100 protein-coding genes and 3 pseudogenes (2 of these 103 cut by a window edge) are annotated in these 114014 nt (G+C 61.7%); 57 read left to right on the forward strand and 46 right to left on the reverse strand.

Annotation, left to right across the window (positions count from 1 at the left end; all coding sequences use genetic code 11):
- Window positions 1-119, forward strand: the final stretch of a protein-coding gene (locus K3F44_RS01895) for a biotin-dependent carboxyltransferase family protein (protein ID WP_188035570.1). It extends 796 nt beyond the left edge of the window; the window shows 119 of its 915 coding nt (coding positions 797-915); its start codon lies beyond the left edge, outside the window; it ends in the stop codon at window positions 117-119.
- Window positions 120-134: 15 nt separating this feature from the next.
- Here K3F44_RS01895 and K3F44_RS01900 read toward each other — a convergent pair whose 3' ends face one another.
- The 3 genes from K3F44_RS01900 to K3F44_RS01910 all read right to left on the reverse strand — a co-directional run bounded on the left by K3F44_RS01900 (window position 135) and on the right by K3F44_RS01910 (window position 3379).
- Complete coding sequence (locus K3F44_RS01900; RefSeq protein ID WP_150571489.1) at window positions 135-1313, reverse strand: VWA domain-containing protein; 1179 nt, start codon at window positions 1311-1313, stop codon at window positions 135-137.
- A gap of 12 nt (window positions 1314-1325) precedes the next feature.
- Window positions 1326-2171 (reverse strand): MoxR family ATPase, encoded by an 846-nt coding sequence (locus K3F44_RS01905; RefSeq protein ID WP_101317515.1) that lies wholly within the window; start codon window positions 2169-2171, stop codon window positions 1326-1328.
- 134 nt (window positions 2172-2305) lie between these two features.
- Window positions 2306-3379 (reverse strand): DUF748 domain-containing protein, encoded by a 1074-nt coding sequence (locus K3F44_RS01910; protein ID WP_220633240.1) that lies wholly within the window; start codon window positions 3377-3379, stop codon window positions 2306-2308.
- A 125-nt stretch (window positions 3380-3504) separates the two neighbouring features.
- Between K3F44_RS01910 and cysK the strand changes: the two genes are divergently transcribed.
- Together cysK and K3F44_RS01920 are read left to right on the forward strand one after the other, a co-directional pair.
- Complete coding sequence (gene cysK, locus K3F44_RS01915; protein WP_103436487.1) at window positions 3505-4479, forward strand: cysteine synthase A; 975 nt, start codon at window positions 3505-3507, stop codon at window positions 4477-4479.
- A 229-nt stretch (window positions 4480-4708) separates the two neighbouring features.
- On the forward strand, window positions 4709-5644 hold the full coding sequence (locus K3F44_RS01920; RefSeq protein WP_101317521.1) for an aspartyl/asparaginyl beta-hydroxylase domain-containing protein: 936 nt from the start codon (window positions 4709-4711) through the stop codon (window positions 5642-5644).
- Between the two features lies 1 nt (window position 5645).
- Here K3F44_RS01920 and K3F44_RS01925 read toward each other — a convergent pair whose 3' ends face one another.
- Window positions 5646-6116, reverse strand: coding sequence for a DUF4265 domain-containing protein (locus tag K3F44_RS01925; protein WP_101317523.1), 471 nt, complete (start codon window positions 6114-6116; stop codon window positions 5646-5648).
- Window positions 6113-7009 carry a DMT family transporter gene (locus tag K3F44_RS01930; protein ID WP_101317525.1) on the reverse strand — a complete coding sequence of 299 codons (897 nt, stop codon included), beginning with the start codon at window positions 7007-7009 and terminating at the stop codon, window positions 6113-6115. Before K3F44_RS01930 ends, K3F44_RS01925 begins: the two co-directional genes overlap by 4 nt.
- Before the next feature lie 114 nt (window positions 7010-7123).
- Between K3F44_RS01930 and aceK the strand changes: the two genes are divergently transcribed.
- Window positions 7124-8842, forward strand: a complete 1719-nt coding sequence (gene aceK, locus K3F44_RS01935; RefSeq protein WP_220633241.1) for a bifunctional isocitrate dehydrogenase kinase/phosphatase — start codon at window positions 7124-7126, stop codon at window positions 8840-8842.
- 3 nt (window positions 8843-8845) lie between these two features.
- On the opposite strand, the gene K3F44_RS01940 is transcribed toward aceK, so the two are convergent.
- Window positions 8846-9715 (reverse strand): DUF6279 family lipoprotein, encoded by an 870-nt coding sequence (locus K3F44_RS01940; protein ID WP_220633242.1) that lies wholly within the window; start codon window positions 9713-9715, stop codon window positions 8846-8848.
- A 129-nt stretch (window positions 9716-9844) separates the two neighbouring features.
- Between K3F44_RS01940 and K3F44_RS01945 the strand changes: the two genes are divergently transcribed.
- Complete coding sequence (locus tag K3F44_RS01945) at window positions 9845-10681, forward strand: S1 RNA-binding domain-containing protein (protein WP_220633243.1); 837 nt, start codon at window positions 9845-9847, stop codon at window positions 10679-10681.
- Here the strand turns inward: K3F44_RS01945 and K3F44_RS01950 are convergent, their stop codons facing one another.
- A complete protein-coding gene (locus K3F44_RS01950) occupies window positions 10682-11062 on the reverse strand; it encodes a hypothetical protein (RefSeq protein ID WP_150571494.1) in 381 nt (126 codons plus the stop codon).
- Between the two features lie 255 nt (window positions 11063-11317).
- On the opposite strand from K3F44_RS01950, the gene K3F44_RS01955 reads away from it, so the two are divergent.
- The 3 genes from K3F44_RS01955 to def all read left to right on the forward strand — a co-directional run bounded on the left by K3F44_RS01955 (window position 11318) and on the right by def (window position 13302).
- The gene (locus K3F44_RS01955) at window positions 11318-11497 is read left to right on the forward strand and encodes a CsbD family protein (RefSeq protein WP_101317536.1); all 180 of its coding nucleotides are present in this window, start codon (window positions 11318-11320) and stop codon (window positions 11495-11497) included.
- Window positions 11498-11809: 312 nt separating this feature from the next.
- Window positions 11810-12766 (forward strand): YihY/virulence factor BrkB family protein, encoded by a 957-nt coding sequence (locus K3F44_RS01960; protein WP_101317538.1) that lies wholly within the window; start codon window positions 11810-11812, stop codon window positions 12764-12766.
- Complete coding sequence (gene def, locus K3F44_RS01965; RefSeq protein WP_220633244.1) at window positions 12766-13302, forward strand: peptide deformylase; 537 nt, start codon at window positions 12766-12768, stop codon at window positions 13300-13302. Before K3F44_RS01960 ends, def begins: the two co-directional genes overlap by 1 nt.
- On the opposite strand, the gene K3F44_RS01970 is transcribed toward def, so the two are convergent.
- A complete protein-coding gene (locus K3F44_RS01970) occupies window positions 13257-13625 on the reverse strand; it encodes a GNAT family N-acetyltransferase (RefSeq protein ID WP_220634128.1) in 369 nt (122 codons plus the stop codon). The two genes, def and K3F44_RS01970, sit on opposite strands and share 46 nt — an antisense overlap.
- 329 nt (window positions 13626-13954) lie before the next feature.
- On the opposite strand from K3F44_RS01970, the gene K3F44_RS01975 reads away from it, so the two are divergent.
- Window positions 13955-14212, forward strand: coding sequence for a DUF2790 domain-containing protein (locus K3F44_RS01975; protein WP_101317542.1), 258 nt, complete (start codon window positions 13955-13957; stop codon window positions 14210-14212).
- On the opposite strand, the gene K3F44_RS01980 is transcribed toward K3F44_RS01975, so the two are convergent.
- A complete protein-coding gene (locus K3F44_RS01980; protein ID WP_224786464.1) occupies window positions 14213-15574 on the reverse strand; it encodes a PLP-dependent aminotransferase family protein in 1362 nt (453 codons plus the stop codon).
- 74 nt (window positions 15575-15648) lie between these two features.
- Here K3F44_RS01980 and K3F44_RS01985 point away from each other — a divergent pair, with 74 nt between their 5' ends.
- Window positions 15649-16602 carry a threonine dehydratase gene (locus K3F44_RS01985; protein WP_220633245.1) on the forward strand — a complete coding sequence of 318 codons (954 nt, stop codon included), beginning with the start codon at window positions 15649-15651 and terminating at the stop codon, window positions 16600-16602.
- Between the two features lie 140 nt (window positions 16603-16742).
- Window positions 16743-17381 (forward strand): LysE family translocator, encoded by a 639-nt coding sequence (locus K3F44_RS01990; protein ID WP_181106031.1) that lies wholly within the window; start codon window positions 16743-16745, stop codon window positions 17379-17381.
- Here the strand turns inward: K3F44_RS01990 and K3F44_RS01995 are convergent.
- The gene (locus K3F44_RS01995) at window positions 17351-18142 is read right to left on the reverse strand and encodes an AraC family transcriptional regulator (protein WP_101322963.1); all 792 of its coding nucleotides are present in this window, start codon (window positions 18140-18142) and stop codon (window positions 17351-17353) included. The genes K3F44_RS01990 and K3F44_RS01995 overlap by 31 nt on opposite strands.
- A 160-nt stretch (window positions 18143-18302) precedes the next feature.
- Here K3F44_RS01995 and K3F44_RS02000 point away from each other — a divergent pair, with 160 nt between their 5' ends.
- The 4 genes from K3F44_RS02000 to K3F44_RS02015 are packed head-to-tail and all read left to right on the forward strand — an operon-like array spanning window position 18303 to window position 20878.
- On the forward strand, window positions 18303-18728 hold the full coding sequence (locus K3F44_RS02000; protein ID WP_220633246.1) for a nuclear transport factor 2 family protein: 426 nt from the start codon (window positions 18303-18305) through the stop codon (window positions 18726-18728).
- Between the two features lie 57 nt (window positions 18729-18785).
- Entirely contained in the window at window positions 18786-19130 is a 345-nt protein-coding gene (locus K3F44_RS02005) for a YciI family protein (RefSeq protein ID WP_220633247.1), read from the forward strand.
- Between the two features lie 18 nt (window positions 19131-19148).
- On the forward strand, window positions 19149-19640 hold the full coding sequence (locus tag K3F44_RS02010) for an SRPBCC family protein (RefSeq protein WP_150571501.1): 492 nt from the start codon (window positions 19149-19151) through the stop codon (window positions 19638-19640).
- Window positions 19640-20878, forward strand: a complete 1239-nt coding sequence (locus K3F44_RS02015) for an RNA polymerase sigma factor (RefSeq protein ID WP_220633248.1) — start codon at window positions 19640-19642, stop codon at window positions 20876-20878. The genes K3F44_RS02010 and K3F44_RS02015 overlap by 1 nt, the downstream gene beginning before the upstream one ends.
- Before the next feature lie 3 nt (window positions 20879-20881).
- On the opposite strand, the gene K3F44_RS02020 is transcribed toward K3F44_RS02015, so the two are convergent.
- Both K3F44_RS02020 and K3F44_RS02025 read right to left on the reverse strand, forming a co-directional pair.
- The gene (locus tag K3F44_RS02020; RefSeq protein WP_150571503.1) at window positions 20882-21367 is read right to left on the reverse strand and encodes a MaoC family dehydratase; all 486 of its coding nucleotides are present in this window, start codon (window positions 21365-21367) and stop codon (window positions 20882-20884) included.
- A gap of 34 nt (window positions 21368-21401) precedes the next feature.
- Window positions 21402-22346: an alpha/beta hydrolase gene (locus K3F44_RS02025; protein WP_220633249.1), complete on the reverse strand. Its 945-nt coding sequence runs from the start codon at window positions 22344-22346 to the stop codon at window positions 21402-21404.
- Between the two features lie 202 nt (window positions 22347-22548).
- Here K3F44_RS02025 and fadD2 point away from each other — a divergent pair, with 202 nt between their 5' ends.
- A complete protein-coding gene (gene fadD2 / locus K3F44_RS02030; RefSeq protein ID WP_220633250.1) occupies window positions 22549-24237 on the forward strand; it encodes a long-chain-fatty-acid--CoA ligase FadD2 in 1689 nt (562 codons plus the stop codon).
- A gap of 314 nt (window positions 24238-24551) precedes the next feature.
- Window positions 24552-26249, forward strand: coding sequence for a long-chain-fatty-acid--CoA ligase FadD1 (gene fadD1, locus K3F44_RS02035; protein WP_150571506.1), 1698 nt, complete (start codon window positions 24552-24554; stop codon window positions 26247-26249).
- Window positions 26250-26301: 52 nt separating this feature from the next.
- Here fadD1 and K3F44_RS02040 read toward each other — a convergent pair whose 3' ends face one another.
- Both K3F44_RS02040 and K3F44_RS02045 read right to left on the reverse strand, forming a co-directional pair.
- The gene (locus K3F44_RS02040) at window positions 26302-27609 is read right to left on the reverse strand and encodes an FAD-binding oxidoreductase (RefSeq protein WP_101317565.1); all 1308 of its coding nucleotides are present in this window, start codon (window positions 27607-27609) and stop codon (window positions 26302-26304) included.
- A 30-nt stretch (window positions 27610-27639) separates the two neighbouring features.
- Entirely contained in the window at window positions 27640-29004 is a 1365-nt protein-coding gene (locus tag K3F44_RS02045) for a glutamine synthetase family protein (protein WP_220633251.1), read from the reverse strand.
- A gap of 478 nt (window positions 29005-29482) precedes the next feature.
- On the opposite strand from K3F44_RS02045, the gene hrpA reads away from it, so the two are divergent.
- From hrpA to K3F44_RS24700, 3 genes and pseudogenes are all read left to right on the forward strand, one after another.
- Window positions 29483-33388, forward strand: coding sequence for an ATP-dependent RNA helicase HrpA (gene hrpA, locus K3F44_RS02050; RefSeq protein WP_220633252.1), 3906 nt, complete (start codon window positions 29483-29485; stop codon window positions 33386-33388).
- A gap of 228 nt (window positions 33389-33616) precedes the next feature.
- A complete protein-coding gene (locus tag K3F44_RS02055) occupies window positions 33617-34738 on the forward strand; it encodes a beta-ketoacyl-ACP synthase III (protein ID WP_101317571.1) in 1122 nt (373 codons plus the stop codon).
- Window positions 34739-34938: 200 nt separating this feature from the next.
- Window positions 34939-35291 (forward strand): annotated as a pseudogene (locus K3F44_RS24700) (transposase).
- 132 nt (window positions 35292-35423) lie between these two features.
- Here K3F44_RS24700 and K3F44_RS02060 read toward each other — a convergent pair.
- A complete protein-coding gene (locus K3F44_RS02060) occupies window positions 35424-36668 on the reverse strand; it encodes a putative porin (protein WP_150571510.1) in 1245 nt (414 codons plus the stop codon).
- A gap of 240 nt (window positions 36669-36908) precedes the next feature.
- On the opposite strand from K3F44_RS02060, the gene K3F44_RS02065 reads away from it, so the two are divergent.
- Entirely contained in the window at window positions 36909-38036 is a 1128-nt protein-coding gene (locus K3F44_RS02065; protein ID WP_150571511.1) for a GNAT family N-acetyltransferase, read from the forward strand.
- A gap of 51 nt (window positions 38037-38087) precedes the next feature.
- On the opposite strand, the gene K3F44_RS02070 is transcribed toward K3F44_RS02065, so the two are convergent.
- The 4 genes from K3F44_RS02070 to K3F44_RS02085 all read right to left on the reverse strand — a co-directional run bounded on the left by K3F44_RS02070 (window position 38088) and on the right by K3F44_RS02085 (window position 42283).
- Window positions 38088-39920: an ABC transporter ATP-binding protein gene (locus K3F44_RS02070; RefSeq protein WP_220634129.1), complete on the reverse strand. Its 1833-nt coding sequence runs from the start codon at window positions 39918-39920 to the stop codon at window positions 38088-38090.
- A 62-nt stretch (window positions 39921-39982) separates the two neighbouring features.
- Window positions 39983-40540, reverse strand: a complete 558-nt coding sequence (locus K3F44_RS02075; RefSeq protein ID WP_101317577.1) for a peptidylprolyl isomerase — start codon at window positions 40538-40540, stop codon at window positions 39983-39985.
- Window positions 40534-41346 carry an alpha/beta fold hydrolase gene (locus K3F44_RS02080; RefSeq protein ID WP_101317579.1) on the reverse strand — a complete coding sequence of 271 codons (813 nt, stop codon included), beginning with the start codon at window positions 41344-41346 and terminating at the stop codon, window positions 40534-40536. Before K3F44_RS02080 ends, K3F44_RS02075 begins: the two co-directional genes overlap by 7 nt.
- A gap of 13 nt (window positions 41347-41359) precedes the next feature.
- Window positions 41360-42283 carry a LysR family transcriptional regulator gene (locus tag K3F44_RS02085; RefSeq protein WP_103436513.1) on the reverse strand — a complete coding sequence of 308 codons (924 nt, stop codon included), beginning with the start codon at window positions 42281-42283 and terminating at the stop codon, window positions 41360-41362.
- A gap of 48 nt (window positions 42284-42331) precedes the next feature.
- On the opposite strand from K3F44_RS02085, the gene K3F44_RS02090 reads away from it, so the two are divergent.
- From K3F44_RS02090 to K3F44_RS02100, 3 genes are all read left to right on the forward strand, one after another.
- Entirely contained in the window at window positions 42332-42646 is a 315-nt protein-coding gene (locus K3F44_RS02090) for a 3-phosphoglycerate kinase (RefSeq protein WP_220633253.1), read from the forward strand.
- A gap of 109 nt (window positions 42647-42755) precedes the next feature.
- Window positions 42756-43355: an FMN-dependent NADH-azoreductase gene (locus K3F44_RS02095; protein WP_220633254.1), complete on the forward strand. Its 600-nt coding sequence runs from the start codon at window positions 42756-42758 to the stop codon at window positions 43353-43355.
- A gap of 91 nt (window positions 43356-43446) precedes the next feature.
- Window positions 43447-44328: a carboxylate/amino acid/amine transporter gene (locus K3F44_RS02100; protein WP_188035583.1), complete on the forward strand. Its 882-nt coding sequence runs from the start codon at window positions 43447-43449 to the stop codon at window positions 44326-44328.
- Here the strand turns inward: K3F44_RS02100 and K3F44_RS02105 are convergent.
- Window positions 44318-45112 (reverse strand): SDR family oxidoreductase, encoded by a 795-nt coding sequence (locus K3F44_RS02105; protein WP_220633255.1) that lies wholly within the window; start codon window positions 45110-45112, stop codon window positions 44318-44320. The two genes, K3F44_RS02100 and K3F44_RS02105, sit on opposite strands and share 11 nt — an antisense overlap.
- A gap of 148 nt (window positions 45113-45260) precedes the next feature.
- Here K3F44_RS02105 and K3F44_RS02110 point away from each other — a divergent pair, with 148 nt between their 5' ends.
- A complete protein-coding gene (locus K3F44_RS02110) occupies window positions 45261-45833 on the forward strand; it encodes a TetR/AcrR family transcriptional regulator (RefSeq protein ID WP_188035585.1) in 573 nt (190 codons plus the stop codon).
- Between the two features lie 47 nt (window positions 45834-45880).
- Here the strand turns inward: K3F44_RS02110 and K3F44_RS02115 are convergent, their stop codons facing one another.
- Window positions 45881-46675: a substrate-binding domain-containing protein gene (locus K3F44_RS02115; protein ID WP_220633256.1), complete on the reverse strand. Its 795-nt coding sequence runs from the start codon at window positions 46673-46675 to the stop codon at window positions 45881-45883.
- 490 nt (window positions 46676-47165) lie between these two features.
- On the opposite strand from K3F44_RS02115, the gene K3F44_RS02120 reads away from it, so the two are divergent.
- Together K3F44_RS02120 and K3F44_RS02125 are read left to right on the forward strand one after the other, a co-directional pair.
- On the forward strand, window positions 47166-48467 hold the full coding sequence (locus K3F44_RS02120) for an MFS transporter (protein ID WP_220633257.1): 1302 nt from the start codon (window positions 47166-47168) through the stop codon (window positions 48465-48467).
- A 377-nt stretch (window positions 48468-48844) separates the two neighbouring features.
- The gene (locus tag K3F44_RS02125) at window positions 48845-49288 is read left to right on the forward strand and encodes a GFA family protein (RefSeq protein ID WP_188035587.1); all 444 of its coding nucleotides are present in this window, start codon (window positions 48845-48847) and stop codon (window positions 49286-49288) included.
- 98 nt (window positions 49289-49386) lie between these two features.
- On the opposite strand, the gene K3F44_RS02130 is transcribed toward K3F44_RS02125, so the two are convergent.
- Window positions 49387-51042 carry a GGDEF domain-containing protein gene (locus K3F44_RS02130; protein ID WP_220633258.1) on the reverse strand — a complete coding sequence of 552 codons (1656 nt, stop codon included), beginning with the start codon at window positions 51040-51042 and terminating at the stop codon, window positions 49387-49389.
- Between the two features lie 313 nt (window positions 51043-51355).
- Between K3F44_RS02130 and K3F44_RS02135 the strand changes: the two genes are divergently transcribed.
- Both K3F44_RS02135 and K3F44_RS24705 read left to right on the forward strand, forming a co-directional pair.
- Complete coding sequence (locus K3F44_RS02135; protein WP_101317603.1) at window positions 51356-51859, forward strand: DinB family protein; 504 nt, start codon at window positions 51356-51358, stop codon at window positions 51857-51859.
- Window positions 51860-51889: 30 nt separating this feature from the next.
- Window positions 51890-52012: pseudogene (locus tag K3F44_RS24705) on the forward strand (ATP-binding protein); the annotation flags it as partial.
- A 576-nt stretch (window positions 52013-52588) separates the two neighbouring features.
- Here the strand turns inward: K3F44_RS24705 and K3F44_RS02140 are convergent.
- Window positions 52589-53890: a mechanosensitive ion channel family protein gene (locus K3F44_RS02140; RefSeq protein ID WP_101317617.1), complete on the reverse strand. Its 1302-nt coding sequence runs from the start codon at window positions 53888-53890 to the stop codon at window positions 52589-52591.
- Between the two features lie 105 nt (window positions 53891-53995).
- On the opposite strand from K3F44_RS02140, the gene K3F44_RS02145 reads away from it, so the two are divergent.
- The gene (locus K3F44_RS02145) at window positions 53996-55357 is read left to right on the forward strand and encodes a DEAD/DEAH box helicase (RefSeq protein ID WP_101317619.1); all 1362 of its coding nucleotides are present in this window, start codon (window positions 53996-53998) and stop codon (window positions 55355-55357) included.
- A gap of 90 nt (window positions 55358-55447) precedes the next feature.
- Here K3F44_RS02145 and K3F44_RS02150 read toward each other — a convergent pair whose 3' ends face one another.
- Complete coding sequence (locus K3F44_RS02150; RefSeq protein WP_101317621.1) at window positions 55448-55720, reverse strand: hypothetical protein; 273 nt, start codon at window positions 55718-55720, stop codon at window positions 55448-55450.
- A gap of 141 nt (window positions 55721-55861) precedes the next feature.
- On the opposite strand from K3F44_RS02150, the gene K3F44_RS02155 reads away from it, so the two are divergent.
- The 3 genes from K3F44_RS02155 (at window position 55862) to K3F44_RS24710 (ending at window position 57635) form a co-directional block, all read left to right on the forward strand.
- Window positions 55862-56266, forward strand: coding sequence for a transcriptional regulator (locus K3F44_RS02155; protein WP_103436572.1), 405 nt, complete (start codon window positions 55862-55864; stop codon window positions 56264-56266).
- Window positions 56267-56362: 96 nt separating this feature from the next.
- Window positions 56363-57289 carry a DMT family transporter gene (locus K3F44_RS02160; RefSeq protein ID WP_220633259.1) on the forward strand — a complete coding sequence of 309 codons (927 nt, stop codon included), beginning with the start codon at window positions 56363-56365 and terminating at the stop codon, window positions 57287-57289.
- A gap of 217 nt (window positions 57290-57506) precedes the next feature.
- Complete coding sequence (locus tag K3F44_RS24710) at window positions 57507-57635, forward strand: PA1414 family protein (protein ID WP_256585700.1); 129 nt, start codon at window positions 57507-57509, stop codon at window positions 57633-57635.
- A 64-nt stretch (window positions 57636-57699) separates the two neighbouring features.
- Here K3F44_RS24710 and K3F44_RS02165 read toward each other — a convergent pair whose 3' ends face one another.
- Together K3F44_RS02165 and speB are read right to left on the reverse strand one after the other, a co-directional pair.
- Complete coding sequence (locus K3F44_RS02165) at window positions 57700-59079, reverse strand: sodium:solute symporter (RefSeq protein ID WP_220633260.1); 1380 nt, start codon at window positions 59077-59079, stop codon at window positions 57700-57702.
- A 144-nt stretch (window positions 59080-59223) separates the two neighbouring features.
- Window positions 59224-60174, reverse strand: coding sequence for an agmatinase (gene speB / locus K3F44_RS02170; RefSeq protein ID WP_101317629.1), 951 nt, complete (start codon window positions 60172-60174; stop codon window positions 59224-59226).
- A 235-nt stretch (window positions 60175-60409) separates the two neighbouring features.
- Here speB and K3F44_RS02175 point away from each other — a divergent pair, with 235 nt between their 5' ends.
- The 3 genes from K3F44_RS02175 (at window position 60410) to K3F44_RS02185 (ending at window position 63686) form a co-directional block, all read left to right on the forward strand.
- Window positions 60410-61303, forward strand: coding sequence for a LysR family transcriptional regulator (locus tag K3F44_RS02175; protein WP_101317631.1), 894 nt, complete (start codon window positions 60410-60412; stop codon window positions 61301-61303).
- 136 nt (window positions 61304-61439) lie between these two features.
- Entirely contained in the window at window positions 61440-63005 is a 1566-nt protein-coding gene (locus K3F44_RS02180; protein WP_220633261.1) for a PAS domain-containing methyl-accepting chemotaxis protein, read from the forward strand.
- Between the two features lie 84 nt (window positions 63006-63089).
- Window positions 63090-63686, forward strand: a complete 597-nt coding sequence (locus K3F44_RS02185) for a tRNA-uridine aminocarboxypropyltransferase (protein ID WP_101317635.1) — start codon at window positions 63090-63092, stop codon at window positions 63684-63686.
- A 1-nt stretch (window position 63687) separates the two neighbouring features.
- Here K3F44_RS02185 and K3F44_RS02190 read toward each other — a convergent pair whose 3' ends face one another.
- From K3F44_RS02190 to K3F44_RS02200, 3 genes are all read right to left on the reverse strand, one after another.
- A complete protein-coding gene (locus tag K3F44_RS02190; protein ID WP_220633262.1) occupies window positions 63688-65034 on the reverse strand; it encodes an HlyD family type I secretion periplasmic adaptor subunit in 1347 nt (448 codons plus the stop codon).
- A gap of 21 nt (window positions 65035-65055) precedes the next feature.
- Window positions 65056-67191, reverse strand: a complete 2136-nt coding sequence (locus tag K3F44_RS02195) for a type I secretion system permease/ATPase (RefSeq protein ID WP_220634130.1) — start codon at window positions 67189-67191, stop codon at window positions 65056-65058.
- 72 nt (window positions 67192-67263) lie between these two features.
- On the reverse strand, window positions 67264-68637 hold the full coding sequence (locus K3F44_RS02200; protein WP_101317641.1) for a TolC family outer membrane protein: 1374 nt from the start codon (window positions 68635-68637) through the stop codon (window positions 67264-67266).
- A gap of 479 nt (window positions 68638-69116) precedes the next feature.
- Between K3F44_RS02200 and K3F44_RS02205 the strand changes: the two genes are divergently transcribed.
- Window positions 69117-76802, forward strand: a complete 7686-nt coding sequence (locus K3F44_RS02205) for a retention module-containing protein (RefSeq protein ID WP_220633263.1) — start codon at window positions 69117-69119, stop codon at window positions 76800-76802.
- 227 nt (window positions 76803-77029) lie between these two features.
- Here K3F44_RS02205 and K3F44_RS02210 read toward each other — a convergent pair whose 3' ends face one another.
- Window positions 77030-77392: a YbaN family protein gene (locus K3F44_RS02210; protein WP_101317648.1), complete on the reverse strand. Its 363-nt coding sequence runs from the start codon at window positions 77390-77392 to the stop codon at window positions 77030-77032.
- Between the two features lie 8 nt (window positions 77393-77400).
- Window positions 77401-77988 carry a YecA family protein gene (locus K3F44_RS02215; protein WP_101317650.1) on the reverse strand — a complete coding sequence of 196 codons (588 nt, stop codon included), beginning with the start codon at window positions 77986-77988 and terminating at the stop codon, window positions 77401-77403.
- A 246-nt stretch (window positions 77989-78234) separates the two neighbouring features.
- Here K3F44_RS02215 and recQ point away from each other — a divergent pair, with 246 nt between their 5' ends.
- Together recQ and K3F44_RS02225 are read left to right on the forward strand one after the other, a co-directional pair.
- Window positions 78235-80373, forward strand: a complete 2139-nt coding sequence (recQ, locus tag K3F44_RS02220) for a DNA helicase RecQ (RefSeq protein ID WP_150572174.1) — start codon at window positions 78235-78237, stop codon at window positions 80371-80373.
- Window positions 80374-80521: 148 nt separating this feature from the next.
- A complete protein-coding gene (locus tag K3F44_RS02225) occupies window positions 80522-80959 on the forward strand; it encodes a MarR family transcriptional regulator (protein ID WP_101317654.1) in 438 nt (145 codons plus the stop codon).
- Window positions 80960-81005: 46 nt separating this feature from the next.
- On the opposite strand, the gene K3F44_RS02230 is transcribed toward K3F44_RS02225, so the two are convergent.
- Window positions 81006-83192, reverse strand: coding sequence for a patatin-like phospholipase family protein (locus K3F44_RS02230; RefSeq protein WP_220633264.1), 2187 nt, complete (start codon window positions 83190-83192; stop codon window positions 81006-81008).
- A gap of 67 nt (window positions 83193-83259) precedes the next feature.
- Here K3F44_RS02230 and K3F44_RS02235 point away from each other — a divergent pair, with 67 nt between their 5' ends.
- Window positions 83260-83541, forward strand: coding sequence for a SelT/SelW/SelH family protein (locus K3F44_RS02235; protein WP_103436586.1), 282 nt, complete (start codon window positions 83260-83262; stop codon window positions 83539-83541).
- Here the strand turns inward: K3F44_RS02235 and K3F44_RS02240 are convergent, their stop codons facing one another.
- Window positions 83542-84432 (reverse strand): DMT family transporter, encoded by an 891-nt coding sequence (locus tag K3F44_RS02240; RefSeq protein WP_220633265.1) that lies wholly within the window; start codon window positions 84430-84432, stop codon window positions 83542-83544.
- Window positions 84433-84589: 157 nt separating this feature from the next.
- Window positions 84590-84901 (reverse strand): DUF962 domain-containing protein, encoded by a 312-nt coding sequence (locus tag K3F44_RS02245; protein ID WP_101317662.1) that lies wholly within the window; start codon window positions 84899-84901, stop codon window positions 84590-84592.
- A 154-nt stretch (window positions 84902-85055) separates the two neighbouring features.
- On the opposite strand from K3F44_RS02245, the gene K3F44_RS02250 reads away from it, so the two are divergent.
- On the forward strand, window positions 85056-86111 hold the full coding sequence (locus K3F44_RS02250; protein WP_101317664.1) for an AraC family transcriptional regulator: 1056 nt from the start codon (window positions 85056-85058) through the stop codon (window positions 86109-86111).
- On the opposite strand, the gene K3F44_RS02255 is transcribed toward K3F44_RS02250, so the two are convergent.
- Entirely contained in the window at window positions 86068-87522 is a 1455-nt protein-coding gene (locus K3F44_RS02255; protein WP_150569813.1) for a TrkH family potassium uptake protein, read from the reverse strand. The genes K3F44_RS02250 and K3F44_RS02255 overlap by 44 nt on opposite strands.
- A gap of 148 nt (window positions 87523-87670) precedes the next feature.
- On the opposite strand from K3F44_RS02255, the gene K3F44_RS02260 reads away from it, so the two are divergent.
- Window positions 87671-88225, forward strand: coding sequence for an NAD(P)H nitroreductase (locus K3F44_RS02260; RefSeq protein ID WP_101317668.1), 555 nt, complete (start codon window positions 87671-87673; stop codon window positions 88223-88225).
- Window positions 88226-88279: 54 nt separating this feature from the next.
- Here K3F44_RS02260 and K3F44_RS02265 read toward each other — a convergent pair whose 3' ends face one another.
- From K3F44_RS02265 to K3F44_RS02285, 6 genes and pseudogenes are all read right to left on the reverse strand, one after another.
- A complete protein-coding gene (locus K3F44_RS02265) occupies window positions 88280-89614 on the reverse strand; it encodes a HAMP domain-containing sensor histidine kinase (protein WP_220633266.1) in 1335 nt (444 codons plus the stop codon).
- Between the two features lie 66 nt (window positions 89615-89680).
- The gene (locus K3F44_RS02270) at window positions 89681-90097 is read right to left on the reverse strand and encodes a Spy/CpxP family protein refolding chaperone (protein ID WP_101317672.1); all 417 of its coding nucleotides are present in this window, start codon (window positions 90095-90097) and stop codon (window positions 89681-89683) included.
- A gap of 173 nt (window positions 90098-90270) precedes the next feature.
- Window positions 90271-90948 carry a response regulator transcription factor gene (locus K3F44_RS02275; RefSeq protein ID WP_220633267.1) on the reverse strand — a complete coding sequence of 226 codons (678 nt, stop codon included), beginning with the start codon at window positions 90946-90948 and terminating at the stop codon, window positions 90271-90273.
- Between the two features lie 7 nt (window positions 90949-90955).
- Window positions 90956-91039 (reverse strand): annotated as a pseudogene (locus K3F44_RS24715) (translation initiation factor 2); the annotation flags it as partial.
- A gap of 118 nt (window positions 91040-91157) precedes the next feature.
- On the reverse strand, window positions 91158-91457 hold the full coding sequence (locus K3F44_RS02280) for a YciI family protein (protein ID WP_150569811.1): 300 nt from the start codon (window positions 91455-91457) through the stop codon (window positions 91158-91160).
- A 1-nt stretch (window position 91458) separates the two neighbouring features.
- Window positions 91459-92055: a septation protein A gene (locus K3F44_RS02285; protein ID WP_186698563.1), complete on the reverse strand. Its 597-nt coding sequence runs from the start codon at window positions 92053-92055 to the stop codon at window positions 91459-91461.
- A 67-nt stretch (window positions 92056-92122) separates the two neighbouring features.
- Between K3F44_RS02285 and K3F44_RS02290 the strand changes: the two genes are divergently transcribed.
- The 6 genes from K3F44_RS02290 (at window position 92123) to K3F44_RS02315 (ending at window position 98503) form a co-directional block, all read left to right on the forward strand.
- Window positions 92123-92983 carry a PHP domain-containing protein gene (locus K3F44_RS02290; RefSeq protein ID WP_101317681.1) on the forward strand — a complete coding sequence of 287 codons (861 nt, stop codon included), beginning with the start codon at window positions 92123-92125 and terminating at the stop codon, window positions 92981-92983.
- Between the two features lie 13 nt (window positions 92984-92996).
- The gene (locus tag K3F44_RS02295; protein ID WP_101317683.1) at window positions 92997-93626 is read left to right on the forward strand and encodes an L-threonylcarbamoyladenylate synthase; all 630 of its coding nucleotides are present in this window, start codon (window positions 92997-92999) and stop codon (window positions 93624-93626) included.
- A gap of 110 nt (window positions 93627-93736) precedes the next feature.
- Window positions 93737-94450: a ScpA family protein gene (locus K3F44_RS02300; RefSeq protein ID WP_181088302.1), complete on the forward strand. Its 714-nt coding sequence runs from the start codon at window positions 93737-93739 to the stop codon at window positions 94448-94450.
- A gap of 20 nt (window positions 94451-94470) precedes the next feature.
- The gene (gene scpB / locus K3F44_RS02305; protein WP_150569809.1) at window positions 94471-95235 is read left to right on the forward strand and encodes an SMC-Scp complex subunit ScpB; all 765 of its coding nucleotides are present in this window, start codon (window positions 94471-94473) and stop codon (window positions 95233-95235) included.
- A gap of 142 nt (window positions 95236-95377) precedes the next feature.
- Window positions 95378-96484: a 23S rRNA pseudouridine(2605) synthase RluB gene (rluB, locus tag K3F44_RS02310; RefSeq protein WP_220633268.1), complete on the forward strand. Its 1107-nt coding sequence runs from the start codon at window positions 95378-95380 to the stop codon at window positions 96482-96484.
- Window positions 96485-97081: 597 nt separating this feature from the next.
- On the forward strand, window positions 97082-98503 hold the full coding sequence (locus K3F44_RS02315) for an amino acid permease (RefSeq protein ID WP_101317689.1): 1422 nt from the start codon (window positions 97082-97084) through the stop codon (window positions 98501-98503).
- Between the two features lie 67 nt (window positions 98504-98570).
- Here the strand turns inward: K3F44_RS02315 and K3F44_RS02320 are convergent, their stop codons facing one another.
- Window positions 98571-99455, reverse strand: coding sequence for a LysR substrate-binding domain-containing protein (locus tag K3F44_RS02320; protein ID WP_101317691.1), 885 nt, complete (start codon window positions 99453-99455; stop codon window positions 98571-98573).
- A gap of 151 nt (window positions 99456-99606) precedes the next feature.
- Here K3F44_RS02320 and K3F44_RS02325 point away from each other — a divergent pair, with 151 nt between their 5' ends.
- Window positions 99607-102627, forward strand: a complete 3021-nt coding sequence (locus tag K3F44_RS02325) for an FAD-binding and (Fe-S)-binding domain-containing protein (protein WP_220633269.1) — start codon at window positions 99607-99609, stop codon at window positions 102625-102627.
- 157 nt (window positions 102628-102784) lie between these two features.
- Here K3F44_RS02325 and K3F44_RS24720 read toward each other — a convergent pair whose 3' ends face one another.
- From K3F44_RS24720 to phhA, 3 genes are all read right to left on the reverse strand, one after another.
- The gene (locus tag K3F44_RS24720; protein WP_258035074.1) at window positions 102785-102913 is read right to left on the reverse strand and encodes a hypothetical protein; all 129 of its coding nucleotides are present in this window, start codon (window positions 102911-102913) and stop codon (window positions 102785-102787) included.
- A 221-nt stretch (window positions 102914-103134) separates the two neighbouring features.
- Window positions 103135-103491 (reverse strand): 4a-hydroxytetrahydrobiopterin dehydratase, encoded by a 357-nt coding sequence (locus K3F44_RS02330; RefSeq protein WP_101317695.1) that lies wholly within the window; start codon window positions 103489-103491, stop codon window positions 103135-103137.
- Between the two features lie 39 nt (window positions 103492-103530).
- Entirely contained in the window at window positions 103531-104319 is a 789-nt protein-coding gene (gene phhA, locus K3F44_RS02335) for a phenylalanine 4-monooxygenase (protein WP_181088171.1), read from the reverse strand.
- A gap of 254 nt (window positions 104320-104573) precedes the next feature.
- Between phhA and K3F44_RS02340 the strand changes: the two genes are divergently transcribed.
- Window positions 104574-106136, forward strand: coding sequence for a sigma-54-dependent transcriptional regulator (locus tag K3F44_RS02340; protein ID WP_103436599.1), 1563 nt, complete (start codon window positions 104574-104576; stop codon window positions 106134-106136).
- 46 nt (window positions 106137-106182) lie between these two features.
- On the opposite strand, the gene K3F44_RS02345 is transcribed toward K3F44_RS02340, so the two are convergent.
- Entirely contained in the window at window positions 106183-106443 is a 261-nt protein-coding gene (locus K3F44_RS02345) for a DUF2790 domain-containing protein (RefSeq protein ID WP_101317702.1), read from the reverse strand.
- 408 nt (window positions 106444-106851) lie between these two features.
- On the opposite strand from K3F44_RS02345, the gene acs reads away from it, so the two are divergent.
- The 7 genes from acs to K3F44_RS02380 form a co-directional block, all read left to right on the forward strand.
- Complete coding sequence (gene acs / locus K3F44_RS02350; RefSeq protein ID WP_150569805.1) at window positions 106852-108813, forward strand: acetate--CoA ligase; 1962 nt, start codon at window positions 106852-106854, stop codon at window positions 108811-108813.
- A gap of 501 nt (window positions 108814-109314) precedes the next feature.
- Window positions 109315-110100 (forward strand): ABC transporter substrate-binding protein, encoded by a 786-nt coding sequence (locus K3F44_RS02355; protein WP_101317704.1) that lies wholly within the window; start codon window positions 109315-109317, stop codon window positions 110098-110100.
- A 91-nt stretch (window positions 110101-110191) separates the two neighbouring features.
- Window positions 110192-110881, forward strand: a complete 690-nt coding sequence (locus K3F44_RS02360) for an ABC transporter permease (RefSeq protein ID WP_101317706.1) — start codon at window positions 110192-110194, stop codon at window positions 110879-110881.
- Window positions 110878-111576, forward strand: a complete 699-nt coding sequence (locus K3F44_RS02365) for an ABC transporter permease (RefSeq protein WP_101317708.1) — start codon at window positions 110878-110880, stop codon at window positions 111574-111576. Before K3F44_RS02360 ends, K3F44_RS02365 begins: the two co-directional genes overlap by 4 nt.
- A gap of 22 nt (window positions 111577-111598) precedes the next feature.
- The gene (locus K3F44_RS02370; RefSeq protein ID WP_101317710.1) at window positions 111599-112363 is read left to right on the forward strand and encodes an ABC transporter ATP-binding protein; all 765 of its coding nucleotides are present in this window, start codon (window positions 111599-111601) and stop codon (window positions 112361-112363) included.
- A gap of 99 nt (window positions 112364-112462) precedes the next feature.
- Window positions 112463-113443 carry a transcriptional regulator ArgR gene (gene argR, locus K3F44_RS02375; protein WP_220633270.1) on the forward strand — a complete coding sequence of 327 codons (981 nt, stop codon included), beginning with the start codon at window positions 112463-112465 and terminating at the stop codon, window positions 113441-113443.
- 343 nt (window positions 113444-113786) lie between these two features.
- Window positions 113787-114014, forward strand: the 5' end (the start) of a protein-coding gene (locus tag K3F44_RS02380; RefSeq protein WP_181088168.1) for an aspartate aminotransferase family protein. The gene runs 981 nt beyond the window's last position; the window shows 228 of its 1209 coding nt (coding positions 1-228); the start codon lies at window positions 113787-113789; its stop codon lies off the right edge, out of view.

The raw sequence follows: 114014 nt of genomic DNA on the forward strand, positions 1-114014 counted from the left end.
CGCCCTTGGCGCTGGCCCAGTTGGCCCAGTGCCTGCCGGGGGGGCAGCTGCGCTTCAGGGCGGTGCTGCAGGAGTTCGCCTGGCAGGAGCAGCAGGCTTACCTGCAACGCTGGGGCTGATCTGAACGGCCGGGGTTACTTGGCCAGGTACTTCATGGCGTCTTCCAGGCCGTGCAAGGTCAGCGGGTACATCTTGTCTTCGATCAGCTCGCGGATCAGGTGAGTCGACGTGGTGTGCTCCCAGGCCTGTTTGGGGTACGGATTGATCCACACCACCTTCTTGAATTTTTCCTTGATCCGCCGCACCCAGACATACCCGGCTTCCTCGTTCCAGTGCTCGACACTGCCGCCGGGCTGGGTAATTTCATACGGCGCCATGGCCGCGTCGCCGACGAACACCACCTTGTAATCATCGCCGTACTTGTGCAGCAGGTCGAAGGTGGCGAAGCGCTCGGCGTTGCGCCGCAGGTTGTTCTTCCACACCGACTCATACACGCAGTTATGGAAGTAGTAATACTCCAGGTGCTTGAACTCGGTCTTGCACGCTGAAAACAACTCCTCGCAAATGCGCACGTGGGCATCCATCGAGCCGCCTATGTCAAACAGCAATAGCAGCTTCACCGTATTGCGCCGCTCCGGGCGCATCTGGATATTGAGCAGGCCGGCATCGCGGGCGGTGTGGTCGATGGTGCCGTCGATGTCGAGCTCTTCGGCCGCGCCCTGGCGAGCGAACTTGCGCAGGCGGCGCAGGGCCAGCTTGATGTTGCGCGTGCCCAACTCGACCTGATCATCGAGGTTCCTGTACTCGCGCTGCTCCCAGACCTTGACCGCCTTGCCGCGGCGCTCGCCGGCGTCGCCAACGCGAATGCCTTCAGGGTTGTAGCCGCCGGAGCCGAACGGGCTGGTGCCGCCGGTGCCGATCCACTTGTTGCCACCGGCATGGCGTTTTTTCTGTTCTTCGAGGCGTTTCTTGAATTCTTCGATGAGCTTGTCCAAACCGCCCAACGACTGGATCTGCGCGCGTTCCTCATCGGTCAGCGAACGCTCGAACTCCTTGCGTAGCCAGTCTTCAGGGATCAGCGCCTCAAGGTGCCGGTCGAGGTTTTCCAGGCCTTGGAAGTACGCTGAAAAAGCCCGGTCGAACTTGTCGAAGTGGCGTTCATCCTTGACCAGAATGGTCCGCGCCAGAAAGTAGAACTCGTCCATGTCGGCGAATACCACCCGCTGCTGCAGGGCATTGAGCAGGTCGAGCAGTTCACGCACCGACACCGGCACCTTGGCCGCGCGCATTTCGTTGAACAGGTTGAGCAGCATGACTGGCTCCTGTCAGCGATTACCGCGCCGGCTCATGAACGCCAGGCGCTCGAGCAACTGCACGTCCTGCTCGTTCTTGACCAAGGCGCCGGCCAGCGGCGGGATGGCCTTGGTCGGATCACGCTCGCGCAGGACCGCTTCGCCGATATTGTCGGCCATCAGCAGCTTGAGCCAATCGACCAGCTCGGAGGTCGAGGGTTTTTTCTTCAGGCCCGGTACCTTGCGCACATCGAAGAACACATCCAGCGCCTCGCTGACCAGCGACTGCTTGATGTTCGGGTAGTGCACATCGACGATCTTCTGCAGGGTGTCGCGATCAGGGAAGGCGATGTAGTGGAAGAAGCAGCGGCGCAGAAACGCATCCGGCAGCTCTTTTTCGTTGTTGGAGGTAATGATGATGATCGGGCGCTGCTTGGCCTTGATGGTCTCGTCGATTTCGTAGACGTAGAACTCCATCTTGTCGAGTTCTTGCAGCAGGTCATTGGGAAACTCGATGTCGGCCTTGTCGATCTCGTCGATCAGCAGAATGACCCGCTCTTCAGCCTCGAAGGCTTCCCACAACTTGCCCTTTTTAAGGTAGTTGCGCACATCGTGGACCTTGTCCACACCCAGCTGCGAGTCGCGCAGGCGGCTGACCGCATCGTACTCGTAGAGGCCTTGATGGGCTTTGGTGGTGGATTTGATGTGCCAGGTGATCAGCTTCGCGCCAAACGATGCCGCCAGTTGCTCGGCGAGCATGGTCTTGCCGGTGCCGGGCTCGCCTTTGATCAGTAGCGGGCGTTCGAGGGTAACTGCCGCATTGACCGCCAGTTTCAGATCATCGGTGGCGACGTAGTCGCGGGTGCCTTCGAACTTCATCAACCAATCCTCTGCAAGTGTCTGGGCCGGCCCAGGCAAGGCTATCTAAATGTGTACTGGACTATACGCCGCACCTGGGCAGCTGCAAACGCAGACCGGGTATTCAGTCTCTGAATGGTGCGTCGCGCCGCCTTTCAGTCAGTGTCAGGCGCGGGCCTTTCATAGCGCGCACTGAACGCCTGGATGAAGCCATTGCGCAGGATCTGCAGAAACGCCTCGAAGCCATTGATGTTCTGCTGATGCACACTGCCGCTGAGCTCGACGCGGGTGGCGAACTGGTTTTCCGGCTGGTTTTTCAGCACGGTTTCGGTAGTGCCGACCACCGCTTCCCAGATCGAACGGAAAAAGCTTTTGTCTTTGTTCTCGACGTCTTGCTGCCAGTTGAATACTTCCACATTGCGCAGCAGCGGTTTGATGTAGCCCTTTAGTCGGCCTTTTTCGGCCTGAGCCTCGATCACCACGTCGCCATTGCCGGCATTGAAGTCGAACTTGCCATAGGCACTGGCGAAGTCATTCATCTTGCGCAGTTCAATGCCAGTAGCGCGCAGGCGGAACTCGAAATCATCGAAGTCGCTGAACGGGTCAAAGGTCGCCTTGCTCTCGACCTTGGCATCGCCGAGCAGGCGCGCGGTGCCTTCGAAGCTGGCGTCGCGGCGGCCCTCGGCATCGCGCACATTGGTCAGGTTGCGGATGCTCGCCTGCAACTGCGTGGCCTTGAGCGTTACCGGCGGCTTGGAGTTGAAGTTGCGGAAGGTCAGCGTACCGTCATCGATGCGCACTTCGTTGAGGGTGATCGGCAGCAGTTTTTCCAGCTGCTGGCGCCAGTCGGTGCCTTGACCGGTCTGCGAGTTCTGCTTGTTGCCACCGTCGACGAAGTTAAGCTCCGGGCGCAGGAAGGTCACCTCGGCCACCACTGCGTGGTCGTACCACAGCGAATGCCAGCTCACCGAAAAGTCGACTTTCGGCGCATCGACAAACGGCACCGGTACCTTGCCAGTGGTCTTGACGATCTTAAGGCCGTTGATCTGGTAGGCGCCGCGCCACCATGCCAGGTCGACGTCGCTGACCTGGCCGCGGTAATCACCCATGTCGGCCAGTTTTTCGTTCAAGTAGTCGCGCATCAGGTAGGGCAGGGCCAGGTGCACGGCAAGCAGTATCACAAGCAGGCTGACCAGGGCGACCAGTGGCCGGCGATAGCGGGCTGTCATGAGGGCTCTCCAAAGCAGGTTGAGCGGTTGACCGCAGGCATCGCCGGGGAGTTCGACCGGGCTTTACGCTGCTGGCGGGCAGGCTTACCCTTGAGGCTTTCCCCGCTCGGTTAAGGACCCTGCCAATGAGCCGTATCTACGCAGACAACGCCCATTCCATCGGCAACACGCCGCTGGTGCAGATCAACCGCATCGCCCCGCGCGGGGTGACCATCCTGGCCAAGATCGAGGGGCGTAACCCCGGCTACTCGGTCAAATGCCGGATCGGCGCGAACATGGTCTGGGACGCCGAAGGCAGTGGCAAACTCAAACCGGGCATGACCCTGGTCGAGCCGACTTCGGGCAACACCGGTATCGGCCTGGCCTTCGTTGCCGCCGCCCGTGGCTACAAACTGCTACTGACCATGCCCGCTTCGATGAGTCTGGAGCGGCGCAAGGTGCTCAAGGCGCTGGGCGCCGAGCTGGTGCTGACCGAGCCTGCGCTGGGCATGAAAGGCGCCATCGACAAGGCCAACGAAATCGTTGCTTCGGACCCGCAGATGTATTTCCAGCCTGGCCAGTTCGACAACCCGGCCAACCCGGCTATCCATGAAAAAACCACCGGCCCGGAAATCTGGAACGACACCGACGGCGCGGTTGACGTGCTGGTTGCAGGCGTCGGCACGGGCGGCACCATCACCGGTATTTCCCGTTACATCAAGCACACCCAGGGCAAGCCGATCCTGTCAGTTGCGGTCGAGCCGGTGGCCTCGCCCCTGATCACCCAGGCGCTGGCCGGCCAGGAGCTCAAGCCCAGCCCGCACAAGATTCAGGGCATTGGCGCCGGGTTCATCCCGAAGAACCTTGATCTGTCGATTGTCGACCAGGTCGAGACGGTCAGCGATGACGAAGCCAAGGCCATGGCCCTGCGCCTGATGCAGGAGGAGGGCATTCTCTGCGGTATCTCCTGTGGTGCAGCGATGGCTGCGGCCGTGCGCCTGGCCGAAAAGCCAGAGATGACCGGCAAGACCATTGTGGTGATCCTGCCCGACTCGGGCGAGCGCTATCTGTCGAGCATGCTTTTCTCTGACCTGTTTACCGAGCAGGAAAACCAGCAGTAAAATCCTGTGTCATGGCGGCTCTTGAGCAAACCGAGAGCCGCCTTGGATTCCCGGCGCAGGGCGTGTACCGCGCAATTGCCTGACCCCGCGCAATACCCCGCGAAAGCCTTTATTACAAAATCTTCAACATTGCTATCCGGCGCAACCTGTTTTTACTGCGGGCGGATGGGTTTATGATGTTCGGCTATCTGCAAGTGATGGCCTGATTTCCTACTCCAAGGAGTGTTGCATGAGCTTTTCCTTTGTCGCCAAGGCGGGTGTCCTGCTGGTGTTCTTCGGCAGCGTGCTGTACGTCCATTTGCGCGGCAAGGCGCGCTTGCCGGTGCTGCGCCAGTTCGTCAACCATTCGGCGCTGTTCGCCCCCTACAACAGCCTGATGTACCTGTTCTCCGGCGTGCCGTCCAAGCCATACCTGGATCGCCAGCGCTTCCCTGAGCTGGATGTGCTCAAGGACAACTGGCCGGTGATCCGTGAAGAGGCCATGCGCCTGTTCGACGAGGGCTACATCCGCGCCGCCGAAAAAGACAATGACGCAGGCTTTGGCTCGTTCTTCAAGAAGGGCTGGAAGCGCTTCTACCTGAAGTGGTACGACAAACCGCTGCCGTCGGCCGAGGCGCTGTGCCCGAAGACCGTCGAGCTGGTCAGCAGCATCCCCAGCGTCAAGGGCGCGATGTTTGCCCTGCTGCCAGGTGGTAGCCACCTGAACCCACACCGCGACCCGTTCGCCGGTTCGTTGCGCTATCACCTCGGGCTGTCCACACCCAACTCCGACAACTGCCGCATCTACGTCGACGGCGAGCCGTATGCCTGGCGTGACGGGGAAGACGTGATGTTCGACGAGACCTTTGTGCACTGGGTCAAGAACGAGACCGACGTCACTCGGGTGATCCTGTTCTGTGACATCGAGCGGCCGCTGACCAGCCCGCTGATGACCCGCATCAACCGTAAGGTCAGTGCCTTCCTCGGCCGTGCTACTGCACCGCAGAACACCGATGACGAGCGCGTCGGCGGGATCAACCAGGCCTATGCCTGGAGCAAGCGTTTCAGCAACAAGCTCAGCACCCGGGTCAAACAGTTCAAGCGCGCCAACCCGAAGGCCTACCGCATTCTGCGGCCGATCCTGGCCGTACTGGTGGCTTACCTGCTGTATCGCTGGTTGTTCTGACTCAGCGAAACTCTGCGGGGATGGCGTGGCGCAACACGCCTTCCTCGAACTCCAGCGTTCCAGCTTCGCGCTGGGTCAGCAAGTAATAGAGCAAGGTGTCGAGCGACTGCGTCGGCGGCACCTGCACGGCCAGCATCTTCACCGCCTGCTCCACTTCGCTGGGGCAACCGAACTCGCTCAGCGCTGCGCGCACCGGCTCCAACGCCCCAGCTAACTTGACCAGCACGCGAAACACGCTGGCGCCGCCACTGTTGCTCAACGCCGCAAACCACACCTCGCCATCGGCTTCGCTGACGCTGATCAGGTCGCCGGGGGCGATGCCGTAGGCGTAGAACGGGATGCTGTCGATCAGGTAGCCAGCCTCTGTCTGCTGCGCCCACAGGCCTTCCACCGAAGCCGGAGGGTAGCCTTGCGCATCCTGCTCCAGGCGGAACAGGATCTTTTTGAACACCGGCGAGTGCTCCGTGCTCATGAGCGCGCCTGCGCCAGCGCGCGCGGTGCAGGCCTGAGTACCAGCCACAGCGCGACGCCGATCAGCAGCCCGCCGTACAGGTGGCCCATCGACAGCGACTCATCCAGCAACCAGGCGCCCCACAGCACGCCGAAGACCGGGATCAGGAAGGTCACGGTACTGGCCTTGACCGGGCCGATCTCGGCCAGCAGGCGGAAGTACAGGATGTAGGCAAAAGCCGTGCATAGCAGGCCCAGCCCGAGCAACGACAACCACACCTGCCAGCCGCCCCAACTGGCAGGTGGCTGGCTGAGGGCGCTCCAGGCGAACAGTGGGCTCAACAGCAAGGTTGCGCCGAGCATGCTGCCCAGGGCCGACAGGCGGCTGTCCAGGCCGCTGATCCAGCGCCGCGCGAGGTAGCCGGCAAAGCCGTAGCAGGTGGTCGCGGCCAGACACGCCAGCGCACCTTGCACCAGGGCCAGGTCCAGTGCCACCGGGCCGGCGCCACTGAGGATGCCGACGCCGAGCAGGCCAAGAAAAATCCCCGCCAGCTTGCTGACCGTCATTGGCTCGTGGAAGAACAATGCGCCGATCAGCACGCCCATCAGCGGCGTGGTGGCGTTGAAGATCGCCGAGTAACCCGCAGGCAGCACCTGCGCGGCCACCGAGTAGAACGTCGCCGGGATGCCCGAGTTGATCATGCCCAGCAGCAGGCAGGCGCCGAGCTTGCCGTTGAACTGCCATGGCACCCGCGCCACGGCCAGGATCGCGATCAAGCCCAGGCACGCGATCGAGACCCGGAAAAACGCCGTCGGTACCGTGCCGAGCTCCGGGGCGATGATGCGCATGAACAGGAAACTGGCCCCCCAGACAGCGGCAAGGGTTAGCAGGCGGGCGAGGGCGATGGGGCTCACGGGGGTCTCCAGAATCAGGGCAGGGTGGGAGTGTACGTGAGTGCGCTGGGCAGGTTCTTGTCCTTTCTTGCTGCGCTACTAAGCTGAGCGCTTGAACCCTGCAGAGGCATCGGTATGTCCCAGCACTGGCCCGCCAGCGAAATCGCCCGCAGGGTACTCGATGGCTTCGATAACTACCGCGAGCACTTCCGGCAGATAACCCTGGGTGCGCGCGAGCGATTCGAGCGCGCTGACTGGCACGACAGCCAGCGGGCGGCAGCTGCGCGGATCAGCTTGTATGAGGAGAAGGTCGTCGAGGTCAATGGCTGGCTGCGCGAGGGATTTGCCGAGGCGCTATTGCTCGATGTCGCACAATGGCCGTTGGTCAAAAGCGCCTACATTGGGCTGATCAACCCGCGGCTGGACGATGAGTTGGCCGAGACTTGGTACAACTCACTGTTCTGCAGCCTGTTCAGCCATGACCTGATCAGCGACAGCTGCATGTTCATCCACACCACCCGGCCGGCCCTGCGCGACCATCAGCGCGCTGCGCAGACGCGCATTTATCAGGCCGACTGCAGCCTGAGCGGGTTGTTGCACCAGGTGTTTGCCGATTACCCGTTCAGTGTCGACTATGCGGACTTGCCCAGCGACGTCAGCCGCCTTGAACAGCAACTGCGCCGCAGCTTGCCCGACTGGGTGTGCAAGGACCCGAGCCTGGCACTGGAGCTGTTTGCGCCCGTGCTGTACCGTAACAAAGGTGCGTATCTGGTAGGCCGTTTGTACACCCGGGATGAGCAGTGGCCACTGGTGATCCCACTGCTGCACCGCGAAGGTCATGGCCTCGAGGCGGACGCGGTGATCACCGACGAAGCGGAGGTGTCGATCATTTTCTCTTTCACCCGCTCCTATTTCATGGTCGATGTGCCGGCGCCGGCGGAGTTCGTCAGCTTTCTCAAACGTATTCTGCCCGGCAAACATGTGGCCGAGCTGTATACCTCGATTGGCTTCTACAAGCATGGCAAGTCGGAGTTCTATCGGGCGCTGATCAATCATCTGGCCAGCAGCGACGACCGCTTCGTCATGGCGCCGGGTGTGCGCGGCATGGTTATGAGCGTGTTTACCCTGCCGGGCTTCAGTACGGTGTTCAAGATCATCAAGGACCGTTTCGCACCGTCAAAAACAGTCGACCGCGCTACCGTGATCGACAAATACCGCCTGGTAAAAAGCGTCGATCGGGTCGGGCGCATGGCCGACACCCAGGAGTTCGCCGACTTTCGCTTCCCGCGGAAAAAGTTCGAGGCCGCGTGCCTGGCCGAGTTGCTGGAAGTGGCCCCGTCCACCGTGGTGCTGGAGGGCGACACGGTGCTGATCCGCCACTGCTGGACCGAACGGCGGATGACGCCGCTGAATCTGTATCTGGAACAGGCCAGCGACGCCCAGGTGCTGGAGGCGTTGGAAGATTACGGCCTGGCGATCAAGCAGCTGGCGGCGGCCAATATCTTCCCCGGTGACATGCTGCTGAAGAACTTCGGCGTAACCCGCCATGGGCGGGTGGTGTTTTACGATTACGACGAAATCTGCTTTCTCGATGAGGTCAACTTTCGCCATATCCCGCCGCCGCGCTATCCCGAAGACGAGATGTCAGGCGAGCCGTGGTATTCGATCGGCATCCATGATGTGTTCCCGGAAGAATTCCCACCGTTTCTGTTCGCCGATATCGGCCAGCGCCGCCTGTTCAGCAAGCTGCACGGGGAGCTATACGACGCCGATTACTGGAAAGGGCTGCAGGCGGCCATTGCGGGCGGCAAGGTCATCGATGTGTTCCCTTATCGACGTCAGCCGCGCGAATGACGGTCAGCCCTTGAGGCATTTCAGTTCACTGAAGCTGGTGCGCACCTTGCTCAGGCGCTCTTGCAGAAGCTGACGCTGGGCGGGTGTGCTGTCCTTGATCAGGTCGACCAGCAGGCCGCGCGCCTGAAGTTCGGTGTTGTTGAACGCCTTGCGATAGTCCTGCGTCCACAGGCTCTCTTTGTGCTGCAGCAGCTGTGCGACGCGCGGTTCGAAGCTGGGCGTGGCGCGTTGCTGCATGGCCAGCAGCAACTGTTGCTGCCAGTGCGCGCGGTTGGCGATCCACTGGCGGTTCTGGTCGCCCAAGGCTTGCGACCAGTTCTGCACGCGCAGGCGCTGGGCGGCGTTGAGCTCGCCGAGCCAGGGCTTGGTGCGTTTCTCCATACGTTCGGCGCGTTTGCTGATCTGCTTGGCCAGCGGCGTGTCGACGTAGGTGCGCTGGCGCTCGCGGATGTCATCCGCGAATGCCTGGCGCATCTCTTCGACCTGCTGATCATCCATGCCGCGCAGCAGCTCGACGGCGGACGGGGTGATTGCTTCGGTGACCCGGGCAATCGCCTCGCGGGCCTCTGCTGTGCGCTGCTGCAAGGCCTGATCGGTGACTTGATCCTCGGCAACCATCGCACGCATGCGGTCGAGCCAGTCGAGGTAGCCGGGCAGCTGTGTGGTGCAGTGCCACGCCAGATGCGCCTGCAAGCGCTGGTCGAGCCAGTTTTTCTGCTCGCGGTTCATGTCTAGATAATCGCCCAGCGACCACGGCACCAGCGTGTCGAGGTTGCGATAGGCAAGGTCGATGCGGCTGCAGCCGAACAGGGTGGCGGCGCAGAGCAGGGCGACAAGGCTGAAGCGCAGGGCGTTGGTCAGGCAGACAGGCATGAGCGAATCCTTGCAAGAGCGTGCCAGCAATAGACGCAGCGGCGGGTTTGCAGTTCAGTCGAACCAGCGGTCGGGCGAGGCGGCGGGTTCAGGTGTAGAATAGCCGTCTTGTCTTGAGGAACATCGGAAATGGCTCTACTTGGGCGTTACAACAGTTTGCAAATCGTCAAGCACGTCGAATTCGGCCTGTACCTGGATGGCGGCGCCGACGGCGAAATCCTCCTGCCGCGGCGTTACATCCCCAAGGATACGCCCACCGAGCTCGATGACTGGCTCAACGTGTTCATCTACCTGGACAGCGAAGACGAGCTGATCGCCACCACCGAGAAGCCCAAGGTGCAGGTCGGCGAGTTCGCCAGCCTGAAGGTAAAAGATATCAATGGGGCTGGTATCTTCCTCGACTGGGGCCTGAGCAAAGACTTGCTGATGCCCTACTCGGAAGAGAAGCGCTCGCTGAAGATCGGCGATTACTGTGTTGTCCACGTCTACCTGGACAAACGCACCCGCCGCATCACCGCCACCGCGCGGCTGGACCGCTACCTCGACCTGACCCCGGCCGCGTACACCGCAGGCCAGCCGGTTGAGCTGCTGGTGGCCGATGAAACCGATCTCGGCTTCAAGGCGATCATCAACAACCGCCATTGGGGATTGATTCACAAGAACGAGATATTCAAGTTCCTGCGTTCGGGCATGCACGAGAAGGGCTTTATCAAGGAAGTGCGCCAGGACGGCAAGATCGCCCTGAGCCTGCAGCCGGTTGGTCAGGCCCTAGCCGATGGCCTGCAAGAGCAGATCATGGCCAAGCTGGAAGCTGCTGGCGGCACTCTGGCAGTGTGTGACAAGAGTGATCCGCAGGTGATCAGCGGCCTGTTCAACGTCAGCAAGGGCAACTTCAAGAAAGCCATTGGCGCGTTGTTCAAGGCCGGCCGTATCGTCATCCTTGACGATCGCATCGAGCGGGTCTGATCAGTCCTGGACGAAGGTGCGGAAGTCCAGCTGCTCGCCGCCCGGCCGGGTGTCGCGCAGCAGCGAATCGCGGTCAGCGCTGAGGGCCAGACTGATGGTCGAGCGGCGCTTGCCGGCGTTGCGCACTTCCAGTTGCTCCTGGTGCGCACGCAGGTAGTTGATCGGCACTTTCAAGTGCTGCAGCTCGTCTGACTCCGGGCTGTGCAGCAGCAGGTTGACCCAGTCAGGCTGGCCTTTGACCAGCAGCCGCATCGGGATGTCGAACCACCACAGGTTGCGCTTGGGGTCGAGGATGGCGAACAGGCAGTTGTCGCTGGTCAGCACCGGCCGGGCCAGCGCTTGGTTGCGCCGGGCGATGGCGGCGGGTTTGTCGAGTTTCATGCAGGTTCCTGCGGGTTGACGCTTGAGATGACCTGACATTGTGCGGGGTGGCGCGCGGGCGAGCAAGGCTTGCACACGCTGATGTCGCTTTACCCGGCTGCCTGCAATGGGCGGCTGTTTGCCGATGTTTCAGCGCCTGATGGTTTTGCGCGCAAGGCAATGATCGAGAAAAAAATGAAACTCTCGGCAAAGGCCACCGGTCGATTCGTATGTCGACGCGGTTATCTCGCGTCTTTGCCTAAAAGGAACTTCCCCATGAGTGGCACCAAAGACAAAGCGAAAGGCTTGGCCAACGAAGCGGTAGGTAACATCAAGCAAGGTGTCGGCAAGGTCACCGACAATGACAAGCTGCGTGCAGAAGGCAAGGCGCAGGAAGTCAAAGGCGAAGCACAGCAGAAAGTCGGCGATGTCAAAGACGCGGTTAAAAAGCCATAAGCGCTCATTCTTAGGAAAACGGCTACCCAAGGGTCGATGCCGGTAAGTTAAGGTTTGAATGCTGATTTTGGGGCTGCTCTGCAGCCCTTCGCGGGCAAGCCCGCTCCCACAGGATCGCGCACAGTCTGACTCCAGCACTGTACCTGTGGGAGCGGGCTTGCCCGCGAAGGGCCGTAGAGCGGCCCCAATTGCCTTTGATGAGCAATGAACAGCAACGCGCCTGACGTGGTCTATTAGACTTGCATGCATACCATAAGGCCTGTCGCATCGTCGGCCGGCAGCCAAGATGATCGAGCGGCGAAAGGAGACGCTATGATTTTTAACGCCTTGCAGGGCCTCCCCCTGCACCGTGTGCTGGTGCGCACCGTCAGTGAGTTTCTCGATGACGAGATGTCCACCTACGCGTCGGCTCTGGCCTACCAGATGCTGTTTTCGCTGTTCCCGTTCCTGCTGTTCCTGATTGCCCTGATCGGTTTCCTGCACCTGCCTGACTTCTTCTCCTGGCTGCGCTTGCAGTCCGAGCTGGTGCTGCCGCCGCAGGCACTGGAACAGGTCAATCCGGTGATCGACCAATTGCAGCAGTCCAAGGGTGGCCTGCTCTCGGTGGGTATCGTGATTGCCCTGTGGACCGCCTCGGCCGGTGTGCGCTTGATGATGAGTGCGATGAACGCCGCTTACGACGTTCCGGAAGGGCGCCCGGTGTGGAAGCGCATCCCGCTGTCGATCTTCTACACCATCGGCATCGCCGGCATGCTCCTGGCAGCGGCGGCGTTGATGGTATTGGGCCCACAGGTGATGGAGTGGATTGCGGCGCAGGTGGGCATGCAGGAGTTCATCGTTACTCTGTGGACGATCGTGCGCTGGCCGGCAATCGTCGTGCTGATGATGGTCGCGGTGGCGTTGATCTACTACGTCATGCCGGACGTGAAACAGAAATTCAAGTTCATTACCCCAGGCTCGGTGCTGGCGGTGGTGGTGTGGATCATCGCCTCGCTGGGCTTTGGTTATTACGTCAAGACCTTCGCCGACTACAACGCCATGTACGGCAGCATCGGGGCAATTATCGTGCTGCTGCTGTACTTCTATATTTCAGCCGCCGTACTCTTGCTTGGCGCCGAGATGAACGCGGTGATCGAGCACATGTCCGCCGAGGGTAAAGACCCAGGCGAGAAGGACTTTGACGGCCACAAGCCGAAGGAGACCGTGTCTGTGCTGGGTCATGAGCGTCCGGTGGCGACCGAACCCCCGAGCCCAGAGCCGAACCGCTGATGATCCGTGACATCCTGAAAATGGGCGATGAGCGCCTGCTGCGCATCGCCCCGCCTGTTCCCGAACACCTGCTTGGCAGCGCCGAACTACAGCAGTTGATCACCGATATGTTCGAGACCATGCACCATGTCGGTGGCGTTGGCCTGGCCGCGCCGCAGATCGGCGTCGACCTGCAACTGGTGATCTTCGGCTTCGAGCACAGCGAGCGCTACCCGGACGCCGAGGCAGTGCCGCAGACCATTCTGCTCAACCCGGTCATTACACCGCTGTCGAGTGAGACCGAGGAGGGCTGGGAGGGCTGTCTGTCGGTGCCAGGCTTGCGCGGTGTGGTGCCGCGGTTCACGCGCATCAGCTACAGCGGCATCGACCCTGAGGGCAACTTGTTCGAGCGCGTCGCTGAAGGCTTCCATGCGCGGGTCGTGCAGCATGAGTGTGATCATCTGATCGGTCGCCTGTATCCATCGCGGATCCAGGACTTCTCCCGGTTTGGCTACACCGAGGTGTTGTTCCCTGGGCTGGACATCGGCGACGACTGATCACGGCCGAGCGCGACCAGGTTTTTGCTGCGCTGATAGCGCGCCAGACGCATGCTCAGCGCCTCGGTCAGATCATGCGCGGGGCTAAAGCCCAATCGCTGATAGAACGGCAGTAGCTCCGGGTGGCAGAACAGCCACACGGGGCCCGATGCAGTTGCCAGCGAGGCCTCGATCAACTGCCCAGCGATGCCACGCCCACGCCACTGTGGGTCGACCAGCAGCCCGGTCAGCCATTGACCGTGGCCCACCGGGCTCAAGCTCATCCCCGCAACGATTGCGCCCGCACGCGCTACCCACAGCGCGCCGCCGGCTGCCGAGCGCATGCGCGAGCCTTGCTGGCGATAGAAGTGATCAAGCAGGCGTTGCTCCAGTCCGCAGAGGGGCGCGTAGGTCAGGGCAGTCATCGTGTGTTCCAGTTCAGCGGTAGCGGGCGCCTGGGGGGGCAGACTGTTGCACATTGCGCAAGGCTGTATGTCCTACCGTGGGGTTCAAGTATTGCGTAACAGGCGTAAAATTGTCTCATCCCCTCAGCAGTACGACAAAGCGGGACCGGTACTTCGTGCCATCGGTGCACTCGATGACAACTTCTCCGCGCCAATGACGGCGGACTGAAGTCAATCGCTCAGCTTGATCGCCTCAAAGGCCAACTCTCATGAAAGCTCTACTGATTCTTGCACTCTTCGGTGTGTCCTCGTTCGCCTTCGCAAAAGAGGCTCAACCGGTGTCCAGCCCACCTGTGGCAGTGCAATATGAATACGGCACCAACCTCGACATCAAACGCGTGATCAGCCTGTCGACCCTGCCCAATGTCTGCGATGTGGTGCCTGCCACCATGACTTACGAGGACCATCAGGGCCAGGTCCATACTCTGCAGTACCGGGCGATGGGTGAGGGTTGCAGCCAGGGCTGATCAGGCCTCGGCCAGTGCCTGACGGACGGCCTCCAGGCCTTGTTTGAGCTGTGCTCGGCTGGTGGCTGCCGACAGGCTGATCCGCACGGCCTTGACCTCATCCACACCAATCGCGAAAACGTTGCCGGGAACGACCTCGACCCCGCGCCTGCGGCAATCAGCGGCCAGCGCCTCGGCGCCGGCCGGTGCCGCTACCCATACGTGCGGTGAGGCCTGCCGGTCGTCGAGCAACGCCGCGCCCAATACACTGCGGGCCAGTCGCCAGCGCTCGGCGGTCTCCTGGCGGTTCCAGGCCAGGCGGCGGGCGGCAGTACCGTCGGCGATCCACTGGCAGGCGATATGCAGATCCAGCGGCGAGACCGACCAGTGACTTGCCTGGCTGTGCGGCTCGATCTGCGCGAGCAGGGACGGCTGGGCCACGATCCAACCCACGCGCAAGCCGGCGGCAACCGTTTTCGAAAGGCTGCTTACCAGAATTCCGCGCCCCTCAAGCAAGGGGTACAGCGGTGGCTGCTCGCTCAGTGCGCCGTACACATCATCTTCGATCACCAACAGCTGATGGCGTTTGACCACCTCGGCGATGGCCTGGCGGCGTGCCGCGTCCATGCAGGTTGAGGTCGGGTTGTGCAGGGTCGGGGTGATCACCAGCACGCGGGCGCCGCTGGCACGCGTGACGCGGTCCAGCTCATCCGGACGCAGGCCGTGCTCATCTAGCGCCACGCCGTGCACTGGCAAACGCAATTGCCGGCACGCCGCCTTGATCCCAGGCGCCGTCAGCGCCTCGACCATCACCGCTTCACCGTCCTCGCACACTGACTGCAACACGCAGTTCAGCGCGTATTGCGCGCCGGCACACAGCAGCAGCTCGTCGGTCGCGAGAGTCAAGCCGCGTTCGGCCAGCCAGCGTGCCCCGTGTACGCGCCCCGCCAGCAGTTGCTCAGGCCCCAGGTAATGCTCGAGCAAGCCAGACTGCTCGAGTTCTAGCAGCCTGTGCAGGCTGGCCTGCAGATCTCGGTTGTCGGGTTCGACCACTGGCACGTTGGTCGACAGGTCGATCACCGCTTGTTCTGCATCGTGGCGCTTGAGCCGGAACAGGGTGGCTTCCTTGCTGCCCGCCAGCACATAGGTACCACGCCCCACCGCGCCAGCGACCAGATGACGGGCAGCGGCTTCGCGGTAGGCTTGCTGGGTGGTGCTTGGGTTGAGCCCGAGCGCCCAGGCCAGGCGCCGCTGCGGCGGCAGGCGCTGGCCAACCTTGAGCTCACCGCGCTCGATGGCGTCGGCGATGGCATCGACCAGCGCCAGATAACGCGGCTGATCGCTGGCAGTCAGCGTCGGGATCCACATGAAATTGCCACCCATGCAATATATCGATTTACCCATACAATGCCCCGCGCCTAGGATCAGGGCAACTCACACGATGAAGGAAGATCGTCATGTTCGACCTGGCCGCACTGCGCGAAGCTGCTGATTTCGTCCACCAACACCTGCCCGCAACGCCGCAGCATGTCTGGCCGCTCCTGGCCGAGCGGGCCGGCTGCGAAGTGTGGGTCAAACACGAAAATCACGCTCCGACCGGCGCGTTCAAGGTGCGCGGTGGCCTGGTCTACGTGCGTTCGTTGTTGGCGCACGGGCAGCCGCCGAAAGGGCTGGTCACGGCCACACGCGGCAACCACGGCCAGAGCATGGCGTTGGCCGCGCGCCAGGCGGGTATCCCGCTGGTGATCGTCGTGCCGCAAGGCAACTCGCGGGAGAAAAACGCCGCCATGCGGGCCTTGGGCGCCGAGCTGATCGAGCATGGTGCCGACTTCGATCTGGCCCGCGAAGAAGCCGCGCGGTTGGCCAACGAGCTGGGCTACCAGATGGTGCCGTCGTTCCACCCGGAGCTGGTGCGCGGCGTGGCGACCTATGCCCTGGAGCTGTTCAATGCGGTCGCCGCGCTGGACTGCGTGTACGTGCCGATCGGCATGGGCTCGGGCATCTGTGGGTTGATCCAGGCGCGCAACCTGCTTGGGCTCAAGACCGAAATCGTCGGCGTGGTCTCGACTGCCGCCGACGCCTACGCGCAGAGCTTTGAACAGGGCCGCATCGTCACCACCGCCACGGCCAACACCTTTGCCGATGGCATGGCCTGTCGGATGCCGCACCCGGATGCCTTTGCCCTGATCCATCAGCATGCCGCGCGGATCGTGCGGGTGACCGATGACGAGATCGCCGAGGCCATGCGCATTTACCACGAAACCACTCACAACACTGCTGAGGGAGCTGGCGCTGCAGGTTTGGCTGCGCTGTTGCAGGAACGTGAGCGGCAGAAGGGCAAGCGCGTTGCGGTGGTGCTCAGTGGCGCGAATATTGATCGTCAACGTTATGCGCAGGTCTTGAGCGGCTGAATACCCAGACGGCGCTGGCGTACTCTTAAACGGGTAAGTGAAGATCGGCGCAACCGGGAAGCAGGCAATTTCTTCCAATACCGGCGCCGTTGGCCTGTGGCTTAATCAGCGCCTCCTGATCTGTCGCGTAGCTATTACCCATGCCTTTTTCCAACGGATTTCTGCTGAGCCTGTCGCTGTGTCTGGACATCGGCATCGCCAATATCGCCATGATCACCCTGGCCATGCAGCGTGGTTTTCTTCAGGGATTCTGGTTGGGCCTGGGCACCTGCGTAGGTGACCTGATCTACGCCATCGCAGCATTGGCCGGGATGACCGTGCTGCTGCAGTTCGAGAGTGTGCGCTGGGTGCTGTGGCTCGGTGGTTCGGCGTTGTTGATCTGGTTTGCGCTGAAGATGCTGCTGGCCGCCTGGCGCGGCGGGCATCTGGATGCGCGCGCCGAGGTGGTGGTCGAGTCGGGTTGGCGCGAGTTTGCGCGAGGGGTGTTTCTGGCGATGTCGTCGCCGAGCGCGATCCTCTGGTTCGCTGCGGTCGGCGGTGTGCTGATCTCCCGCTCAGGCGCTGGCAGCTTGCTCGACGCGGTTGTGTTTCTCGGCGGTTTCTTCGCGGCCGGTCTGCTCTGGTGCGTGAGCTTGTGCGGTATTGCCAGCCACGGCGGGCGCTTGCTCGGTGACCGCTTGCTGACCTGGTCTTACCTGCTGTCGGCAGCGATTTTCTGCTACTTCGCGGTGTATGTGATCGTTTCAGGCTACCGCGAATTCATTCTTGCCGCCGCGTAATGTTGCGGCGTCACGCCATGTACCCGGCGAAACGCTGTGATGAAGTGGCTCTGGTCGTAGAAACCCAGGTCCAGCGCCACGTCCTGTGCGTGTTGCCCAAGACGTAACCGGCGCCGCGCTTCGATCAGGCGCAGTTGCATGTGGTACTGCAACGGGCCCAGGCCGGTGGCCTTTTTGAAGCAGCGTACGAAGTGATATTTGCTCAAGCCGGCGACCTGCGCCAGCTGCTCGAGAGGCAGCCGTTGCTGCAGATGCTCACGCATGAATGCCTGGCTGGTAGCGACGGCCGCTGACTGCTCATGGGCGGCGCTGGCGGGTTGCTCCAGCAATTGCGCGAGCAACAACAGCTCGGCCTGTTCGCGTTGCTCGTCACTGGCCCGGGCCAGCTCCAGCAACGCAGCAAACAGCTGCGGCCGCTGCAGCACGCCTTGCTGCAAACGTGGCGCAGTAGCGGTCGAGCGCAGATTGTCGGCGCTGATCAGTTGCGTGATCGCCGCTGGCGCCAGGTGCAGGCTGATGTATTCCACACCTGTCGTGGCAAATTCCGAACCCTGCACGGCCAGCGGGTTGTACAAGGTGATCTGGCCTGGCGCCACCTCCAGCTCGCGGCCATCGAGCCAAATCCGCTCCTGGCCACTGAGATTGGCGCCGATCACGTACTCGTCATGGGTATGCCGCGGGAAGCTGGCACCGCCTTGCGCGCGCACCCAGCTCAGCTCGAAATGCGGGCTGGCAGGCAGGGTTTCGCTGGTCAAAGGCATGGCTATACCCGTAGGCGGCAGCAGGAGTGCAGTGGCTAATGGTACCCGTCGACCAGGCTCAAAAAAATATTTTTCAGTGCCTGTCGATTTCGCCTCTCGCAATTCGACTAGTCATGAAGGCGCTGGATGATCCTGCGCTGCCCTGGTCGAGAGCCCAATAATGACTACCTCAACCGAATCGCTACTGCGTCAACAGATCGACAGCTGGATGCAGTCCGTGCGCGAGCGTGACATCGATGCAATCGTTGCTCCCTACGCCGAAGACGTCGTCGCCTTTGACGCCATCCAGGCCCTGCACTTCAAGGGCAAGGCCGCCTACCGTGCGCACTGGGAAATGTGCATGGGCATGTGCTCGGGCGAGATGGTGTTCGAGATCCATCAACTGACCCTGCATGTCGACGACAACCTCGCCCTGGCCCACTGGCTCAATCGCTGCGGGCCTGCAGATGACGACAGCCAATGCGGCTTCATGCGCGTTACGGTCGGCTATCGTCGCAGTGGCGCGCAGTGGCAGGTCATCCACGAGCACTGGTCGGCGCCGTTCGACATGCAAACCCAGAAGGCGCTGTTCAACCTGCAACCTTGAGCTGAGCACGCCTGCTGTTATCGCCAAACGCACTGTCCACTGACGTTGGAGGCAATCATGAAATACCTGTGCCTGGTCTATTGTGACGAGGGGCTGCTGCACAGCTTGCCCGACAGCCCCGCCGATGCCGAATGCCAGGCTTATGCGCAGGCACTGGAGGGCAGCGGCCGCGTGCTCGCCGCGCAGGCGCTGCAGTCTGTCCAGGCCGCGACCACGGTGCGCGTGCGCAATGGCCAGATGAGCCTGACCGACGGGCCATTCGCTGAAACCAAGGAACAGCTCGCCGGTTTCTATCTGGTCGAAGCGCGCGACCTCAATGAAGCGTTGAGCATCGCCAAAGGCATCCCCGCCGCCCGAGTCGGCAGCGTCGAGGTCCGCCCGGTGCGCGAACTACAACCCTGAACGTGGAGCACAACAACAATGACGCACGCACACGCAGGCTCTGCAGTGGCCGAACATGAACTGTCCATCACTCGCCTGATCGACGCCCCACCGGCGAAGGTATTTCGCGCCTGGAGCGAACCGCAATGGCTGATGAAGTGGTGGGGCCCGCACGGCATGACCACCCCGGAATGCGAGATGCAACTGTGGGTTGGCGGCTTGTTCCGGACCTTGATGCGCACCGCGGACGGCACCGAATACGATAACCAGGGTGTCTTCCTGGAAATCGTGGCGCCACGTCGGCTGGTCTTCACCGATGCGTTTCGGCCGGGCTGGGTCCCCGCCGCCAAGGCCTTCATGACCGCAGTGGTGACCTTCGATGATGAACACGGCAAGACCCGCTATACCGCCCGCGCGCTGCACTGGAATGCCGAGGATTGCCGCGCCCACGAAGAAATGGGCTTTCACCAGGGGTGGGGGCAAAGCCTGGACCGCCTGGTGGAGGTAGTCACTCAGCAGATGCCTGACTGATGCTCGGCGAGCAGCTGCGTGAGGTGGTAGATGAGCTCTACCGACGAGACTCGCGGCGCATTCTGGCCACCTTGATTCGCCTTCTGGGTGATTTCGACCTGGCCGAGGAGGCCATGCACGAGGCGTTTTTCATCGCGGTCGAGCGCTGGCAGCGTGATGGCATCCCCAGCAATCCACGGGCCTGGCTGGTGTCGACCGGGCGCTTCAAGGCCATCGATCTGTTACGCAAACATGCCCGTTTCGATCATGCCCAGGCGGATCTGATCATGCTTGTGCCCAGCGATGACGACCCCGCTGATGAAGCGCTACTCGGCGATGACCGCTTGCGCCTGATCTTCACCTGCTGCCACCCCGCGCTGGCTGCGGATGTCCAGGTGCCGCTGACCCTGCGTGAAGTCTGTGGCCTCAGCACCGAGCAGATTGCCAGTGCCTTTGTCCAGCGTCCGGCAACCATTGCCCAGCGCATCGTCCGCGCCAAGGCGAAGATCCGCGATGCCGGTATCGCCTATCAGGTCCCCGAGCAGGCCGAGCTGCCAGAGCGTCTGGACAGTGTCCTGCGGGTGATTTACCGGGTCTTCAACGAAGGCTATTCAGCCAGCTCGGGTGAAGCGGTGGTGCGCCGTGAGCTGTGTGATGAGGCGATTCGGCTTGGTCGACTGCTGCTGCAACTGCTGCCAGCCCCGCAGGTAATGGGCCTGTTGGCGCTGATGCTGCTGCAAGCTTCACGGCAGGCAGCGCGCAGTGACCTTGACGGTAACCTGGTGCTGCTCGATCAACAGGATCGCCGCCTGTGGAATCACCAGCAGATCGCCGAAGGCTGCCAGTTGGCCGAACGGGCGCTGCGCGCTGGCCCGGCCGGTATCTACAGCCTGCAAGCGGCGATCGCGGCGCTGCATGCAGAAGCGCTACGCCCGGCAGATACCGACTGGGCGCAGATCATTGGTTTGTACGATGTATTGCAGCGCCACTGGCCATCACCGGTGATCGAACTCAATCGCGCCGCAGCCCTGGCCAGACGCGATGGCCCGCAGGCGGGCTTGGTGCTGATCGAAGCGCTGTTGCAGCGCGGCGAACTGCTCGACTATCACCTGGCGCACGCCGCCTGCGCAGAACTGCACGGCCAACTGGGCCAGACCGAGCAGGCTCGCGCAGCGTGGCAGCGAGCCCTGATACTGACTCAACAAGGGCCGGAGCGGCGCTACATCGAGCAGCGCCTGCGCGACTTGCAGGGGCGCTAGAAGTCAGGCTTCGGCAACGCTCGGCTCGAAGGTCGGCGGCGTCACCAGCTGCACGGTCTGCTGCTTGCGCGGCGCGAGAATCTCGGCTTCGCCGGCAATCACCAGCTCATCGTTCTGGTTGTAGACGTTGGTGGCGATACGCACCTTGAACTTGGGCAGCTTTTCGAGGATTTCCAGGCGCACGGTCAGTGTGTCGCCGATTTTTACCGGCTTCTGGAAACTCATCTGCTGGCCCAGATACACCGTGCCTGGGCCGGGCAGGTTGCAGGCCACTGCCGCGCTGATCAGGGCGCCGGTGAACATGCCGTGGGCAATCCGCTCGCGGAAGATGGTCTTGGCAGCGTACTCGGCATCGAGGTGGACGGGGTTGTGGTCACCGGACATGGCGGCGAAGAGCTGGATGTCGCGCTCTTCAACGCGCTTGACGAACTCTTCATTTTTCTGACCCACTTCGAGGGCTTCGTAGGGGGTGTTGGTGACCTGGGTCATCAGGGCTTCCTTATTGGCGGACGGGGCCTGGCTATCATTCACTGCGAGCGGGGCGGCCAAGGGCCAGCGCCTGCTCGAGCCAGCCGAGAATGTCGGCGGTAACCTCGTCGCGATTGGTTTCATTGAGCAGTTCGTGGCGCGCCTGCGGGTACAGGCGCAACTGCACATGCCGGTTGCCGGTCGCGCTCAAAGCGACGGCCAGATCACTGAGACGCTTGCCGGCACTCACCGGATCACATTCACCGCCAATTATCAGTATCGGCAGGTTCGGATCGACCTGGGCAAGGTTGCTCGGCCGGCTGACTTGCGCCAGGCCTCGGAGCAGATCGAGCCACAACTGATTGCTGCAGCGAAACCCGCACAGCGGGTCGGCGATGTACTTGTCTACTTCGGCTTCGTCGCGGCTTAGCCAGTCGAATGGCGTCCGGGTAGGCTTGAAGGCATTGTTGAAGCTGCCGAACGAAAGCTTGTCGATCAGCGCACTGCTGGCCTCGGCGCCCTGGCGCCAGGCTTCGGCGCGGACGATCAGGGCCGCGGCGCGATACAGCCTGGGCGGCTGCAGGTTGGAGCCGCTGAGAATAGCTCCGTGCACGCTGGCGCTGTGGTGCAGCAGGTAAGCCTGGACGATGTAACTGCCCATGCTGTGGCCGAACAAAAACAGTGGCGTGCCAGGAAATCGCTCGCCGATGTGCTGGCTGAGCAGGCCGAGATCGTTGACCACGGCATTCCAGCCATCCTTGCAGGCAAACAGGCCCAGACGACCGTTCTCGGCGGTCCGGCCATGGCCACGCTGATCAGGCGCGAGCAGGGCAAAGCCGGCGGCGCTCAGTGCCTGGCCCAAGCGCTGATAGCGCCCGCCATGCTCGGCCATGCCATGCGCCAGCAGCACCACGGCCTTGACCGGTGTGGCCGGCAGCCATTGGTGCAGGTACAGGTTGCTGTGCTCACTGGCGGCAACCCAGAGCGCATCGTAAGCCATGACCGCGTCCTTTTCTGTGCATGTTCCCCGACAGTGTACGCACTACCACTGAAATTGCAGGGCGGGCACAAATAAGATTCACAATGTTAATGGCGGCCCTTGGCGTGTTTGCCACCTCCCACTTACCTGCTAACGTCGGCTCAACGCCTGTCGCCCCGTGCAGCAGGTCAAGGACGCTCCAGGCCAAGAGGAACAATAATAAATGCATGCCGACTTCTGGAATGACAAACGCCCGGCGGGCGTGCCTTCCACCATCGATATCAATGCCTACCGCAGCGTGGTCGATGTGTTCGAGCGCTCCTGCAAGCGCTTCGCCGACCGCCCGGCCTTCAGCAACCTCGGCGTGACCTTGAGTTATGGCGAGCTCGAACGCCACTCGGCGGCCTTCGCCGCCTGGCTGCAGGCCAATACCGATCTGGCCCCCGGCGATCGTATTGCCGTGCAGATGCCCAACGTGCTGCAGTACCCGATTGCGGTGTTCGGTGCGCTGCGGGCCGGGCTGATCGTGGTCAACACCAACCCGCTGTACACCGAGCGGGAAATGCGCCACCAGTTCAAGGATTCCGGCGCGCGTGCGCTGGTGTACCTGAACATGTTTGGCAGAAGGGTGCAGGAGGTGCTCCCCGATACCGGCCTTGAGTACCTGATCGAAGCGAAGATGGGGGATCTGCTGCCTACCGCCAAAGGCTGGCTGGTCAATACCCTGGTCGACAAGGTCAAGAAGATGGTCCCGGCCTTCGATCTGCCGCAGGCAAAGTCGTTCAAGCAGGTGCTGCGCGAGGGCAGGGCGTTGAGCCACACACCGGTGCCGCGCAGCCTCGACGATGTCGCCGTGCTGCAGTACACCGGCGGCACCACCGGCTTGGCCAAGGGCGCCATGCTGACCCATGCCAATCTGGTCGCCAACATGCTGCAGGTACTGGCGTGCTTCTCCCAGCACGGCGCCGACGGCCAGAAGATGATCAAGGACGGCCAGGAGGTGATGATCGCGCCGCTGCCGCTGTACCACATCTATGCTTTTACGGCGAACTGCATGTGCATGATGGTCACCGGCAACCACAACGTGCTGATTACCAACCCACGTGATATCCCAGGGTTTATCAAGGAACTGGGCAAGTGGCGTTTCTCGGGCTTGATTGGCCTGAATACGCTGTTTGTCGCGCTGATGGACCACCCCGGTTTCAAGTCGCTGGATTTCTCGGCGTTGAAGGTCACCAACTCCGGTGGTACCGCGTTGGTCAAGGCCACCGCGGAGCGTTGGGAGAGCCTGACCAAGTGCCGCATCGTCGAAGGCTACGGCCTGACCGAAACCTCGCCTGTGGCCAGTACCAACCCTTATGGGCAGCTGGCGCGGCTGGGCACAGTAGGCATCCCGGTAGTGGCCACGGCGTTCAAGGTCATCGATGACGATGGCAACGAGTTGCCCTTGGGCGAGCGCGGCGAGCTGTGTATCCAGGGCCCGCAAGTGATGAAAGGCTACTGGCAGCAGCCCGAGGCAACGGCGCAGGCGCTCGACAGTGCAGGCTGGTTCAAGACGGGTGACATCGCCGTCATCGATCCTGATGGCTACACGCGGATTGTCGACCGCAAGAAAGACATGATCATCGTCTCGGGCTTCAACGTGTACCCGAACGAGATCGAGGATGTGGTGATGGCCCACCCGCAGGTCGCCAACTGCGCCGCAATCGGGGTGCCGGACGAGCGTTCCGGCGAGGCGGTGAAGCTGTTTGTGGTGGCCCGTGAAGGGGGCGTCAGCGTTGAAGAGCTGAAGGCCTACTGCAAGGCCAACTTCACCGGTTACAAAGTGCCCAAGCACATCGTCCTGCGCGATTCGCTGCCAATGACGCCGGTCGGCAAGATCCTGCGGCGCGAGCTGCGCGACATCGCCTGACCGGTCTGGCCTAGGCACTGCAGAGGCAAGCAGCGGCGACGCGCTTGCCTCTCTTTATATGCATAGCCAGTAGATCAACCCACAGCAGCCGGTTTGCGACATTTTGGCTAATTACTCTAAATATGACTTATATAATTCGTTGAGTCATATTTGTGACCGTTTGGCCTGTTTTGGCCTCTAGTCGACCCTTGGCAAAGCTGATACTCTCGGCCCGCTTTCAGAGGATACGGTTGGCAATGAACCGGCGCCTTCTATCAATAATAAACGCATAAACGCGTATAAAGAATTCGCTGTTGCTCAAGGAGTTGGCTTCCATGATCGAAAATTTTTGGAAGGATAAGTACCCAGCCGGGGTAGCGGCGCAAATCAATCCTGATGAATTCCCCAATATCCAGGCGGTGCTCAAGCAATCCTGCCAGCGTTTTGCCGACAAGCCGGCCTTCAGCAACCTGGGCAAGACCCTGACCTATGGCGAGCTGTACACGCTGTCCGGCGCGTTTGCCGCGTGGCTGCAGCAGCACACTGACCTCAAGCCGGGCGACCGCATCGCCGTGCAGCTGCCGAACGTGCTGCAGTACCCGGTGGCGGTATTCGGTGCCATGCGCGCTGGCCTGATCGTGGTCAACACCAACCCGCTGTACACCACGCGGGAGATGGAACACCAGTTCAACGACTCTGGCGCCAAGGCGTTGGTGTGCCTGGCCAACATGGCCCACCTGGCTGAAAAGGTGGTGCCCAAGACCCAGGTCAAACACGTCATCGTCACCGAAGTGGCCGACCTGCTGCCGCCGCTGAAACGGCTGCTGATCAACAGCGTCATCAAATACGTGAAGAAGATGGTCCCGGCCTATCACCTGCCCAAGGCCGTACGTTTCAACGATGCCTTGGCCAAGGGCGCCGGCCAGCCGGTCAACGAAGCCAACCCGCAGGCCGATGATGTTGCCGTGCTGCAGTACACCGGCGGCACCACCGGGGTGGCCAAGGGCGCCATGCTCACCCACCGCAACCTGGTCGCCAACATGCTCCAGTGCCGTGCGTTGATGGGCGCCAACCTGCAAGAAGGCTGCGAGATCCTGATCACGCCGCTGCCGCTTTACCACATCTATGCCTTTACCTTCCATTGCATGGCAATGATGCTGATCGGCAACCACAACGTGCTGATCAGCAACCCGCGCGACCTGCCGGCGATGGTCAAGGAGCTCGGCAAGTGGAAGTTCAGCGGCTTTGTCGGCCTCAACACGCTGTTCGTTGCCCTGTGCAACAACGAAGGCTTCCGCGCTCTGGACTTCTCGGCACTGAAGATCACCCTGTCCGGTGGCATGGCCTTGCAGTTGAGCGTTGCCGAGCGCTGGAAAGCCGTAACCGGCTGCGCCATCTGCGAAGGCTACGGCATGACCGAAACCAGCCCGGTTGCTGCGGTCAATCCGGCTGAGGCCAACCAGGTCGGCACCATCGGCATCCCGGTGCCGTCGACGCTGTGCAAGATCATCGATGACAGCGGCCAGGAGCTTGCCCTGGGCGAGGTCGGCGAGCTGTGCGTCAAGGGCCCGCAGGTGATGAAAGGCTACTGGCAGCGCGAAGATGCTACCGCCGAGATTCTCGATGCCGATGGCTGGTTGAAGACTGGCGACATCGCCTTGATCCAGACCGATGGCTACATGCGTATCGTCGACCGCAAGAAGGACATGATTCTGGTGTCCGGCTTCAACGTCTACCCCAATGAACTCGAAGACGTGCTCGCCGGTTTGCCGGGTGTGCTGCAGTGCGCTGCGATCGGTGTACCGGACGAGAAGTCGGGCGAGCTGATCAAGGTGTTCATCGTGGTCAAGCCGGGCATGACCCTGACCAAGGAGCAGGTCATGGAGCATATGCGCGCCAACGTCACCGGCTACAAGGTGCCGCGTTATATCGAGTTCCGTGATGCCTTGCCAACCACCAACGTCGGCAAGATCCTGCGCCGCGAGCTGCGTGACGAAGAGCTGAAGAAGCAAGGCCTGAAAAAGACCGCCTGATCAGGTGGCGACTGCGTGGCAGCTCATGCCCGCGCAGTCGCCGCTGCAGCTGTCAGCGCAGCTTTTCCAGCATCTGGTAGTACCACATCCCCGCCGCCAGCAGCGGATTGCCGAGCAGGTCGCCCATTGGCACCTTGACGTGCTTGCAGCCGGCAAAGGTATCGAACTTCTCCAATGTTCCGGTCACCGCCTCAGCCATGATTTCACCCATGATGTGGCTGGTGGCAACGCCGTGCCCGGAATAACCCTGGCAGTACCAGACGTTGTCCGAGAGTTTGCCCAACTGCGGAATGCGGTTGACCACGATGCCCATCGCGCAGCTCCACTGGAACTCGATCGGCACGCCTTTGAGAGCGGGGAAGGTGCGCTCGATGCACGGCCGCAGCTCGCCGGCGATATCCCGTGAATCCTTGCCGGAGTAGTTGGCGCCACCGCCGAACAGCAAGCGCTTGTCGGCGGTCAGGCGGTAGTAGTCGAGGACGAAGCGGCAGTCGTACACCGCCAGATCCTCCGGGTTGATCTGCTCGGCCAGTTCGCCCAGTGGCGCGGTGGTGACGATGCCGCCCATCGCCGGGAAGATCTTGCCCTTCAGTTGGCGCTTTTCCAGCTTGTGATAGACATCGCCGGCGAGCATCACCTGACGCGCCTCGATCCGGCCCTGGGCGGTGACCACCGCCGGGCGAGGGCCGTGAACGATGTCGAGTACCTCGGAATTCTCGAAAATCAGGGCGCCCATCGCGTGTGCCGCGCGCGCTTCGCCCAGGCACAGGTTGAGCGGGTGCAGGTGCAGGTTGCGCATGTTCTTCAGGCCGCCCAGGTACAGCGGGCTCTGCAGGTGGCGGGCAACCCCGTCGCGATCGAGCAACTCGAGCTGATCACCCATGCCACGGCGTTGGGCCTCGGCCTGAAAACTCTGCAGCTCGGCCATGTGCGATGGCTTCATCGCGGTGTGCAGGTGGCCGCGCTTGAGGTCGCACTCGATTCCGTAGCGTTGCACCCGTTGCTCGATGATCTCGTGGCCGCGCCAGCGCAGTTGCCAGATGAAGTCATCGACCTCGCTGCCGAGGCGCGCGCTCATCTGCTGGCGCATCGCCTCGTCGCCGGACAGGCTGCCCGTCACCTGGCCGCCGTTGCGCCCGCTGGCGCCCCAACCGATGCGATTGGTTTCGACAATGGCCACCTTGAGCCCACGTTCGGCCAGCTCGACCGCCGTGGCTACGCCGGTGAAACCGCCGCCGATGATCGCCACATCGACCTGGTGCGTACCCTGCAAAGTCGGGTACTGGCTGTGATCGTTGACAGTGGCGCTGTAGTAGGACGGCGCGCGCTGGGCCGAACCCTTGTTCAGTGCTGCGTTCATGCGAATTCCTTGAGATGAAAAGGGTAGGGCTCAGGCCTGGTGCAGGTACCAGCGCCAGTCCTGCTCGCCGACTTCGGCCATGAACTGGCGGTACTCGGCGCGCTTGACCTTGAGGTATACCCCGAGAAAATCCTCGCCGAGAGCCTCTTTGGCCCAGGTCGACTGCTCCAGTGCAGCGAGCACGGTCAGCCAGTCGGTGGGCAGGTGTTCGGTGGCCTGGGCATAACCGTTGCCCGTCACCGGCGCGCCGGGGTCGAGCTGTTCGCGCAGGCCCTGATGGGTGGCGGCGAGAATCGCCGCAGCCGCCAGATACGGGTTGGCGTCGGCGCCGCAGATGCGGTGTTCGATGTGCCGGCTGTTGGCCGGGCCGCCGGGCACGCGCAGGCTCACGGTGCGGTTGTCGACGCCCCAGGTCGGCGCCAGCGGCGCGTAGCTGTTGGCCTGGAAGCGGCGGAACGAGTTGGCGTTGGGGCAAAACAGCAACAGTGATTCATGCAGATGGCAGAGCATACCGGCGACTGCCTGGCGCAGCAGCGGCGTGCCGGCCGGATCTTCACTGGCAAACAGATTGCGACCCTCGGCGTCGGCCAGGCTCAGGTGCATGTGCATGCCGGTGCCGGCCAGTTCGGCGAACGGCTTGGCCATGAAGCACGCCTGCATGCCGTGGGCATGGGCAATGCCCTTGACCAGGCGCTTGTAGCGCACGGCCTGGTCCATCGCCGCCAGGGCGTCGCCGTGTTCCAGAGTGATCTCGACCTGGCCTGCGGCGTACTCGGAAATCGCCGTGCGCGCAGGGATGCCCTGGGCTTTGCAGGCGGCGTACAGGTCAGCCAGAAACGGCTCGATCTGCTCCAGTTCGCGCAGGCCATACACTTGGGTGGCGCGCGGGCGGCCGCCGTCGTTGTCCAGCGCGGGCTGCGGCCGGCCGTGGGCGTCGCGCTGCTGGTCGAGCAGGTAGAACTCCAGTTCGCAGGCCATCACCGGGTGGTAGCCGTCGGCCTTGAGCGCTTCGATGGTGCGCAGCAGGACGTGACGTGGGTCGGCAACACTGGCTGGCAGGCCTTCACGCGGGTGCATGCTGACTTGCACCGCCGCGGTTGGCACCCGCCGCCATGGTAGGCGCACCAGACTGCCTTGCAGGGGATAAGCGCGGCAGTCGATATCGCCGACGTCCCACACCAGGCCGGAGTTTTCCACGTCGTCGCCATTGATGGTCAAGCCAAGAATGGTGCTCGGCAGCGGCCTGCCGCTTTGGTAAACCGCCAGCAGTTCGTCACGGTGCAGCAGCTTGCCGCGGGGCACACCGTTGGCATCGAGGATGAACAGCTCGATCAGGTCGATATCAGGGTTATTGGCCAGAAACTGTTCGGCCTGCTCAAGGGGAGCAAAGTGCATGGTGGATTCGCTCGCGGCTCATTGCTGAGGCGCACGGACCTGCGCGCAATGGGCGCCAGGCCGGACTGGGTAAACCGGCGCAGAGACGCCGGGTCTGGTCAGTGCAACGCGGCCGAAAGATCGGGCGGGCGAGCGTGGCGGCAGTGCCACAGGGCCCAGAAGGCGAGGATGATGTGCACCAGTGGATTTTCGCCGACACAGGCCCGGGCCTTCGGCAGCGAAGGGCGGGACGGCGGGCGTGCGGTGCGGGTGGGGACGCTCATGGGTTGATACTCCCATGGGCTGTAAGGTTGATTAAATCAGCGAATGGCTACCTTAAGTTAGCTGCTGGCTAAACATTCGCGCCGGCCATGCTCGCTGAAGTTCACGCAACCCGCGCCCGGCGCTGAAAGCAAAGATTCGGCAAATCTGCGACAATCGCCCCTCTTCGAATGCCAATCATGTACCAGCAGGCTCACCTGCATCATTAAAAAGCCCCATGACTGATAACGCCATCGACCAGCTGCTGAACAATCTCGACCACGCCATGATCGCCGACCGTCATCGTCTGCGTCGGCAACTGCACGAGCTGCGCAAGCGCCCGGACGAGGCCAAGCTGGCCTTGTGGGCAGACAAGGTGCAAGCCTCGTTCGACAAAGTCAGCGCGCGCCAGGCGAGTGTGCCGAGTATCCGCTACGACGACAGCCTGCCGATTGCGGCCAAGCGTGACGAGATAAAAAAAGCCCTGAGCGAACACCAGGTGCTGATCATCGCCGGCGAAACCGGCTCTGGCAAAACCACCCAGCTGCCGAAAATCTGCCTGGAACTGGGCCGCGGCAGCCACGGCCAGATCGCCCACACTCAGCCGCGGCGGATCGCTGCGCGCAGCGTGGCCGCGCGGGTGGCCGAAGAGCTCGGCACGCCGCTGGGGGCGTTGGTTGGCTATCAGGTGCGCTTTGAAGATCAGAGCGATGCCAACACCTTGGTCAAGCTGATGACCGACGGCATCTTGCTGGCTGAAACCCAGCATGACCGCTTTCTTGAGCGCTACGACACGATCATCGTCGACGAAGCCCACGAACGCAGCCTGAACATCGACTTCCTGCTCGGCTACCTGAAGACCTTGCTGCACCGTCGGCCCGAGCTGAAGCTGATCATCACCTCGGCGACCATCGACCTGGAGCGCTTCTCCAAGCATTTCGACGATGCGCCGATCATCGAGGTGTCTGGTCGGACTTATCCGGTCGACACCTGGTACCGGCCGCTGACCAGCGAGCATGACGAGGAAGGCAACCAGGTCGAAGAAGACCTCAGCGTTGATCAGGCGATTCTGGCCACCCTCGACGAGATCGCTGCGCACGAGCGCAGTGCCGGCAAGGGGCCGGGCGACGTACTGGTGTTTCTGCCGGGCGAGCGGGAGATCCGCGACGCCGCCGAAATGCTGCGCAAGGCGCAATTGCGCCACACCGAAATCCTGCCGCTGTATGCGCGGCTGTCGCCGGCTGAGCAGCAGAAGATCTTCCAGTCGCACCCGGGCCGTCGCGTGGTGCTGGCGACCAACGTCGCCGAGACCTCGCTGACCGTGCCGGGCATCCGCTACGTGATCGACAGCGGCACCGCGCGCATCAGCCGCTACAGCTACCGGGCCAAGGTCCAGCGCCTGCCGATCGAGGCGGTGTCGCAGGCCAGTGCCAACCAGCGCAAGGGCCGCTGTGGCCGGGTCGAGCCGGGCATCTGCATTCGCTTGTACAGCGAAGATGACTTCAATGGCCGGCCGGCGTTTACCGACCCGGAGATCCTGCGTACCAACCTCGCCGCGGTGATCCTGCAGATGTTGCATCTGCGCCTGGGCGATATCGATGCCTTCCCGTTCATCGAGCCACCGGATGGCAAGGCCATCAGCGACGGCTTCAACCTCCTGCAAGAGCTGTCGGCGGTCAACCGCGAGAATCAGCTGACCCCGCTCGGGCGGCAATTGGCACGCCTGCCGATCGACCCACGGCTGGGGCGCATGTTGCTTGAAGGCGCGCGCCTGGGCAGCCTGCAGGAAGTACTGATCGTCACCAGTGCGCTGTCGGTGCAGGACCCGCGTGAACGTCCACCCGAGCGTCAGCAGGCGGCCGATCAGGCCCATGCGCAATGGAAGGACGTCGACTCCGACTTCGCCGGGCTGGTGAATTTGTGGCGCGGTTTCGAAGAACAGCGCCTGGCCCTGACCGCCAACCCGCTGCGCAACTGGTGCCGCAAGAACTTCCTCAACTACCTGCGCCTGCGCGAGTGGCGTGATGCTCATCGGCAACTGGCGTTGATCTGCCGTGACCTGCAACTGACCGTGAACAAAGAGCCGGTCGATTATCAGCGCATGCACAAGGCAATCCTCAGTGGCCTGCTCAGCCAGATCGGGCAGAAGACCGAAGAGGGCGATTACCTCGGTGCGCGGCAGCGGCGCTTCTGGATTCATCCATCGTCCGGCATCGGTCGCAAGCGCCCGCAGTGGGTGATGGCCGCCGAGCTGGTCGAAACTACCAAGCTGTATGCGCGCATGGTTGCCAAGATCGAACCGGACTGGATCGAGCCGTTGGCCGGCCACCTGATCAAGAAGAACCACTTCGAGCCGCACTGGGAGAAGAAGCGTGGCCAGGTGGTCGCCTTCGAGCAGATTACCCTCTATGGGCTGATTCTGGTCGGTCGCCGCCCGGTGCATTACGGCCCGATCGATCCGGTGGTTTCGCGTGAGCTGTTTATCCGCGAAGGACTGGTTGGCGGCGAAATCCAGTCGCGGGCCAAATGCCTGATGGCCAACAAGCGCCTGCTCGAGCAGCTCGACGAGCTCGAGGCCAAGGCCCGCCGCCGGGATATTCTGGCCGACGAAGAAACCCTCTACGGTTTCTACGAAGCACGCCTGCCGGCAGAGATTCACCAGACCGCGACCTTCGATGCCTGGTACCGCATGACCAGCCAGAAGGACGCCAACCTGCTGATCATGCGCGAAGAGGATGTGCTCGCTCGCGAGGCTAGCGAAGTCACTGCCGCGCAGTATCCGGACACCTTGAAGATCGGTGATCTGAGCCTGTCGCTGAGCTATCACTTCGAGCCCAATCATCCGCGCGACGGCGTCACCGTGCGGGTGCCGGCGCCGCTGTTGCCGAGCCTGCCGGGCGAGCGTCTGGAGTGGCTGGTGCCGGGCCTGCTCGAAGCCAAGTGCATTGCCCTGGTGCGCAGCCTGCCCAAGGCGCTGCGCAAGAACTTCGTGCCGGTGCCGGACTTCGTCAAAGCGGCGCTTTCGCGCATGACCTTTGGCCAGGGCAGCCTGCCTCAGGCCCTTGGCCAGGAGTTGCTGCGCATGACCGGTGCGCGCGTCTCGGACGAAGCCTGGGCCGAAGCCGTCGAGCTGGTCGAGAGCCATCTACGGATGAACATCGAAGTGGTCGACGGCGAGGGCAAGTTCCTCGGCGAGGGCCGTGATCTGGCCGAGCTGACTGCACGCTTTGTTGCCGCCAGCCAGGCGGCGTTGGCCATGCCGCGTACCGAAAAATCCGACCAGCCGGTACAGGCCAAGGCCTTTACCCCGGTAGCCGAGACCGCCCAGCAGAAGATCGCCGGGTTGTCGATGACAGTGTATCCGGCGCTGGTCGAGGACAAGGGCGCGGTCCGTGAAGGGCGTTTTTCGACCCATGCCGAGGCCGAGTTCCAGCACCGCCGGGCGTTGCAGCGGTTGCTCCTGCAGCAGTTGGCAGAGCCGGCCAAGTTCCTGCGCAGCAAGCTGCCGGGGCTGACCGAGCTGGGCTTGCTGTACCGCGACATGGGCCGGGTCGAGGCACTGGTCGAGGATATTCTCCTGGCCAGCCTCGACAGCTGCATCCTCGACGGCGAGGCGCAGTTGCCACGCGATGGCGCCGGACTGGCGTCGCTGGCCGAGCGCAAGCGTGGCAGCTGGGCGGAGCATGCCGAGCGGCTGGCGCGCCTGAGCCTGGAGATCCTCAAGCTGTGGCATGGCCTGCAAAAGCGCTTCAAGGGCAAGATCGACCTGAGTCAGGCGGTGTCGCTGAACGACATCAAGCAGCAGTTGGCCAACCTGGTCTATCCAGGGTTTATTCGAGAGACACCGGCGCAGTGGCTCAAAGAGCTGCCGCGTTACCTGAAGGCGATCGAGCTGCGCCTGGAGAAGCTGGGCAGCCAGGTTCAGAAGGACCGGGTCTGGAGTGGCGAACTGGCCAACCTCTGGGCGCAGTACAAAACCCGCGCCGACAAGCACGCCCAGGAAGGCAAGCGCGATGAGCAGTTGGTGCTGTATCGCTGGTTGCTGGAAGAGTACCGGGTGTCGTTATTCGCCCAGCAGTTGGGGACCAAGGTTGCGGTTTCGGACAAGCGCCTGAGCAAGCAGTGGAGCCAGGTAGAAGGCTAAATTGCTGAAGTTGTGGCAAACTCGCTGCAGGTTTCAGCGAGACCTGGCCAGGCCGGCATGGGCAGCAATACGCCGATGCAGGTGTGGCCAGGCGCAACGTTCGAAGGCACAGCCTTCGGCCGTTTCAAGGCAGACAATTACAGGTTCAACTTGGTACCAAGGTGCCATTAGCCAAACCCTATTTCGGCCAACGCCCCAGCGTGATGGCCTTCGACCAGAGGAACGATCGTGCATAACGTCGTGATCAGCGGCACCGGCCTGTTTACTCCGGCCCAGAGCATTTCCAATGAAGAACTGGTGGAGTCGTTCAACACCTGGGTGCAGCAATTCAATGCCGACAACGCCGACGCCATCGAGCGTGGCGAGGTCGAGGCTCAGGCCGAATCCAATGCGGCCTTTATCGAAAAGGCTTCGGGCATCAAGAGCCGCTTCGTCATGGACAAGGCCGGCATCCTCGACCCGCAGCGGATGAAGCCGCTGCTGCCTGAGCGCAGCAACGAAGAACAGTCGATCCTCTGCGAGATGGCCGTGAGCGCGGCGCTGATGGCATTGCAACGCGCTGGCCGCACTGCGGCCGATGTCGATGGCGTGATCGTCGCCTGCTCCAACCTGCAGCGGCCATACCCGGCCATCGCCATCGAAGTGCAAGCTGCGTTGGGCATCCAGGGCTTTGCCTTCGACATGAACGTGGCCTGCTCCTCGGCGACTTTCGGTATCCAGACCGCCGCCAACAGCGTGCAGCTGGGGCAGGCGCGGGCGGTGCTGATGGTGAACCCTGAGGTGTGCACCGCGCACCTGAACTTCCGTGATCGCGACAGCCATTTCATCTTTGGTGACGGCGCCACGGCAGTGCTGATCGAGCGTGCCGACCTGGCGACCTCGGCGCACCAGTTCGAGATTGTCAGCAGCAAGTTGCTGACCCAGTTCTCCAACAACATCCGCAACAACTTTGGCTTCCTCAACCGCACTGCCGAAGACGGTGAGGGTGCTGCCGACAAGCTGTTCGTGCAGGAAGGTCGCAAGGTGTTCCGCGAAGTGTGCCCGATGGTGGCCGAGCTGATTGCTCAGCATTTGGCCGAGAACGATCTGCAGGCCAGTGACGTGCGCAGGTTCTGGCTGCATCAGGCCAACCTGAGCATGAACCATCTGATCGTGAAGAAGCTGGTCGGCCACGAGGTGGCTGAAGAGGATGCGCCGGTGATTCTTGATCGGTATGCCAATACCAGCTCGGCGGGCTCGGTGATTGCCCTGCATTTGTATCAGGATGATCTGCCCAAGGGCGCGTTGGGCGTACTGAGTTCGTTTGGGGCGGGGTATTCGATTGGCAGCGTGATCCTGCGCAAGCTGTGATCTAACAGCGAGGCTGCTTTGCAGCCCTTTCGCGACACAAGAGACCGCGCTAGCCAGTCATGCGCGGTCCTCTGTAGGAGCGGCCTTGTGTCGCGAAATGAGGGCGCAGCCCTCACTGGCGTACCATCCGGACACCCTAATCACACATCCCTCAGCGCCACCGCGACTACCGTATCCGAACCCCACAAAAGGAGCAGGACATGGAAAGTCCCCACGCCCACAGCTTACGCCGTGGCCGAATATCCGAGCCCGGACGCTCATATTTGCTCACCACCGTCACCCGAAATCGCCAGCCGCTTTTCACTGGCTGGTAGAGCTTGGAGCGGGAACCCTCGCCAACCTGATATGCAGCTTCAAATCCCGCAGCAGCGTTGCTCTGTAACGTACTGGAGCCATTAGACAGCATATCTGGCAGCAAGGATTTCATGATCGGGCATTACGCCGGGATGAGGATATCAAGGCTGTCGCGCTGTACATCATTCGCAACCCAATACGCGCGGGGATCGTGCGCAGAGTTGGTGAGTATTCGCATTGGGATTGTGTTTGGCTGTAGCGGCCCCGGTGAGGGCTGCGCCCTCATTTCGCGACACCAGGCCGCTCCTACAAGAGACCGCGGTGTAGGAGCGGCCTTGCCGGGGCGCCGGACCGGTCGGAAAGGGCCGCAAAGCGGCCCCAGATTACTCGGTTAGAACTTGGCTTCCAGATCCACCTGCAGAGTGTCGACATCGGCATTGCTGTTCGGCAGTTGCGACAGGTCGGTCTTGGCCATCAGGTAAGCAGCGCCCACCGAGAAGTTCTTGTCGATTTCGTAACCGACCTTGAACTTGTGCCCACGCGAACCGGTGTAGCCGTTGCCGAAGTCAGAGTCGGTGAACAGGCTGACCACAGCGTTGCGTTGCACGTCGCGGTAGTTGTAATCCAGGCTCCAGGCGCCCAGCTTGGTCTTCAGACCCGCCAACCAGGCCTGATCTTCGCCATCGGTGCTGTCGGTGTTCTTCACGTACTGACCATAGGCCGAGAGTGGCAGCGCGAGGCCGGTCAGGTCGATCTGGCCAAAGCCTTCAACGAGGTTGAACTCGTTGGTGGTGTTGCCGAACGAGCGCAGGATGGTCGCTTCCTTGTCGTTATCGTAACCGTAGATGCTGGCGCCAACGGTGACCTTGAGCGTGTCTGCCGGAGCGAAGCGTGCACCCAACTGGCCGTGGTAGACCTGCGCATCATGCTTGTACTGCACACCGTCGCCGTCGACGTTGTCCTTGAGGGTGTACTGACCGGCGCTGGCAAACACTTCGGCGCCGCCCAGGTCGGTCTTGTAGGTAGCCGCCACGCCTTCGGGGTTGATGTCGCTGTCCCAGATGATGTCGCCCATGCTCACCCATGGCTGAGCCATTTTACCGCCGATCAAATGCAGGCCGGGCAGGGCAGTCGGGTGCCAGTCGAGGTAAGCCAGGTCGACCCACAGCGACTTCTTGTCGAAGTAGTTATCCAGGCTCTGGTTGGTCGAACGGCGGTCGGCGCTGCTGCCGGTGGCGATACGCACGCCTGCATCGACCTGTGGGTTGATCTCGCTGTAGAAGCCGACGCGAGCACGCACGCGCTGACGGTCCTGATTGCCGCTGGAGGCGTTCGGGTCGTCGACATTGACGTCTTCGTAACGCAGGCGCACATCACCTTTGACCTGGGTCTTGGCCGCCCAGGCGACTTTCTGTTCGAAGGAGCTCATGCGTTCGGCCTGGGCTTTCTGCGTGGCTTTTTCCTTGGTTTCCTGAGACAGGTCGGCCTGCAGCTCGTTGTACTGTGCCTGGTTGATCGAACCATTGGCGCGGAGCATCTCGAGCAGCTTGGCGTCGACTGCAGCACTGGCTGGAGTACTCAGAGCCAGCATCAGACCGGTCAGGCTCACTCCAGTTAGTGTAGAAACAAGACGCATAAAGTTCTCCCGTGTTGAGCAATATGGGGAGGCTTGGACGCCCACCCCCGAGTTGGCAATTCTGCGCAAAGCGCCTGAATAGACAGGTCGCCGCGGTTTCGAAAACAGGCGCAAGTATTGCGGGGGGCAATGACAGAATAATGTCTATTTAGTGGCACTGCGGTTAAACAGTCCGCCTGGATTTGTCAGTGGCGCCATCCTTGCCGGATACTGGCGGCCACCTCGACGAGCGCTTATATCGTGATCAGCTTGTACAGCCTTGCCCACATCCGCGACCTGCCAGCCGCTAGCTGGGATGCACTGGTGCCCGCTGGCCAGCCGTTTTTGCGGCATGCCTTTCTCAGTGCCATGGAAGACAGCGGCAGTGTGGTACGGGCCACCGGCTGGGCCGCCGAGCACTTGGTGCTGGAGCGCGACGGCGAGGTGCGCGCGCTGTTGCCGGCCTATCGCAAGTGGCATTCGTTTGGCGAGTATGTGTTCGATCACGGCTGGGCGGATGCCTGTGCCCGGGCCGGTATCGCCTACTACCCCAAGCTGCTCGGCGCGGTGCCGTTCAGCCCGGTCAGTGGCCCACGCGTGCTGATGCAGGATTCAGCCGACGGCTTGCTGTTGTTGCAGGCGTTGCCTGAGTACCTGAACAAGGGCGGCTTGTCCGGCGCACACATCAACTTCACCGACACCGCGCTGGACCAGACCATCGCCGGCTTGCCGGGATGGCTGGAGCGCCTCGGTTGTCAGTTTCACTGGCGCAACCGCGGCTATCGAGATTTCCAGGACTTTCTCGACACGCTCAGCTCGCGCAAGCGCAAGCAGATGCGCAAGGAGCGTGAGCAGGTGGTTGGCCACGGTATCGACTTCCAGTGGTACCGCGGTGATCAGCTAAGTGAGCTGCAGTGGGACTTTGTCTACCTGTGCTACGCCAACACCTACACCATCCGCGGGCGGGCGCCGTATCTGACCCGTGAGTTCTTCAGCCTGCTGGCCGAGCGCATGCCCGAGGCCATCCGCGTGGTGATCGCGCGTCAGGCCGGCCGCGATGTGGCCATGGCCTTGAGCCTGGTCGGCGGCGACAGCCTGTTCGGGCGGTACTGGGGCTGCCTGGATGAGTTCGACCGGCTGCACTTCGAGACCTGTTTTTATCAGGGCATGGACTTTGCTATCGCTGAAGGGCTGCAACGTTTCGATGCTGGCGCGCAGGGCGAGCACAAGCTGATTCGCGGCTTCGAGCCAGTCATCACTCGCTCGTGGCATTACCTGCTGCATCCAGGCTTGCGGGAGGCGGTCGCGGAGTTTTTGCAGCAGGAGGGGGAGGGCGTCAGAGCTTACGCCGAAGAGGCGCGGGGCATGCTGCCTTATCGTCAGGAGTAAGGGTCAGCAAGGTGTACGCCGAGCCTGTGCAGGCCCGGCGCGACAAGGCTGTCAGTCGACCCCGACGAAGCCGCCCGTCTGGTGTTGCCACAAGCGTGCATACAAGCCCTGATGGGCGAGCAGTTCGGCGTGGGTGCCGGTCTCGACCACATGGCCCTGGTCAAGTACGACCAGTCGATCCATGCGCGCGATGGTCGACAGTCGGTGGGCAATGGCGATCACCGTCTTGCCCTGCATCAGCGTCTCCAGGCTCTCCTGAATAGCCGCTTCCACCTCTGAGTCGAGTGCCGAGGTGGCTTCGTCCATGATCAGTATCGGCGCGTTCTTCAGCAGTACCCGGGCAATCGCGATGCGCTGGCGCTGGCCACCCGAGAGCTTGACCCCGCGCTCGCCCACATGCGCATCGAAGCCAGTGCGGCCCTGCGAGTCGGACAACTGGCCGATGAAGTCATCGGCCCTGGCCCCGCGCACGGCGGCCCAGACTTCCTCGTCGGTCGCGTCGGGCCTGCCGTACAGCAGGTTGTCGCGGATCGAGCGGTGCAGCAAGGAGGTGTCCTGGGTGATCATGCCGATCTGTGCGCGCAAGCTGGCCTGGTTGACCTCGGCGATGTTCTGCCCGTCGATCAGGATGCGCCCGCTTTCAACGTCGTACAGACGCAGCAGCAGGTTGACCAGAGTCGACTTGCCGGCGCCGGACGGGCCGATCAGACCGATCTTCTCACCCGGACGAATATCCAGGTTCAGGCCATCGATGACCCTGCGACCCTTGCCATAGTTGAAGCCGACGTTGTCGAAGCGCACCGCGCCGCGCGTCACTTCAAGCGCTGGTGCCTGCGCCTGATCGGTGACCGTGACCGGCTGGGCAATGGTCTGCAGGCCGTCCTGGACCATGCCGATGTTCTCGAAGATGCCGTTGACCACCCACATGATCCAGCCCGACATGTTGACGATGCGGATCGCCAGGCCGGTCGCGAGGGCAATGGCACCCACGGTAATCAGCGAGTTGCTCCACAGCCACAGCGCCAGGCCGGTGGTGGTGACTACCAGCAAACCGTTGAGCGTGGTGATGACCACATCCATGCTGGTGATCACGCGCGAGGCCAGCTGGGTTTTCTCGGTCTGCTCGCTGATCGCTTCACGGGCGTACTGCTGCTCGTAGTCGGTATGGGCAAACAGCTTGAGGGTAGTGATGTTGGTGTAGCCGTCGACGATCCGCCCCATCAGCTTGGAGCGGGCATCCGAAGACACCACCGCTCGCGCCTTGACCCGTGGCACGAAGTAGCAAAGTGCGCCGATGTAGCAAGCGATCCACACCAGCAGCGGTACCATCAGGCGCCAGTCGGCCTCGGCGAACAGCACCAGCGCACTGATCGCGTAGATCAGCACGTGCCACAGCGCATCCACCGCCTGCACCGCCGAGTCGCGCAGCGAGTTGCCGGTCTGCATGATGCGCTGGGCGATGCGCCCGGCGAAGTCGTTCTGGAAGAAGTTCATGCTCTGCTTGAGCACGTAGTTGTGGTTTTGCCAGCGGATCATGCTGGTCATGCCCGGGCTGATGGTCTGGTGCACCAGCAGGTCATGCAGGCCGAAGAACAGCGGTCTGATCAGCAGCACCACCACCAGCATCCACAGCAGTTCGGCGCCGTGCAGGCTGAAGAAGTTCGGGTCCGGGGTGCCCTGGGCGAGGTCGATGATCCGGCTCAGGTAGCCGAACATCGCCACTTCGATCAGCGCTGCGACCAGGCCGACGATCAGCAGGGCAACGAAGCTCGGCCAGACCTGACGCAGGTAGTACAGGTAGAAGGCCCACACCGTACTTGGTGGAGCCTCGCTCGGAGCATCACGGAAGATATCGATGAGCTTTTCGAAACGGCGGTACAGCATGGGCATTGCAACTCCTGTTCTACCCGACCGCTGGCAGTATCACGTCCCTGTGAAACCAGCGGTCAGTCGATGCGTTTGGCGGACTTGATGAACACCGGGTCAGCCGGGACATCACGCATGCCTTTTTTCACGGTGGTCTGCGAATTGACGATCTGATCGACCACTTCCATACCCTTGGTGACCTTGCCAAACACTGCATAGCCAGCGTCACGGCCCGGGTCGAGGAAGGCGTTGTCATTCACGTTGATGAAGAACTGGCTGGTGGCCGAGTTAGGGTTGGACGTGCGCGCCATCGACAAAGTGCCGCGGGTGTTGCGCAGGCCATTGCTGGCTTCGTTCTTGATCGGGTCTTTGGTGTCTTTCTGCACCATCTGCTCGGTGAAGCCACCGCCCTGCACCATGAAGCCCGGAATGACGCGGTGGAAGATGGTGTTGTTGTAGAAGCCGCTGTCCACGTACTGCAGGAAGTTCTTGGTGCTGATCGGCGCTTTTTCGGCGTTCAGCTCGATTTCGACCGGACCGAAGCTGGTGTCGAGCAGCACGTGCGGGGTCTTGTCCGAGGCCAGGACGCTAGTGGCAAAAGCAACCGAACAGGCAGCGAGCAGAATTTTTTTCAGCATGGGCTCAAAGATCCTTGAGAGGTGGAAACGCTAGTGAGGAACTGCAGCAGGGTCTGGTTGAAGACCTCGGCTTGATCAAGCGGCGTAGCGTGCCGCGAATCTTCGATTACCGCCAGCCTGGCGTGCGGGATCCGTTCGACGTAACGCTGTTTTAGTTGTACCGGTGTGTAATCGTGGTCGGCGGCGATCACCAGTGTCGGACACTGGATCTGGCCGATGCGTTCCGCCACGCCCCAGTCGACGATGGCGTCGAAGCTCTTCAGGTAGGCGCGCTTGTCGTTGCGCGCCCAGCGCTGGATCATCTTCTCCCGCAGGTCAGCCTGTTCGGGTTTGGGGAACAGGCGCGCGGCCAGGCCCTTGCCCACCGTCTCGACACTCAGGGCGCGGGCCAGGGCCCAGCGCTTGGCCCACCAGACCCAATCGCTGCGGGTGCGCCGTTTGACCTCGGGGGCGCTGTTGACGATGCACAGGCTGCGCAACCAGCGTGGGTGATCGACGGCGAACTGAAAGCCGATCATGCCCCCCATCGACAAGCCAACCAGGTGCACCGGGCCGGTCTGCAGGTGTTCGAGCAGGGCCAGCAGGTCTTCGCTGAAGGTTGCGATCTGGTAGCCGTCGGTGGGTTTGTCCGAGCGGCCATGGCCGCGGCTGTCGAGCAGGATCACCCGGTAGTGCTGACTCAGCAGCGGCACCTGCAGCTCCCAGTCGAGGCTGCTCGAACCGAGGCCGTGCAGCAGCACCAGCGGTTCGCCCTGACCGTATTGCTGGTAGTGCAGGGTGCAGCCTTCATGTTCGAAATAGGCCATGGGCGCGGGCTTCTCAGGCTTGTGGAGGGGCGGCGAAAGGCACATCCAGCGGCGCGGTGTCGAAGCTGCGCAGCAGATCGATGAGGATCTGCGTGGCCGGGCCGAGGGCTTTCTCTTTGCTCGAGTAAAGGTAGAACAGTGGGTGGCGACTGCCACCTTGATCCAGTTGCAATGGCTTGAGCAGCCCCTCGCGCAGCTCGCGCTCGATCATGTGCCGCGGCAGCCAGGCAAAGCCCAGACCGCTGCCGACAAAGGTCGCGGCGGTGCCCAGGCTACCGACTGTCCAGCGCTGCTCGGCGCCGAGCCAGCCGACATCTTTCGGTTGAGCGCGGCCGGAGTCGCGGATCACCACCTGCAACTGGCTTTCCAGATCCTGGAAGGTGATCTCGCGGCCCAGTCGGTGCAGGCTGTGTTCCGGGTGGGCGACGGCGATGAACTCGACCGAACTCAGCTCGGTGCCCAGGTAACCGCCGATGCTGAAGCTGCTGATGGCAAGGTCGGCGATGCCTTCGTGGAGCACTTCTTCGACCCCGGACAACACCTCTTCGCGCAGGCGCACGCGGCAGCCGCGGCTTTGCGGCATGAACGCGCTCAGTGCGCGCACCAGGCGGGCGCTGGGGTACGCTGCATCGACTACCAGGCGCACCTCGGCTTCCCAGCCTTGTTCCATATGATGGGCCAGGTCTTCCAGCTGACTGGCCTGCTTGACCAGGTGCCGCGAGCGCCGCAGCAGCACGTTGCCGGCTTCGGTCAGCACCGCCTTGCGCCCGTCGATGCGCAGCAGCGGCACGCCGAGTTGCTCCTGCATGCGCGCCACGGTGTAGCTGACCGACGATTGCGAACGGTGCAAGGCGTCGGCTGCCTGTGCAAACCCGCCGTGGTCGACCACTGCCTGCAGGGTTCGCCACTGATCAAGGGTTACGCGCGGCGCTTTCATCTTCGGCTCCTGTTGTCCTAAGCTGCGCTCTTTCAAGGAGAGCGCCCTGTGAAGAAATATTGTCTGGCTGTCTTGCTGTGCCTGCCATTGAGCGCAATGGCTTACCCGATCGATGTGACCAAGGACATCAGCGGGGTGAAGATCGACTACACCGCCTATGACACTGATCAGGACATCGGCAGCATTACCGTGAACAACTACGGCGAAGTGGCCGCGGCGTGCAAGGTCAACTTTCGCAACGGCCCGGAAGCGCCTCGCGTGCGGCGCGTAGTGGTGCCGGCAAACAAAAGCGTGGACGTGACCGCGAAGTTCAACCGGCAGATCATCAAGCTGCGCATCGCGCTGAGCTGTCAGCCGCAATAAAACGGATAAATCGATAGATTGGCTCTACTTTTTACGCTTTTTTATCGATAGGTCAACCTCTAATCTCGCCTCCATTGAATCGCACCCCGTTTATGCCAATGGAGGCAGCATGTCCCACGTATTGATCATCGAAAGCAGCGCCCGCCAGCAAGATTCCGTGTCGCGCCAGCTGACCCGCGACTTCATCCAGCAGTGGCAAGCGGCGCATCCTGGCGACCAGATCAATCTGCGCGACGTTGCCGCCAATCCGCTGCCGCACCTTGACGCCGACCTGCTCGGCGGCTGGATGAAGCCTGCGGAGCAACGCTCCATGCCTGAGCAGGAGGCTTTCGAGCGCTCCAACCAGCTGACTGACGAACTGCTCGCCGCCGACGTACTGGTGCTGGCGGCGCCGATGTACAACTTCACCATCCCCAGCACCCTCAAAGCCTGGCTGGACCATGTGCTGCGCGCAGGTACCACTTTCAAGTACACCCCGACCGGACCGCAGGGCTTGCTGCAAGGCAAGCGCGCCATCGTTCTGACTGCCCGTGGCGGCATTCATGCCGGTGCCGGCAGCGATCATCAGGAACCGTACCTGCGTCAGGCCATGGCCTTCATCGGCATTCACGACGTAGAGTTCATCCACGCCGAAGGGCTGAACATGAGTGGTGATTTTCACGAGAAGGGCGTCAACCAGGCCAAGGCCAGGCTGGCCGCGCTGGCGTGAGCCACTGAGGCTTGATGTTGCCCGCTGCAGATCTGTTGCCCAGGGTGGCGCAACCGGCTAAGGTCGCCGCCTTGATTTGCGAGAGAGCACCATGGGCTACCTGATTATCGTCGCGCTGATCCAGGCGTTTTCCTTCAGCCTGATCGGCGAGTATCTGGCCGGCAACGTCGACAGCTACTTCGCCGTACTGGCGCGGGTGCTGTTGGCCGGGCTGGTGTTTCTGCCGCTGACCCGCTGGCGCCAGGTCGAACCGCGCTTTTTGCGCTCGATGCTGCTGATCGGTGCCCTGCAATACGGCGTCACCTACGTCTGCCTGTACCTGAGCTTCCGCGTGCTGACTGTGCCCGAGGTGCTGCTGTTCACCATCCTCACGCCGTTGCACGTGACCTTGATCGAAGACGCCCTGAACCGACGCTTCAACCCTTGGGCGCTGGTGGCTGCACTGGTCGCAGTGGCGGGTGCGGCGGTGATCCGCATGGACAGCATCAGTGGCGAGTTCTTCATCGGCTTCCTGCTGCTGCAACTGGCCAACTTCACCTATGCCGCAGGTCAGGTGCTGTATCGCCACCTGATCGCCCGCAACCCTAGCGACTTACCTCACTACAGACGCTTCGGCTACTTCTACCTCGGCGCGCTGCTGGTGGTGCTGCCGGCGTTTCTGCTGTTCGGCAATGCCCAGCGCCTGCCGAGCACCGATGTGCAGTGGCTGGTGCTGTTGTTCCTGGGGCTGGTGCCGACGGCGCTGGGGCTGTACTGGTGGAACAAGGGCGCCTGCCTGGTTTCTGGCGCAACGCTTGCGGTGATGAACAACCTGCATGTGCCAGTGGGCTTGCTGCTCAACCTGCTGATCTGGAACCAGCACGAGCCGCTTGGGCGCTTGCTGATAGGTGGCTTGATGATTCTGGCCTCGGTCTGGCTCAGCCGGCTGGGCAGCAATCACGCTGCGCCAGCCGTTGGCGGGGTCAGGCGATAGCCTGACCTTGATAGCGCTCGGCGACGACGGACTGGCGAATCTCTGCCAGCAAGCCTTGCCGGGCAAGCTGCAGCGCATCCCAGCGTGCAGCGTCCTGCAGGGGCGGGATGGTCACCGGCTCGCGGCGATCGAAGCCGACCAGGGCAGCGTCGACCAGGTCGCCCACGGCCATCACCTCAGTCAGGGTATTGATGTCGATACCGGCACGATCCCAGATTTCCGTGCGTGTCGCTGCAGGCAGAACCGCCTGGACATAGACGCCCTTGGGCGCCAGTTCAAGGCTCAGCCCCTGTGACAGGAACAACACGAACGCCTTGGTCGCGCCGTACACGCTCATGCCGAATTCCGGCGCCAGGCCCACCACAGAACCGATATTGATGATCGCGCCGCTGCCGGCCTGCGCCAGCCGTGGCGCGATGGCGCTGGCCAGTCGAACCAGGGCGGTGGTGTTCAACGCGACCAGGTTGGCCACGCTGTCCGTTGATTGCTCGATAAAGCTGCCGGATTGCGCGGCGCCGGCGTTGTTGACGAGCAGGGTGATGCTGCTGTCATCGCGCAAGCGGGCTTCGACGGTCGCCAGGTCGCTGCTTTGCGTCAAGTCAGCCTGAATCACGTCGATGGCCACGGCATATTGCTGGCTCAGCGTTGCGGCGAGGGCATCCAGGCGGGTCTTGTCACGGGCTACCAACACCAGATCATGGCCGCGCTGGGCGAAGCGCTCGGCGTAGGTTGCGCCGATGCCAGAAGAAGCGCCGGTGATCAGTACGGTTTCAGCATTGTTCATGGACGAGTACTCAAGGTGAGTGGCTGTTGGGACAGTCAGATGGGGAAGCGGTTTTATGATGTCGACCATAATCAAAACTGTCAACGGTTTTGATTATGGTCGACATCATAGTATGATGACCCATCGTTACGAAGTCCCGAGGCGCCCCATGAAGATCACCAAGACGCAATCACTCGCCAATCGCGCGCATATCGTCGAGACGGCTTCGCAGCTGTTTCGTGAACGCGGCTACGACGGTGTGGGTGTGGCCGAGCTGATGGCCACTGCCGGGTTCACGCAAGGGGGGTTCTACAAGCACTTTGGCTCAAAGGCCGACCTGATGGCCGAAGCGGCAGCGCTCAGCCTGGAGAGGTCTGCCGCCGGTGCGTGCACTATTGGCCTGGAGGAGTTCGTCAATCGCTACGTCTCCCGCGCCCACCGAGATGGCAGAGACACAGGCTGCACCGTTGCAGCCTTGGGTGGCGATGCTGCTCGCCAGTCCGATGAGGTCAAGGCGACCTTCGCCAGCGGCATCGAAAAGACCCTTGCAGCCCTTGAAGAGAAGTACCGGGCGGGGACAGGGGCGACGCCCGAGCAGGCGCGCGCCAAAGTCGTGAGCCTGTTTACTCATGCCGTGGGTGCCGTCATGTTGTCGCGGGCGTGCCCGGATGACTCAGCACTGGCAGACGAAATACTGCAAGCGTGCCGGGCCGAGCTGCTGGATGCGCTGGCTGCCGACTGAGCAAGGCTTGCGCGGCTGCGCAAACCTTGTGGTCAATTTCTTGGCGATCAGCTGGCGTGGTGCGGCAGCGGTGACAAGCCACTGCTCTTGATCGCCGCATCTGCCTGAGGCGAAGCGAGGTATTCAAGCAGTGCCTTGGCCGCTGCCTGATGCTGGCTTTTGCTGACCATGGCGCCGGAATACATGGTCATCTTCTGTGCCTCGGCCGGGATCAAGCCAACGATGTCGATGCCCGGTACCGGCTTGAGTTCGCTGAGCTGCTGAAAGCCGATCTGCGCCTGCCCGCGAGCGACCACCGCACCGACCGGTTCGGCCGGGATCATGTGGGCTTTGGCATTGAACTCCGACCCCAGCTGCATACGTGGGAACAACGTCCTGGACAGATAAACACCGCTGGCGCTGTCCGAATAGGCGACCGATTTGCTCTCCACCAGCACCTTGCGCAGGTTCTGCATCGTGCTGATGTCCGGCTTCGGCTCGCCTCGACGCACGGCCATGGCAATGAACGATTTGCCCAGGTCGACGCGGCTGGCCTTGTCTGCCTGGCCGTCAGCGACCAGAGTGTCCAGCGCCGAGCCGACCATCAGGACCACGTCAGCATCCTCACCCTTGGCCAGCCTGTTGGGGATCGCCTGCGGGGTGTCGCCCATCGACGGCGCCGCCAGAACATTCAGTTTGACCCCGAACTTTTTCTGGTAAGCCGGCGCCACTTCGCGAATCGCACCCATGATGCCGCCCGAGCTGAGCACGGTCAGGGTGTTCGCGTCGCCAGGTACGGCTTCAGCTGCCGAGCACGCGAAGGTGGCCAGCAACAGTGCCGCGCAGGACATCGTTCGAAGCATGGGAATGTTCTCCGGATCAAAAGAATCCAGATTACTGAGGCGCAGCCCCCGGTTCAGTTAACGGGCCGTGAAGGATGTTTCATGTTCTGAGCAAGCGGCGTGAACGACTATTGCCTATGTCGGTACAGCAGGGCAGACGCTGCGGCATCGGGCACTGGCTTGCGAGGTGATAAATCGCGGGCAAAAGAAAGCCCGCTGCTAGGCGGGCAAGTTCAATCACACGTAGGGATAGCTAGAGATTGCGCCCCTTACCGTGAAAATTAAGTGAAAGTGAAGTCAACACGCCGTCAGATTTCACACACCAGTCCGATGCCAGCTGTAGCGTTCAAATGGCTGCAGATTCAGCCTCTGAAGTAGGGTTTGGATATGGCGATTGATAACAAAGACGCATCAATCCATGAAAATTAAACACTAACTGTTTCAAAATGTGTCCCGCATACTCTAGTTTAGAGCGTAACAAGCATTTTAAGAATATCGCTGGAGATCCGTCATGCATGCTTCATCCCCCGCTGCGGGCACTGCCCGTTCCCGCGCCGCAGCCGTGTTCCGCGTCACCTCGGGTAATTTTCTCGAGCAGTTCGACTTCTTCCTGTTCGGCTTCTACGCCACTCAGATTGCAACCGCATTCTTTCCTGCGGCGAGTGAATTCGCTTCCCTGATGATGACCTTTGCGGTGTTCGGCGCGGGCTTCCTCATGCGCCCGCTGGGCGCCATTGTGCTCGGTGCCTACATCGATGACGTGGGCCGGCGCAAAGGTTTGATCGTGACCCTTTCGATCATGGCCAGCGGTACGCTGTTGATCGTGCTGGTGCCCGGATACGCCAGCATTGGCCTGTGGGCACCGGCCCTGGTCTTGCTCGGACGGCTGCTGCAGGGCTTCTCGGCTGGCGCCGAATTGGGCGGGGTGTCGGTCTACCTGTCGGAAATGGCCACGCCTGGGCGCAAGGGCTTCTACACCAGCTGGCAGTCCGGCAGCCAGCAAGTGGCGATCATCGTTGCCGCAGCACTGGGCTACGGCTTGAACCAGTGGTTGGCGCCTGAGCAGATCAGTGAATGGGGCTGGCGCGTACCGTTTGCCGTGGGTTGCATGATCATCCCGTTCATCTTCCTGCTGCGGCGCAGCCTGCAGGAAACCGAAGAGTTCGCCAATCGCGCCCATCGTCCGACCATGAAGCAGGTGGTGGCAACACTGGCCAGCAACTGGGGTGTTGTCATCGGCGGCATGTTGATGGTGGCAATGACCACCAGCGCCTTCTACCTGATCACCGTGTATGCACCGACCTTCGGCAAGACCGTACTCAACCTGACCACCACCGACGCCTTGCTGGTGACGCTGCTGGTCGGCGTATCGAACTTCTTCTGGTTGCCCATCGGCGGCATGCTCAGCGACCGCTTCGGGCGCAAGCCGATGATGATAGCGATGACCGTGCTGACGCTGTTCACCGCTTACCCGGCGCTGTCGTACCTGGCTCAGGCAGCGAGCTTCTCGCACATGCTTGAAGTGCTGCTGTGGTTCTCGTTCCTCTATGCGCTCTACAACGGCGCAATGATCCCGGCGCTGACCGAGATCATGCCGGTCGAGGTGAAAGTGGCCGGGTTCTCGCTGGCTTACAGCCTGGCCACGGCGTTGTTTGGCGGCTTCACCCCAGCCATGTCGACCTGGCTGATCCACCTCACCGGTGACAAGGCTGCGCCGGCGTACTGGGTAACCTTCGCTGCTGGCTGCGCGTTGTGTGCCACGCTGGTGTTGTACCGCCGGGTCAAGACCGCTCAGCCACACGCGGCGGTTTGATCGGGTTATGACGCTTGGCGGCTCAGCTGCCAGGCATCAGCCCGATGCGTCTTCCTGGAAGCCCCACTCTGGGCGAGCAAAGCCAATAGCCACTGGCTCACCAAGGTGAGTTTTCTCGTGGCTGTCAAAGTCAGTGTAAGTGTCTGGCGCAGCACACTTATGCCAGCGGCACCCTGAGAACTGAGGTGGGTATGCTGAAGACGCTTGGTTTGACAAAAAATTGCAGGCAAAAGAAAGCCCGCTGCTAGGCGGGCTAAGGTCTATCACGTAGGGATGGGTATAGACTGCCAAGTCGCTCGTGAAAACTAAGTGAAAGGCAGGTCAATGGAGTGTCAGACCTGTGCCACTTTTGCCTCGGATGCCTCTGGAGAATCGCCATGGCTGATGCAAGCAACGATGATCGTCCCGTGTACCAGGCCGCCTGCCATTGCGGGACTGTGCAGTTTTCAGTGCGCTTGACCGATGGTGTGCGTACTGCGCGCCGGTGCAACTGCTCGCTCTGCCGTATGCGCGGTGCCGTTGCGGTATCAGCCAACCTGGACGATATCACTGTCACCCAAGGGCAAGAGGCGCTCACGCTTTATCAGTTCCACACGCGTGAAGCCAAGCACTACTTCTGCTCCAAGTGTGGCATCTACACCTTCCATCAGCGCCGTTCTGCGCCTGATCAGTACGGGGTCAATGTGGCCTGTATTGAAGGCATGAGCCCGTTTGATTTCCCTGAGGTGACTGTCAGTGATGGCCGCACTCACCCTAAAGACCGCTTAGATGGGGGCTCGCGAGTGGCAGGCTGGCTGCGCTACGAGAGCAATCCTGAGTGATTATCCAGCTTGTCTACTCGGCTTCCGAAACTGCCGGTTGATCGATGCTATCAGCGTGGACAGCGCGCTGCCCTGCTCGGGCTGCGTCTGCAGCAGCTTCAAGCCTGCGCAGCGATACTGGCTTTGCTTTGGAACATGGCGGTGTCAGCCTTGAAAATCAAATCGTCGAGGTCTTCACCATCTTCCGGATACCACGCCACCCCTAGGCTGGCGCTAACCTTGATTTGGCTGTTTCCCCATGGAATGGGCAAGGCGACGGCTTCGCAGATTTCCCCGGTGACGCGCTGGATATCGTTTCGGTGATGCGCGCCGTCGAGCAGCACGACAAATTCATCACCGCCCATGCGCGCCGCTATTTCAAACTCGCAAATATTGGATTTGATTGCCGAGGCTGCGTGGATCAGCATGGCATCGCCCGCCTGGTGGCCATAACGATCATTGATCTGCTTGAAGTGATTCAAGTCGATATAGCACAAGGCCAGATGCTCTCCACGCTTCTTTGCGTCGAGCAGCCTCTGACTAGCGAAGGGAATAAAACTATTTCGATTTGGTAAGCCAGTCAGGCTGTCATAGAAAGCCAGCTTGTGTACTTCCTCTTGTGCGAGTTTGCGCAACTTTATCTCGTTGCGTAGATGGCGCTGGGCATTCAACAGAATCAGAGCGAACATCAGGACAAGCGCAGAGCCGATGCTGACCAGAACAATGGTCTTGCGCAGTCGCTCGACGAGTTGCGGCGGGTTGGGGTCGTAGATGAAGTTTTCCAATCCGGCAATACTGTCGACCATGCCCAGTTCGAGGAAAGTCTCAGCCATACGTTGCCAGCGCCCTGGGTTCATATGACCGATCTCGATCAGGTCAGATACCACTAGCGGACGCATGGCCTCAGCTTCGAATTGCAAGTGCGCGCGACTTTTCTCCACCGAATACTGATTGAGCAGCAGGTCTATGATTTGCTCTGGGTTATCCATCGCGTAGCGCCAGCCGCGCAGCGTGGCGCGGCGGAAGGCCTCGACGCGCTGTGGATGCTCGTCAATCTCGGCCTGGCTGGTGAACAGGATGTCGCTGTAGAAGTCGATCCCGTAAGTAACGGGCGAGATGATGTTGTATGCCACGCCCCGTTCTTGCAGGTAGAAGGGCTCGTTGGTCAGGTATGAGTTGAACGCCGTCACTTTACCGCTGGCCAGATCCCCAATTTGAAAACTGCTGGGTATCAGCTGTAGTTTTTCGAGGGCTATACCTTCGCTACGGAACATCGCCAGAAAATCGGCATCTGTCTGCGCATTCATCAGCATCAACGGCTTCCCGATCAGGTCGTGCACAGTGCGAACACCTTGATCTGTACGAGCCACGAGCACAGAAGGTGAGTGCTGAAAAATCACCGCCAGAGCTACCAAGGGCTTTCCATGCAGGCGTGCGTAGAGCAATTCACTATTGGCTTCGCCGTACTGGGCACGCCCAGAGAGCACTTCTTCGACCGGTGTGACATTGGGGCCGCCTTCGTGCAAGCGCACGTCCAGCCCTTCTTCCTGGTAATAGCCCTGAGCGATGGCGGCGTAGTAGCCCGCGAACTGGAACTGATGTTTCCAACGTAGCTGTACATCAATCACTTGCGCAGCACTATTGTCTTGAGTGACAGGGCTCGCCCACGCAGCCTGAGCCGACAGCAGCACAAAACACAGCAGTCGACGCAGCCGAACCAGCAGAACTCTCTCCGGCCGGTCGAGCGCGTTAGAACAGCAACGGAGGCTGGGCATCGTGAAGGTCCGTTAATCGCGCTCATGGTTGAGCGTGCAAGGCGTTGCAGGGCATGGGTCGGCATTGTGACATCGCGCATGCAGGGCCAGCAATCGCCAGCCACGATGACCAAAGCGGCCGTTATCTTTGCTTCGGCGTGGCTGGCGCCTGATTCCCTCTAACAGGCAACTACTGGCCAAAAAGGGTCGGTCGGGCCCGACAGCTTTCGACCCCAAGCGGCTGTTCGCCCAGGCCGGCTAACGGTTAACAGCTGCCACCTACACACCACTGCTACCCTTTCGCTGAATTTGGATCGACGCGTAAGGAGGGAAAATGTTGAAGGATGCCTACCGCTATAAAGTGTGGGCCGATGAGCGCACCTTGGCCGCTTTGGCAGACTTTGAAGGAAAGGGCCAGGCCACGCCAGCGTTCGAATTCATGCGCCAACAGCTCAACCATATGGTCATAGTCGAGGAATTGTTCAAAGCTCGCCTGCTGGGCGAGCAAGCGCCGCATCCTGCAACTAATACCGCGGTCATTCCTGATCTGCACGCCCTCACACAGCGCCTGACCGCATGCGACGCGTGGGCCACCGATTACCTGGCGCGCATTACCCCGACGGAGCTTTGCAGCACTGTAAGTTTTGTGTTTTCGGATGGGCAGCATGGGACGTTGACGCGCCAGGAAATCCTCTTCCACCTCATCAACCACGGCACCTATCACCGGGGCGCGATTGGCCATGCGCTTGATCTGGTCGGAGGCAAACGTCCGGCTGATACCTACACCGTGTTCATTCATCGCGCCGAACCGCAGCGTCGCCAGTCGGCATCTGGATAGACGCGACATCCAGTGTTTCGAGATCTTCTGCTGGTGTCAGCGAAAGCCAGAGGGGAGCATGACTTCGCGGCAACCGACGCCGAGTTTGAGCTGATCAACTACTACTTTCAGTCGTCCAGCGAAGGAGAAGGTCTCGAGATCGAAACACACTGAACCTGACCGCTTCGGCATTAAATCCAATGTCCGCAATCTACCCATAGCGGCCATTCGCGGAAGACAGTTACCGACCAGAGGCGGACGCTCAAGACTGGTTACTTTCGGCCAATTGCTGCCATTCGGCCCCGTTTTGAGGGGCAGACGAGAATGTTAAAAATGAATCGCCCCGAGTTTCATAGATGCCTTCGAGCCTCAGGGATACCAGCCCAGTCCCAGTGGGACTGTCCGCTTTTGGCCGATTTCTGCCCTCCTTGAAGGGCAGCTATGGGTCGAAAGCGGTCATCCTCGACCCTCTGGTTTAGACCCTTCACAGCCAGTCGTGTAAGGCTGCAATTACTTCTGCTCCAAATGCGGAATCAATGTCTTCCACCAGCGCCGTCCTGCGCCAGATTAGGACGGGGTCAATGCGGCTTGTATTGAACGCCCTGACCAAGAATCGCAGGCAAAAGAAAGCCCGCTGCTAGGCGGGCCAAGGTCTATCACGTAGGGATGGCTATAGATTGCCAAGTGGTTCGTGAAAACTAAGTGAAAGGCAGGTCAACGGACCGTCAGACCTGCGATTTGGCGCAAATTTCACGCCTCACTCATCTCTTCCAGCCGCCGCGGCGCCGGCTCAGGCGCCGCACGCCCGGCCAGGCCAATCCGCATGTCATTACCACTCGGCTGCTGATAAACACTCAGGCCGAACTCCGGCAGCACCGCCAGTAGATAGTCGAACACATCGCCCTGAATCCGCTCGTACTCGGCCCACGCGGTCGTGCGGGTAAAGCAGTAGATTTCCAGTGGCACGCCTTCGGCGGTGGGCTGCATCTGGCGGACCATGCAGGTCATATTCGGGTGCACGTCGGGGTGGGCTTTCAGGTAGGCCAGGGCAAACGCGCGGAAGGTGCCGATGTTGGTCAACTTGCGTCGGTTGGCCGAGAGGTCGGCGACCAGGCCCTGGGCTTCGTTCCAGTCCTGCAGCTCTTTGCGCTTGCTCGCCAGGTAGTCGCCCAGCAGGCGTACGCCGGCCAGGCGCTGCTCTTCTTCGAGGGTGAGGAAGCGTACGCCGGCGGCGTCGATGAACACGCTGCGTTTGATCCGGCGGCCGCCGGATTGCTGCATGCCGCGGTAGTTGCGGAACGACTCGCTCATCAGGCGCCAGGTGGGGATGGAGACGATGGTCTTGTCGAAGTTCTGCACCTTGACCGTGTGCAGGGTGATGTCGACCACGTCACCGTCGGCGCCGACCTGAGGCATTTCGATCCAGTCGCCGACATGCAGCATGTCGTTGCTGGTCAACTGTACGCTGGCGACGAACGACAGCAGGGTGTCTTTATAGACCAACAGCAGTACCGCCGACATGGCGCCCAGGCCCGATAGCAGCAATAACGGCGAGCGGTCGATCAGGGTGGCAATGATGACGATGATGCTGAATACCCACAGCACCATCTTGGCCAGTTGCACGTAGCCTTTGATCGAGCGGGTGCGGGCGTGTTCGGTGCGCGCATAGATGTCGAGCAGGGCATCGAGCAGGCATGCCAGCGCCAAGGTCATGAACAGCAGGGTGAAGGCCAGCGCGACGTTGCCCAGGAAGTGCTGGGCGGTGGCGCCGAGCTCCGGCACCAGCTTCAGGCCGAACTGGATGATCAGCGACGGCGTGGTTTGCGCGAGGCGATGAAATACCTTGTTGTGGCGCAGGTCGTCGAACCACCTGAGGGCTTGTTGGCGGGCCAGCAGGCGGCTGGCATGCAGCACCAGAAACCGCGCCAGGCGGCCGAGAATCAGCGATACCAGCAGCAGTACACCCAGGCCAATGGCGGCGTGCAAGGTCGGGTGTTGGTCGAGAGTGCCCCAGAGATCAAGGGCGTTGAACCAGAGTCGTTGAATGTCCATAGGCTAAAAAAGCGGTCTGTATTGCGGAACGAGGGTCAATTAGAGCGCGGATCGGGGCAAAGTTGCCAAAAGAAATTCGGTTCTGGCGGCGGAAAACGGTACCCTATGCAACTTGAATTTACGCACTTGCCCGAGGTTACCCCCGTGTTTTCCCAATTCGCCCTGCATGAACGCATCCTTAAAGCCGTGGCCGAGCTGAAATTTGTCGAGCCGACTCCGGTACAGGCGGCGGCCATCCCCTTGGCGTTGCAAGGGCGAGACCTGCGGGTAACGGCACAAACCGGTAGCGGCAAGACCGCTGCGTTCGTCCTGCCGATGCTCAACCGCCTGGCTGACCTGGGCGGCCCGCGCGTCGAGATCCGTGCGCTGATCCTGCTGCCGACCCGTGAGCTGGCTCAGCAGACCCTCAAGCAGGTCGAGCTGTTCTCTCAGTTCACCTACATCAAGTCGGGTTTGGTCACCGGCGGTGAAGACTTCAAGGAACAAGCGGCCATGCTGCGCAAGGTGCCGGACGTGCTGATCGGCACCCCAGGGCGCCTGCTCGAGCAGCTCAACGCCGGCAACCTCGACCTGTCGCATGTGCAGGTGCTGGTACTGGACGAAGCCGACCGCATGCTCGACATGGGTTTTGCCGAAGACATGGAGCGTCTGTGCAAAGAGTGCGAGAACCGCGAGCAGACCCTGCTGTTCTCTGCCACCACCGGCGGCGCCGCGCTGCGCGATATCATCGGCAAGATCCTCAAGGATCCAGAGCACCTGATGCTCAACAGCGTCTCGCAGCTGGCTGAGGGCACCCGTCAGCAGATCATCATGGCTGACCATGACCAGCACAAAGAGAAGATCATCCACTGGCTGCTGGACAACGAAACCTTCCAGAAGGCGATCATCTTCACCAACACCCGCGTAGCTGCCGACCGTGTCTATGGTCACCTGGTGGCCAAGGACATCAAAGCGTTCGTGTTGCACGGTGACAAGGACCAGAAAGACCGCAAACTGGCCATCGAGCGCTTCAAGCAAGGCGGCTCCAAGGTGCTGGTAGCAACCGACGTAGCGGCCCGTGGCCTGGACATCGACGGCCTCGATCTGGTGATCAACTTCGACATGCCGCGCAGCGGTGACGAGTACGTACACCGTATCGGCCGTACCGGCCGTGCGGGTGGGGAAGGTCTGGCGATCTCGCTGATCACCCATAACGACTGGAACTTGATGTCCAGCATCGAGCGCTACCTCAAGCAGCAGTTCCAGCGCCGCCTGATCAAGGAAGTCAAAGGCACTTACAACGGGCCGAAGAAGGTCAAGGCGTCCGGCAAGGCCGTCGGCGTCAAGAAGAAAAAAGTCGACAAGAAGACCGGCGAGAAGAAGGCTGCTGCCAAGCGCAAGCCAACTGCCAAGCCGCGTCCTAACGCGCCATTGGCCAGTGTCGATGGCATGGCTCCGCTGAAAAAGCGCGCGCCCAAGCCAGAGTAAGTCCCTCCGGGGTCGCGTTCGCGGCCCCTGATCTGCGCCCGCCCTTCAGCGGCGGGCTGCAGTTGATCTAGCCGCAGGCGTTGCGACTGATCACTCCGCTTTCTTCTCCGCAGTTTTCAGCTCCTGCAGACGATGCTCGATCAGCTGGCACTTGTCCGGCACATCCTTGCTTTCAGTCGCCAGGTCCATGCCCTGCAACTCGTCGTTGATTTCCTTGGCCTTTTGCGGGTTTTGCTCAGTCAGTTGGCTGACCACCTTGGCCAGCTCTTCGCGTTTGGCGGTGGCTTCTTCCGGCGTGCAGGCCCAGCTTGGCAGGGCGATGCACAGACCGACAGCAATTGCACAGCTGCTTAGGATTTTCACGGGTTGACCTCCTTGTTGGCGTTATCCGGTTGAGGGGCCAGCGGCTGGAAAGTTCATGTGGTCAGGCCTTCTGAACGCTTGCCAACACCCGCATGTCCCACTCTGTATACCTCTTTCCGTCCACAGCAAGGAGCCATCGCCATGAGCCACTACGACTGGGATTTGATCGAACGCCTGTTGCACGAAGTGCAAAACGGCGCTGAACAAAGCTTCACGCCTCGCCCTTACGCCGAACAACACGCCGCCGCGCTGGCTGCCAAAGGCCAGCCGGTGGGTGACCTGGACCAGCTGAAAACCCGCGCCTGCGAATACGAAAAGCTTCTGCTCGATCGCGGCTACATTGCAAGCCGCCCGGAAGAAGAGGGCGGTAACGGTGAAAATTTCGTGCTCACCGAGCGTGGTTCGCGCCTGCTCAGCATGATCGACAGCAGCATCCCCGGCTTCGAGCATCCGCGTCAGGTGTTGGATGAGCAAGCCGATGCGCTGGATCAGCCGACCTTCGATCACGTGTCGTCGAAGGCGCAAATCGCTGGCGGTGCAATTTAGGCTGGCCGGGCCGGGCTTCGGCGTCCGATAATCGCAGTCTGATCCACTTATCTGCCGAGCCTTGCCCATGCCTGCGTATCACACCGAGGCCCGCCTATGAGCGCGGCCCGCAAGAACCCTGATGCCTTTGCCCTGCAATTGATGCTCGGTTTGTGTCTGATCTGGGGCAGTCAGCAGGTCATGATCAAATGGGCCGCTGCGGATATCGCGCCAGTGATGCAGGCGGCGTTTCGCTCTGGCATCGCTGCGCTGCTGGTCGGCCTGCTGATCTGCTGGAGGGGCGGCTGGGGGCAGGTGGGTAGCACTTGGCGTGCGGGGTTGCTGGCGGGCGCTTTGTTTGGCCTGGAATTCATGTTCATTGCCGAGGGGCTCAAGCTGACCTCGGCGGCACATATGTCGGTGTTCCTGTATACCGCGCCGATTTTTACCGCCTTGGGTTTGCACTTCATGCTGCCCAGCGAGCGCCTCAGGTTGCTGCAGTGGCTGGGCATCCTGCTGTCGTTCGCGGGTATTGCGTTAGCGTTTGCGGGAGGCGTGCAGCTGGATCAGATTGATGGGCGAACGCTGCTGGGTGATGCCTTCGGTGTGCTGGCTGGCTTGGCCTGGGGAGCTACTACTGTGGTCGTGCGCGGCTCGCGGTTGTCTGAAGCGCCGGCGACCCTGACCTTGTTCTATCAGTTGATGGTGGGTTTTGTCGGATTGCTGATGATTGCTCTGCTCACTGGGCAGATCGGCATGGTCACGCTTACGCCGCTGGCGATGGGCAGTGTGTTTTTCCAGGGCGTGGTGGTGTCGTTTGTCAGTTACCTGACCTGGTTCTGGTTGTTGCGGAAGTACCTGGCTTCGAACCTTGCGGTGTTCTCTTTCATTACTCCGCTGTTTGGCGTGACCTTTGGCGTGCTATTGCTGGGTGAGCCGTTGAGCGTGAATTTTGTGCTCGGTGCGTTGATGGTTTTAGCCGGAGTAGTGTTGGTCAGCGCTGAGCCTTGGGTGCGTCGGCAGTTGCGCAAGGTGGTTGGTTGAGGCGGTTAAATGTCGCAGCAACCCCCCTCCAAACGCCGCTTGCAACAGGGAGAAACAGTTGACCGGCGGTCGGAACAGCCCGCCGCTGCTTGATCCCTGTCAAAATCGGCCTTATGTATAGGATTAGACGCATGCGTAATGCAGGACATAGGACTATGATCTGTATGAAACATCGAATGATCGATTTGCCGTGAGGCTGACCCGTGAAGGGGGCACTATGAAAACACCACTGTTCAACTGGCTCCATGACCTGGCTGTCGCCTTGGGTCTGATACCGCCACCGCTGCAACCGGTGCCGATCCCCACCGACGAAGAGCAGCGCAAACGCCAGCCTCGTCGCCGTTGAAACGAACAGGCCGCCGCATTTGACTATGCAGCGGCCTTTGTCTTTTCAGCGCAGTGCAGTCAAATCAGGCCAGATTTGCGCTAGCCACCGGCCGCCGCGACAGCAGGCTGACCAGCACAAAGCTCACCAGGCCAACCGCCAGGCTGTAGTAGATCGGCGTATTGGCATCCAGGCCATCCTTGACCATGAACAACAGCGCGGTGGCAAAGCCCAGCGACATGCTGGCGATGGCTCCTGCGGTAGTTGCGCGTTTCCAGAAAATTGCGCCCATCAGCGGGATCAGCATGCCGCCCACCAACAGGTTGTAGGCCAAGGTCAGAGCGCTGATTACATCATTCACTGCCAGGGCGATGGCCAACACCACCAGGCCGGTGAGTAGGGTGAACAAGCGGCTGGTGGCCAGGCTCGATTGCTTGCCACCGCGCAGCTTGGGCAGCAGGTCTTCGGTGACCGTGGTCGAGGCCGCCAGCAGGCCGGCACTCGCGGTCGACATCATCGCCGCCAACGCGGCAGCCATCAGCAGGCCGCGAATGCCGTCAGGCAGGGTGGTCTTGATCATGGCGGCGAAGGCGTTGTTGGGGTTGGCCAGGTCCGGCAGCAGCACATGTGCCGCCATGCCGATCAGTGCGCAGGCCAGGCCGTACAACACGCAGTAGATACCCGCAGTGGTACCGGCGCGCTGGCAGACTTTTTCATCCCGCGCGGTGAACACCCGCTGCCAGATATCCTGGCCTATGAGGATGCCGAAGAAGTAAATCAGGAAGTAGGTGAGGATGGTGTCCCAGCCGATGGTGGTCCAGTTGAAGCTGGACGCCGGCAGTTGCGCCACCAGTTGATCCCAACCGCCGACCTTGTACAGGCACACCGGCAGCAGGATGAACATCAGGCCGACGGTCTTGATCACGAACTGAACGATGTCGGTCAGGGTCAGCGACCACATGCCGCCAATGGTCGAGTAGATCACCACCACGCCACCGCCGAGCAGCACCGACAGCCAGAACGGCAGGTCGAGCAGCACTTGCAGCACGGTGCCCATGGCCAGGGTTGAGGTCACTCCGATCATCAAGGCATAGGCCAGCATGATCAGCGCGCTGGCCTGGCGCGCCATCGGGTTGTAATGCCGCTCCAGCACCTGGGTCACGGTGAAGATGCGCAGGCGCAGCAGCGGTTTGGCCAGGAACAGGTTCAGCGCAATGATGCCCAGACCCAGTGCGGCGCAGAGCCAGAAGCCGGAGATGCCGTGTACATAGCCCAGGCGGACGGTGCCGACGGTCGATGCGCCGCCGAGGACGGTGGTGGCCATGGTGCCCATGTACAAGGTCGGGCCGAGGTTGCGCCCGGCCACCAGGTAGTCTTCATGGGTTTTCGCGCGGCGCATGCCGTACCAGCCCAGAGCGAGCATGCCGGCGGCATAGATCAATACAACGATGATGTCCAAGGCCATTGGGGGTCTCCCGATTATCATTATTATGGCGAGATCAAGTGCCCGGGCAGCCTCACGGTGCCCGGCGGTATCAGCAAGTACGGGTGGGCCTGTCACTGGCCCATGCAAGCAGCGCGACTGCAATCGAGCGCGCTGTCGACATCCTTAGCGGCGCGCTACTCCTGGCAGTACGCAAAGCATTTCAAACAGCAGGTTGGCGCCCAGCAGCGAGGTGTTGCCGGTGGTGTCGTAAGGTGGGGAGACCTCGACCAGGTCACAGCCGATCAGGTCCAGGCCCTGACAGCCGCGGATGATTTCGATGGCCTGAATGGTGGTCAGGCCGCCAATTTCCGGGGTGCCGGTACCGGGCGCCCAGGCCGGGTCGATGCCATCGATGTCGAAGGACAGATATACCGGGCCACCCGCGACCTTCTCACGCACTTCAGCCATCAACGGCTCCAGCGACTTGTGCCAGCACTCTTCGGCCTGCACTACGCGAAAGCCCTGGCGGCGGCTCCAGTTGAAGTCATCGGCCGTGTAGCCCTGGGCGCGCAGACCAATCTGCACGACCCGGTCGCAATCGAGCAGACCTTCTTCGACGGCGCGGCGGAAGGTGGTGCCGTGGGCGATCTTCTCGCCGAACATGTGGTCGTTGACGTCGGCGTGGGCATCAATGTGCACCAGGCCGATCTTGCCGTGTTTTTTATGCAGCGCGCGCAGAATCGGTAGGGTGATGGTGTGGTCACCGCCCAAGGTCAGCGGGATCACGTTGTGTTCGACGATGGTGTCGTAGGCTTCTTCGATGATGCGCACGGCATCCAGCAGATTGAAGGTGTTGATCGCCACATCGCCGATATCGGCAACCGACAGCGAGTCGAAGGGCGCGGCGCCGGTGGCCATGTTGTAGGGGCGGATCATGACTGATTCGGCGCGGATCTGGCGCGGGCCGAAGCGGGTGCCGGAGCGCAGCGAGGTGCCGATGTCCAGCGGCACGCCGACAAACGCGGCGTCCAGGCCTTCAGGGCTTTGCAGGTGGGGCAAGCGGAGCATGGTGGCGATGCCGCCGAAACGCGGCATTTCGTTGCCGCCCAGTGGTTGGTGCAGAGTCTTGTCCACAGTGGGCCTCATCAGTCGGTCGATTGTTATGGTTGTTCGAACCTGGGCCAACATGCTGCAACTGAGCGCAGCGGGCGGCGAGCAGGGTCATTGCGGGCAGTCTGCGCAAGCTGGTGGCCGAGAAGAATCGCTACCGACAAATACTTAGTTCAGGAATCTCTGAACTAAAGGTCGCCGCCAAGGTAGACTCCGCCCATTGCCACTTGCCCATTGCCACTGCGGACCGATCACCACCATGGCCTCGTCACTGCCCGACCCGAAACTGCTGCGGATCTTTGTCAGCGTGGTACGCCACCAGGGCTTTGCAAATGCCCAACGTGAGCTGAACCTGTCGACGTCGGCCATCAGCACCTACATGAGCCAGCTGGAGGCGGGGTTAGGCATCGTGCTCTGCCACCGTGGCCGCGGTGGCTTCAGCCTGACCAGCAAGGGCGAGCTGTTCCACCAGGAGACGCTGCGCCTGCTGGCCGAGCTGGATGGTTTTGAACAGTACGCCGCGGCGCTCAAAGGTGAATTACGTGGCACGCTCAACCTTGGCGTGCTCGACTCGACCGTAGGCGATCGCGCCTTGCCGCTGGCAGAGGCGATTGGCGCCTACAGCCAGGAGCATCCGGCCGTGCACCTGCACTTGTCGGTGTCCAGTCCATACGAGCTGCAGCTGGGGGTGCAGGACAACCGCCTGGACCTGGCCATCGGTGCGTTTTCTTCGCGCATGAGCGGTCTGGTCTATCAACCGCTGTATCGCGAGCAGCATTGGCTTTACTGCAGCAACCGCCATTCGTTGTTCGCCGAGAGGCGGATTCCGGAGCCCGTCATTACCCAGCAGCGCATGGTTGGGCGAGGCTACTGGAGCCAGGCCGAGCTGGCCCGGCACGGCTTCAAGCACAGCGCGGCAACGGTGGAAAGCATGGAGGCGCAGCTGATCCTGATCCTGTCCGGCGCCTATATCGGCTATCTGCCCGAGCACTATGCACAGGCGTGGGTCGACAAGGGCGATTTGCGCGTATTATCGCCCGCCACATTTGGTTACCAAGCCCCGTTCTCCCTGATCATCCGTCGCGGCCGTAGCCGCGAACCATTGATTCAGACCTTCCGTGATTTGCTCAAAAGTCAGCTGAACGTCAGCTGATAAACGCTTGGATGAATGCACTCCGTCAGGAACGGTAAATTTCCTACAAAAGTGCCTGCTGACAGGCTTTCGCTCTGCTAAATATTGATTGGCCCCTGATGAATTTCCATCGTTTGCACACGCAAGGATTGCCTTGATGCGCCTGAACTTGCCCGTTACCGAGCATGAAAGAACCTTCCCCAACGAACAGCGGCTTATTTCCACTACCGACCTCAATAGCCGCATTACCTATTGCAACGACGCATTCGTGGCCATCAGCGGTTTTACCTACGATGAACTGGTCGGACAAACCCACAATCTGGTGCGCCATCCAGATATGCCGGCGCCGGTATTTGCGCTGATGTGGGACACCATCAAACAGGGCAAACCGTGGATGGGCGTGGTCAAGAACCGCGCCAAGAACGGTGACTTCTATTGGGTCAGCGCGTATGTCACGGCGGTGTACGAAAACGGCCGCATCAGTGGTTATGAGTCGGTCCGCTCGGTGCCCAGCCGTGAACAGATCAGCCGTGCGGAACGGCTATACGCCCGCCTGCGCAGTGGCCAGCGCGCAGTGTCGTGGTCGACGCGTGTGCTGCACGGGGTTGGCCAGAGCTGGCCAATACTGGCCGCTGCTGCGCTGTCTACTGCAGGCTATCTCTGGCTCGCGCCGCAGGCTGCGATCGCCGTGCTGCTGGCCAGCCTGCTGGGTGCCGGCTATATGCTGAACCGCCTGCACGCTCGCGCTCTGCAGCGCACCCTGGACGAACACCCGAAAGCCTTCACCGACCCGTTGGTGGCCCTGACCTACAGCAATAACCGCGGCCTGCATGGCCAGCTGGACCTGGCCATCATCAGCGAAGAGGCGCGCTTGCAGACGGCGCTGACCCGCCTGGTCGATGCAGGTGTCGGGGTCAAGGCACGCGCAGCGCAGTCTGCTGGGTTGTCCGATGCCCAGGCGCAGATGCTTGATCGCCAGCGCAGCGAAACCGAGCAATCGGCCACCGCCATTGCGCAGATGGCTGCGACTATCCAGGAGGTTTCGCAAAACGTGCAGAGCACTGCCCATGCTGCCGGTGACGCTGACCAACTGGCCCAGCACGGCAGCCAGCTGGCTCAGCAAAGCCTGCAGGCGATGGGCAGCATGAGCGAGGCGGTCAATGACATCGGCCAGGCCGTGCACGCCTTGGCTCAGCAGACCCAGTCGATTGGCAGCGTGGTCGATGTGATCACGTCGATTGCCGAACAGACCAACCTGCTGGCGCTTAACGCGGCTATCGAAGCTGCCCGCGCGGGCGAGCAGGGCCGTGGCTTTGCCGTGGTCGCCGACGAGGTGCGCTCACTGGCCCAGCGCACGCGCACCTCGACCGACGAGATTCACCAGATCATCAGCAGCCTGCGTGCGGGCGCCGAGCGTGCGGTGTCGTCGGCTAGCCGTGGTGAACAGATCTCCCGCGACAGCGTGCACAGTGTCGAAGCGGTGCGTGAGGCGCTGAGCGGCATTGCCCAGGCGGTCAGTCGCATTACCGGCATGAGCCAGCAGATGGCGACTGCTTCGGAACAGCAAAGCCACGTCGCCGAAGACATCAACCAGCAGATCACGCGCATATCCCACCTGTGCGACGAGAGTGCCGGACAGGCCAGGCAGGGCGCCGAGATCAGCCAGGACCTGGAGCAGATGGCCGAGTACCTGCACAGCCTGGCCGAACGTTTCAACCGCTGACCACCTCCCGAACCCACATGGACGTGGGCGCTGTATGTTCTTCTCGAGTGGCTATGGCACACTGGCGCCCTCCAGGAGAACCCGATGTCCAGACCCCGCTGCGAACGCTGCAAGCGCGCGCAAGACCATTGCTTATGCCCGCTGATCCCCCGCCTCGACAGCCGTACCCGGGTCGTCCTGTTGCAGCACCCCAGTGAAACCGCGCATGCGCTGAATACTGCTCGCCTGGCCGCGCTCGGCCTGGTCAATGCACAGCTGTGGGTGGGGGAAGTGTTTGCCCAGCTGCCGGAGTTGCTGGCAACGCCGGGGTATCGGCCGGTGCTGTTGTTTCCCGGTGACGAGGCGCAGGCACTGACCGCGTATGCGTCACCTGATGAGCAGCCGTTGCTATTGATCGTGCCGGATGGCACCTGGCGCAAGGCGCGCAAGCTGTTGTACCTGAATCCGCTGCTGGCAGCGCTGCCACGGGTGACCCTGGCGCAGGTGACAGCCTCGCGCTATCGCCTGCGCAAGGCGCCGGAGGAGGGCGCCCTGGCCACCATCGAAGCCGTGGTGCAGGCGCTCAACGCGCTGGAGCAGCCGCGGTGTTTCGACGAGCTACTGCGCCCGTTCGACGCTTTGATCGAAGGCCAGATCCGCGCCATGGGGCGCGACACCTTCGAGCGCAACCACGGTTGCTGAATCAACGTTCGCGCATGGCCTCGGTGCGGGCCTTGAGCACCGGTTTGAGCAAGTAGTCGAGCACGCTTTTCTGCCCGGTGATGATATCCACCGTGGCGACCATCCCTGGAATGATCAGCAATGGCTTGTTGTCGCCGCCCAGGTGATTCTTGTCGGTGCGCACTTGGATCAGGTAGAACGCGTTGCCCTTGTCATCGGTCACGGTATCGGCGCCAATCAGCTCCAGCTTGGCCTTCAGCCCACCATAGATGGTGTAGTCATAGGCGCTGAACTTGACCATCGCGGTCTGCCCCGGGTGCAGGAAGGCGACGTCCTGCGGGCGCACCTTGGCTTCGATCAGCAGGTTGTCCTCGATTGGCACGATCTCGACCAGGTCGCTGCCCGGCTGGACCACGCCGCCGATGGTGTTGACCTTGAGCTGCTTGATGATGCCACGCACCGGTGACACCACCGTGGTGCGCTTGACCCGGTCGTCGATGGCGATGCTGGTAGCGCTGATCTTGGACAGGTCAGTGCGCTTGTCGTTGAGTTCCTTGGCCGCCTCCGAGCGGAAGGTGGCATCGGCTTCCTGGATCTTGCTCTTGATTTCTGCCACTGCCGCATCTGCCCGCGGAATGGCCAGGCTGGTTGCGTTGAGCTGACCGCGGGCTTCGACCGTGCGCTGCTTCAAACGCAAAATTTCCACCGGCGAAATCGCTCCGGTGCCTACCAATGGCGAAGACATGTTCAGTTCTTGCTGGAGCAAGCCCAACGCCGAACGGTACTGATCGACCTTGGAGCGGAACTCGGCCAGTTCCTGGGTCTTCTGCCGCAGTTGTTCGTTGAGCGTCTGCTTCTCGCTGGTCAGCCGCCGTTGCCGGGACTGATACAGCGCCAGCTCGTCCTCGGCCACCTGTGGCGCCTTGCTGCGAATCTCTTCCGGTACGGTGAACGGACGCCCTTCAGCCTCCGCCGAGAGCCGTTCGACCTGCGCCGTCAGTGCGTAGCGGTCGACCTCGCTTTCGCCCTTGTTGGACAGAAAGCGGGTGTCGTCAAGGCGCAGCAGGGTTGCCCCCTTGGCGACCATCTGGCCTTCACGCACGAAAATCTCGGTGACGATGCCGCCCTCAAGGTTCTGTACCACCTGGACCTTGCCCGAGGGGATCGCCTTGCCCTCACCGACAGTCACCTCATCGAGCACCGCCAGGCTCGCCCAGGCCAGCGCAACCAGCAGCAGCGCCGCCGCCAGCCATACCGTCAGGCGCGACAGGCGCGGCGAGTCCTGCAGCGTGGCGCCGGCCAGTTCGGGCATGTAGTCGCGCTCGGCAGTGTTGCCGGCACCTTGGAAATAACTGCGCAAGAAGGCCATCGGACTACTCCTCAAAAGCGTCTACAGCGCGGCGCCAATGCGCCCTTTGCGCAGCGCATCGATGACTGCATCCTTCGGCCCGTCGGCAACGATCTTGCCGTTGTCCAGCACCAGCAGGCGGTCGACCAGGCTCAGCATCGAGGTCCGATGCGTGACCAGCAGTACGGTCTTGCCCGGCACCCAGTCGAGCAGGCGCTGGCGCAGTTGCTCTTCGCTGCTGTTGTCCATGTGGCTGGTGGGCTCGTCGAGGATCAGGATCGGCGGCTCCAGCAGCAGCGCCCTGGCCAGCAGCACGGCCTGGCGCTGGCCGCCCGAGAGCAGCTGGCCGCGTTCACCCACCGGGCGGTCGAAACCCTGCGGATGCTGGCGCGCCAGTTCGGTCACGCCGGTCAGTTCGGCCACCTCGAGCATGCGTGCGTCGCTGACGTGGCGGGCCCCCAGGGTGAGGTTGTCGCGCAGGCTGCCAGCCAGCAGCGGCAGGTCGTGGGCGACGTAGCCGATCTGGCTGCGCAGGTCGGCGATGTCCAGCTGGCGCAGGTCGAGGTTGTCCAGCAACACCTGGCCTTCATCGGGATGATAGAAGCCCATCAGCAACCGACCCAAGGTGCTTTTGCCCGAACCGCTGCGGCCGACGATACCGATGCGCTCGCCGGGCTGCAGGGTCAGGTTGACGTCATTCAGCGCCGCAGCCGTCTGGCCAGGGTAGCGGAAGCTGACATGGCTGACGGCCACGCCGCCCTTGAGGCTGGTGTGCTCCAGCGCCTGTTGCTCGGCCTGGCGCTCTTGCGGCAAGGCCATCAGCGCATCGGTGCTGCGCATGGTCAGCTGCGCTTGCTGATAGCGGGTGATCAGCCCCGCGATCTGGCCCAGTGGTGCCAGGACGCGGCTGCCGAGCATGTAGGTAGCCACCAGTGCGCCGACACTGAGGTTGCCGGCGATGATGCTGTAGACCCCGGCAACGATCGTTGCCATGCCGCAGAACTGTTGGATGAACAGCGTACCGTTGCTGGCCAGCGAAGACAGGTTGCGTGCGTGCGCATCGAGCCGGGCAATCGCGCCGTTGGTCTGCTCCCAATGGTACTGGCGCTCACTTTCAGCGCCGTTGGCCTTGAGCGTTTCCAGCCCACCCAGCGTTTCGATCAACAGGGCCTGGCGCACTGCTCCCAGGCTCAGGCTTTTTTCCACGGTGTCGCGCAGGCGGATCTGGATGATCAAGGCAAAACCAACTGCCAGCGGGAAGGCAATCAGCGGGATCACCACCAGCCAGCCGCCCAGCAGGCCAACCACCACCAGCATCAACGCCACGAATGGCAGGTCGATGATGCTGGTCAAGGTCACCGCCGTGAGAAACTCGCGCAGCCCCTGGAAGTCATGAATGCTCTGGGCGAAGCCGCCGATGGTGGCCGGGCGCGCCTTCATCGACATGCCGGTGATGCGTTCGAACAGGGTTGCCGAAAGGATCAGGTCGGTCTTCTTGCCGGCCTGGTCCAGCAGGTGCGCGCGGACCATGCGCAGAACCATTTCAAAGGCGGTGCCGATGAACAACCCTGCCACCAGCACCCACAAAGTCGAGACTGCCTGGTTGGGCACCACCCGGTCGTAGGTCTGCATGACGAACAGCGGCACCATCAGGCCCAGCAGGTTGATCAGCAGGCTGGCCAGCAAGGCATCGCTGTACAGCCAGCGGGAATGGCGCAAGGTGTCGCGAAACCAGGCATCGACCCTCGGCATCAGCGGGGTGCGCAGGTTTTCCAGAGTGTGCCGCGGGCGGGCAAACAGGGCATGGCCGGCGTAGGCCTGTTCCAGCGCCTCGCACTCGACCCATTGCTCGCCGCCTTCGGCCTCGGACGGCAGGATCAACGCGCGGCCGTCTTCGCCAAAGCGCTGTAGAACAGCACAGCGGCCGTCTTTGAGCAGCAGCAATACAGGAAGGTTGAGTGTGGAAATTGCGCCCAGCTCACGCTTGAGAATCCGCGCTTGCAGGCCTGCGCGGGCTGCGGCTCTGGGCAATAACTCGGGCCCCAGCCGCTGGCTGGCCAACGGTAGGCCGCTGCACAAGCTGGCACGGCTGGCGGGGCAGCCGTGCAGTTTGCACAGAATCAACAGGCCATCGAGCAACGGATCGTCAACGTCCAGCCGGGGCTGGGCATTTTGCATACTGGTCACGATGGCCTACTCCTGCCGCAATGGAGGGTGTACGGCTACATCCGAAACGTTGCTCGATAACGGTCAACGCATTTCGGGCAACTTCGCTTCGCTGCGTACTTCAGTCTTGGCGATGGCTTCTGCCGGCAGCGCAATACGCTGTTTGCTGAGCAATTCACCCATGGTCGAAAGTACTCGGTACATCGAGTATTCCTCGGTGTAACGCACTTCGGTGTAACGGCGGTTGGCGTTGTACAGCTCGTTCTCACTGTCGAGTACGTCGAGCAGGGTACGCTGACCAAGACCGAACTGATCCTGATAGGCGGCACGCACGCGCTGGGTGGTTTCAGCGTATTCGCGCGCGGTCGGCGTCTGCTTGCGCGCGTTGTTCATGGCGTTCCACGACAGGCTCAGGTTCTCGTTGAGTTCGCGCAGGGCGTTGTTGCGGATGTCCAGCGCCTGGTTGATCTTGTGCGAGTCCGACTGCAGGCGAGCCTTGTCGCTGCCGCCGCGGAACAGGTTGTAGTTCAGCTCGACGCCTGCCTGCCAATCGTTGTTGCTGTGGCCGCGCTCGCCACCCAGGTTGTTGTTGGCGCCGGTGGCCAAGATGGCGTCCAGACGCGGGTAGAAGGTCGACTTGGCGACTTCGTACTGCTTCTCGGCGGCATTCACATCGGCCTGAGCCGAACGCAGGTACGGGTTGTTTTCCTGCATGCCGCGGCGTGCGTCTTCCAGCGTGCTCGGCATTTCCACCTTGATGGTCGAAGGGGTTTCCAGCTCGTCCGGCATCAGCCCGACCACGCTGTAGAAGTTGGCTTCGGCGTCAGCCAGATCGACTTCGGCGGTGTCCAGGTTGTTTTCAGCCAGGGCACGACGTGCGCGCGACTGATCGAGGTCAGCACTGCTGCCGACACCGCGCTCGGTGCGCAGGCCGATCTGGTCGTTGACGCGCAGGTGCGCTTGCATGTTGTTCTTGGCCAGGGTCACCAGTTCGCGACGCTTGAGCACTTCGAGGTAGACCTCGATGGTACGCAGGGCGACGTCCTGGGCGATTGCCTGAGTGTAGTAGGCACGCGAGTTGGAAACCGCTTCGGTACGGCCGACTTCGTTGGAAGTGTTGAAACCGTCGAACAGCATCTGGCGCAGACGCAGCTCGGACTGGGTGTAGTTCATGGTTTCTTTGTTGTGGTTGCGCGTGCCGTCAGCGTTCAGACCACGGGTGTTGAGGTTGTCGGAGCGCTGGCGACCGTAACCTGCAACCAGATCGACGCTTGGGTAGAACCCGCCACGGGCGAATTTCACATCTTCGTCGGCAGACAACCGGCTGTTGCGATAGGAACTGATTTGCGGGTGATGATCCACGGCGTTCTGAACGGCTTCGGTGATCGACATCGCCTGAATGTTGGCACTCGCCATGGCCAACAGGATTGCACTGGTGATGGGGGTAAGAACGCGCATGGGGTACATCTCCATTGTCTCTAAAAGTGTCCAGCATTCGCCAAAAAAATGACGATTATTATGAGGTAGACCGTTTCAAGTTTGTAACAACAGAGCTAAGAACATTTAACGCGCGAGCTAAGAAGATTTGTTCATAAGGTCTATGCGAAAAAAAACTTATGCGGTCTAAAGAATCCGCGACATTGTTCTACTCAACGGGCCTATAAATCAAGCTGTAGTCAGCGGTTTTAGGTCATTGCAACAAGTTCCAGAACTTTTGCAGCTAAGAACTCAGTGAAAACGGGCCGTGTCGGAATTTGGCGACAATTAATTGTCACTCTGTAGTAGCAAAATTCCATCATCTCTATCGGCTTGGCCTGCGCAGTGTAGAGCTGTTTGCTGACTTTTGGCGTTTGATTGACGCCTTTATTCGGCCTGGCGCCACTGTGTTTTTGCTGCATTCAAGCTGCAGGATCCGTTCGGCAGGGGAGACGTAGGGCATGGCTAAATTTATCGGAGTGGTCAGCAAGGTGGTCGGCCAGGTTTTCGCGGTTGACAGCGACGGCAGCCGCCGCCTGTTGGTCGAAGGCGACCGACTCTATGCTGGCGAACAACTCGAAACCGGTAACGCCGGAGCCATTGCGGTGCGCCTGGACAACGGCGCAGAGCTGACCCTGGGCCGCGACAGCAGCCTGCAGATGTCGCCAGAGCTGCTGGCTAATCAGGCCGCCCATGTGCAGACCGACGACGTCGCCCCCAGCCAGGCGCAACTGACCGATGTCGAGCGCTTGCAACAAGCCATCGCTGCGGGTGCCGACCCTAGTGAGGAGGCCGAGGCTACGGCGGCTGGGCCCAATGGAGGTGCCCCGGGCGCTTTGGGCGGCGGCCACAGCTTTGTCATGCTGACTGAAGTTGCCGATCGGGTAGACCCTACGGTTGGCTTCCCGACTGCGGGCTTCAATGGTGTACCGCTGTTGGTGAATGGCTACATTGGTGACCTCGATCCGACCAGTTCCGACGATGTGCTGCCGCCCGCGTCCCCACCTCCGGTGAATCCGCCAGACAACCCGGTCACCCTGCAAGGCCTTGATGTCAGCCCCGGCGAACTGATCCTCGACGAGGCCAACCTGCCCGACGGCTCCAACAGCAACCCGGCGGCGCTGACCCAGCAAGGCTCGTTCACCGTTATCGCCGCCGACGGCGTGTTCAATCTCAGCGTAGGTGGCATCAACGTAGTCACCGGCGGGGTGGTTACCGGTATTGGCCAATCCATCACCACCGCCCTTGGCAACACCCTGACCATTACTGGCTACAACCCGGCGACCGGCGTGGTCAATTACAGCTACACCCTTAACGGCACTGAGCAGCACGCCAACGGTGGCGGCAGCAATGTGATCGGCGAGCAGTTCCCGGTGCAGGTCAGCGACAGCGATGGCGATGTAGCCAGCGGCAGCCTCGACGTGATCATTCGTGACGATGTGCCCAAAGCGGTGAATGACAGCAACGCAGTGACAGCGACCGAGCAGCAGCTTGAGTTGACCGGCAACGTACTCAACAACGATGTGCAGGGCGCCGACCGGGTCGTCGGCGGGCCGGTGATTGCCGGTACCTTCAGCGGCACCTACGGCACATTGGTGCTGGCTGCGGACGGTACCTACACCTATACCCTCAACGCCGATGACCCTGATTTCAAAGGGCTCAAAGGTGGCGGCAGTGGCACCGAGAGCTTTACCTACACCATCAGAGACGCCGACGGCGATACCAGCAGCGCGACCCTGACGCTGAACATCAGCAATCTCAACGACCCAGTGACGATCGGCGGGCTGGATGTCGCCGGTGGTGAGCTGATTGTCTATGAAAAGAATCTGGTCAATGGCAGCGCGCCAGACGGCGCTGCGCTGACGCAGAACGGGACCTTTACCGTTGCCGCGCCAGATGGCTTGCAGAGCCTGAGCGTGGGCGGCATCACGGTAGTCAGCGGCGGCGCAGCAGGCGGTTTTCCACAGTCGATCACGACCGCGCTGGGCAACACACTGACCATCACCGGCTACAACCCGGCCACAGGCGTGGTGAGCTACAGCTACACGCTGCTCGACAATGAAGCCCACGCCACCGGCAACGGCAACAACAGCCTGGGCGAAACATTTGTCGTGACAGCCCAGGACAGCGATGGCAGCACTGCCTCGGCCAACCTTGACGTGAGCATTGTCGACGATGTGCCCAAGGCGGTGGATGACACCAACGCGGTAACGGCCACAGAACAGCAGGTGGAACTCAGCGGCAATGTCCTCAGCAATGACGTACAAGGCGCTGACCGGGTCGTGGGTGGCCCGGTGGTTGCCGGCACCTTCACCGGTACCTACGGCACGCTGGTGCTGGCTGCGGATGGCACCTACACCTACACCCTCAACGTTGACGATGCCGATTTCAAAGGCCTTACCGGCGGTGGCAATGGTATCGAGACCTTCACCTACACCATCAAAGACGCAGACGGTGACACCAGCAGTGCGACCCTGACCCTGAACATCAGCAACCTCAATGACCCGGTAACACTTGGCGGCCTCGACGTGAGCGGAGGCGAGGTCACCGTTTACGAGAAAAACCTGATCGATGGCAGCGCAGCTGACGGCCCGGCCCTGCAACAAGGCGGCACCTTCACGGTGATTGCGGCGGATGGCCTGCAATCTTTGAGCGTCGGCGGCATCAACGTAATCAGTGGCGGCGTAGCCGCAGGCTTCCCGCAGACGATCACTACCGCGCTGGGCAACACCCTCACCATCACCGGCTACAACCCTACGACAGGGGTGGTCAGCTACACCTACACCTTGCTCGACAACGAAACCCATCCGGATGGCAACGGCACCAATGGGTTGCAGGAAAGCTTCACGGTCGTTGCCAAGGACACCGACGGCAGTACCGCCACTGGCAGCCTCGATGTAACCATCGTCGATGATGTGCCGCAGGCTCACTGCGACTTCGCCAGAGTCGAGGCAGGCGGTCAGGTCAGCGGCAACGTGCTGGCCAATGATGTGATTGGCGCCGATGACTTGGCCGATGGCCGCTATGTAGTTGGCGTGCGTGCCGGCTCCGATACCTCCACGCCGGCCTCTGGACAGTTGGGCGTCAATGTCCAGGGCACCTATGGCTACATCACGCTGGATGCCGAAGGTAACGGCGTTTATCACGCCTACCCGAACAGCAATGCACCGGCTGGTGCTACCGATGTGTTTGTCTACACCATCCGCGATGCTGACGGCGATCAGAGCACCACGACCATTACCATCAACGTCAACAACTGCCAGATGATCGCCGGGCAGGATACTGACGTTACAGTGTATGAAAACGCCTTGGACATGACCAAGGACGGCAACGACCTGGCGCCCGGCACCGTCACCGGCAGCCAACCTGGCTCAATCGGCGAAACAGCCAGTGGGACCTTGGTCGGTTCGGTCACAGGCGGCGTGGGGGCTTTGACCTACAGCCTGGTGGGCAACACTGCAGGGCAATTCGGGCAGATTCAGGTCAACGCCGATGGCTCCTACACCTACACCCTTACCTCGCCGGCGAATTCGCCGACCCATCAGAACGACGGGCCGAACATCATTACCGAGAGCTTTACCTATCAGGTCAAGGATTCGCTCGGTAATACCACCACCAGCAACATCGTCATCAGCATCGTCGATGACGTGCCACAGGCGCATTGCGACGTTGCCCGAGTGGAAATGGGTGGGCAGGTCAGCGGTAACGTACTGCTCAACGACGTGATCGGCGCGGATGTGTCTGCCGACGGCAAGTACGTGGTCGGCGTGCGTGCTGGGTCCGATACTTCGACGCCTGCCTCTGGCCAACTCGGCGTCAACGTCCAGGGCACTTACGGCTACATCACCCTCGATGCCGAAGGTAACGGGGTTTACCACTCGTACCCGAACAGCAATGCTCCAGCAGGCGCGACGGATACCTTCGTCTATACCATTCGCGACGCTGACGGCGATGAGAGCACCGCGACCGTCACCATTAACGTGCTCAACTGCCAGATGGTTGCTGCACAAGACCACGATGTCACCGTCCATGAAAACGCTCTGGACCTGACCAAGGACGGCAACGACCTGGCGCCCGGCACCGTCACCGGCAGCCAACCTGGCTCGTCCGGCGAAACAGCCAGTGGGACCTTGGTCGGTTCGGTCACAGGCGGCGTTGGGGCTTTAACCTACAGCCTGGTTGGCAACACTGCAGGGCAATTCGGGCAGATTCAGGTCAACGCCGATGGCTCCTACACCTACACCCTGACCTCGCCGGCGAATTCGCCGACCCATCAGAACGACGGGCCGAACATCATCACCGAGACCTTTACCTATCAGGTTAAGGATTCGCTCGGTAATACCACCACGAGCAACATCGTCATCAGCATCGTCGATGACGTGCCACAGGCGCACTGCGATGTTGCTCGTGTGGAAATGGGCGGGCAGGTCAGCGGCAACGTACTGTTCAATGACGTGATTGGCGCGGATGTGTCTGCCGACGGCAAGTACGTGGTCGGCGTGCGTGCTGGGTCCGATACTTCGATGCCTGCCTCTGGCCAACTCGGCGTCAATGTCCAGGGCACCTATGGCTACATCACGCTGGATGCCGAAGGTAACGGCGTTTATCACGCCTACCCGAACAGCAATGCACCGGCTGGTGCTACCGATGTGTTTGTCTACACCATCCGCGATGCTGACGGCGATGAGAGCACCACGACCATTACCATCAACGTCAACAACTGCCAGATGATCGCCGGGCAGGATACTGACGTTACAGTGTATGAAAACGCCTTGGACATGACCAAGGACGGCAACGACCTCGCGCCCGGCACCGTCACCGGCAGCCAACCTGGCTCGACCGGCGAAACAGCCAGTGGGACCTTGGTCGGTTCGGTCACAGGCGGCGTTGGCGCTTTGACCTACAGCCTGGTTGGCAACACTGCAGGGCAATTCGGGCAGATTCAGGTCAACGCCGATGGCTCCTACACCTACACCCTGACCTCGCCTGCGAATTCGCCGACCCATCAGAACGACGGGCCGAACATCATCACCGAGACCTTTACCTATCAGGTCAAGGATTCGCTCGGTAATACCACCACCAGCAACATCGTCATCAGCATCGTCGATGACGTGCCCCAAGCGCACTGCGACGTTGCTCGTGTGGAAATGGGTGGGCAGGTCAGTGGCAATGTACTGCTCAATGATGTGATCGGCGCGGATGTTTCTGCCGACGGCAAGTACGTGGTCGGCGTGCGGGCCGGTTCCGATACTTCGACCCCGGCCTCCGGGCAGCTCGGCGTGAATGTTCAAGGGACTTATGGCTACATCACCTTGGACGCTGAAGGAAACGGCGTTTATCACTCCAACCCGAACAGCAATGCTCCAGCAGGCGCGACGGATACCTTCGTCTATACCATTCGCGACGCTGACGGCGATGAGAGCACCACGACCGTCACCATCAACGTGCTCAACTGCCAGATGGTTGCTGCACAAGACCACGATGTCACCGTCCATGAAAACGCTCTGGACCTGACCAAGGACGGCAACGACCTCGCGCCCGGCACCGTCACCGGCAGCCAACCTGGCTCGACCGGCGAAACAGCCAGTGGGACCTTGGTCGGTTCGGTCACAGGCGGCGTTGGGGCTTTGACCTACAGCCTGGTTGGCAACACCGAAGGGCAATTCGGGCAGATCCAGGTCAACGCCGATGGCTCCTACACCTACACCCTGACATCGCCGGCGAATTCGCCGACCCATCAGAACGACGGGCCGAACATCATCACCGAGACCTTTACCTATCAGGTCAAGGATTCGCTCGGTAATACCACCACCAGCAACATCGTCATCAGCATCGTCGACGACGTGCCCCAAGCGCACTGCGACGTTGCCCGAGTGGAAATGGGTGGGCAGGTCAGCGGTAACGTACTGCTCAATGATGTGATCGGCGCGGATGTTTCTGCTGACGGCAAATACGTGGTCGGTGTGCGCGCTGGGTCCGATACTTCGACGCCTGCCTCTGGCCAACTCGGCGTCAATGTCCAGGGCACCTACGGCTACATCACCCTCGATGCCGAAGGTAACGGGGTTTACCACTCGTACCCCAACAGCAATGCCCCAGAGGGCGCCACGGATACCTTCGTCTACACCATCCGTGATGCCGACGGTGACCAGAGCACCGCGACGGTCAGTATCAACGTGCTCAACTGCCAGATGGTGGCGACACCGGATCACGGCGTCACTGTCTACGAAAACGCTCTGGACCTGAACAAGGATTGCCACGACCTGGCTCCGGGCGCTGTGCTCGGCAGCCAGCCGGGATCGGCCGCTGAAACAGCCAGCGGCACTTTGGTTGGCGCCGTGAGCGGCGGCGTAGGCATCCTCACCTACAGCCTGGTCGGCAATTCCGAGGGCCATTTCGGCCAGATCCAGGTCAACGGCGATGGCTCTTACACCTATACCCTGACTTCGCCTGCCAGCACTTCGCCACAACAGAACGATGGCCCCAATATCGTCACCGAAACCTTCACCTATCAGGTCAAGGACTCGCTCGGCAACACCACCACCAGCAACATCGTCGTCAGCATTGTCGATGACGTGCCCCAAGCCCACTGCGACTTCGCCAATGTGGTCGAAGGCAGCAGCGTGACGGGCAACCTGCTGTGGAATGACGTGATCGGCGCCGACGTCTCTGCCGCTGGCCAGTATGTGATCGGGATCCGCGCCGGCAGCGACACCTCGACTTCTGCTGTGGGCCAACTCGGCACAGAGGTGCAAGGCGCTTATGGTTACGCAACGCTGGATGCCAACGGTAATGGCGTTTATCACGCCAACCCCAACAGCGTGTCACCGGCTGGAGCTACCGACACCTTCGTCTACACCATCCGTGACGCCGACGGTGATGAAAGCACTACGACGGTGACCTTCAACGTCCAGGACGCCAGCCAGGCGGGCTGCGTTGATGGAGTTGTTGGCGCTCGCTCGGCGGCCACTGACAAAGCAGCGCCGATCCGGTTCGACGTTGACGAACACAAAGCCACCGGCTCGCTCAAGGAGCTTGCTCGCAGCGCGTTCGCTGCCAACAGCGGCGCCATGACCTCCGCGCTGGTGGTGGCCGGCTATCTGGCGCAGATGGGCAGCAGCCACGCCGGCGAGCAGGACGTGTACACGGTGGCCCTGCGCAAGGGTGAGACGCTCACCCTCGACCACGATCGCGCGCCGGGCAACTTGCTCATGGAATGGAAAGGCGCAGCTGGCAGCTATCACCCTGTGGCGGACGGCGGCAGCTTCACCGCCAGCCACGATGGCCTGTACAGCATCCAGCTGACCAGCACGACCGACAGCACTGCCCCGGCGCAGGACAGCTTCAAGCTCAGCCTGCTGATCGATTCGAGCAATGTCCAAGGCCAGAGCCACCCTGGCGGCCAAACAGTTGGCAGCGACCCGGCAACTGGCACTGCAGACATCGTCTACCACGCAGACAGCACTGGCAGCGCGCTGACCGCCGATACGTTGTTGGCGGTGGAGGATGGCAAAGGCGAGGCGGTGCTGGTAAGCAGCCCAGGCAATGACCTGCTCGAAGGCGGTCACGGTATTGATACCGTCAGCTATGCCACAGCCAAGGCAGGCGTAGTGGTCGACCTCAACCTGGTGGGCCAGCAGGATACCCGCGGCGGTGGGCTGGACACCCTGGTCAGGATCGACAACCTGATCGGCTCGGACTACCACGACACCTTGATTGGCAACGCCAATGACAACGTGCTGATTGGCGGTCGGGGTGATGACCTGCTGACCGGGGGCGGCGGCAATGACACCTTCGTCTGGCAGAAGGGTGACACCGGCCACGACACTGTGACTGACTTCACGCCAGGCGCTGATCATCTTGACCTGTCGCAATTGCTTCAGGCCGATGCTGGCGCGGCGGCTTCACTGGATGACTTCCTGCACTTCAAGGTCAGCGCAGCGGGAGGTACGGTGGTGTCGACCATCGAAGTCAGCAGCGTGGCCGGTGCGGCGCCGAGTCAGACCATCGACCTGGCCGGCGTCGACCTTGCCCAGCACTATGGCGTAACGGCGGGGGCGGGTGGTCTGATTGCATCCGGGCATGACACTGCAACCATCATCAACGGCATGCTCAACGATCATTCGTTGAAGGTGGATACCGTCTAAGGTTGTTTGACTCATCTTGAGCCCGCTGGGGCCGCTTTGCGGCCCTTTCGCGACACAAGGCCGCTCCTACAGGGACCGCGCTAGTCAGTCATGCGCGGACCCTGTAGGAGCGGCCTTGTGTCGCGAAAGGGCTGCGCAGCAGCCCCGGCTATCTCAATTGGATCAACGATATCTCATAGTTCGCAAGGTAGGTGAGTGCCGGCCTGGCAGTGCCCTGGAGGACGGGCTCAACTGCGGCGCAGGGTCTTCTGCTTGAGAATGTACAGGCTCACCAGCACTGCGCTGGTGAGCATGAACAGTCTTGCCCAAAAGAGTGGCACCAGATAGCAGGACAACCCGATACTGGCCCACATCAGGCCAATGGCGTAGACCTTGCCTTTGAGCGGGATCCCCTCACCACCGAGGTAGTCGCGAATCCACGGTCCCAACTGCGGGTGATTGACCAGCCAGGCGTGGAAGCGCGGCGAGCTGCGGGCGAAGCAGGCGGCCGCCAGCAGCAGAAAGGGGGTGGTTGGCAATACCGGCAGGAAAATCCCCAATACCCCCAGCGCAACGCTGAGCCAGCCAGCGGCCAGCAACAGGTAGCGCATGACAGCTGTCAGTGATGGCGCGGCTTGAGCAGGGCTGGCTTTTCTTCCGGAGCGTGCAGCAGCAGGTACAGCGCGGTCAGGGCTTCCGGAATCTGCACGATCATGTCGTCCTGCAGGTTGGCGTCCTTGGCAATGTCTTCAAACTCTGGCTGCTCATCGAACAGACCCGAACCGACCATGATCGGCAGCAGCATTTCGCTGACTTCTTCTTCGGCGTTCTCGAACCAGGCTTCTTCACGCAGGAACACGCCTTCCATGAAGCCGATGCACCAGCCGCGCAGATCGGAGTCGTCCGGGTCTTCACCCAGGTCGAGGTCGCACGGCAGCTCGAACTCTTCGTCACTGGCCAGTTGACGGCTGATGTGGGCCTTGAGGGCGACCAGCGTGGCTTCGATTTCGACCCGCTGCGCGTCGCTGCTGTACTTGGGCTCTTCGGCAAACAGCGCGTCGATCCATTCGCGGTCAGGAACGGCCTCGGAAGTGATCGAAAGCGCGGTCAGGTAGCCGTGGGCGGCGACGTAATCCAGCGCTTCTTCGTGCAGCTCGTCGGCATCGAGGAAGACTTGCAGGCGGGTCAGTTGCTCGGCGAAGGACATTACGGGGCTACCTTGAAGAATAAACGATAACGAATTCTAGCACCTTGCTGCGATCACGGGGCAAAGGGAACGTCTGTCACCGTAGCGTCCTTTAGCACTCGTCGCTGGGGTATAATCCGCGGTTTTCAGCCGGGCACAGTGTTTGTGCGGCCCTTGGCAAAAGCTGCTTACGCATTCGCGCGTGTGCCGGACGAGTTTATCGTCCAGCCTGTGTTCGGGAATGATACGGCGATTTCGGAGTTTGCAATGCTCGAACAGGCTCAGCGCGTCCTCAAGGACATCTTCGGCTACGACAGTTTCCGGGGGCGCCAGGCAGCGATCATCGAATGTGTGGCCAATGGCGGCGATGCCTTGGTACTGATGCCTACCGGCGGCGGCAAGTCGCTGTGCTTCCAGGTCCCTGGCTTGTTGCGGCCCGGCTTGACTGTGGTGGTATCGCCACTGATCGCCTTGATGGACGACCAGGTTGCCACCCTCGACGAACTCGGCGTGGCCGCGGCAGCCCTGAATTCGACCCTGAGTGCCGAGCAGCAACGCGAGCTGGCCGGGCGCTTGCGCCGCGGCGAGGTGAAGATGCTCTACCTCGCGCCTGAGCGCTTGGTGCAACCACGCATGCTCGAGTTCCTGCAGGGCCTCGACGTATCGCTGTTCGCCATCGACGAAGCGCACTGCGTGTCGCAGTGGGGCCATGACTTCCGGCCTGAGTACCTGCAATTGGGCCAACTGGCCGAACAGTTTCCGCATGTGCCACGCATCGCCCTGACCGCCACCGCCGACATGCGCACCCGCGAAGAGATCGTCCAGCGTCTGCACCTGCAGGGCGCCGAGCGCTTTCTGTCGAGCTTCGACCGACCGAATATCTTTTACCGCATCGTGCCCAAGGAAGCGCCGCGCAAACAGCTGATGGCGTTTCTTGGCGAGCGCCGCGGCAACGCCGGGATCGTCTACTGCCTGTCACGCAAAAAGGTTGACGAGACCGCAGCGTTTCTCTGCGAACAGGGCTTTCCTGCACTGTCCTACCATGCCGGCCTGGCCGCCGACACCCGTGCCAGCAACCAGCGCCGCTTCCTCAACGAGGAAGGCCTGATCATGGTTGCGACCATTGCATTTGGCATGGGCATCGACAAGCCCAACGTGCGCTTCGTTGCCCACCTCGACTTGCCCAAGTCGCTCGAGGCGTATTACCAGGAGACTGGTCGTGCCGGTCGTGACGGCTTGCCCGCCGACGCCTGGATGGCCTACGGCCTGCAAGACATGGTCATGCTCAAGCAGATGTTGCAGAACTCCGAAGGTGACGAACGTCACAAGCGGGTCGAGCAGCACAAGCTCGACGCCATGCTGGCCCTGTGTGAAGAAACCCGCTGCCGCCGACAGTCGCTGCTGGCCTACTTCGACGAAGTCCTCGAACAGCCCTGCGGTCACTGTGACAACTGCGTCGACAAGGTGCAGACCTGGGACGCAACCGAGCCTGCGCGTCAGGCCCTGTCGGCGGTGTTTCGTACCGGTCAGCGCTACGGCGTTGGTCATCTGGTCGATGTGCTGCTGGGCAAGGACAACGAGAAGATCCGCAGCTTTGGTCACGAGAAGCTCTCGGTCTACGGCGTCGGTAAGTCCCTGAGTGAACATGAGTGGCGCTCGCTGTTCCGCCAACTGGTCGCGCGTGGCCTGGTCGATATCGACCTCGAGGGCTACGGCGGCCTGCGCCTGTCCGACAGCTGCCGGCCATTGCTGCGTGGCGAGGTCAACCTGCAGCTGCGTCGCGACCTCAAACCACAGACCAGTGCCAAGAGCTCCAGCGGTGGCAGCCCGGCCAGCCAGTTGGTGCGTGGCGAAGAGCGCGAGATGTGGGAAGCCTTGCGCACCCTGCGGCGCAAGCTGGCTGAAGAGCACAGCGTACCGCCTTACGTCATCTTCCCCGATTCGACGTTGCTGGAAATGCTCCGCAGTCAGCCTGCAAGCCTTGCCGACATGGGTCAGGTCAGTGGTGTCGGCGCGCGCAAACTGGAGCGCTATGGCCAGGCGTTTCTCGAGGTGCTCAACGGCGGCGAGAGCACGCAGGCGCCAAAGGTGGTGCTTGACCTGCGCCACGAACTGGTAAGCCTGGCGCGGGCGGGCATGACGCCGATGCAGATTGCCGGCCAGCTCAATTGCAGCGAAAAGAATGTCTACAGCCTGTTGGCCGAGGCGCTCGGCCGTCAGGAACTGAGCCTGGACCAGGCGCTGGACTTGCCCGAAGACCTGATGATGGAAGTGCAGGATGCCTTCCTTGATGGCGAAGGCGAGCTACCGCCGGTGGCGGAGATCGCAGCGCAATTCGCCCAGCGCGTACCGGAGGGTGTGCTGTATTGCATCCGCGCTGCGCTGGCGGCAGAGTTTGAGCTGTAACCAGGCGCGATGCCGCTGAGCGCGGCATCTGGCTGATCCTTGTCATATTTTTTGATGATTATCGGACATTTCCGTGACGCCCAGCCTTGCCTGGAGCGCAAGGCCATGATTAGCTGGCTAATAATTAGTTCTATCCATCGAGTTGTTTATGCCGCTTACCGACAATCAACACCGCTTTGGCATGCAACTGGCCCAGATGTCCCGGGGCTGGCGCGCTGAACTGGATCGCCGACTGGCCGGGCTGAATCTGTCTCAGGCTCGCTGGTTGGTGCTGTTGCACCTCGCTCGCTTCGCCGAAGCTCCGACCCAGCGTGAACTGGCGCAGAGCGTGGGCGTTGAAGGCCCAACGCTGGCGCGCCTGCTCGACAGCCTGGAAACCCAGGGTCTGGTGCGCCGCCAGGCGGTGCTGGAAGATCGTCGTGCCAAAAAGATTCTGCTCTGCCCACCCGCCAAGCCGCTGATTGAGCAAATCGAAACCATCGCCAACCAGCTGCGTACCGAACTGTTCAGCGGGGTAGACGAGGCTGACCTGGATATCTGCATGCGGGTCCACGCAAAGATTCTCGGCAACCTGGAAAAATCCTGAGGCGACGCCAGGGCTGCCATGCAGAGGCAGCCCCGGGCGCGTTCAATCAGAACGTGTGGCCCAGATTGAGATATACCGCTTTCTGCTGCTCGCTGTTGGCCCCATAACTGAGGTTCAACGGCCCTAGCGGCGTCTCCAACCCTAAAAATATGCTCGCGGCGTTGATGTAGCCACTGTCGAAGTCATTGTCGTTGTTCCAGGCCCGGCCGCGTTCGAGCGAGCCGCCGATGTACAGCGGGAAGTCCAGCGGCAGGTAGGCGCGTGGCGTCAGGCGCCGGTAATAGAACATCCGCATCAGGCTGATGTTCTGCCCCGACACCGAATCCTGACGGAAGCCCGACAGCTGCCGGGCGCCACCGAGCACGAAGCTCGAAGTGACCACGTCGGCGTCGTTCAGCGTGCGTCCGTAGCGCCCGCCAAGCACCAGCGTGTCGGCGCCGCTGCTGAGTGCCTTGTCCACGTTCAGCTCCCACTGACGATAGTTGCTGTCCGAATCCAGCGACTTGTCGTAGTTGCGCAGAGTCAGGCCGATGTCTTCGCCACTGTGCGGGAAGTACACGTTGTCCAGCGTATCGAACGAGTACTTGAGCTCGTAGAAACCTTCGTTGAAGCTGACCGAGGGCAGGTCCTGATCACCAATGCGAACGTCGGCGTTGCCCCAGGCCTTGCCCACGCCTGCACGCACCTCGCCATAGGTACCGATCTGGCGGCCGAGGTTGATGCCGAAACCATAGCGTTGCAAGCGGTATTCGGCGATCGGGTCATTTTCCAGTGTCGCTTCGATGTTCTGTGAACCCAGATCCAGATACGGCGCGACGAAATACCGCGAACCGATGTCCAGCGGCTGATAGAACTCGCTGTATAGCTCTTGCTGATCGCCGATCTGCGCCCGCGTCAGCCATTCACCGCCCAGCCGATTGATGCCATTGATGCGGTAGCTGGCGCCGAGGTTGAAGGCGCTGTCGCCGCGCATGTCGTCCGACAGGTTGAGGCCCAGGCGTAGGTAGTCGGTACCGCCGCGTTTGCCGCTGGCCTTGATCACCAGGGTGTTGTCGTCGCCCTTGTGCACCACGCGGTACTGCACACCGTCAAAGTAATCCAGGCCATACAGGGTACCCATGTCGGTCTGCAGACGCTCCAGCTCCAGTGGCTCGCCAATCGGCTGGCGAACGTAGTAGCGGATCACGTCGTCGCTGACCTTCGAATCATTCTCGACCTTGATTGCGGTAATCACCGGGGTGCGCTGGCGCGGCGAGCGGGCGATGGCGAGCTGAGTATCGCCCTCAGCCTGGCGCAGTGTAGCCAGCCGGGCATCAAGAGCACGGGTGGCGCGGTAGCCGGCCTCGATCATCTCGGCGGTGCGGCCGAAGTCAGTGACGCCGAATGCCGCCAAGGGCGGCTGAATCAGGATGTCATCGCGGTGCAGGTTGGCCAGTTGCTCTTCGGAGTTTCGCCGGGTCATCAGGGTGATCGACTGGTTGAGCACATCCACTACCGTGTTCAGTTGCTTGCGGTCGCGCAACGGAGTACCGATGTCGACCACAATGGCCAGATCGACGCCCATCTCGCGGGCGACATCCAGCGGGATGTTGTCGACCATGCCGCCGTCGACCAGCAAGCGCCCATCCATCTCGACTGGGGCGAACACCGCCGGGATCGACATGCTGGCGCGGATCACCTGCGGCAGGTGGCCACGGCGGAACACCACTTTTTCGCCACTGGCGATGTCGGTTGCGACGGCGCGGAAGGGGATCGGCAGTTTGTCGAAGTCGCGGGTATCAGCGGTGTGGGCCAATTTGCTTTCCAGCAGCAGGGCGAGGTTCTGACCCTGGATCACCCCCAGCGGCAGGCCCAGGCTGCCGTCGTCGCGAAAGCTCAGCTTCTGCTTGACCAGAAAATCGCGATCATCCTGCTTGCGCCGGAACGGCACGTCTTTGCGCGGTGGCGCATCGGACAGCGCCTGCTGCCAGTCGAGTGTGGTGGCGAGTTTTTCCAGCTCTTCGACGCTGTAGCCCGAGGCATACAGGCCGCCAATGACCGCCCCCATGCTGGTGCCGGCAATGGCATCGACGCGCACGCCTTGCTCTTCCAGCGCCTTGAGCACGCCGATGTGCGCCAGGCCCCTGGCTGCGCCGCCAGACAGCACCAGGCCGACCTTGGGCCGGGTGTTTTCGGCAGCTGTGGTCGGCAAACAGGTAAGCAGCAGCATCAGGCACAACAGCAAGCGGTGCATCGTCCAGTCTCAAAGCAGAGGGAAAGGCCGCTAGTATAAGCGGCCAACACTCTGGAGATAGCTGATCATGTCTGCGAGCAAGCCCGAAATAGTCATCAATTATTGCACTCAGTGCCAATGGCTGCTGCGCGCCGCCTGGCTGGCGCAGGAGCTGCTCAGCACCTTTGCCGACGATCTGGCCCGGGTCGCGCTGGAGCCAGGCACCGGTGGCGTGTTCCGGGTCACCTGCAACGGTGTGCAGATCTGGGAGCGCAAGGCGGATGGCGGCTTCCCCGAGGCCAAGCAGCTCAAACAGCGCGTACGCGACCAGATCGACCCGCAGCGCGACCTCGGCCACAACGATCGTTGATCAGCTGCCCTGGGTTGCAGGCTTGGCGGCGCTGGCCGGCTCGCTGGCCAGGCGGCTGGAGAGGATGATCGCCAGCACGATCAAGGCGCCGCCGGCGAGCATGGTCAGCGAAGGCCGCTCGGCGAATAACGCCCAGGCCACGGCGATGCCATAGACCGGCTCCATGCCGAACACCACGGCGGCGGTGCGCGCCTTGATCACCGCCAGCGCAGCGACGAACAGGCTGTGCGCGATGCCGGTACAGAACACCCCAAGCAGGCTGATCCAGAGCCAGTCGACAGCGCGAACGTCGGCCAGACCCGGCGCTGCGAACGGCACCAGGCACAGCGCTACCACCAGATTCTGCCAGAGCGCTGCCTGCGCCGCCGGCAAGCGCGCGCCACCCGCGCGGTTCGTCAGCGACAGCAGCGAGAACAGTAGCCCCGAAAACAATGCCCAGAGCAGGCCACTGGTGGCCTCGCTGGCCAGGTCGAAGGCGGGCGTGACGAGGATCAGGCCGATGCTCACCAGCACGACCAGCATCAGCTCGTTGCGACGGATGCGCTCGCGAAACAACAGCCCTTCAAGGATCACCGTGAACGCCGGGAAGCTGGCAAAGCCCAGGGTGGCGATGGCCACGCCGGCAACCTTGACCGCGATGAAAAAGCTTACCCAATGTCCGGCCAGCAACACGCCGCCAAACAGCAGACGGCGCACATCAGCGCCTTTGAGTGGCTGCCAGGTCTGACGCATGAACTGGGCAAACAGACCCAGCGCCAGCACGGCGAAGGCGGCACGGCCAAAAACAATGATGGCCGGGCTGGCCGAGACAGCGAGCTTGCCGAAGACACCGGTCAGGCCAAACAGCAGCGCGCCGATGTGCAGAGCGCCGAGGGCGGTGCGGGGTGTCATGGGAGTCCTCTGTGCGGACCGCTGGCGATAGGTACGAGGCGTGGCGCAGCGATGGCTGATGACAGGTGCGAGCCAGTTTAAGCGCAGGCGGGGGCGCTGTCTGTGGCCAATTCGCCCATCCCGTGCCGCGCATCAGCGTGTACGCAGCCCTGGCGCCTTACAAGCTGACCTTGCCCAGCAGGACGTCACGGAACATCGCGAAGTCGCCGATCAGGCTGTACCACGGATGATCGAACGTCGCCGGGCGATTCTTCTCGAAGACAAAATGCCCGATCCAGGCAAAGCCATATCCGGCAACCGGGATCAACAACAGCAACAACCATTTGCCGCTGGCAATGGTGTAGGCGAGCAGTGCTATCACCAGGCTGGTGCCGACGAAGTGCAGCCGCCGGCAGGTGGGGTTGCTGTGCTCGCCGAGGTAGAAGGGGTAGAACTCGGCAAAACTGCGAAACTGCGCTGTGCGGTCCATTATTTCGCTCCCTGAGCAACTGCTTATGGCGTGGGTACACGGCGTGGAGCCTGATTAGAGTCTAGAGTCATAGGCAAAGCGGGCCAGTGACAATAAGCGCCAATTGAGTATCCTTGGCATTCACCGCAGGAGCGGTCAGCACAAGAAGCCGGTTATGAGTGAAAGAACCACATCCGCCAGCTGGGCATCCGGCATCGTCAAGGCCCTCGAGCTGGAAGGCCTCGACTGCCAGGCCATGTTCAAGGAACTCGGCCTGGACTTCGCTGCGCTGGATGACCCGGACGCGCGCTTCCCGCAGGATTCGATGACCCGCCTGTGGCAACTGGCGGTCGAGCTGTCGGGTAACCAGGCGATCGGCTTGAACATGGCGCGGGTGGTGCGCCCGGCATCGTTTCATGTGGTCGGTTATGCGTTGATGTCCAGCCGTACCCTGGCCGAGGGCTTCGAACGGCTGGTGCGCTACCAGCGGATCATCGCCGAAAGCTCGGACCTGAGCTTCCGCCTCGGGCCCGAGGGTTACTCGCTGGTGCTGACCGTGCACGGCGACCACCTGCCGCCAACCCGCCACAGTGCCGAAGCCTCGCTGGCGTGCGCGCTGGCGCTGAGCAAATGGTTGAGCGGGCGACCGATCCAGCCGCGGCGCGTGCTTATCCAAGGGCCACAGCCTGACGACATCGAGCCTTACAAGGTAGCCTTTCACTCGCCGCTGGTATTTGGCGCTGCTCACGACGCGTTGGTGTTCGAGCGGGCCGATATGGAAGCGCCATTGCCCACCGCCAATGAAGCCATGGCGGTGTTGCATGACCGCTTTGCCGGCGAATATCTGGCCCGCTTCTCGGAAAGCCGCGTCACCCACCGGGTGCGTCAGGTGTTGTGCCGGATCCTGCCCCAGGGCGAGCCCAAACGCGAAACCGTGGCGCAGGCGCTGCACATGTCTCAGCGCACCCTGCAGCGGCGTTTGCAGGAGGAGGGCACCAGTTTCCAGACGCTGCTCGACGACACCCGTCGCGAGTTGGCCGAGCAGTACCTGGCCCAATCAGGCATGACCCTGCTCGAAACCGCCTACTTGCTGGGCTTTTCCGACCCGAGCAATTTCTACCGGGCATTTCGCCGTTGGTTCGACGCCACCCCCAGCGAATACCGCTCGCGGCTGGGCGCCGAGGCGGTCAGTGACGCCAGAACGCCGGCATACATAGAACCAGCACGGTGATGATTTCCAGCCGGCCGAGCAGCATGCCGCCCGCCAGGATCCACTTGGCGGCATCCGGTAAAGTGGCGTAGTTGCCCGCTGGGCCAATCACTTCGCCCAGGCCCGGGCCTACGCCGGACACAGTGCCCGCGGCGCCGGTCAGCGCTGTCATCCAGTCCACTCCCAGCAGCGACAGCAGCAGGGCGATTACGCAGATGGTGATGGCGAAGAAGAACGAGAAAGTCAGAATCGAGCGGACGATCTCTTCATCCAGGCGATGGCCGTTGTACTTCTGCTTGATCACCGCGCGCGGGTGGATCAGCTGATTGAGGCTGGCCTTGAGCAGGATGTAGGCAACCTGAAAGCGGAAAATCTTGATCCCGCCGGCCGTCGAGCCGGAGCAGCCACCGATAAAGCCCAGATAGAAAAACAGCATCAGCGAGAAGTTGCCCCACAGGCTGTAGTCGCCCAAGGCGAAACCGGTGGTGGTAACGATCGAGGTGACGTTCAGCGCGACGTGGCGCAGGGCATCCAGCCAGTGCAGTTCGGTGGTTGCCCAGTACCAGGTGCCAAGTACCAGCCAGGTGATCACCAGCAGGCCCAGCAAGCCCTGCACCTGTTGATCCTTGAACAGCGCTCGGCGATTGCCGCGCAGCGTCGCCACATACAGCGTGAACGGCATGCTGCCGAAGATCATCACCACTACCGCAACCCAGTGCACGGCCGGGATGTCCCACTTGGCCAGCGACAGGTCCGAGGTGGAAAAACCGCCGGTGGAGATCGCCGACATGGCGTGGTTGATCGCGTCGAACAGGCTCATGCCCGCCCACCAGAACGCCAGGCTGCCTAGGAAGGTAATGCCGACGTACACCAGCACGATCGACTTGGCGACCATGTGCGAGCGCGGCATGACCTTCTCCGAGCGGTCAGAAGACTCGGTCTGGAACAGGCGCATGCCACCAATGCGCAGCAACGGCAAGATCGCCACCGCCATCGCGATAAAGCCGATACCACCCAGCCAGTGCAGCATCGAGCGCCACATGAGAATGCCGGGAGACATGGTGTCCAGCCCGCTCAACACCGTCGCACCGGTGGCGGTAATCCCCGACATGCTCTCGAAAAAGGCGTTGGTATAGCTGATGTGCTGAGTCAACAGGAACGGCAACGCCGCGAACACGCAGACGATCAGCCAACTGCTGACGGTGAGCAGGTACATGTCGCGTGGGCGCAGGTGCACGTGCTCGGGGCGGCCGGGGATGATCAGCGCCAGGCCGGCGATGAAGGTGATCAGGCTTGACCAGAGAAACGACGGCATGTCGCCGGTGCGTTCGAACACCAGCAGGGTGGCCATCGGCACGACCATGCTGACCGCCAAGGTGATCAGGAAGATGCCGATGATGAAACCAATGATTCTTAAGGTCGGCAACGCCATGTGATCTGCTCTGACTCGAATCGGAAAGGGCGCCATTCTACCTGTGGGGCTGGTTAAGTAAACGCCCTTGGCAGATGCAGCGGTGCTGCCATGGCAGGCGTCGATAGTGCAGAATGGCAGCACTTTTTATCTGCCAGGAGGGTAGCCGATGGAGGCTCTCGACGCATTGCTCAACCGTGTATCCGTGCCACGCCTGACCGAGCCGGCGCCCAATGCGGCGCAACGCGAAGGGTTGTTCCAGGCGGCGTTGCGCGCGCCGGACCACGGCCAGCTGCGCCCATGGCGCTTTCTGACCATCGAGGGCGAAGGCCGGGCCAAGCTTGGTGAGCTGTTTGCCGAAGCGCTGGCCAATAAAGGCGACGCCAGCCAGGCCGCACTGGACAAGGCGCGCGCCATGCCGCTGCGCGCACCGCTGCTGATCGTGGTTATCGCGCGTCTGCAGGATCACTTCAAGGTGCCCAAGTCCGAGCAGCGGCTGGCCGCCGGTTGCGCTGCCCACGGCATCCTCATCGCCGCCCATGCACAAGGTATCGGCGCTGTCTGGCGTACCGGCGACATGGCTTTCGACGCCCATGTTCATCAAGGCCTGGGGCTGGAGGCCAACGAGGAGTTGATAGGCTACCTGTACCTCGGAACGCCGCTCAACGAGCCCCGCACCGCGCCTGTGCTGGACACGGCCGACTTCGTCCGCGCCTGGGGCTGAGTCGTGCAAGGGGCGCTCTGCGCCCCGCCGCTTTCGGTGTAAAGGAGCGCTCGATCAACTGCCAACGACGGCCGTGACCGGGAACTCCAGACGAGCAACGAAGCCTCCCTGGGCATGGTTGCCCAGGATCAGGCTGCCACCATGCCGCTCGGCTGCACGCCGGGCTATCGCCAGACCAAGCCCATGACCGGCGGAGTCCTGTCCCGGCGCACGGAAGAACGGCTCGCCGAGTTGAGCAAGATACTCCGGCGCAACCCCTGGACCATGGTCACGCACAGTTATCAGCACCCGCTGCTGCTCAAGCCTGGCGCTGATCTCGATCGGTTTGCCGCTGGGATTGAAGCGCAATGCGTTGCGCACCAGGTTATCCACGGCGCGCTCGACCAGCGTCGGCCAGCCCTGCAAGGTCAGCCCGGGCGCGGCTTCCAGGCGAATCTCCTGCTCCGGCGCACTCAGTTGCGCGTCCTTGCGCACACTGCCCAGCAGAGCGTTGACGTCGATCGGCTCAACCAACGCCTGCTCGGCATCGACTCGGGCCAGGGCAAGAATCTCGCTGATCAGGTCTTCCAGTCGGTCGCATTCGCGGGTCAGTCGCGGCCACAGGGCTTGGCGCTGCTCGGGTTGCGCGCGTTCGGCCAGCGCCAGGGCGATACGCAGGCGCGCCAGCGGTGAGCGCAGCTCGTGCGAGACGTCGCGCAGCAACTGGCGCTGGCTGCCGATCAAACTCTGCAGGCGCGCGCCCATCTTGTTGAAGTCGGTCGCCAGCACGCCGAACTCGTCACGCCGGGCCGCCAGTTGGGCCAGGCTGTTCTGCTGGTAGCTGGTCTGGCCAAGGTCATGCACGGCGCCGCGCAGGCGGCTCAGCGGGCGGGTAATCGACAGCGTCACCAACAGGCTGAACAAGGTCAGCACCACCAGGGCGATGCCGAGCGCGCTGAGTGGCCAGAGCAGGCTTTCGCGGTGCCAGGCATCCAGCTCCGGGTGCGGGATGCGGTAGATCAGCAGGTAGGTCTCGCCGCTGCTGGGGCTGGTGTATTCCTCGGTCAATCGGCGCCACGGCAAGCGCCGCTGGTCATTGTGCTGGCGCGCTTCAAAATCGGCCGCACGGCGCGGGAAGGTTCCCGGCACCACCGCATCGCCGGCGTCGTTGAGTACCTGCACATCGACCTTGTAGCGCTGCTTGCGCCGTTCCAGAAAGCGCTGGGCCGAGGCCACGCCGTCTTGTTCATAGTGCTGTGCCCAGCCGCTGGCCAGGGTATTCAGGCCTGGGTGACGGCTGAGGATCCAGTTGTCCTGGTTGAGCATATGGCCAAGCAGGATCGACAGCCCTGCGACCAGGGCGATGGCTAGCCAGAAACTGGCCAGGATGCGCCAGAACAATGAACGCAAGACGAGACCTCCACAAACGAGAAAAGCCCGGCCCGCTTCTGAGCGGGCCGGGCAGTGGGTTACAGCTTACTGAGCCTTGCCGGCTTTTTCAGCTTTCCAGGCCTGGAATTCCTTCCATTCAGCCTTGCGTGCAGCGCGTTCTTTCTGCTGCGCGTCGAACATCTTCTGTTGCTCGGGCTTGAGCAGGCCGCGGATCTCGCTGTCGGTCTTGTCATGACGGGCCTTGAGCTCGTCCTGCATGGCTTTTTTATCGGCCGCCGGCAGTTTGTCCAGGTAGCGCTTGGTAATCTCGCGCTGGGCTTTCATGCCGTCGCCCTTGAGCTTGCCGATCTGTTGGCGTTGCTCCGGAGTCAGGTCGAGCTGGGCGTAAGGCGCATTGCCGCGGTGATGCGGGCCGTCGTGACGTGGACCGCCGTCTGGCATGGCCATGGCTACGGTTGGCAGGGCAGCGGCAAACATCAGAGCGATCAGGGTCTTGCGCATGGTGTTTCTCCTCTCATGGGCCGGTTGTTACCGGATGAGCCCAGTTTAGGGAGATCAAGGTCAGGCGCAGTCAGGTCAAGGTAAAGGCAAGGTAAAGAGGTTGCAGGGCGTTGCGGCTCTCTAGAGCGAAAGGCAAACCGCGTCGCGCGGCTTGCCTGTGTCTGCTGCTGGGCTCAGAGGCTGTAGTAATAGCCACGGCTGCGCAGGGCGACGATGCGCGGGCGGCCGTCGGGGTGGGGCCCAACTTTACGGCGCAGGTTGCTCACGTGCATGTCCAGGCTGCGGTCATACAGCGTCAGTTTGCGGCCAAGGCTGATCTGGGCCAGCTCCTGTTTGTCCAGCGGCTCGCCAGGCTGGCGCAGCAGCGCCTCGAGGATGCGGCTCTCGGACAAGGTCAAGGTCATCTCGCGACCTTCGACGCTGACCACGCCACGGGCCGGGCTGAACGCCAGATCGCCGATTTCGACCTGGCTGCTCGGCGCTGCCGGGTGGCTGCGGCGCAATACGGCGCGCAGGCGGGCGGTCAGCTCGCGGGGGTCGCAGGGTTTGGCCAGGTAATCGTCGGCACCCAGTTCCAGGCCGAGGATCCGGTCCAATGGCTCGCCGCGTGCCGAGAGCATCAGCACCGGCAGTTCGGCGTGCTCGCTGCGCAATTGCTTGAGCAGCTCAAGGCCGCTGCCATCAGGCAACATCACGTCCAGCACCACGGCCGCCGGCGCGCATTCGGCCAGGGCCTTACGCGCACTGCGGCCATCATGGCAAGCCCGCACTACAAAACCTTCCTGGGTCAGCCAGCTGCAAAGCAGCTCGCAGAGCTCTTGGTCATCATCAATCAGTAACAGCTCGCTCATGACTCACTCAATTCAACCATTGACGGCGTCTTCTGTGTCCGCCAGTGGCAAAGATACCGCAGACTACCGAGAACAGTGCAACGTCTGCGCCAATTACGCAGCACATTTGTCGGTTCGGCGGTGTTGACTGAGGGGTATCGGCCGCTCGTCGGATTAGATGAGGGCGATTGGATGCCGGCCCTGCGGGCAGGGCCGGCAGGTGCAGCGGGTTATGGCATGACCTGCTTGAACGGCTTGACCACCACCTTGTCATACACGCCCGCAGCCACGTACGGGTCGGCATCGGCCCAGGCTTGTGCTGCAGCCAAGCTGTCGAACTCGGCGACGATCAGGCTACCGGTAAAGCCGGCAGCGCCCGGGTCATTGCTGTCGATGGCCGGGTGCGGCCCAGCCAGGACCACGCGGCCTTCGCCTTGCAGCTGCTGCAGGCGCTCGATATGCGCAGGGCGCGCGGCCAGGCGTTTGTCCAGAGAGTTGGCGACGTCGCTGGAGATGATGGCGTAGAGCATGTCAATCCTCGGTCTTGGGAGTAGTTGAGTCGCTGTCGTGCAGGTGGCGCGACAGGTAGACGCCTTGGGCGACCAGGAAGATCACGGTCATGCCGAGGCTGCCGAACACTTTGAAGTCGACCCAGAAGTCCTGGAAGGTAAAGGCCACGAACAGGTTGGCCGCACCGCAGATCAGGAAGAAGCAGATCCACGCCAGGTTCAGCCGTGCCCAGATCGCATCCGGCAGGGTCAGGGCGTGACCCATGATGCGTTTGATCAGCACCCGATCACCGATGAAGTAGCTGCCGGCAAAAGCCAGGGCAAACAACCAGTTGACCACCGGGGCTTTCCATTTAAGGAAGGTTTCGCTGTGGAAAGCCAGGGTCAGGCCGCCGAACAGCAGGCATGCGAGCAGGGTCAGCCATTGGCCTTTTTCCAGCTTGCGCTGGCGGATCAGCAGCGCGCCGTAGACCACCAGCGAGCTTGCGATCAACACCGCAGTGGCGCTGTAGATACCGCCGAATTCGAAGCTGTGACCGGCTACTTCGAGTGGGCGCGGGTCGAGCTTGTAGACGATGAAAAACAGCAGCAACGGAATGAAATCGACGAATTGTTTCACAATGGCAGCCAGAAGCGGGATGTGACGGCATAATATCAAACATCGATTCCAGCGAAAGCGCTCCTCCATGAATGTTGATCTGCACTGTCACAGCACGGCCTCCGACGGCGCCCTGGCGCCTTCGATTCTGGTCGCCCGCGCCCACGAGCACGGCGTGCAGACTTTCGCCTTGACCGATCACGACACCATCGAAGGCCTGCCCGAGGCCCGCCAGGCCTGCATTGAACGGGGTATGCACTGGGTCAGCGGCATCGAGTTGTCGTGCACCTGGGGCGGCGCGACCATCCACATATTGGGTTACGATTTTCCTCTCGATGCGCCGCCGTTGCTGAGCGCAATCGAAGCTTTGCACCGTGGTCGCTGGCTGCGCGCCGAAGAAATCGACCGACGCCTGGCTGCCAAGGGCATGCCCAACACCCTCGAAGGTGCTCGCGCGGTGCAGCAAGAACTCGGCGACAGCGGCAATGCTCCGGCGCGGCCGCACTTTGCCGACTACCTGGTGCGTGCCGGACACGTCAAGGACCGCGGCGAAGCGTTTCGCAAATGGCTCGGTGCCGGCAAGCTGGGCGATGTGAAGCTGCATTGGCCTACACTCGAGGAAACTGTCGCGACCCTGCGCCAGTCCAACGCTTGGGTGAGCCTGGCGCATCCGATGCACTACGAACTGACCCGCAGCAAGCGTAGACGGCTGATTGCCGACTATATTCAAGCAGGCGGGCAGGCACTTGAAGTGGTCAACGGCATGATGCCGGCTGAGCAGGTGGGCACCATGTCCATCCTTACCCGTGAGTTCGGCCTGCTGGCAAGCGCTGGCAGTGATTTCCACGGCCCCGGCACCTGGGGCGAGATCGGTGCCTATCGGCCATTGCCTGAGGACCTGCCACCTCTGTGGCGTCGATTCAAGCATGAGCAGCCTATGGCGGTTTGAACAGGACGATTTAGTGAGCCAATTTTTCCAGATTCATGCGGAGAACCCGCAGCCGCGCCTGATCAAACAGGCAGTGGAAATCATTCGCAAAGGTGGGGTGGTGGTCTATCCGACCGACTCCGCCTATGCCATGGGTTGCCAGATCGGCGACAAGAGCGCCATCGAGCGGGTGCGCCGTTTGCGCCAGCTCGACAAGAACCACAACTTCACCCTGCTGTGCTGCGACCTGTCGCAAATGGGCTTGTTTGCCAAGATCGACACCTCCACGTTCCGCCTGCTCAAGGCGCATGTGCCGGGGCCGTATACCTTCATCCTCAATGCCACGCGCGAAGTACCGCGCTTGTTGCTGCATGAAAAACGCCGCACCATCGGCCTGCGCGTGCCGTCCAATCCGATCGTGCTGGCGTTGCTGGCCGAGCTGGGCGAGCCATTGATGAGCGTCAGCCTGATCATGCCCGGCGACGAAGAGCCGATGAATGACCCCTACGAGATCCGCCAGGCGCTGGAACATCACGTCGACCTGATCATCGACGGCGGCTTTGGCAACGTCGAAGGGTCGACGGTGATCAACCTCAGCGGCGACGAGCCTGAAGTGATCCGGGTTGGCTGTGGCGATCCGACGCCGTTCCTGGTGGATGCGTGAATCAACTGGCGCAGCCCGAGGCAGCGGCCAGCGATCTTTCAGTACCGCAGCAACTGCAGCTGGCGCTGGTGTATGGCGAGGCGGTTACCGAGCTGCCGCTGGACCTATACATCCCTCCGCATGCGCTTGAAGTGATTCTTGAGGCATTTGAAGGCCCGCTCGATCTGCTGCTGTACCTGATTCGCAAGCAGAACATCGACATCCTTGATATTCCCGTCGCGGAAATCACCCGCCAGTACATGACCTACGTCGAGCTGATGAAGTCGGTGCGCCTCGAACTGGCCGCAGAATACCTACTGATGGCCGCCATGCTGGCCGAGATCAAGTCGCGCATGCTGTTGCCGCGCTCCAGCGAGGTTGAAGAGGAAGAGGGCGATCCGCGGGCTGAGCTGATCCGCCGCTTGCAGGAGTACGAGCGGTTCAAGGCCGCAGCCGAGGGCATCGACACCCTCGCCCGGGTTGGCCGCGACGTGATCATTCCCAGGCTGGACGCACCGCAGGCGCAGGTGCGCAAATTGCTGCCCGATGTCAGCCTGGAAGAGATTCTGCTGTCGATGGCTGAAGTCATGCGCCGCAATGACCTGTTCGAGAGCCACCAGATCAGCCGCGAGACACTCTCTACCCGTGAGCGTATGAGTGAGGTGCTCGAGCGCCTCAAGGGCGGCGCCTTTGTGCCCTTTGTCGAGTTGTTCACCGTCGAAGAGGGCAAGCTTGGCGTGGTGGTCACCTTCATGGCGATTCTGGAGCTGGTTAAGGAATCGCTGATCGAACTGGTGCAGAATGAGCCCTTCGCCCCGATCCATGTCCGTGCGCGGACCGACTGAAACAAGCCGACCCAACTCCAATGAACCTGAATGAACCGCGCGACCTGGCGTCGCTGATCGAGGCTTTTCTGCTGGCCTCGGGCAAGCCGCAATCGCTTGAACGGCTGTACGAGCTGCTCGATGAAACCGAGCGTCCGGCACCGGCTGTCTTCAAGAAGGCCCTCGAACTGCTGGCCAAGTCCTGCAATGGCCGCGCCTTTGAGCTCAAAGAGGTCGCCAGTGGCTATCGCCTGCAAATCCGCGAGAACTTTGCGCCTTGGGTAGGCCGGCTGTGGGAAGAACGGCCGCAGCGTTACTCGCGGGCCCTGCTCGAAACCATGGCGCTGATTGCCTACCGCCAGCCCATCACTCGCGGCGAGATCGAAGACGTGCGTGGTGTGGCGGTCAACACCAACATCGTCAAGACGCTGATGGAGCGCGAGTGGATCCGCATCGTCGGCTACCGTGAAGTGCCGGGGCGCCCAGCGATGTTTGCCACTACCAAGGCGTTTCTCGATCATTTCAACCTGAAGAGCCTTGACCAGTTGCCAGCCCTGGCCGAGCTTCGCGAGATGGAGCCCGAGCCCCTGCTTGACCCGGACGACGCCCCGGTGCCGGCGCATCTGCAGGCGTTGGCTGATGCCAGCCTGGGCGAGCAAGAGGTGGGCGAGCCGCCGACCGAGACCAGCTTCCGCAGCCTGCTGGTCGAGCTGGATGCGATGGAAGAAGGTCTGAAGATTGATTTTGAAGACCTGCCCGAGGCGCAGCCTGATCCGTTGCCCGAAGATGACGCCGAACTGAGTTGACCGTTCGGCGCAAAGCCTGGCTGCCTGCGTAAAAGGCGCTACTCTGCAGTGCGCTTGGCTGATGAACCGCGTATAGTGCGCGCCCCTCTGGCCCATTCGTGGCCAGATACCGCATTTCATTCTTACACCGGGAGGTGCCCAGATGAGTGACAAAGAGCTGCTCGATACCCAACCTATTCCTCCATCCGGCGAAAAACTGCAAAAAGTTCTCGCCCGCATCGGCGTGGGCTCGCGTCGGGATGTCGAGGCCTGGATCAGCCAGGGCCGGATCAAGGTCAACGGCGTTGCCGCGACCCTTGGTCAGCGTGTCGACATGCATGACGCGATCTCGGTCGATGGCAAGCTGATCAAGCGCGTGGAGGCCTCCGAGGCCACCCGCCGGGTGATCATGTACAACAAGCCAGATGGCGAAATCTGCACCCGTGACGACCCGGAAGGCCGTCCAACCGTGTTCGATCGCCTGCCACGGCCGAAAGAGGGCCGCTGGATCAACATCGGTCGTCTCGACATCAACACCACCGGCCTGCTGCTGTTCACCACTGATGGCGAACTGGCCAACCGCCTGATGCACCCATCCTACGAGATGGACCGCGAGTACGCGGTACGTGTGCGCGGCGAAGTCGACGACGAAATGCTCGACCGCCTGAAGGCTGGTGTAGTGCTTGAAGATGGCCCGGCGAAGTTCACCGACATCCAGAAAGCGCCGGGTGGCGAAGGCTTCAACCATTGGTACCACTGCGTGGTGATGGAAGGCCGTAACCGCGAAGTACGTCGCCTGTGGGAGTCGCAAGGTGTAATCGTCAGCCGTCTGAAGCGCGTGCGCTTCGGTCCGGTGTTCCTCAACTCCGACCTGCCAATGGGCCGCTGGCGCGAAATGAGCCAGTACGAAATCGACATCCTTGCCGCTGAAGTGGGCCTGCAGCCGGTTGCGCTGCCGACCTTGAACCTCAAGGCCAAGGACAAGATGGAGCGTATGCAGCGCAAGTCCAGCCGTCCGCTGGGCCGTGGCGAACGCGTACGCAATCTGCGCCCGGCGCAGGAAGGCCAGGCCGAGCGCCCGGCCCGTGCGCCGCGTGAAGACAGCGCGGCTGCGCGCAAGGGCAGCCGTGCCCCGGTCGCCAGTGCGGTAGCCGAGCGTCCGAGCGATGTACGCAAGCGCACCCACAAACCTGATGGTGCCCGCACCAGTGGCGGTCGCCCAACCGGCGGCAAGCCTGCTGGCGGTGGTCGCGGCAAGCCGCGCGGCTGATAGCGTTTGATCTGGGGCCGCTTTGCGGCCCCAGTCGTTTCGATGGCGAACCCAGGTGCAATGCCTGGCAACTTTTCCATCCGCCTCGTAAAGAAATCCTTACGGAATCCCCGGATTCCCCAAGCAAACGCTCACCGCGTAACGCAAACTTGCCAAACCCCCGCCCCAGAGCCCTCCCTGCACCCGACCAGCCCCTTGCCCAGTGCCCCGCAACACGCTGATATAGCCCCATGCCCTGTGCACAGCCTGGCCAAAGAGCCCGGCTAATAAAACAACAAATGGAGGCGCAATGTACGCCGATCAGTTCGCCACAACTGGCTCTTCCCACCGGATCGGTGCGCTTTTCCTACAGGAAATGACGCATCGCGTTGACGCCTGCGCGCTTGCGAGGGTATACAATGCGCCGCGTTTTACCTGTGACCCCTTTGCGTACCGCGCATTTCTGCTGACTCCCGGCTGACCGATCCTGGGCCTGTTGCCCGTCGCGTCCCGTGAATCCAGAAAAAATCCAAGGTAACCACCTTGCCCATTCCGCTGCGCCACGAGTGCGGTGGGTCCGATTCCGTCACAGATAAAAACAAGCAGGTGACTTCGTTCATGAGTGGACAAATCAAGCAGTCAGGCGAGCTCAAGCGGGGCCTGAAAAACCGCCACATCCAGTTGATCGCCCTCGGCGGCGCGATTGGTACCGGCCTGTTCCTCGGCTCAGCTGGAGTGATGGCGTCTGCCGGCCCGTCGATGATCCTCGGCTACGCCATCTGCGGCTTCATTGCCTTCATGATCATGCGCCAACTCGGCGAGATGATTGTCGAGGAGCCTGTGGCAGGTTCCTTCAGCCACTTTGCGCACAAGTACTGGGGCGGTTTTGCCGGCTTCCTGTCGGGCTGGAACTGCTGGGTGCTGTACATCCTGGTGGGCATGTCGGAGCTGTCGGCAGTGGGCAAGTATGTCCATTACTGGTGGCCCGAGATCCCGACCTGGGTCACTGCGGCGGCGTTTTTCCTGCTGATCAATGCCATCAATTTGATGAACGTGAAGGTGTTCGGCGAGACCGAGTTCTGGTTCGCGATCATCAAGGTCGTGGCCATCGTCGGCATGATCGGCCTGGGCGCCTACATGCTCACCTCAGGCAGTGGCGGCCCGGAAGCGTCGGTCACCAACCTGTGGGTGCATGGCGGGTTCTTCCCCAACGGCGTCACGGGGCTGGTGATGGCGCTGGCGATCATCATGTTCTCGTTCGGCGGCCTGGAGATGCTCGGTTTTACGGCGGCCGAGGCTGACAAGCCGAAAACCGTCATCCCCAAGGCGATCAATCAGGTCATCTATCGCATCCTGATCTTCTATATTGGCGCGCTGGTGATCCTGCTCTCGCTGACCCCTTGGAATACCCTGGTCGCCAGCATCGAAGCCGCCGGCGGCAGCTACGGCAGCAGCCCGTTCGTGCAGGTGTTCTCGCTGCTGGGTAGCGACGTTGCTGCGCACCTGCTCAACTTCGTGGTATTGACCGCGGCGCTGTCGGTGTACAACAGCGGCACCTACTGCAATGCGCGCATGCTCTACGGCATGGCCGAGCAGGGCGATGCGCCAGCAGGCCTGGCCAAGATCGACAAGCGCGGCGTGCCGGTTCGTTCGATTCTGGCTTCAGCAGCGGTCACCCTGGTAGCGGTGCTGCTCAACTACTTCATGCCGCAGCATGCGCTGGAGCTGCTGATGTCGCTGGTAGTGGCCGCGCTGGTGATCAACTGGGCGATGATCAGCTTCTCGCACCTCAAGTTCCGCCAGCACCTTGACCGTACAGGCCAGAAACCGCTGTTCAAGGCGTTGTGGTACCCCTACGGCAACTACCTGGTGATGGCTTTTGTGGTGCTGATCCTCGGCACCATGCTGATGATCCCGGGTATCCAGGTGTCGGTCTACGCCATCCCGGTATGGCTGCTGGTGATGTACCTGGCCTATGTCCTCAAGGGCGGCAAACGTGCCGGTCCTGCCGAGGCAGTTGTAGAGAGCGTGGCCAAGTAAACGGTCGCGGGCTTTACCCAAAACCCGATGTCAGGTCACTGACATCGGGTTTTTTATTGGCTGCGGATCAGATCTGCGCCAGCAACCAGCTACGGAATGCCCGCAGCGAGGGCAACGCTTCGTTGCGCGGCGGATAGATCAGGTAGTAGCTGCGCTGGCTGGCAAAGGCTGCGCCGGGGCTGTACAGCTCGCCTTTGGCCAATTCTTCCTCGACCAGAATCCGCGGCACCAGGCCAATGCCGATGCCGGCGCGCACCGCCTGGATCAGGTGCGAGGTCAGCTCGAAGCTCGGCCCCAGGCGCATCGATCGGTGTGGCAGCTCCTGATGGGAGAACCATTCGCCCCATGCATGAGGGTTGTTGGCCACGTTCAGCAGTACTTCCTGGCTGATCCGCGTTGGGTCCCACTGCTGGCCATCGCGGGCTGCGTCCGGCGGCAAGATCACCAGCAGTTGCTCGGCATGCAGGCGATGGCAGATCAGCCCGGGCAAGTCATTGCTGGCCACGCCGATGGCGGCGTCGATTTCGCTGGTGTCGAAATTGATCGCTTCGATGCGCGAATGAATATGCACCAGCATGCCCGGGTGCGCCGCGTAAAACTCATGCAGGCGTGGCAGCAGCCATTTCGAGCCGAAGGTGGGCAGGGTGGCCAGCCGCAGTGTGCCCACGCCGGACTGGTACGCCAAGGCCTGCAAGGTCGCGCTGCGGATGCGCCCGAGCGCCTCGCTGAGCTCGCCCTGGTACAGCCGGCCGACGTCGGTGAGCTGCACCTGACGGCCCTCGCGGCGAAACAGCGTCAGGCCCAGTTGCTGTTCCAGCGCCTGGACCTGGCGGCTGACCGCGCTTTGGGTTAGCGACAGCTCGGCGGCGGCGCGGGTGTAGCTCTCATGCCGGGCGGCTGCCTCGAAGGCCAGCAGCAGTGACATCGAGGGCGTCAGGTGGCGGTAATTCATTCATAAAGCTCATCAATAGCGGCAGGAATATCCGTTTGCCCCCAGCGGCAAACTACAGGAACATTGGCCTATTCGTCATCAGTGCCTGCGCGATGCATGCCGCAATGACAGGTTTACCGTGAATCAGCCCATATCAAGAGGCCATCCAACGATGATCGCCCAGTTGCACACCAGCGCGCCTGCCGCCAATTACCCAGAATTCCTCGAAGCCCTGCGTGGCAGTGGCTTCGCCGGCCAGATCAGCGCCGACTACGCCACCCGTACCGTGCTCGCGACCGACAACTCGATTTACCAGCGCCTGCCGCAGGCGGCGGTGTTTCCGTTGCACGCAGACGACGTGGCCAAGGTTGCAGCACTGATGAGCGAGCCGCGCTTTGCCGGCATCAAGCTGACCCCGCGCGGCGGCGGCACTGGTACCAATGGCCAGTCGCTGACCGATGGCATCATCGTCGACCTGTCGCGGCACATGAACAACATCCTCGAGATCAACGTCGAGCAGCGTTGGGTGCGGGTCCAGGCGGGTGTGGTCAAAGACCAGCTCAATGCTGCGCTCAAACCGCACGGGTTGTTCTTCGCCCCCGAGCTGTCTACCTCAAACCGCGCCACCGTTGGCGGCATGATCAACACCGATGCCAGCGGCCAGGGCAGTTGCACCTACGGCAAGACCCGCGACCACGTGCTCGAACTGCACAGCGTGCTGCTCGGCGGCGAACGCCTGCACAGCCTGCCGATCGATGACGCTGCGCTGGAGCAGGCCTGTGCCGCACCCGGCCGCGCCGGTGAGGTGTATCGCATTGCTCGCGACATTCATGAAACCCAGGCAGAACTGATCGAGACCACCTTCCCCAAGCTCAATCGCTGCCTGACCGGCTATGACCTTGCGCACCTGCGCGACGAGCAGGGCCGCTTCAACCTCAATAGCGTGCTGTGCGGCGCCGAGGGTTCGCTGGGCTATGTGGTCGAAGCCAAGCTCAACGTGCTGCCGATCCCCAAATACGCAGTGCTGGTCAACGTGCGCTACAGCAGCTTCATGGATGCTCTGCGCGATGCCAATGCGCTGATGGCGCACAAGCCGCTGTCGATCGAAACGGTCGATTCCAAGGTGCTGCTGCTGGCGATGCAGGATATCGTCTGGCACAGCGTCGCCGAGTACTTCCCGGCGGATGCCGAGCGGCCAACCCTGGGCATCAACCTGATCGAGTTCTGCGGTGATGACCCTGCCGAGGTGAATGCCCGGGTGCAGGCTTTCATCGGCCATCTGCAGACTGACAAAGGTGTAGAACGGCTCGGCCACACCCTGGCCGAGGGCGCCGAGGCGGTCACCCGCGTATACACCATGCGCAAGCGCTCGGTCGGCCTGCTGGGCAACGTCGAAGGCGAAGTGCGCCCCCAGCCGTTTGTCGAAGACACCGCCGTGCCGCCCGAGCAGTTGGCCGACTACATTGCCGAGTTCCGCGCGCTGCTCGACAGCTATGGCCTGGCCTATGGCATGTTCGGCCACGTCGATGCCGGCGTACTGCACGTGCGCCCGGCATTGGACATGAAAGACCCGGCCCAGGCGGCGCTGGTCAAACCGATCTCGGATGCAGTGGCAGCGTTGACCAAGCGCTACGGTGGGCTGCTCTGGGGCGAGCATGGTAAGGGCCTGCGTTCGGAGTATGTGCCGGAGTATTTCGGCGCGCTGTACCCAGCCTTGCAGCGCCTGAAGGGCGCGTTCGATCCGCGCAACCAGCTCAACCCCGGCAAGATCTGCACCCCGCCAGACAGCGCCGAAGGCCTGACCAAGGTCGATGGCGTGACCCTGCGTGGTGACCTCGACCGGACCATCGACGAGCGCGTCTGGCAGAGCTTTGGCAGCGCGGTGCACTGCAACGGCAACGGCGCCTGCTACAACTACGACCCCAACGACGCCATGTGCCCGTCCTGGAAGGCCACCCGCGAGCGCCAGCATTCGCCCAAGGGCCGTGCCTCGTTGATGCGCGAGTGGCTGCGCCTGCAAGGGGCGGCGGATATCGACGTGCTGGCTGCGGCACGCAGCAAGGTCTCCTGGCTCAAGGGCTTGCCGACGCGGCTGCGCAACAACCGTGCACAGCAGCAGGGGGAGGTCGACTTTTCCCACGAGGTGTACGACGCAATGGCCGGTTGCCTGGCCTGTAAATCCTGTGCAGGCCAGTGCCCGATCAAGGTCAACGTGCCGGACTTCCGCTCACGCTTCCTTGAGCTGTACCACGGTCGTTACCAGCGGCCACTGCGCGATTACTTGATTGGCTCGCTGGAATTCAGCATCCCGTACCTGGCCCACGCGCCGGGCCTGTACAACGCGGTGATGGGCTCGAAGTGGGTCAGCAAGTTGCTGGCCGACAAAGTCGGCATGGTCGACAGCCCATTGATCAGCCGCTTCAACTTCCAGGCGACGCTGACCCGTTGCCGTGTGCAGATGGCCACTGTGCCGACCCTGCGCGAACTGACCCCCGCCCAGCGCGAGCGCAGTATCGTGCTGGTGCAGGATGCCTTCACCCGCTACTTCGAAACGCCGCTGTTGGCGTCATTCATCGAGCTTGCCCATCGCCTCGGCCACCGTGTTTTCCTCGCGCCCTACAGCGCCAACGGCAAGCCGCTGCACGTGCAGGGCTTCCTCGGTGCGTTCGCCAAGGCGGCGATCCGCAACGGCAGCCAGCTCAAGGCACTGGCCGACTGTGGCGTGCCATTGGTAGGCCTGGACCCGGCCATGACCCTGGTGTATCGCCAGGAATACCAGAAGGTCGAGGGGCTGCAGGACTGCCCGAAAGTACTGTTGCCGCAGGAATGGCTGATCGATGTGCTGCCTGAGCAAGTGCCAGCCACTGGCGCCAGCTTCCGCTTGATGGCGCACTGCACCGAGAAAACCAACGTACCGGCCAGCACTCGGCAATGGGAGCAGGTCTTCGCACGTATGGGCCTGACATTGGTCACCGAGGCCACCGGCTGCTGTGGCATGTCTGGCACTTATGGGCATGAGGCGCGCAACCAGCAGACCTCGCGGACTATCTTCGAGCAGTCGTGGGCGACCAAGCTGGATAAACAGGGTGAGCCCCTGGCGACTGGCTATTCCTGCCGCAGTCAGGTCAAGCGCCTGGCAGACAAGCAGTTGCGCCATCCGCTCGAAGTCGTGCTGCAGTTTGCCCTGCGCTGAATTTCAGCGAGGTAGGGGAGTCATGGAGAGGTGACCGCAGGAGGGGGCGGTAGGTCTGGCTGATGAGGCTGGGCTTGCCAGCGGCACTCTGGACGGTGTGAAAACGTGATGAAGTGGGGTTTCCCGTGTTCAGCCGTTTTCACACTGCCGTGCGCGGTTATTCCTGATCAGCGCTGGATGTATCGTCGCCATTCTGCTCGACGGCTGGCGTCGGTTCAGAGTGGGCGGCAACGGTGTGCTCTTCGGGGTTCAGGCTTGGGAAGGGATGATTCGGGATCTCATGCATCTCGTCGTCCTCGCAAGTGTGAGTTGAAAAGGCTGCGCCAGGCGCGTGTGTGGCTTTGAAAAAGCTTGGGCAGGATACAGCAGTCGACATGACAGTTTGAACTTTTTGCCGATCAGCTGTCGGCTAGCGGGCGGATATCGGACGCAGCACGTGGCAGGGGATGCAGTTGAAACGGCAAGCGCCCGCAGAGTCAGCGGCCTCTGCAGGCGCTGCCAGGCAGGTTACTTGCGGCCTTCGGCGTTCTTGGCCACTTCATCGGTGCGGGCGCACATGATGAAGTCATTGCGGTGCAGACCTTTGATCGAATGGCTCCACCAGGTCACAGTGACTTTGCCCCATTCGGTCATCAGGCCAGGGTGGTGGCCTTCGGCTTCGGCGATTTCGCCAACGGCATTGGTAAAGGCCAGGGCGTGCTTGAAGTTCTTGAACAGGAATACCCGTTCCAGCTCCATATGGCCGTCACGCACTTCGATGTTCCAATCGGGGATCTGCCGGATCAGCTCGGGCAGTTCGGCTTCGCTGACCTGCGGGGCGTCGGCGCGGCAGGCTTCGCAGTGGGCTTGATTCAAGGCATTCATGGTGTGGTTCCAATTCGAGTTGTTATCGTCAAGGTGGCTTCAGGCAGCAACCTTGGGTGGAAACTTGGGTGCGTGCAGGCCCAGCTGCATGCCCTGGTGGACCATGCCCATGATGTCTTCATGGGCCAGGTCGAACAGGCGCTTGAGGTTGGGCAGGACGAAGTACACCGGCTGCAGGATATCGATGCGATAAGGCGTGCGCATTGCCTCGATCGGGTCGAAGGCCTGATGCTCAGGCTCGCTGGACAGACTGTAGACGGTCTCCTTGGGTGAGGAGAGGATGCCGCCGCCGTAGATACGTTGGCCTTGCGCGGTATCCATCAAGCCGAATTCGATGGTCATCCAGTACAGCCGGGCCAGGTACACCCGCTCTTCCTTGGTCGCAGCCAGGCCCAGCTTGCCATAGGTGTGGGTGAATTCGGCGAACCATGGGTTGGTCAGCAGCGGGCAGTGGCCGAAGATTTCATGAAAGATATCCGGCTCTTGCAGGTAGTCCAGTTCTTCACGGGTGCGGATGAAGGTAGCCACCGGGAAGCGCTTGCTGGCAAGCAGTTCGAAAAAGGTCTGGAACGGGATCAATGCTGGCACGCGTGCAACCTGCCAGCCCGTGGTGGCGCCAAGCACTTTGTTGATCTCGCCCAACTGGGGAATGCGCTCATGGGGCAGCTTGAGCTGCTCGATGCCGTCCAGGTACTCCTGGCACGCACGGCCTTCAATCACCTTTAACTGGCGGGTAATCAAGGTATTCCAGACTGCGTGCTCGTCTTGCGGGTAGTCGATAAAACCGTTCGCATCGGGCTCGCGGGCCACGTAGTGCGTCTGTTTCATGTGGCTCTCCTGGTGAGGGCTTTATTGTTTTGATTGCGACTGCCCCTAGGAATATCCCGATGCCGAAGGTTTTGCATCGGCTTAACGCGCACGTTAACCCGCTTCCGGCCGCGGTTTCGTAACGTTAATTTTACAAAATGTCGGTGATCCCGGAAAATCGCGGCCATGCGCGGTAGCTAAGCGCTATTTTTGTCAGCTTATCTTTACGACTTTTCTGCGTGCCGGTTAAAAATCGGCAGCTTCGAGATCTCTACATGCGTATCAAAGTGCATTGCCAGAACCGCATCGGCATCCTGCGGGACATCCTCAACCTGCTGGTGGAGTACGGCATCAACGTGCTGCGGGGGGAGGTGGGCGGCGACCATGGCAACGCGATCTACCTGCATTGCCCGAACCTGGTGAACCTGCAGTTTCAGGCGTTACGGCCCAAGTTCGAAGCCATCACCGGCGTATTCGGCGTCAAGCGGGTCGGCCTGATGCCCAGTGAGCGCCGGCACATGGAGCTCAACGCCCTGCTGGGCGCGCTCGAGTTTCCGGTGCTGTCGGTTGATATGGGCGGCAGCATCGTCGCCGCCAACCGGGCCGCCGCGCAGTTGCTGGGCGTGCGTGTGGATGAGGTGCCGGGCTTGCCGCTGGCGCGCTATGTCGAGGACTTTGACCTGCCTGAACTGGTCCGCGCCAACCAGTCGCGGATCAACGGCCTGCGGGTCAAGCTCAAGGGCGATGTGTTTCTGGCAGATATCGCGCCGCTACAGTCCGAGCACGATGAAAGCGAAGCGCTGGCCGGTGCTGTGTTGACCCTGCACCGCGCCGACCGCATCGGCGAGCGTATCTACAATGTGCGCAAGCAGGAGCTGCGCGGCTTTGACAGTATCTTCCAAAGCTCGAAAGTAATGGCGGCGGTAGTGCGCGAGGCGCGGCGCATGGCGCCTCTGGATGCGCCACTGCTGATTGAAGGTGAAACCGGCACGGGCAAGGAGCTGCTGGCGCGCGCCTGTCACCTGGCCAGCCCGCGCGGTCAGGCGCCGTTGATGGCGCTCAACTGTGCCGGCTTGCCGGAGTCGATGGCCGAGACCGAGCTGTTTGGCTACGGCCCGGGCGCATTCGAAGGTGCCCGCGCCGAGGGCAAGCTCGGTCTGCTCGAGCTGACCGCAGGCGGCACCTTGTTCCTCGATGGCGTTGCCGAGATGAGCCCGCGTCTGCAGGTCAAGCTGCTGCGCTTTTTGCAGGACGGCTGCTTTCGTCGGGTCGGCAGTGATGAAGAGGTATACCTGGATGTACGGGTCATCTGCGCGACCCAGGTGGACTTGTCCGAGTTGTGCGCGCGGGGTGAGTTCCGCCAGGACCTGTACCACCGCTTGAACGTGCTCTCGCTGCACATTCCGCCGCTGCGTGAATGCATGGATGGCCTGGACGGCTTGGTCGAGCATTTTCTGGATCAAGCCAGCCGGCAGATTGGCTGCCCACTACCCAAGTTGGTGTCGGCGGCCATGGATAAACTCGCGCACTATCACTGGCCGGGCAATGTGCGCCAACTTGAGAATGTACTGTTTCAAGCCGTTTCATTGTGTGAGGGCGGTGTGGTTAAAAGTGAGCATATCCGTTTGCCGGATTATGGTGTGCGCCAACCGTTGGGCGAGTTTTCCCTGGAGGGGCAACTTGCTGATATTGTCGGGCGTTTTGAAAGGGCGGTGTTGGAATCGTTGTTGGCGGAGTTTCCAAGTAGTCGTGCGTTGGGTAAACGCTTGGGCGTTTCACATACGACCATCGCTAATAAGTTGCGAGAATATGCGCTAGGTAAATCAGCGGATCAATAGTGCGGATTAAGCGAAAGGGGCCTTGCGGGCCCCTGTTTCATGCTGCTTAACCGTTCGAGCAGCCGTTGCCCATCACTCGGTATTCGAGAATGTGCTGTTGGCCCTGCGAGTCTTCATAGGTCATGCGGGCCGGTACCACTTCGCAGACATTGGGCACCGCGCTCATCGAGATAACACGGGCGATGTCCAGGTGCTGCGAGTAGTTGTACTGTTCAACCGGGATCTGCTTGGCGTTGTTTGCAAGGTCGTCGGCCAGTGCCGCGGTGCTGCAAAGAGTGCCAAGTGCCAATACCAGTAACGCTTTCATTTTCAGTTTACCTATACAGGGGCGAGAGGGTGCACGCAGCGCGTTTGGCGCTGCGCGTAAAACGATAATCAAGGGTTTTAATTATCTTGGGATTAACACCTGCCGGGTGGGGGCTACTGTCGGAAGTTAATCGCCTTGCCGTTGTTGGCGAGATGAATTTTAGGCCGCGGTGTACGGCTGAAACAGAGCGGGTTTTGATAAAGACTGTTGGCAGATTCTGTAACAATCCTGCGCCGCTGTACTGTGACCAGACTGGCGAAGTGCTGGCATGGCTGATCTAGAGCCATCGCTGAGGGAGCAGTGGGTAAAGGAGGGGGGCGCTACTACCAACGTCGAATGGCCCTGAGCACTCTGTTACAGTTAAAAACGGTTCCATACAAAAACAACTATTACACCGAGGTATCACAGATGAGTGCGGCTCCACTGTATCCCGTTCGTCCCGAGGTTGCGGCGACCACCCTGACCGACGAGGCCACCTACAAGGCCATGTACCAGCAATCGGTGATCAACCCCGATGGTTTCTGGCGCGAGCAGGCTCAGCGGCTGGACTGGATCAAGCCGTTCACCAAGGTCAAGCAGACCTCGTTCGACGACCATCATGTCGATATCAAATGGTTCGCCGATGGCACCCTCAACGTTTCCTACAACTGCCTGGACCGTCACCTTGAAGAGCGTGGCGATCAGGTAGCAATCATCTGGGAGGGCGACGACCCTTCCGAGAGCCGCAACATCACCTACCGCGAACTGCACGAGCAGGTCTGCAAGTTCGCCAACGCCCTGCGTGGCCAGGACGTGCACCGCGGTGACGTGGTGACCATCTACATGCCGATGATTCCCGAAGCTGTGGTCGCCATGCTGGCCTGTGCCCGCATCGGTGCGATCCATTCGGTAGTCTTCGGTGGTTTCTCGCCAGAAGCACTTGCGGGGCGGATCATCGACTGCAAGTCGAAGATCGTCATCACTGCCGACGAGGGCCTGCGTGGCGGTCGCCGTACCCCGCTCAAGGGCAACGTCGACCTGGCGCTGACCAACCCGGAAACCAGCAGCGTGCAGAAGATCATCGTCTGCAAGCGCACCGGTGGCGACATCGCCTGGCACCAGCATCGCGATATCTGGTACGAAGACCTGATGAAGGTTGCTTCCAGCCACTGTGCACCGAAAGAAATGGGCGCCGAAGAAGCACTGTTCATCCTCTACACCTCAGGTTCCACCGGCAAGCCAAAGGGCGTCTTGCACACCACCGGCGGCTACATGGTTTACGCCGCGCTGACCCATGAGCGGGTATTCGACTACCGCCCGGGTGAAGTCTACTGGTGCACCGCCGACGTCGGCTGGATCACCGGCCACAGCTACATCGTCTACGGCCCGCTGGCCAACGGCGCTACCACCGTGTTGTTCGAGGGTGTGCCAAACTATCCGGACATCACTCGTGTGTCGAAGATCATCGACAAGCACAAGGTCAATATCCTCTACACCGCACCGACCGCGATCCGCGCAATGATGGCTGAGGGGCAGGCTGCAGTCGAAGGTGCCGATGGCTCAAGCCTGCGCCTGCTCGGCTCGGTCGGCGAGCCGATCAACCCGGAAGCCTGGAACTGGTACCACCAGGCCGTAGGCAAGGGCCGTTGCCCGATCGTCGACACCTGGTGGCAGACCGAAACCGGCGGCATCCTCATCAGCCCGCTGCCAGGCGCGACTGGCCTCAAGCCGGGCTCGGCGACGCGGCCGTTCTTCGGTGTGGTGCCGGCGCTGGTCGACAACCTCGGCAACCTGATTGATGGTGCGGCCGAGGGTAACCTGGTGATTCTCGATTCGTGGCCAGGCCAGTCGCGCTCGCTGTATGGGGATCATGACCGCTTCGTCGATACCTATTTCAAGACCTTCCGCGGCATGTACTTCACCGGTGACGGCGCCCGTCGCGATGAAGATGGCTACTACTGGATCACCGGTCGTGTGGATGACGTGCTCAACGTTTCCGGCCACCGCATGGGTACCGCCGAGATCGAAAGCGCGATGGTCGCTCATGCAAAGGTCGCCGAGGCGGCGGTGGTGGGTGTGCCGCACGACATCAAGGGGCAGGGCATCTATGTCTATGTCACCCTCAACTCCGGTATCGAGCCTAGCGAGCAGTTGCGCCTTGAGCTGAAAAACTGGGTGCGCAAGGAGATCGGCCCGATTGCTTCGCCGGATGTTATCCAGTGGGCGCCAGGGCTGCCGAAGACCCGCTCGGGCAAGATCATGCGACGGATCCTGCGCAAGATCGCCACGGCTGAGTACGATGCCTTGGGTGATATTTCGACCTTGGCCGACCCTGGTGTGGTGCAGCATTTGATCGACACGCACAAGTCGATGAACCTGGCTTCGGCTTGATCAATCGGTGTGGAGGGGGCGCGCAGCAGCCCCACTCCCCAAGGCCCCGCTTCGGCGGGGTTTTTGCATTCTGTTACTTCGACATTCATCGGTAACCGATTTTGTCACCGGCGGCGCACCAAGGCGGGGCGTGGCTACCCACTCGGGCCCCAAAACAGGGCTGCCGTGGCTGTCAGCAAAACCGATGACACGCTGCACTTGCCGTATTACAAGGCTTTGCCAATAATAGGCGCACTTATTGCTTCGTTTACAGGTTGTTTCCTTTTCGCTCTTGCATAAATCGTAAGGGCTGTCAATATCGCCCGCTACTGTTTCATGCGCTTCTATAACTAGTTGTCGCTTTGAAGAAATATCGACTAACGGGCTGTCGTTAGAATGCCACTCACTCGCTCGTGGTCTGCGGCCCTGGTCGATACCTCTCGCGGCTTGCGTTGTACCCATTCGCATTCGGGCAGCTGTTACCCCCTGCCTTGTATTGCCCCGTACCGATGGAGTTACCTGATGAAGAAGCTTGCACTGCTTGGCGCCCTGGCGCTGTCCGTGTTTTCCCTGGTATCGCACGCCGATGAAAAACCGCTGAAAATCGGTATCGAGGCCGCTTACCCTCCGTTCGCTTTCAAGCAGCCTGATGGCAGCATTGCCGGCTTTGACTACGACATCGGCAATGCCCTGTGCACCGAGATGAAGGTCAAGTGCACCTGGGTCGAGCAAGAGTTCGACGGCCTGATCCCGGCACTCAAGGTGCGCAAGATCGACGCGATCCTGTCGTCGATGTCGATCACCGACGATCGCAAGAAGTCGGTCGACTTCACCAATCGCTACTACCTGACCCCGGCACGTCTGGTGATGAAAGACGGCACCACCGTCAGCGACTCGCTGGCCGAGCTCAAGGGCAAGAAGATCGGCGTGCAGCGCGGCTCGATCCACAACCGCTTCGCCAATGAAGTACTGGCCCCGCAAGGCGCAACTGTCGTGCCTTACGGCACGCAGAACGAAATCTACCTCGATGTCGCTGCCGGTCGTCTCGATGGCACTGTCGCCGACGCCACCCTGCTCGAAGACGGCTTCCTCAAGACCGACGCCGGCAAGGGCTTTGCCTTTGTAGGTCCGGCCTTCACCGACGCCAAGTACTTCGGCGACGGCATCGGTATCGCCGTGCGCAAGGGTGACAAGGCCAACCTTGATCGGATCAACGCTGCCATTGCCGCGATTCGCGCCAACGGCGAATACAAGAAGATCCAGGACAAGTACTTCAATTTCGACATCTACGGGCCTGAGGCCAAGTAAGACGTCGGACCGCAACTGTGCAATGGTGCAAACAGCAGAGGCTCTGAGGTTTGCACCATTTTTCATTCCCTAGGTCTGAGGAATCCCAATCATGTTGAAAGGCTACGGGGCAGTCATCCTCGATGGGGCGTGGCTGACGCTACAGCTCGCCCTGTCGTCGATGGCCCTGGCCATCGTGCTCGGTCTGATCGGCGTGGCGCTGCGCCTGTCGCCGGTGCGCTGGCTGGCCTGGCTCGGCGATATGTATGCCACGGTCATCCGCGGCATCCCGGATCTGGTGTTGATCCTGCTGATTTTCTACGGCGGCCAGGACTTGCTCAATCGGCTGGCGCCGCTGCTGGGCTATGACGACTACATCGACCTCAACCCGCTGGCTGCCGGTATCGGTACGCTGGGGTTCATCTTTGGCGCGTACCTGTCGGAAACCTTCCGCGGCGCGTTCCTGGGTATCCCCAAAGGGCAGGCCGAAGCCGGTGTGGCGTACGGCATGAGCAGCCGCCAGGTGTTCTTCCGGGTGATGGTGCCGCAGATGATCCGCCTGGCCATTCCGGGCTTCACCAACAACTGGCTGGTATTGACCAAGGCGACCGCGTTGATCTCGGTGGTCGGTCTGCAAGACATGATGTTCAAGGCCAAGCAGGCGGCTGATGCCACCCGCGAACCCTTCACTTTCTTCCTGGCGGTGGCTGCGCTGTACCTGGTGCTCACCAGTGTTTCGCTGCTGGCGTTGAAATACCTTGAACGGCGCTACTCGGTAGGCGTCAAGGCGGCAGAACTATGATCTTTGACTACAACGTCATCTGGGAAGCCATGCCGCTGTACCTGGGCGGCTTGCTGACGACCCTGAAATTGCTGGCGTTCTCGCTGCTGTTCGGTTTGCTGGCAGCGGTACCGCTGGGGCTGATGCGGGTGTCCAAGCAGCCGCTGGTGAATGTGCCGGCCTGGCTCTACACCTATGTCATTCGCGGCACGCCAATGCTGGTGCAGCTGTTCTTGATCTACTACGGCCTGGCTCAGTTCGAGGCAGTGCGCGAGAGTATCTTCTGGCCGTGGCTGTCCAGCGCAACTTTCTGCGCGTGCCTGGCGTTTGCCGTCAATACCAGCGCCTACACCGCTGAAATCATCGCCGGCAGCCTCAAGGCCACGCCCCATGGCGAGATCGAAGCTGCCAAGGCGATGGGCATGTCGCGCTACAAGATGTACCGCCGGATCCTGCTGCCGTCTGCCATGCGCCGCGCGCTGCCGCAGTACAGCAACGAAGTGATCATGATGCTGCAGACCACCAGCCTGGCCTCGATCGTGACCCTGATCGACATCACCGGCGCGGCGCGTACCGTCAATGCCCAGTACTACCTGCCTTTCGAGGCCTACATCACCGCGGGTGTGTTCTACCTGTGCCTGACCTTCATTCTGGTGCGCCTGTTCAAGATGGCCGAACGCCGCTGGCTGGGCTACCTGGCGCCGCGCAAGCACTGACCGCTCTGTGAGAACCGACAGCATGTACAAACTCGAAGTCCAAGACCTGCACAAGCGCTACGGCAGCCATGAAGTGCTCAAGGGCGTGTCCCTGGCGGCCAAGGCCGGCGATGTGATCAGCATCATCGGCTCCAGCGGTTCGGGCAAGTCGACCTTCCTGCGTTGCATCAACCTGCTCGAGCAACCGCATGCGGGCAAGATTCTGCTCAACAACGAAGAGCTCAAGCTGGTTGCCGGCAAGGAAGGCGCGCTCAAGGCGGCCGATCCGCGCCAGTTGCAGCGGATGCGTTCGCGCTTGTCGATGGTGTTTCAGCATTTCAATCTGTGGGCGCACATGACCGCGCTCGAGAACATCATCGAAGCGCCGGTGCATGTGCTCGGCATGAACAAGAAAGAAGCCCTGGAGAAAGCCGAGCATTACCTGGCCAAGGTCGGCGTCTCGCACCGCAAGGACGCCTACCCTGGGCATATGTCCGGTGGTGAGCAGCAACGTGTGGCGATTGCCCGTGCGCTGGCCATGGAACCGGAGGTGATGCTGTTCGACGAGCCGACCTCGGCACTCGACCCGGAGCTGGTCGGTGATGTGCTCAAGGTCATGCAATCGTTGGCCCAGGAGGGTCGCACCATGGTTGTGGTGACCCACGAAATGGGCTTTGCCCGCGAGGTCTCCAATCAGCTGGTGTTCCTGCATAAAGGCATCGTCGAGGAGCGTGGCAATCCGCGTGAAGTGCTGGTCAATCCGCAGTCGGAACGGCTCCAGCAGTTTCTCTCGGGCAGCTTGAAGTAACGCTGCACCTTTGCACCAGAATAGGGCATGCTGCGCAGCGAGCGCAGCCATCCCCGGCGCAACTGACGCCACCTCTTCTCAGGTTTCGGACCACGCCCTATGACCACCCAGCGTATCGGCTTTCTCATCTGGCCCAACACCCGGCCGCTGACCTTGGCCCTAGCCGAAGAAGCACTGCTGGTGGCTCAGCGGGTACATCCGGAAGTTATCTACGATCTGGTGTTTCTCCAGGCTGAGCCTGGCGAGCAGCAGGGCTGGCAGTTGCCGGGTGAGGCCTGGAATGGTCGGCTCGAAGGTTTCCAGAAGCTCTTCGTGCTGGCTGACGAGCCGCCGCAGGCGGTCACGGCCGCGCTGTCGTCCGGGCTCAAGCAGCTGGCTCGCAGCGGATGCGTCATTGCCGGGCTGGCGGCGGGCGTCTATCCCCTGGCGCAGCTCGGCCTGCTCGATGGTTATCGCGCCGCGGTGCATTGGCGCTGGCAGGATGATTTTGCCGAACGCTTCCCCAAGGTAATTGCCACCAGCCATCTGTTCGACTGGGACCGTGATCGCCTGACCGCCTGTGGTGGCATGGCCGTGGTCGACCTGCTGCTGGCCGTGCTGGCCCGTGACCATGGCGCCGAGCTTGCCGGTGCGGTATCCGAGGAGCTGGTGGTCGAGCGCATTCGCGAGGGCGGCGAGCGGCAGCGTATTCCGCTGCAGAACCGCCTTGGCTCCAGCCATCCCAAGCTGACCCAGGCCGTGCTGTTGATGGAAGCCAACATCGAAGAGCCGCTGACCACCGATGAGATTGCCCAGCATGTGTGCGTCTCGCGGCGCCAGCTGGAGCGGATTTTCAAGCAGTACCTCAATCGCGTGCCGAGCCAGTATTACCTTGAGCTGCGCTTGAACAAGGCGCGGCAGATGTTGATGCAGACCAGCAAGTCGATCATCCAGATCGGGCTGTCGTGCGGGTTCTCGTCGGGGCCGCATTTTTCCAGCGCCTACCGCAACTTCTTCGGCGCGACGCCGCGGGAAGACCGCAACCAGCGGCGCAACAACAGCCCGTTCGAGTTGAGTTCAGCGACTTCAGTCGACAAGTAGGATGATGGGCCGTTGCATGGCCCTTCGCGGGCAAGCCCGATCCCACATTGGGTAGCGGTCAAGCCTGTGGGAGCGGGCTTGCCCGCGAAGGGTCGTGCAACGGCCCCAACTATCATGTGAACAACTGTTCTCTCAATTACCCGCCACCTCTCCCCGACAGTTCCTCGCTCCTTTACACTGCGCGATTGCGACAGTGTTTGTCGCATTGCCGAAAACCTCTGTGAAACACGGTTTAGCGCTGTAACAAGTTGTCGCTTGGCCGCAAGGACAGGCGCTGATCAGTCCTTACAATCCCCCCATCGCTCGCCAATCCCAGGCCAGCGTTTCTCTTCAGGAGACTCAGATGTCCGTTGAGCAAGCCCCGGTGCAACGTGCCGATTTCGACCAGGTCATGGTTCCCAACTACGCCCCGGCGGCGTTCATTCCGGTGCGAGGCGAGGGCTCTCGAGTCTGGGACCAGGCGGGCCGCGAACTGATCGACTTTGCCGGCGGCATCGCGGTAAACGCCCTGGGTCATTGCCATCCGGCGCTGGTCAAGGCACTGACCGAGCAGGCCAATACCCTCTGGCAT

Source organism: Pseudomonas sp. S07E 245 (assembly GCF_019599025.1).
Lineage (GTDB): Bacteria > Pseudomonadota > Gammaproteobacteria > Pseudomonadales > Pseudomonadaceae > Aquipseudomonas > Aquipseudomonas shirazensis.

Coding starts and splice junctions, on each gene's coding strand:
- K3F44_RS02000 (WP_220633246.1), top strand. CDS start 18,303: ATGACTACCTCAACCGAATCGCTACTGCGTCAACAGATCGACAGCTGG.
- K3F44_RS02320 (WP_101317691.1), bottom strand. CDS start 99,455: ATGAATTACCGCCACCTGACGCCCTCGATGTCACTGCTGCTGGCCTTC.
- K3F44_RS02080 (WP_101317579.1), bottom strand. CDS start 41,346: ATGGCCTATTTCGAACATGAAGGCTGCACCCTGCACTACCAGCAATAC.
- K3F44_RS01910 (WP_220633240.1), bottom strand. CDS start 3,379: ATGACAGCCCGCTATCGCCGGCCACTGGTCGCCCTGGTCAGCCTGCTT.
- K3F44_RS02240 (WP_220633265.1), bottom strand. CDS start 84,432: ATGACACCCCGCACCGCCCTCGGCGCTCTGCACATCGGCGCGCTGCTG.
- aceK (WP_220633241.1), top strand. CDS start 7,124: ATGTCCCAGCACTGGCCCGCCAGCGAAATCGCCCGCAGGGTACTCGAT.
- K3F44_RS01970 (WP_220634128.1), bottom strand. CDS start 13,625: ATGCGCTCGGCAGCCGGCGGCGCGCTGTGGGTAGCGCGTGCGGGCGCA.
- K3F44_RS02360 (WP_101317706.1), top strand. CDS start 110,192: ATGTTGAAAGGCTACGGGGCAGTCATCCTCGATGGGGCGTGGCTGACG.
- K3F44_RS02100 (WP_188035583.1), top strand. CDS start 43,447: ATGGGCTACCTGATTATCGTCGCGCTGATCCAGGCGTTTTCCTTCAGC.
- K3F44_RS02280 (WP_150569811.1), bottom strand. CDS start 91,457: ATGCTCTACGCCATCATCTCCAGCGACGTCGCCAACTCTCTGGACAAA.
- K3F44_RS02185 (WP_101317635.1), top strand. CDS start 63,090: ATGTCCAGACCCCGCTGCGAACGCTGCAAGCGCGCGCAAGACCATTGC.
- K3F44_RS02355 (WP_101317704.1), top strand. CDS start 109,315: ATGAAGAAGCTTGCACTGCTTGGCGCCCTGGCGCTGTCCGTGTTTTCC.
- K3F44_RS02275 (WP_220633267.1), bottom strand. CDS start 90,948: ATGAGCGAGCTGTTACTGATTGATGATGACCAAGAGCTCTGCGAGCTG.
- K3F44_RS02260 (WP_101317668.1), top strand. CDS start 87,671: ATGGAGGCTCTCGACGCATTGCTCAACCGTGTATCCGTGCCACGCCTG.
- K3F44_RS02095 (WP_220633254.1), top strand. CDS start 42,756: ATGTCCCACGTATTGATCATCGAAAGCAGCGCCCGCCAGCAAGATTCC.
- K3F44_RS02215 (WP_101317650.1), bottom strand. CDS start 77,988: ATGTCCTTCGCCGAGCAACTGACCCGCCTGCAAGTCTTCCTCGATGCC.
- K3F44_RS02020 (WP_150571503.1), bottom strand. CDS start 21,367: ATGACCCAGGTCACCAACACCCCCTACGAAGCCCTCGAAGTGGGTCAG.
- K3F44_RS02175 (WP_101317631.1), top strand. CDS start 60,410: ATGGCCTCGTCACTGCCCGACCCGAAACTGCTGCGGATCTTTGTCAGC.
- K3F44_RS01900 (WP_150571489.1), bottom strand. CDS start 1,313: ATGCTGCTCAACCTGTTCAACGAAATGCGCGCGGCCAAGGTGCCGGTG.
- K3F44_RS01940 (WP_220633242.1), bottom strand. CDS start 9,715: ATGCCTGTCTGCCTGACCAACGCCCTGCGCTTCAGCCTTGTCGCCCTG.
- K3F44_RS02230 (WP_220633264.1), bottom strand. CDS start 83,192: ATGCACCGCTTGCTGTTGTGCCTGATGCTGCTGCTTACCTGTTTGCCG.
- K3F44_RS02205 (WP_220633263.1), top strand. CDS start 69,117: ATGGCTAAATTTATCGGAGTGGTCAGCAAGGTGGTCGGCCAGGTTTTC.
- K3F44_RS01960 (WP_101317538.1), top strand. CDS start 11,810: ATGATTTTTAACGCCTTGCAGGGCCTCCCCCTGCACCGTGTGCTGGTG.
- K3F44_RS02125 (WP_188035587.1), top strand. CDS start 48,845: ATGGCTGATGCAAGCAACGATGATCGTCCCGTGTACCAGGCCGCCTGC.
- recQ (WP_150572174.1), top strand. CDS start 78,235: ATGCTCGAACAGGCTCAGCGCGTCCTCAAGGACATCTTCGGCTACGAC.
- scpB (WP_150569809.1), top strand. CDS start 94,471: ATGAACCTGAATGAACCGCGCGACCTGGCGTCGCTGATCGAGGCTTTT.
- fadD1 (WP_150571506.1), top strand. CDS start 24,552: ATGATCGAAAATTTTTGGAAGGATAAGTACCCAGCCGGGGTAGCGGCG.
- K3F44_RS02040 (WP_101317565.1), bottom strand. CDS start 27,609: ATGAACGCAGCACTGAACAAGGGTTCGGCCCAGCGCGCGCCGTCCTAC.
- K3F44_RS02140 (WP_101317617.1), bottom strand. CDS start 53,890: ATGGACATTCAACGACTCTGGTTCAACGCCCTTGATCTCTGGGGCACT.
- K3F44_RS02370 (WP_101317710.1), top strand. CDS start 111,599: ATGTACAAACTCGAAGTCCAAGACCTGCACAAGCGCTACGGCAGCCAT.
- K3F44_RS02180 (WP_220633261.1), top strand. CDS start 61,440: ATGCGCCTGAACTTGCCCGTTACCGAGCATGAAAGAACCTTCCCCAAC.
- K3F44_RS24720 (WP_258035074.1), bottom strand. CDS start 102,913: ATGCATGAGATCCCGAATCATCCCTTCCCAAGCCTGAACCCCGAAGAG.
- K3F44_RS02255 (WP_150569813.1), bottom strand. CDS start 87,522: ATGGCGTTGCCGACCTTAAGAATCATTGGTTTCATCATCGGCATCTTC.
- K3F44_RS01950 (WP_150571494.1), bottom strand. CDS start 11,062: ATGAAACTCGACAAACCCGCCGCCATCGCCCGGCGCAACCAAGCGCTG.
- K3F44_RS02110 (WP_188035585.1), top strand. CDS start 45,261: ATGAAGATCACCAAGACGCAATCACTCGCCAATCGCGCGCATATCGTC.
- K3F44_RS02165 (WP_220633260.1), bottom strand. CDS start 59,079: ATGGCCTTGGACATCATCGTTGTATTGATCTATGCCGCCGGCATGCTC.
- cysK (WP_103436487.1), top strand. CDS start 3,505: ATGAGCCGTATCTACGCAGACAACGCCCATTCCATCGGCAACACGCCG.
- K3F44_RS01920 (WP_101317521.1), top strand. CDS start 4,709: ATGAGCTTTTCCTTTGTCGCCAAGGCGGGTGTCCTGCTGGTGTTCTTC.
- K3F44_RS02160 (WP_220633259.1), top strand. CDS start 56,363: ATGAGCGCGGCCCGCAAGAACCCTGATGCCTTTGCCCTGCAATTGATG.
- K3F44_RS02105 (WP_220633255.1), bottom strand. CDS start 45,112: ATGAACAATGCTGAAACCGTACTGATCACCGGCGCTTCTTCTGGCATC.
- K3F44_RS02270 (WP_101317672.1), bottom strand. CDS start 90,097: ATGCGCAAGACCCTGATCGCTCTGATGTTTGCCGCTGCCCTGCCAACC.
- K3F44_RS02025 (WP_220633249.1), bottom strand. CDS start 22,346: ATGGCTTACGATGCGCTCTGGGTTGCCGCCAGTGAGCACAGCAACCTG.
- K3F44_RS02130 (WP_220633258.1), bottom strand. CDS start 51,042: ATGCCCAGCCTCCGTTGCTGTTCTAACGCGCTCGACCGGCCGGAGAGA.
- K3F44_RS02325 (WP_220633269.1), top strand. CDS start 99,607: ATGATCGCCCAGTTGCACACCAGCGCGCCTGCCGCCAATTACCCAGAA.
- K3F44_RS01905 (WP_101317515.1), bottom strand. CDS start 2,171: ATGAAGTTCGAAGGCACCCGCGACTACGTCGCCACCGATGATCTGAAA.
- K3F44_RS02315 (WP_101317689.1), top strand. CDS start 97,082: ATGAGTGGACAAATCAAGCAGTCAGGCGAGCTCAAGCGGGGCCTGAAA.
- K3F44_RS01995 (WP_101322963.1), bottom strand. CDS start 18,142: ATGCCTTTGACCAGCGAAACCCTGCCTGCCAGCCCGCATTTCGAGCTG.
- K3F44_RS02005 (WP_220633247.1), top strand. CDS start 18,786: ATGAAATACCTGTGCCTGGTCTATTGTGACGAGGGGCTGCTGCACAGC.
- K3F44_RS01980 (WP_224786464.1), bottom strand. CDS start 15,574: ATGGGTGGCAATTTCATGTGGATCCCGACGCTGACTGCCAGCGATCAG.
- K3F44_RS02010 (WP_150571501.1), top strand. CDS start 19,149: ATGACGCACGCACACGCAGGCTCTGCAGTGGCCGAACATGAACTGTCC.
- K3F44_RS02245 (WP_101317662.1), bottom strand. CDS start 84,901: ATGGACCGCACAGCGCAGTTTCGCAGTTTTGCCGAGTTCTACCCCTTC.
- K3F44_RS02135 (WP_101317603.1), top strand. CDS start 51,356: ATGTTGAAGGATGCCTACCGCTATAAAGTGTGGGCCGATGAGCGCACC.
- K3F44_RS01925 (WP_101317523.1), bottom strand. CDS start 6,116: ATGAGCACGGAGCACTCGCCGGTGTTCAAAAAGATCCTGTTCCGCCTG.
- K3F44_RS02145 (WP_101317619.1), top strand. CDS start 53,996: ATGCAACTTGAATTTACGCACTTGCCCGAGGTTACCCCCGTGTTTTCC.
- K3F44_RS02075 (WP_101317577.1), bottom strand. CDS start 40,540: ATGCTGAAAAAAATTCTGCTCGCTGCCTGTTCGGTTGCTTTTGCCACT.
- K3F44_RS02340 (WP_103436599.1), top strand. CDS start 104,574: ATGCGTATCAAAGTGCATTGCCAGAACCGCATCGGCATCCTGCGGGAC.
- K3F44_RS02195 (WP_220634130.1), bottom strand. CDS start 67,191: ATGCAAAATGCCCAGCCCCGGCTGGACGTTGACGATCCGTTGCTCGAT.
- K3F44_RS02070 (WP_220634129.1), bottom strand. CDS start 39,920: ATGCTGTACCGCCGTTTCGAAAAGCTCATCGATATCTTCCGTGATGCT.
- K3F44_RS02330 (WP_101317695.1), bottom strand. CDS start 103,491: ATGAATGCCTTGAATCAAGCCCACTGCGAAGCCTGCCGCGCCGACGCC.
- K3F44_RS02085 (WP_103436513.1), bottom strand. CDS start 42,283: ATGAAAGCGCCGCGCGTAACCCTTGATCAGTGGCGAACCCTGCAGGCA.
- hrpA (WP_220633252.1), top strand. CDS start 29,483: ATGACTGATAACGCCATCGACCAGCTGCTGAACAATCTCGACCACGCC.
- acs (WP_150569805.1), top strand. CDS start 106,852: ATGAGTGCGGCTCCACTGTATCCCGTTCGTCCCGAGGTTGCGGCGACC.
- K3F44_RS02190 (WP_220633262.1), bottom strand. CDS start 65,034: ATGGCCTTCTTGCGCAGTTATTTCCAAGGTGCCGGCAACACTGCCGAG.
- K3F44_RS01985 (WP_220633245.1), top strand. CDS start 15,649: ATGTTCGACCTGGCCGCACTGCGCGAAGCTGCTGATTTCGTCCACCAA.
- phhA (WP_181088171.1), bottom strand. CDS start 104,319: ATGAAACAGACGCACTACGTGGCCCGCGAGCCCGATGCGAACGGTTTT.
- K3F44_RS02155 (WP_103436572.1), top strand. CDS start 55,862: ATGAGCCACTACGACTGGGATTTGATCGAACGCCTGTTGCACGAAGTG.
- K3F44_RS02250 (WP_101317664.1), top strand. CDS start 85,056: ATGAGTGAAAGAACCACATCCGCCAGCTGGGCATCCGGCATCGTCAAG.
- K3F44_RS02210 (WP_101317648.1), bottom strand. CDS start 77,392: ATGCGCTACCTGTTGCTGGCCGCTGGCTGGCTCAGCGTTGCGCTGGGG.
- K3F44_RS02120 (WP_220633257.1), top strand. CDS start 47,166: ATGCATGCTTCATCCCCCGCTGCGGGCACTGCCCGTTCCCGCGCCGCA.
- K3F44_RS01945 (WP_220633243.1), top strand. CDS start 9,845: ATGGCTCTACTTGGGCGTTACAACAGTTTGCAAATCGTCAAGCACGTC.
- K3F44_RS02235 (WP_103436586.1), top strand. CDS start 83,260: ATGTCTGCGAGCAAGCCCGAAATAGTCATCAATTATTGCACTCAGTGC.
- K3F44_RS02015 (WP_220633248.1), top strand. CDS start 19,640: ATGCTCGGCGAGCAGCTGCGTGAGGTGGTAGATGAGCTCTACCGACGA.
- K3F44_RS01990 (WP_181106031.1), top strand. CDS start 16,743: ATGCCTTTTTCCAACGGATTTCTGCTGAGCCTGTCGCTGTGTCTGGAC.
- K3F44_RS24710 (WP_256585700.1), top strand. CDS start 57,507: ATGAAAACACCACTGTTCAACTGGCTCCATGACCTGGCTGTCGCCTTG.
- K3F44_RS02200 (WP_101317641.1), bottom strand. CDS start 68,637: ATGCGCGTTCTTACCCCCATCACCAGTGCAATCCTGTTGGCCATGGCG.
- K3F44_RS02345 (WP_101317702.1), bottom strand. CDS start 106,443: ATGAAAGCGTTACTGGTATTGGCACTTGGCACTCTTTGCAGCACCGCG.
- def (WP_220633244.1), top strand. CDS start 12,766: ATGATCCGTGACATCCTGAAAATGGGCGATGAGCGCCTGCTGCGCATC.
- argR (WP_220633270.1), top strand. CDS start 112,463: ATGACCACCCAGCGTATCGGCTTTCTCATCTGGCCCAACACCCGGCCG.
- K3F44_RS02045 (WP_220633251.1), bottom strand. CDS start 29,004: ATGCACTTTGCTCCCCTTGAGCAGGCCGAACAGTTTCTGGCCAATAAC.
- K3F44_RS01975 (WP_101317542.1), top strand. CDS start 13,955: ATGAAAGCTCTACTGATTCTTGCACTCTTCGGTGTGTCCTCGTTCGCC.
- fadD2 (WP_220633250.1), top strand. CDS start 22,549: ATGCATGCCGACTTCTGGAATGACAAACGCCCGGCGGGCGTGCCTTCC.
- K3F44_RS02290 (WP_101317681.1), top strand. CDS start 92,123: ATGAATGTTGATCTGCACTGTCACAGCACGGCCTCCGACGGCGCCCTG.
- K3F44_RS02060 (WP_150571510.1), bottom strand. CDS start 36,668: ATGCGTCTTGTTTCTACACTAACTGGAGTGAGCCTGACCGGTCTGATG.
- K3F44_RS02365 (WP_101317708.1), top strand. CDS start 110,878: ATGATCTTTGACTACAACGTCATCTGGGAAGCCATGCCGCTGTACCTG.
- K3F44_RS02225 (WP_101317654.1), top strand. CDS start 80,522: ATGCCGCTTACCGACAATCAACACCGCTTTGGCATGCAACTGGCCCAG.
- rluB (WP_220633268.1), top strand. CDS start 95,378: ATGAGTGACAAAGAGCTGCTCGATACCCAACCTATTCCTCCATCCGGC.
- K3F44_RS02115 (WP_220633256.1), bottom strand. CDS start 46,675: ATGCTTCGAACGATGTCCTGCGCGGCACTGTTGCTGGCCACCTTCGCG.
- K3F44_RS01955 (WP_101317536.1), top strand. CDS start 11,318: ATGAGTGGCACCAAAGACAAAGCGAAAGGCTTGGCCAACGAAGCGGTA.